This window comes from Ferruginivarius sediminum, from assembly GCF_003344765.1.
Classification (GTDB): Bacteria; Pseudomonadota; Alphaproteobacteria; order Kiloniellales; family Rhodovibrionaceae; genus Ferruginivarius; species Ferruginivarius sediminum.
This window is the reverse complement of sequence record NZ_QPMH01000007.1, coordinates 1-111,211: the sequence shown is the minus strand read 5'-3', so window position 1 is coordinate 111,211 and position 111,211 is coordinate 1. Positions and strand designations below refer to the sequence as shown.

Annotated in this window: 110 protein-coding genes, 4 tRNA genes and 3 pseudogenes (1 of these 117 cut by a window edge); 72 read left to right on the top strand and 45 right to left on the bottom strand. The window is 64.8% G+C overall.

Going from position 1 to position 111,211, the window contains the following annotated elements; genetic code table 11:
* From ccsA to DRB17_RS09610, 14 genes are all read left to right on the top strand, one after another.
* Positions 1-48, top strand: partial view of a cytochrome c biogenesis protein CcsA gene (gene ccsA / locus DRB17_RS09675; protein ID WP_241503794.1) — the end only. The gene continues 777 nt to the left of window position 1, outside the view; only the last 48 of its 825 coding nucleotides appear in the window; the start codon falls outside the window, past its left edge; the stop codon is at positions 46-48.
* 91 nt (positions 49-139) lie between these two features.
* Positions 140-1,141 carry a tRNA dihydrouridine synthase DusB gene (dusB, locus tag DRB17_RS09670; protein WP_114581996.1) on the top strand — a complete coding sequence of 334 codons (1,002 nt, stop codon included), beginning with the start codon at positions 140-142 and terminating at the stop codon, positions 1,139-1,141.
* Positions 1,138-2,259, top strand: coding sequence for a two-component system sensor histidine kinase NtrB (locus tag DRB17_RS09665; protein ID WP_114581995.1), 1,122 nt, complete (start codon positions 1,138-1,140; stop codon positions 2,257-2,259). The genes dusB and DRB17_RS09665 overlap by 4 nt, the downstream gene beginning before the upstream one ends.
* Positions 2,256-3,716: a nitrogen regulation protein NR(I) gene (gene ntrC / locus DRB17_RS09660; protein WP_114581994.1), complete on the top strand. Its 1,461-nt coding sequence runs from the start codon at positions 2,256-2,258 to the stop codon at positions 3,714-3,716. Before DRB17_RS09665 ends, ntrC begins: the two co-directional genes overlap by 4 nt.
* 54 nt (positions 3,717-3,770) lie before the next feature.
* Positions 3,771-6,101: a sensor histidine kinase NtrY-like gene (locus DRB17_RS09655; protein WP_114581993.1), complete on the top strand. Its 2,331-nt coding sequence runs from the start codon at positions 3,771-3,773 to the stop codon at positions 6,099-6,101.
* Positions 6,091-7,488, top strand: coding sequence for a nitrogen assimilation response regulator NtrX (ntrX, locus tag DRB17_RS09650; RefSeq protein ID WP_114581992.1), 1,398 nt, complete (start codon positions 6,091-6,093; stop codon positions 7,486-7,488). Before DRB17_RS09655 ends, ntrX begins: the two co-directional genes overlap by 11 nt.
* Positions 7,489-7,508: 20 nt before the next feature.
* Positions 7,509-8,885 (top strand): Trk system potassium transporter TrkA, encoded by a 1,377-nt coding sequence (gene trkA, locus DRB17_RS09645; RefSeq protein WP_114581991.1) that lies wholly within the window; start codon positions 7,509-7,511, stop codon positions 8,883-8,885.
* Positions 8,886-8,938: 53 nt separating this feature from the next.
* Complete coding sequence (locus DRB17_RS09640) at positions 8,939-9,820, top strand: D-amino-acid transaminase (RefSeq protein ID WP_114581990.1); 882 nt, start codon at positions 8,939-8,941, stop codon at positions 9,818-9,820.
* Positions 9,817-10,479 carry an HAD family hydrolase gene (locus DRB17_RS09635; RefSeq protein WP_114581989.1) on the top strand — a complete coding sequence of 221 codons (663 nt, stop codon included), beginning with the start codon at positions 9,817-9,819 and terminating at the stop codon, positions 10,477-10,479. Before DRB17_RS09640 ends, DRB17_RS09635 begins: the two co-directional genes overlap by 4 nt.
* A gap of 182 nt (positions 10,480-10,661) precedes the next feature.
* Positions 10,662-10,913 (top strand): RNA chaperone Hfq, encoded by a 252-nt coding sequence (gene hfq / locus DRB17_RS09630; protein WP_114581988.1) that lies wholly within the window; start codon positions 10,662-10,664, stop codon positions 10,911-10,913.
* 31 nt (positions 10,914-10,944) lie between these two features.
* Positions 10,945-12,276: a GTPase HflX gene (hflX, locus tag DRB17_RS09625; RefSeq protein WP_114582071.1), complete on the top strand. Its 1,332-nt coding sequence runs from the start codon at positions 10,945-10,947 to the stop codon at positions 12,274-12,276.
* 196 nt (positions 12,277-12,472) lie between these two features.
* Positions 12,473-12,760, top strand: coding sequence for a co-chaperone GroES (locus tag DRB17_RS09620; protein ID WP_114581987.1), 288 nt, complete (start codon positions 12,473-12,475; stop codon positions 12,758-12,760).
* A gap of 15 nt (positions 12,761-12,775) precedes the next feature.
* Positions 12,776-14,446 carry a chaperonin GroEL gene (gene groL / locus DRB17_RS09615; protein WP_114581986.1) on the top strand — a complete coding sequence of 557 codons (1,671 nt, stop codon included), beginning with the start codon at positions 12,776-12,778 and terminating at the stop codon, positions 14,444-14,446.
* A 118-nt stretch (positions 14,447-14,564) separates the two neighbouring features.
* Positions 14,565-15,377, top strand: a complete 813-nt coding sequence (locus DRB17_RS09610) for an inositol monophosphatase family protein (RefSeq protein ID WP_114581985.1) — start codon at positions 14,565-14,567, stop codon at positions 15,375-15,377.
* A 9-nt stretch (positions 15,378-15,386) separates the two neighbouring features.
* On the opposite strand, the gene DRB17_RS09605 is transcribed toward DRB17_RS09610, so the two are convergent.
* From DRB17_RS09605 to DRB17_RS09575, 7 genes are all read right to left on the bottom strand, one after another.
* Positions 15,387-16,172: an SDR family oxidoreductase gene (locus tag DRB17_RS09605; RefSeq protein ID WP_161958772.1), complete on the bottom strand. Its 786-nt coding sequence runs from the start codon at positions 16,170-16,172 to the stop codon at positions 15,387-15,389.
* Positions 16,173-16,232: 60 nt separating this feature from the next.
* Positions 16,233-17,060 carry a nucleoside triphosphate pyrophosphohydrolase gene (mazG, locus tag DRB17_RS09600; RefSeq protein ID WP_114581984.1) on the bottom strand — a complete coding sequence of 276 codons (828 nt, stop codon included), beginning with the start codon at positions 17,058-17,060 and terminating at the stop codon, positions 16,233-16,235.
* A 96-nt stretch (positions 17,061-17,156) separates the two neighbouring features.
* A complete protein-coding gene (locus DRB17_RS09595) occupies positions 17,157-17,375 on the bottom strand; it encodes a Rieske (2Fe-2S) protein (protein WP_114581983.1) in 219 nt (72 codons plus the stop codon).
* Positions 17,376-17,377: 2 nt separating this feature from the next.
* A complete protein-coding gene (locus DRB17_RS09590) occupies positions 17,378-18,259 on the bottom strand; it encodes an iron-containing redox enzyme family protein (protein ID WP_114581982.1) in 882 nt (293 codons plus the stop codon).
* Between the two features lie 2 nt (positions 18,260-18,261).
* Entirely contained in the window at positions 18,262-19,080 is an 819-nt protein-coding gene (locus tag DRB17_RS09585; RefSeq protein ID WP_114581981.1) for a dihydrodipicolinate synthase family protein, read from the bottom strand.
* A complete protein-coding gene (locus DRB17_RS09580; protein ID WP_114581980.1) occupies positions 19,064-19,603 on the bottom strand; it encodes a DUF6190 family protein in 540 nt (179 codons plus the stop codon). Before DRB17_RS09580 ends, DRB17_RS09585 begins: the two co-directional genes overlap by 17 nt.
* The gene (locus DRB17_RS09575) at positions 19,587-20,768 is read right to left on the bottom strand and encodes an aminotransferase class I/II-fold pyridoxal phosphate-dependent enzyme (protein WP_114581979.1); all 1,182 of its coding nucleotides are present in this window, start codon (positions 20,766-20,768) and stop codon (positions 19,587-19,589) included. The genes DRB17_RS09580 and DRB17_RS09575 overlap by 17 nt, the downstream gene beginning before the upstream one ends.
* A gap of 354 nt (positions 20,769-21,122) precedes the next feature.
* Here DRB17_RS09575 and DRB17_RS09570 point away from each other — a divergent pair, with 354 nt between their 5' ends.
* The gene (locus DRB17_RS09570; protein ID WP_114581978.1) at positions 21,123-22,052 is read left to right on the top strand and encodes a LysR family transcriptional regulator; all 930 of its coding nucleotides are present in this window, start codon (positions 21,123-21,125) and stop codon (positions 22,050-22,052) included.
* A 40-nt stretch (positions 22,053-22,092) separates the two neighbouring features.
* Here the strand turns inward: DRB17_RS09570 and DRB17_RS09565 are convergent, their stop codons facing one another.
* A complete protein-coding gene (locus DRB17_RS09565; RefSeq protein ID WP_114581977.1) occupies positions 22,093-23,073 on the bottom strand; it encodes a glutathione S-transferase family protein in 981 nt (326 codons plus the stop codon).
* 588 nt (positions 23,074-23,661) lie between these two features.
* On the opposite strand from DRB17_RS09565, the gene DRB17_RS09560 reads away from it, so the two are divergent.
* The 14 genes from DRB17_RS09560 (at position 23,662) to DRB17_RS09495 (ending at position 38,912) form a co-directional block, all read left to right on the top strand.
* The gene (locus tag DRB17_RS09560) at positions 23,662-24,591 is read left to right on the top strand and encodes a LysR family transcriptional regulator (RefSeq protein WP_161958771.1); all 930 of its coding nucleotides are present in this window, start codon (positions 23,662-23,664) and stop codon (positions 24,589-24,591) included.
* Positions 24,592-24,951: 360 nt separating this feature from the next.
* On the top strand, positions 24,952-26,127 hold the full coding sequence (locus DRB17_RS09555; RefSeq protein ID WP_114582069.1) for an agmatinase family protein: 1,176 nt from the start codon (positions 24,952-24,954) through the stop codon (positions 26,125-26,127).
* Between the two features lie 88 nt (positions 26,128-26,215).
* The gene (locus DRB17_RS09550; protein WP_114581975.1) at positions 26,216-27,091 is read left to right on the top strand and encodes an ABC transporter permease; all 876 of its coding nucleotides are present in this window, start codon (positions 26,216-26,218) and stop codon (positions 27,089-27,091) included.
* Between the two features lie 18 nt (positions 27,092-27,109).
* On the top strand, positions 27,110-27,958 hold the full coding sequence (locus tag DRB17_RS09545) for an ABC transporter ATP-binding protein (protein ID WP_206607842.1): 849 nt from the start codon (positions 27,110-27,112) through the stop codon (positions 27,956-27,958).
* A gap of 20 nt (positions 27,959-27,978) precedes the next feature.
* A complete protein-coding gene (locus DRB17_RS09540; RefSeq protein WP_161958770.1) occupies positions 27,979-29,178 on the top strand; it encodes an ABC transporter substrate-binding protein in 1,200 nt (399 codons plus the stop codon).
* A 115-nt stretch (positions 29,179-29,293) separates the two neighbouring features.
* Complete coding sequence (locus tag DRB17_RS09535; protein ID WP_114581973.1) at positions 29,294-29,890, top strand: HupE/UreJ family protein; 597 nt, start codon at positions 29,294-29,296, stop codon at positions 29,888-29,890.
* A gap of 291 nt (positions 29,891-30,181) precedes the next feature.
* On the top strand, positions 30,182-31,840 hold the full coding sequence (gene ccoN, locus DRB17_RS09530; protein ID WP_114581972.1) for a cytochrome-c oxidase, cbb3-type subunit I: 1,659 nt from the start codon (positions 30,182-30,184) through the stop codon (positions 31,838-31,840).
* A 6-nt stretch (positions 31,841-31,846) separates the two neighbouring features.
* Complete coding sequence (gene ccoO / locus DRB17_RS09525) at positions 31,847-32,578, top strand: cytochrome-c oxidase, cbb3-type subunit II (RefSeq protein ID WP_114581971.1); 732 nt, start codon at positions 31,847-31,849, stop codon at positions 32,576-32,578.
* A gap of 5 nt (positions 32,579-32,583) precedes the next feature.
* Positions 32,584-32,754 carry a cbb3-type cytochrome c oxidase subunit 3 gene (locus tag DRB17_RS09520; RefSeq protein WP_114581970.1) on the top strand — a complete coding sequence of 57 codons (171 nt, stop codon included), beginning with the start codon at positions 32,584-32,586 and terminating at the stop codon, positions 32,752-32,754.
* On the top strand, positions 32,745-33,626 hold the full coding sequence (gene ccoP, locus DRB17_RS09515; protein ID WP_114581969.1) for a cytochrome-c oxidase, cbb3-type subunit III: 882 nt from the start codon (positions 32,745-32,747) through the stop codon (positions 33,624-33,626). Before DRB17_RS09520 ends, ccoP begins: the two co-directional genes overlap by 10 nt.
* A gap of 23 nt (positions 33,627-33,649) precedes the next feature.
* Positions 33,650-33,844, top strand: coding sequence for a hypothetical protein (locus DRB17_RS09510; RefSeq protein WP_114581968.1), 195 nt, complete (start codon positions 33,650-33,652; stop codon positions 33,842-33,844).
* Positions 33,845-33,884: 40 nt separating this feature from the next.
* Complete coding sequence (locus DRB17_RS09505; protein WP_114581967.1) at positions 33,885-34,682, top strand: DUF2189 domain-containing protein; 798 nt, start codon at positions 33,885-33,887, stop codon at positions 34,680-34,682.
* Between the two features lie 76 nt (positions 34,683-34,758).
* Entirely contained in the window at positions 34,759-36,033 is a 1,275-nt protein-coding gene (locus DRB17_RS09500; RefSeq protein WP_114581966.1) for a metallophosphoesterase family protein, read from the top strand.
* Positions 36,030-38,912 (top strand): AAA family ATPase, encoded by a 2,883-nt coding sequence (locus DRB17_RS09495; RefSeq protein ID WP_114581965.1) that lies wholly within the window; start codon positions 36,030-36,032, stop codon positions 38,910-38,912. The genes DRB17_RS09500 and DRB17_RS09495 overlap by 4 nt, the downstream gene beginning before the upstream one ends.
* Positions 38,913-39,249: 337 nt before the next feature.
* Here the strand turns inward: DRB17_RS09495 and DRB17_RS09490 are convergent, their stop codons facing one another.
* The gene (locus DRB17_RS09490; protein WP_114581964.1) at positions 39,250-40,194 is read right to left on the bottom strand and encodes a ferritin family protein; all 945 of its coding nucleotides are present in this window, start codon (positions 40,192-40,194) and stop codon (positions 39,250-39,252) included.
* Between the two features lie 101 nt (positions 40,195-40,295).
* Here DRB17_RS09490 and DRB17_RS09485 point away from each other — a divergent pair, with 101 nt between their 5' ends.
* From DRB17_RS09485 to DRB17_RS09445, 10 genes are all read left to right on the top strand, one after another.
* Positions 40,296-42,566: a NosR/NirI family protein gene (locus tag DRB17_RS09485; RefSeq protein ID WP_114581963.1), complete on the top strand. Its 2,271-nt coding sequence runs from the start codon at positions 40,296-40,298 to the stop codon at positions 42,564-42,566.
* A 24-nt stretch (positions 42,567-42,590) separates the two neighbouring features.
* The gene (gene nosZ, locus DRB17_RS09480; RefSeq protein ID WP_114581962.1) at positions 42,591-44,513 is read left to right on the top strand and encodes a TAT-dependent nitrous-oxide reductase; all 1,923 of its coding nucleotides are present in this window, start codon (positions 42,591-42,593) and stop codon (positions 44,511-44,513) included.
* On the top strand, positions 44,510-45,814 hold the full coding sequence (locus DRB17_RS09475; RefSeq protein ID WP_114581961.1) for a nitrous oxide reductase family maturation protein NosD: 1,305 nt from the start codon (positions 44,510-44,512) through the stop codon (positions 45,812-45,814). Before nosZ ends, DRB17_RS09475 begins: the two co-directional genes overlap by 4 nt.
* Positions 45,811-46,740, top strand: a complete 930-nt coding sequence (locus DRB17_RS09470; protein WP_114581960.1) for an ABC transporter ATP-binding protein — start codon at positions 45,811-45,813, stop codon at positions 46,738-46,740. The genes DRB17_RS09475 and DRB17_RS09470 overlap by 4 nt, the downstream gene beginning before the upstream one ends.
* A complete protein-coding gene (locus DRB17_RS09465; protein ID WP_114581959.1) occupies positions 46,737-47,561 on the top strand; it encodes an ABC transporter permease subunit in 825 nt (274 codons plus the stop codon). Before DRB17_RS09470 ends, DRB17_RS09465 begins: the two co-directional genes overlap by 4 nt.
* A complete protein-coding gene (locus DRB17_RS09460) occupies positions 47,558-48,127 on the top strand; it encodes a nitrous oxide reductase accessory protein NosL (RefSeq protein WP_114581958.1) in 570 nt (189 codons plus the stop codon). The genes DRB17_RS09465 and DRB17_RS09460 overlap by 4 nt, the downstream gene beginning before the upstream one ends.
* Positions 48,124-49,089, top strand: a complete 966-nt coding sequence (locus tag DRB17_RS09455) for an FAD:protein FMN transferase (protein ID WP_114581957.1) — start codon at positions 48,124-48,126, stop codon at positions 49,087-49,089. Before DRB17_RS09460 ends, DRB17_RS09455 begins: the two co-directional genes overlap by 4 nt.
* A 383-nt stretch (positions 49,090-49,472) precedes the next feature.
* A complete protein-coding gene (locus tag DRB17_RS09450) occupies positions 49,473-49,973 on the top strand; it encodes a copper chaperone PCu(A)C domain-containing protein (RefSeq protein WP_161958769.1) in 501 nt (166 codons plus the stop codon).
* A gap of 214 nt (positions 49,974-50,187) precedes the next feature.
* Entirely contained in the window at positions 50,188-50,487 is a 300-nt protein-coding gene (locus tag DRB17_RS20330) for a nucleotidyl cyclase domain-containing protein (protein WP_161958768.1), read from the top strand.
* The gene (locus DRB17_RS09445) at positions 50,438-50,782 is read left to right on the top strand and encodes a nucleotidyl cyclase domain-containing protein (protein WP_161958767.1); all 345 of its coding nucleotides are present in this window, start codon (positions 50,438-50,440) and stop codon (positions 50,780-50,782) included. The genes DRB17_RS20330 and DRB17_RS09445 overlap by 50 nt, the downstream gene beginning before the upstream one ends.
* A gap of 79 nt (positions 50,783-50,861) precedes the next feature.
* On the opposite strand, the gene DRB17_RS09440 is transcribed toward DRB17_RS09445, so the two are convergent.
* From DRB17_RS09440 to DRB17_RS09430, 3 genes are read right to left on the bottom strand one after another with little or no spacing between them, the layout of a single operon-like run.
* Entirely contained in the window at positions 50,862-51,218 is a 357-nt protein-coding gene (locus tag DRB17_RS09440; RefSeq protein WP_114581954.1) for a YHS domain-containing protein, read from the bottom strand.
* A gap of 3 nt (positions 51,219-51,221) precedes the next feature.
* A complete protein-coding gene (locus DRB17_RS09435; protein ID WP_114581953.1) occupies positions 51,222-51,434 on the bottom strand; it encodes a hypothetical protein in 213 nt (70 codons plus the stop codon).
* A gap of 13 nt (positions 51,435-51,447) precedes the next feature.
* On the bottom strand, positions 51,448-51,735 hold the full coding sequence (locus DRB17_RS09430) for an SHOCT domain-containing protein (RefSeq protein ID WP_114581952.1): 288 nt from the start codon (positions 51,733-51,735) through the stop codon (positions 51,448-51,450).
* Between the two features lie 310 nt (positions 51,736-52,045).
* Here DRB17_RS09430 and petA point away from each other — a divergent pair, with 310 nt between their 5' ends.
* From petA to DRB17_RS20420, 6 genes are all read left to right on the top strand, one after another.
* Positions 52,046-52,621, top strand: coding sequence for a ubiquinol-cytochrome c reductase iron-sulfur subunit (gene petA, locus DRB17_RS09425; RefSeq protein WP_114581951.1), 576 nt, complete (start codon positions 52,046-52,048; stop codon positions 52,619-52,621).
* A 143-nt stretch (positions 52,622-52,764) separates the two neighbouring features.
* The gene (gene cueR / locus DRB17_RS09420) at positions 52,765-53,187 is read left to right on the top strand and encodes a Cu(I)-responsive transcriptional regulator (protein ID WP_114581950.1); all 423 of its coding nucleotides are present in this window, start codon (positions 52,765-52,767) and stop codon (positions 53,185-53,187) included.
* Positions 53,184-53,657, top strand: coding sequence for a c-type cytochrome (locus tag DRB17_RS09415; protein ID WP_114581949.1), 474 nt, complete (start codon positions 53,184-53,186; stop codon positions 53,655-53,657). Before cueR ends, DRB17_RS09415 begins: the two co-directional genes overlap by 4 nt.
* A 3-nt stretch (positions 53,658-53,660) precedes the next feature.
* Positions 53,661-56,147 carry a heavy metal translocating P-type ATPase gene (locus tag DRB17_RS09410; RefSeq protein ID WP_114581948.1) on the top strand — a complete coding sequence of 829 codons (2,487 nt, stop codon included), beginning with the start codon at positions 53,661-53,663 and terminating at the stop codon, positions 56,145-56,147.
* A 14-nt stretch (positions 56,148-56,161) separates the two neighbouring features.
* Positions 56,162-56,548, top strand: coding sequence for a DUF302 domain-containing protein (locus DRB17_RS09405; RefSeq protein ID WP_114581947.1), 387 nt, complete (start codon positions 56,162-56,164; stop codon positions 56,546-56,548).
* Between the two features lie 140 nt (positions 56,549-56,688).
* Positions 56,689-57,426 carry a hypothetical protein gene (locus DRB17_RS20420; RefSeq protein ID WP_114581946.1) on the top strand — a complete coding sequence of 246 codons (738 nt, stop codon included), beginning with the start codon at positions 56,689-56,691 and terminating at the stop codon, positions 57,424-57,426.
* A 122-nt stretch (positions 57,427-57,548) separates the two neighbouring features.
* Here DRB17_RS20420 and DRB17_RS09395 read toward each other — a convergent pair whose 3' ends face one another.
* The 5 genes from DRB17_RS09395 to DRB17_RS09375 all read right to left on the bottom strand — a co-directional run bounded on the left by DRB17_RS09395 (position 57,549) and on the right by DRB17_RS09375 (position 61,973).
* Positions 57,549-58,034, bottom strand: a complete 486-nt coding sequence (locus DRB17_RS09395; protein WP_206607841.1) for a DUF411 domain-containing protein — start codon at positions 58,032-58,034, stop codon at positions 57,549-57,551.
* Between the two features lie 124 nt (positions 58,035-58,158).
* Positions 58,159-58,968: a copper resistance protein B gene (locus DRB17_RS09390; protein ID WP_114581944.1), complete on the bottom strand. Its 810-nt coding sequence runs from the start codon at positions 58,966-58,968 to the stop codon at positions 58,159-58,161.
* A gap of 23 nt (positions 58,969-58,991) precedes the next feature.
* Entirely contained in the window at positions 58,992-60,785 is a 1,794-nt protein-coding gene (locus DRB17_RS09385; RefSeq protein ID WP_114581943.1) for a copper resistance system multicopper oxidase, read from the bottom strand.
* Between the two features lie 135 nt (positions 60,786-60,920).
* On the bottom strand, positions 60,921-61,487 hold the full coding sequence (locus DRB17_RS09380; RefSeq protein WP_114581942.1) for a cupredoxin domain-containing protein: 567 nt from the start codon (positions 61,485-61,487) through the stop codon (positions 60,921-60,923).
* A gap of 147 nt (positions 61,488-61,634) precedes the next feature.
* A complete protein-coding gene (locus tag DRB17_RS09375; protein ID WP_114581941.1) occupies positions 61,635-61,973 on the bottom strand; it encodes a hypothetical protein in 339 nt (112 codons plus the stop codon).
* Between the two features lie 282 nt (positions 61,974-62,255).
* Between DRB17_RS09375 and DRB17_RS09370 the strand changes: the two genes are divergently transcribed.
* From DRB17_RS09370 to DRB17_RS20960, 10 genes and pseudogenes are all read left to right on the top strand, one after another.
* On the top strand, positions 62,256-62,990 hold the full coding sequence (locus DRB17_RS09370) for a response regulator (protein ID WP_114581940.1): 735 nt from the start codon (positions 62,256-62,258) through the stop codon (positions 62,988-62,990).
* A gap of 64 nt (positions 62,991-63,054) precedes the next feature.
* Positions 63,055-64,347, top strand: coding sequence for an ATP-binding protein (locus DRB17_RS09365; protein ID WP_161958766.1), 1,293 nt, complete (start codon positions 63,055-63,057; stop codon positions 64,345-64,347).
* A 472-nt stretch (positions 64,348-64,819) separates the two neighbouring features.
* Positions 64,820-65,590, top strand: coding sequence for a glucose 1-dehydrogenase (locus tag DRB17_RS09360; RefSeq protein WP_114581938.1), 771 nt, complete (start codon positions 64,820-64,822; stop codon positions 65,588-65,590).
* Between the two features lie 653 nt (positions 65,591-66,243).
* The gene (locus DRB17_RS09350) at positions 66,244-66,564 is read left to right on the top strand and encodes a DUF5676 family membrane protein (protein ID WP_241503792.1); all 321 of its coding nucleotides are present in this window, start codon (positions 66,244-66,246) and stop codon (positions 66,562-66,564) included.
* Positions 66,561-68,279 (top strand): annotated as a pseudogene (locus tag DRB17_RS09345) (DUF3141 domain-containing protein). The gene DRB17_RS09350 and the pseudogene DRB17_RS09345 overlap by 4 nt, the downstream one beginning before the upstream one ends.
* Positions 68,280-68,311: 32 nt before the next feature.
* Positions 68,312-69,343, top strand: a complete 1,032-nt coding sequence (locus DRB17_RS09340) for a YncE family protein (protein WP_114581936.1) — start codon at positions 68,312-68,314, stop codon at positions 69,341-69,343.
* 344 nt (positions 69,344-69,687) lie between these two features.
* Positions 69,688-70,623, top strand: coding sequence for a cation diffusion facilitator family transporter (locus DRB17_RS09335; RefSeq protein WP_114581935.1), 936 nt, complete (start codon positions 69,688-69,690; stop codon positions 70,621-70,623).
* Positions 70,620-71,534, top strand: coding sequence for an EamA family transporter (locus tag DRB17_RS09330; protein ID WP_114581934.1), 915 nt, complete (start codon positions 70,620-70,622; stop codon positions 71,532-71,534). The genes DRB17_RS09335 and DRB17_RS09330 overlap by 4 nt, the downstream gene beginning before the upstream one ends.
* A 188-nt stretch (positions 71,535-71,722) precedes the next feature.
* On the top strand, positions 71,723-72,325 hold the full coding sequence (locus DRB17_RS20470; RefSeq protein ID WP_193725733.1) for a hypothetical protein: 603 nt from the start codon (positions 71,723-71,725) through the stop codon (positions 72,323-72,325).
* Positions 72,288-72,818 (top strand): annotated as a pseudogene (locus DRB17_RS20960) (class I SAM-dependent methyltransferase); the annotation flags it as partial. The gene DRB17_RS20470 and the pseudogene DRB17_RS20960, both read left to right, overlap by 38 nt.
* 77 nt (positions 72,819-72,895) lie before the next feature.
* Here DRB17_RS20960 and DRB17_RS21065 read toward each other — a convergent pair.
* The 11 genes and pseudogenes from DRB17_RS21065 to DRB17_RS09270 form a co-directional block, all read right to left on the bottom strand.
* Positions 72,896-73,003 (bottom strand): annotated as a pseudogene (locus tag DRB17_RS21065) (DUF433 domain-containing protein); the annotation flags it as partial.
* A 467-nt stretch (positions 73,004-73,470) separates the two neighbouring features.
* Positions 73,471-73,890 carry an NUDIX hydrolase gene (locus DRB17_RS09315; protein ID WP_114582067.1) on the bottom strand — a complete coding sequence of 140 codons (420 nt, stop codon included), beginning with the start codon at positions 73,888-73,890 and terminating at the stop codon, positions 73,471-73,473.
* A complete protein-coding gene (locus tag DRB17_RS09310) occupies positions 73,890-74,309 on the bottom strand; it encodes a DUF1499 domain-containing protein (RefSeq protein ID WP_161958764.1) in 420 nt (139 codons plus the stop codon). The genes DRB17_RS09315 and DRB17_RS09310 overlap by 1 nt, the downstream gene beginning before the upstream one ends.
* Before the next feature lie 16 nt (positions 74,310-74,325).
* Complete coding sequence (locus tag DRB17_RS09305; RefSeq protein ID WP_241503791.1) at positions 74,326-75,066, bottom strand: MBL fold metallo-hydrolase; 741 nt, start codon at positions 75,064-75,066, stop codon at positions 74,326-74,328.
* 115 nt (positions 75,067-75,181) lie between these two features.
* Complete coding sequence (locus tag DRB17_RS09300; protein WP_114581930.1) at positions 75,182-75,973, bottom strand: TatD family hydrolase; 792 nt, start codon at positions 75,971-75,973, stop codon at positions 75,182-75,184.
* Positions 75,973-77,544, bottom strand: a complete 1,572-nt coding sequence (metG, locus tag DRB17_RS09295; RefSeq protein ID WP_114581929.1) for a methionine--tRNA ligase — start codon at positions 77,542-77,544, stop codon at positions 75,973-75,975. Before metG ends, DRB17_RS09300 begins: the two co-directional genes overlap by 1 nt.
* A gap of 48 nt (positions 77,545-77,592) precedes the next feature.
* Entirely contained in the window at positions 77,593-78,708 is a 1,116-nt protein-coding gene (locus DRB17_RS09290) for a DNA polymerase III subunit delta' (protein WP_114581928.1), read from the bottom strand.
* Complete coding sequence (gene tmk / locus DRB17_RS09285) at positions 78,705-79,346, bottom strand: dTMP kinase (RefSeq protein WP_114581927.1); 642 nt, start codon at positions 79,344-79,346, stop codon at positions 78,705-78,707. The genes DRB17_RS09290 and tmk overlap by 4 nt, the downstream gene beginning before the upstream one ends.
* Complete coding sequence (locus DRB17_RS09280; protein WP_114581926.1) at positions 79,343-80,482, bottom strand: D-alanyl-D-alanine carboxypeptidase family protein; 1,140 nt, start codon at positions 80,480-80,482, stop codon at positions 79,343-79,345. Before DRB17_RS09280 ends, tmk begins: the two co-directional genes overlap by 4 nt.
* Before the next feature lie 93 nt (positions 80,483-80,575).
* Positions 80,576-81,526, bottom strand: coding sequence for a septal ring lytic transglycosylase RlpA family protein (locus DRB17_RS09275; RefSeq protein WP_114581925.1), 951 nt, complete (start codon positions 81,524-81,526; stop codon positions 80,576-80,578).
* Between the two features lie 100 nt (positions 81,527-81,626).
* Positions 81,627-82,862, bottom strand: coding sequence for a lytic murein transglycosylase (locus DRB17_RS09270; protein WP_114581924.1), 1,236 nt, complete (start codon positions 82,860-82,862; stop codon positions 81,627-81,629).
* A gap of 171 nt (positions 82,863-83,033) precedes the next feature.
* On the opposite strand from DRB17_RS09270, the gene DRB17_RS09265 reads away from it, so the two are divergent.
* A tRNA-Ser gene (locus tag DRB17_RS09265) sits at positions 83,034-83,122 on the top strand.
* Between the two features lie 222 nt (positions 83,123-83,344).
* Positions 83,345-83,794 (top strand): hypothetical protein, encoded by a 450-nt coding sequence (locus DRB17_RS09260; RefSeq protein ID WP_147274868.1) that lies wholly within the window; start codon positions 83,345-83,347, stop codon positions 83,792-83,794.
* Positions 83,795-83,858: 64 nt separating this feature from the next.
* Here DRB17_RS09260 and DRB17_RS09255 read toward each other — a convergent pair whose 3' ends face one another.
* Positions 83,859-85,223 (bottom strand): UbiH/UbiF family hydroxylase, encoded by a 1,365-nt coding sequence (locus tag DRB17_RS09255; protein ID WP_277738572.1) that lies wholly within the window; start codon positions 85,221-85,223, stop codon positions 83,859-83,861.
* A 173-nt stretch (positions 85,224-85,396) separates the two neighbouring features.
* Between DRB17_RS09255 and DRB17_RS09250 the strand changes: the two genes are divergently transcribed.
* Together DRB17_RS09250 and DRB17_RS09245 are read left to right on the top strand one after the other, a co-directional pair.
* Positions 85,397-85,948 carry a rhomboid family intramembrane serine protease gene (locus DRB17_RS09250; RefSeq protein ID WP_114581921.1) on the top strand — a complete coding sequence of 184 codons (552 nt, stop codon included), beginning with the start codon at positions 85,397-85,399 and terminating at the stop codon, positions 85,946-85,948.
* Between the two features lie 21 nt (positions 85,949-85,969).
* Positions 85,970-87,208 (top strand): MFS transporter, encoded by a 1,239-nt coding sequence (locus DRB17_RS09245; protein ID WP_114581920.1) that lies wholly within the window; start codon positions 85,970-85,972, stop codon positions 87,206-87,208.
* Between the two features lie 15 nt (positions 87,209-87,223).
* Here the strand turns inward: DRB17_RS09245 and DRB17_RS09240 are convergent, their stop codons facing one another.
* From DRB17_RS09240 to DRB17_RS09215, 6 genes are all read right to left on the bottom strand, one after another.
* Positions 87,224-87,658 (bottom strand): CBS domain-containing protein, encoded by a 435-nt coding sequence (locus DRB17_RS09240; RefSeq protein WP_114581919.1) that lies wholly within the window; start codon positions 87,656-87,658, stop codon positions 87,224-87,226.
* Positions 87,659-87,732: 74 nt separating this feature from the next.
* Positions 87,733-88,128, bottom strand: a complete 396-nt coding sequence (locus tag DRB17_RS09235) for a DUF6285 domain-containing protein (protein ID WP_114582066.1) — start codon at positions 88,126-88,128, stop codon at positions 87,733-87,735.
* Positions 88,128-89,165, bottom strand: coding sequence for a phosphotransferase family protein (locus DRB17_RS09230; protein ID WP_193725732.1), 1,038 nt, complete (start codon positions 89,163-89,165; stop codon positions 88,128-88,130). Before DRB17_RS09230 ends, DRB17_RS09235 begins: the two co-directional genes overlap by 1 nt.
* A complete protein-coding gene (locus DRB17_RS09225; RefSeq protein ID WP_114581918.1) occupies positions 89,150-90,352 on the bottom strand; it encodes an acyl-CoA dehydrogenase family protein in 1,203 nt (400 codons plus the stop codon). The genes DRB17_RS09230 and DRB17_RS09225 overlap by 16 nt, the downstream gene beginning before the upstream one ends.
* Before the next feature lie 28 nt (positions 90,353-90,380).
* Positions 90,381-91,148 carry an SDR family NAD(P)-dependent oxidoreductase gene (locus tag DRB17_RS09220; RefSeq protein WP_241503790.1) on the bottom strand — a complete coding sequence of 256 codons (768 nt, stop codon included), beginning with the start codon at positions 91,146-91,148 and terminating at the stop codon, positions 90,381-90,383.
* The gene (locus DRB17_RS09215) at positions 91,149-92,786 is read right to left on the bottom strand and encodes an acyl-CoA synthetase (protein ID WP_114581916.1); all 1,638 of its coding nucleotides are present in this window, start codon (positions 92,784-92,786) and stop codon (positions 91,149-91,151) included.
* Positions 92,787-92,916: 130 nt separating this feature from the next.
* Here DRB17_RS09215 and DRB17_RS09210 point away from each other — a divergent pair, with 130 nt between their 5' ends.
* Positions 92,917-93,561 carry a DsbA family oxidoreductase gene (locus DRB17_RS09210; protein WP_114581915.1) on the top strand — a complete coding sequence of 215 codons (645 nt, stop codon included), beginning with the start codon at positions 92,917-92,919 and terminating at the stop codon, positions 93,559-93,561.
* Positions 93,562-93,574: 13 nt separating this feature from the next.
* Here the strand turns inward: DRB17_RS09210 and DRB17_RS20685 are convergent, their stop codons facing one another.
* Positions 93,575-95,131, bottom strand: coding sequence for a DUF502 domain-containing protein (locus DRB17_RS20685; protein ID WP_241503789.1), 1,557 nt, complete (start codon positions 95,129-95,131; stop codon positions 93,575-93,577).
* 345 nt (positions 95,132-95,476) lie between these two features.
* Here DRB17_RS20685 and DRB17_RS09195 point away from each other — a divergent pair, with 345 nt between their 5' ends.
* Together DRB17_RS09195 and DRB17_RS09190 are read left to right on the top strand one after the other, a co-directional pair.
* Positions 95,477-96,421, top strand: coding sequence for a type III polyketide synthase (locus DRB17_RS09195; RefSeq protein WP_241503788.1), 945 nt, complete (start codon positions 95,477-95,479; stop codon positions 96,419-96,421).
* 5 nt (positions 96,422-96,426) lie between these two features.
* Entirely contained in the window at positions 96,427-96,924 is a 498-nt protein-coding gene (locus tag DRB17_RS09190; RefSeq protein ID WP_114581913.1) for an isoprenylcysteine carboxyl methyltransferase family protein, read from the top strand.
* Positions 96,925-96,970: 46 nt separating this feature from the next.
* Here DRB17_RS09190 and DRB17_RS09185 read toward each other — a convergent pair.
* A tRNA-Leu gene (locus tag DRB17_RS09185) sits at positions 96,971-97,057 on the bottom strand.
* A 47-nt stretch (positions 97,058-97,104) separates the two neighbouring features.
* Positions 97,105-97,191, bottom strand: a tRNA-Leu gene (locus tag DRB17_RS09180).
* 235 nt (positions 97,192-97,426) lie between these two features.
* Here DRB17_RS09180 and DRB17_RS09175 point away from each other — a divergent pair.
* The gene (locus DRB17_RS09175; protein ID WP_114581912.1) at positions 97,427-97,651 is read left to right on the top strand and encodes a hypothetical protein; all 225 of its coding nucleotides are present in this window, start codon (positions 97,427-97,429) and stop codon (positions 97,649-97,651) included.
* Between the two features lie 127 nt (positions 97,652-97,778).
* Positions 97,779-98,144: a hypothetical protein gene (locus DRB17_RS09170; protein ID WP_147274867.1), complete on the top strand. Its 366-nt coding sequence runs from the start codon at positions 97,779-97,781 to the stop codon at positions 98,142-98,144.
* 19 nt (positions 98,145-98,163) lie between these two features.
* Here the strand turns inward: DRB17_RS09170 and DRB17_RS20215 are convergent, their stop codons facing one another.
* From DRB17_RS20215 to DRB17_RS09155, 5 genes are all read right to left on the bottom strand, one after another.
* Positions 98,164-98,304: a hypothetical protein gene (locus DRB17_RS20215; RefSeq protein ID WP_153242371.1), complete on the bottom strand. Its 141-nt coding sequence runs from the start codon at positions 98,302-98,304 to the stop codon at positions 98,164-98,166.
* Positions 98,305-98,327: 23 nt separating this feature from the next.
* Entirely contained in the window at positions 98,328-98,969 is a 642-nt protein-coding gene (locus tag DRB17_RS09165; protein WP_193725731.1) for an RT0821/Lpp0805 family surface protein, read from the bottom strand.
* Positions 98,970-99,136: 167 nt separating this feature from the next.
* Complete coding sequence (locus DRB17_RS20210) at positions 99,137-99,280, bottom strand: hypothetical protein (RefSeq protein WP_153242370.1); 144 nt, start codon at positions 99,278-99,280, stop codon at positions 99,137-99,139.
* 31 nt (positions 99,281-99,311) lie between these two features.
* Positions 99,312-101,414 (bottom strand): S9 family peptidase, encoded by a 2,103-nt coding sequence (locus DRB17_RS09160; RefSeq protein WP_114581910.1) that lies wholly within the window; start codon positions 101,412-101,414, stop codon positions 99,312-99,314.
* Between the two features lie 85 nt (positions 101,415-101,499).
* Positions 101,500-101,757: a hypothetical protein gene (locus DRB17_RS09155; RefSeq protein WP_114581909.1), complete on the bottom strand. Its 258-nt coding sequence runs from the start codon at positions 101,755-101,757 to the stop codon at positions 101,500-101,502.
* Positions 101,758-101,968: 211 nt separating this feature from the next.
* On the opposite strand from DRB17_RS09155, the gene DRB17_RS09150 reads away from it, so the two are divergent.
* Together DRB17_RS09150 and gspD are read left to right on the top strand one after the other, a co-directional pair.
* On the top strand, positions 101,969-102,730 hold the full coding sequence (locus tag DRB17_RS09150) for a prepilin peptidase (RefSeq protein ID WP_114581908.1): 762 nt from the start codon (positions 101,969-101,971) through the stop codon (positions 102,728-102,730).
* 124 nt (positions 102,731-102,854) lie between these two features.
* A complete protein-coding gene (gene gspD / locus DRB17_RS09145) occupies positions 102,855-105,191 on the top strand; it encodes a type II secretion system secretin GspD (RefSeq protein WP_114581907.1) in 2,337 nt (778 codons plus the stop codon).
* Between the two features lie 15 nt (positions 105,192-105,206).
* Here the strand turns inward: gspD and DRB17_RS09140 are convergent, their stop codons facing one another.
* The gene (locus DRB17_RS09140; protein WP_114581906.1) at positions 105,207-106,202 is read right to left on the bottom strand and encodes a type II secretion system minor pseudopilin; all 996 of its coding nucleotides are present in this window, start codon (positions 106,200-106,202) and stop codon (positions 105,207-105,209) included.
* Between the two features lie 479 nt (positions 106,203-106,681).
* Positions 106,682-106,749: transfer RNA gene (locus DRB17_RS09135), tRNA-Leu, on the bottom strand.
* 159 nt (positions 106,750-106,908) lie between these two features.
* Here DRB17_RS09135 and DRB17_RS09130 point away from each other — a divergent pair.
* The 6 genes from DRB17_RS09130 to DRB17_RS09105 all read left to right on the top strand — a co-directional run bounded on the left by DRB17_RS09130 (position 106,909) and on the right by DRB17_RS09105 (position 110,977).
* On the top strand, positions 106,909-108,234 hold the full coding sequence (locus DRB17_RS09130; RefSeq protein ID WP_114581905.1) for a tyrosine-type recombinase/integrase: 1,326 nt from the start codon (positions 106,909-106,911) through the stop codon (positions 108,232-108,234).
* The gene (locus tag DRB17_RS09125; protein WP_114581904.1) at positions 108,231-108,620 is read left to right on the top strand and encodes a hypothetical protein; all 390 of its coding nucleotides are present in this window, start codon (positions 108,231-108,233) and stop codon (positions 108,618-108,620) included. The genes DRB17_RS09130 and DRB17_RS09125 overlap by 4 nt, the downstream gene beginning before the upstream one ends.
* Before the next feature lie 41 nt (positions 108,621-108,661).
* Positions 108,662-108,874 carry a helix-turn-helix transcriptional regulator gene (locus tag DRB17_RS09120; RefSeq protein ID WP_114581903.1) on the top strand — a complete coding sequence of 71 codons (213 nt, stop codon included), beginning with the start codon at positions 108,662-108,664 and terminating at the stop codon, positions 108,872-108,874.
* A 161-nt stretch (positions 108,875-109,035) separates the two neighbouring features.
* Complete coding sequence (locus tag DRB17_RS09115) at positions 109,036-109,281, top strand: hypothetical protein (RefSeq protein ID WP_114581902.1); 246 nt, start codon at positions 109,036-109,038, stop codon at positions 109,279-109,281.
* A complete protein-coding gene (locus DRB17_RS09110) occupies positions 109,278-109,847 on the top strand; it encodes a hypothetical protein (protein WP_114581901.1) in 570 nt (189 codons plus the stop codon). Before DRB17_RS09115 ends, DRB17_RS09110 begins: the two co-directional genes overlap by 4 nt.
* On the top strand, positions 109,844-110,977 hold the full coding sequence (locus DRB17_RS09105) for an AAA family ATPase (protein WP_147274866.1): 1,134 nt from the start codon (positions 109,844-109,846) through the stop codon (positions 110,975-110,977). Before DRB17_RS09110 ends, DRB17_RS09105 begins: the two co-directional genes overlap by 4 nt.
* Positions 110,978-111,211 lie beyond the last annotated feature (234 nt).

The window sequence follows — 111,211 nt, the reverse complement described above, 5'->3', positions numbered from 1 at the left end:
CTCGGCTATCCGGGCGTGAAGTTCGTCACGGACGTGCTTCTGGCCTGAGTCGCCGGAACGGGCGGAAGCCTTGCGGCCCGCCATGGAAGCGGCTACAACATCGCCTGTTTTTTAGGCACAGGCGGAGTTTGCCCAAATCATGGGCATCCAAATCGGTAACGTTCATCTCGACGATCCGGTGATCCTGGCGCCGATGTCCGGCGTGACGGACAAGCCGTTCCGGCGTCTCGTGCGCCGTCTGGGCGCGGGGCTGGTCGTGTCCGAGATGATCGCGAGCGAGGCGTCCGTCCGGCAGGCACGCCAGGCGATGCGCTCGCGCAAGCTGACCGAGGACTATGCCGGCGAGCACGAGGTCGCCGTCCAGCTTGCCGGCTGCGACCCGGAGGTGATGGCCGAGGCCGCGCGCCTCCACCGCGACCGGGGAGCTGCCATCGTTGATATAAACTTCGGCTGCCCGGTCAAGAAGGTGGTAAACAAGTACGCCGGCTCCGCCCTGATGCGGGAAGAGGGGCTGGCCGCGCGCATCCTGGAAACGGTGGTCCGCGCCGTGGACCCGTTGCCCGTAACGCTAAAAATGCGTCTCGGCTGGGATGCGGCGAACCGGAATGCGCCGCGTATGGCCCGTATCGCCGACGAGAGCGGTATCCGCCTTCTAACCGTCCACGGGCGGACGCGCGACCAGCTTTATGGTGGAGAGGCCGACTGGTCCGCCGTCGGTGAAGTGAAGGCGGCGACGCGCCTGCCCGTCATCGTCAACGGCGATATCGAAAGCGCGGAGGACGTGCGAGGCGCCCTGGACCAGTCGAGGGCGGACGGCGTGATGATTGGCCGGGGCGCCTGTGGACGGCCGTGGCGGCTTGGCCAAGTCATGGCGCTGCTGCGCCACGGGAAGATGGGGGCCGAGCCGACGCTGGACGACCAGCGGGACATCGCGCTGGAGCATTACGACGCCTTGCTGTCCTACTACGGCAAGGAGCGTGGGATCCGCATCGCCAGGAAGCACCTGGGCTGGTACGCGGCCGGACGGCCCAACGCAGCCGCCTTCCGCCAGGCGATCAACGCGGAAAGCGATCCCAAGCGGGTCAAGGCGATGCTTTGCGACGTTTTCACCGTACCTGCCTGTGCGCAGGCAGCCGAATGACCGGGAGTCGAACGACGGCACGTCACCTGACGCCGGAAAGCGACGGCTTCGAGGCCAGTGCGATCCTGAATGCGCTGGCGGAGCCGGTGTTCGTCGTGGACGAGGCAGGCCGCTTCCGTCGCCTGAACAACGCCGCGGAGCAGTTCTTCGCTGCCAGTGCCCAGACACTTATCGGCCGCCCGGTAAGCGATGTGATCGCCGCCGACAGCCCGGTGTTCCACTTGATGGAGCAGGCGCGCGGCGGCGCCAACAGCGTCGCGCAGTACGGCGTCACCATCGAATCGCCGCGCTTCGGCTCGCGCTACGTCTCTATCGAGATCTCGCCGATCCCGGAGATGCGGGGATGCGTGGCGGTCGCGATGCAGGAACGCACGATCGCCCGCAAGATCGATCACCAGCTCACGCACCGCAACGCCGCACGCTCCGTCACAGCAATGGCGGCGATGCTGGCCCACGAGGTGAAGAACCCGCTTTCCGGCATTCGCGGGGCCGCGCAGCTTCTGGAACAGAGTGCGAGCGACGAGGACCGCGCGCTGACTCGTCTGATCACGGAAGAGGCGGACCGTATCGTCTCTCTCGTCGACCGGATGGAAATGTTCTCCGATGTCCGGCCCATCGAGCGCGGCGCGCTGAATATCCACGAGGTGCTGGAGCACGTCCGCCGGGTGGCGCAGAACGGCGTCGCCCGTGGTGTGCGCATTCGCGAGAGTTACGATCCATCGTTGCCGGCCGTGCTGGGCAATCGCGACCTGCTGATCCAAGCGCTGTTGAATCTGGTGAAGAACGCTGCCGAGGCCGCGGGCGAGGAGGACGGGGAGATCGTCCTTTCCACTCGCTATCAACAGGGCGTGCGTCTGGCCGTGCCCGGCAGCGGCTCGCGCGTCGATCTTCCGCTCATGGTGGGTGTGCAGGATAACGGCCCCGGCATTCCCGAAGAGCTGCAAGCGCATCTGTTCGATCCCTTCGTAACCACGAAGAGCGCCGGCAAGGGCCTTGGTCTGGCCCTTGTCGCCAAGATCGTGGGCGACCACGGCGGCGTCATCGAGTTCGACAGCGAGCCGCGCCGGACGATATTCCGTATCATGCTGCCCAAGGCCGAAGGGGAGGGTGGGGCATGACACCGTCAACCATCCTGGTCGCCGACGACGACCGTGCAATCCGCACGGTGCTGAGCCAGGCACTCGGCCGTCAGGGGCACGAGGTTCGCGCCACAGGCAATGCCGCGACGCTCTGGCAGTGGGTCAAGGACGGCCTGGGCGATCTGGTCATCACCGATGTCGTGATGCCGGACGAGAACGGGCTGGAGCTGGTGCCGCGTATCAAGCGGCTGCGGCCCAATCTGCGCATCGTGGTGATGAGCGCGCAGAACACCCTGCTGACAGCCGTCAAGGCAACAGAGCGCGGTGCCTTCGAATACCTGCCGAAACCCTTCGACCTGCGCGAGGTCGTCAGCGTCGTGGAGCGTGCGCTGGCCGAGCCCGGGACTCCAGCCGAGGCAGTGGCTGGCGAAGACGAGGAGGACGAGCCGCTGCCGCTGATCGGCCGCTCGCCGGCGATGCAGGAGATCTACCGCGTGTTGGCGCGGCTGATGGGGACCGACCTGACGGTGACCATCACCGGCGAGTCGGGAACCGGCAAGGAACTCGTCGCCCGCGCCCTGCACGACTACGGCAAGCGGCGCAAGGGGCCGTTCGTCGCCCTCAACATGGCGGCGATCCCGCGCGAATTGATCGAGAGCGAGCTTTTCGGGCACGAGAAGGGTGCCTTCACCGGCGCCAACCAACGTTATGCCGGCCGCTTCGAGCAGGCGGCAACGGGAACCCTGTTCCTGGACGAGATCGGCGATATGCCGCTGGAGGCGCAAACCCGGCTGCTGCGCGTGCTGCAGGAGGGCGAATACACCACCGTCGGCGGACGCACGCCGTTGAAGGCCGATGTGCGGATCGTGGCGGCGACGCACCGGGACCTTCGGCATCTCGTGCGCCAGGGGCTGTTCCGCGAGGACCTGTTCTATCGGCTGAATGTCGTCCCGATGCGCCTGCCGCCCTTGCGGGAGCGCGCGGAGGATATTCCCGAGCTGGTGCGACATTTCTTCGCACGCTGCGAGGCGGAGGGGTTGCCGCGGAAGTCGCTTGACGCGGATGCGGTGAACTTTCTCCGTTCGCACCGCTGGCCCGGCAATATCAGGGAACTGGAAAATCTGATCAGGCGCCTTTCGGCGTTGTATAGTCAGGAAATCCTCGGGCTCGACGTGGTCCGGCACGAATTGGGCGGCACCGGCGACCACGGGGCCATGGCGCAGGAAACTGCACCACAGCCCATAGGAAGCGAATCCCTGAGCGAGGCTGTCGAGCGTCATCTCCGCGAATACTTCGACGCCCACGACGGCGGACTCCCGGCCTCGGGACTACACGACCGTATCGTTCGAGAGGTTGAACGGCCCCTCATAGAATTGACGCTGGAAGCGACGCGCGGCAATCAATTGCAGGCGGCCAAGCTGCTGGGGCTGAACCGGAATACGCTGCGCAAAAAGATTCGCGAGCTTGGTATCGAAGTCGTGCGTGGCATCCGGTAACTGTGGTATCTCAGCAACAGGCCTTGTTGCGGCTGTGCCGCAGAGCGAAGGATCATGACCAGCGATAGCAGGCAAATCGGGTCGAACGCCGGGCTGGGCCAGACAGCCTCCCGGCGGCTCTGGAACCGGCTGGTGAACTGGGCGGGCCGCGTCAACTTCGAGCGGAAGCTGGCCCTTGCCCTGTTGATCGGCGGCGTGACGAGCGGCATCGCCACTTTCGCCGGGATGACCGACAATTTGCCCGGTGTCGCCGACCCGACGACGATCCTGCTGCTGCTGAACGCCGACCTGATCTTCCTGTTGGGCCTGGGGGCGCTGATCGCCCGGCGCATGGTGACGGTCTGGATCGCCCGGCGTCGAGGGCTGGCAGGCGCGCGCCTGCATGCAAGGCTTGTTGGCTTGTTCAGTCTTGTCGCCGTGGCGCCGGCCATTGTTCTGGCCGTATTCTCGGTTCTGTTTTTCAACTACGGCCTGCAAGGCTGGTTCAGCGAGCGGGTCAGCACCGCCGTCAAGGAATCGCTGGAGGTCGCCGAGGCGTATCTCAAGGAGCACCGCCAGACGATCAACGCCGACGTCCTTGCCATGGCCAAGGACCTGAACCGCGAGGGCGCATTGTTGCTCAACAATCGCGAGCGCTTTCAGCAAACCCTTGCTATGCAGGCGGCGTTGCGTTCGCTCACCGAGGCCGTGGTCTTCGACGGGTCGGGCCGGGTGATCGCGCGTGCTGGGTTTAGCCTCCTGCTCGACTTCGACCCGGAGATTCCGCCCTGGGCGATGCGCCGCGCGCGGGAGGGAGAGGTCGTCACGCTGACGGCGGAGACGGACGACCGCGTGCGCGCCCTGGTCAAGCTGGACTCGATGGTCGACTCTTTCCTTTACGTCGGTCGCCTCGTCGATCCGACCGTGCTGCAGCATATGGACCGTACGAAGGGCGCGGTGAAGCTGTACGAGGCGCTGGAGGGCAAGCGCTCGGACCTGCAAATCACCTTCGCGCTGATCTTCATGGTGGTGGCCATGCTGCTCCTGCTTGCCTCGGTGTGGGTCGGCCTTGCCTTCGCGAACCATCTGACGCGGCCGATAGGCCGGCTGATGACAGCGACCGAGCGGGTGAGGGCGGGCGACCTGACGGCGCGGGCGCCCGCCCCCGATACCAGGGACGAACTGGACTCCCTGACCCGTGCGTTCAACCGCATGACCGGCCAGCTTGAAAGCCAGCAGCGCGACCTGATCCAGGCGAATCACGAACTGGATGACCGGCGGCGGTTTACGGAAGCGGTGCTGTCCGGGGTTTCGGCGGGAGTCATCGGGCTCGACGCGGGATCCTGCGTCGACCTGGCAAACCGCACGGCCTGCGAGATCCTCGGCGCGGACGCTCAGGAGCTTCAAGGACGCCCGCTGTCGGAGGTCGCGCCGGAAATGGGTGAGCTGGTCGAAAACGCGCGGCGTCGGCCCAAGCGCGGCAGCGAGGGCGAACTCCGTTTCGCCGATGCCGACGGCGCAGCCCGGACGCTGCTGGTACGCGTAACGGTCGAGGAATCCGGCGGACAGATAAGCGGGTTCGTCGTCACCTTCGACGATATCACCGCGCTTCTGACGGCACAGCGCAAGGCGGCCTGGGCCGACGTGGCGCGGCGGATCGCACACGAGATCAAGAACCCGCTAACGCCCATTCAGCTTTCCGCCGAGCGCTTGAAGCGCAAGTACCTGAGGCAGATCACGGACGACCCGGAAACCTTCAAAACCTGCACCGACACCATCGTGCGCCACGTCAGCGACATCGGGCGCATGGTCGACGAGTTCTCTTCCTTCGCGCGGATGCCGGAACCCGTGATGGCGAGGGAGAACCTGACGAAGCTTGCCGACAATGCTGTCTTCCTGCTGGAAACCGCGAATCCCCAGATCGCCTTCGTTCGCGAATATCCCGAAGGCCCAGCGATGCTGTCATGCGACAGCCGCCAGCTTGGGCGGGCGCTGACGAACCTGCTGCAGAACGCGGTGGAAGCGATCGAGGGGCGGGCGGACCCGGATGCCGCGCCGGGCGAGATTCGTATCCGCATCGCCGAGGAATCCGGGGCCTGGGTGGTGGAGTTGAGCGACAACGGGCGGGGCTTGCCGAAGGAGGACCGGCATCGCCTGACCGAGCCCTATGTGACTACGCGGGAACGCGGCACCGGCCTCGGGCTGGCAATCGTCAAGAAGATCATGGAGGATCACGGCGGCGAACTCGATCTGCAGGACCGTCTGGAAGGCGGCGCACGCGTGCGCCTGACCTTCCCGATTCCCGACGAAGCGGGGTCCGCCGGCGACGGGGAGAAGCCGGGCGAGGGGACGGCGCAGCGGGCCGCGATCCGAAAAGAGGGGAAGGTGAAAGCGCATGGCACATGACGTGCTGATCGTCGACGACGAGGCTGATATCCGGCTGATGATCACCGGTCTCCTTGAAGACGAGGGCTACACCTGCCGCACGGCCGGCGACAGCGACAGCGCGCTGGAGGCGATCCGCGCGCGTATTCCCAGCCTTGTGATGCTGGACATCTGGCTCCAGAACTCGACGATGGACGGCCTCGACCTCTTGCAGGTGATCCGGCGCGACCACCCCTATCTTCCGATCGTCATGATCTCGGGCCACGGCACGATCGAGAATGCCGTCTGGGCCATAAAGCACGGTGCTTACGACTTCATCGAGAAGCCATTCAAAACCGATCGGATCCTGCTCTGCGTCGAGCGGGCCATCGAGAACGCCGCCCTGAAGCGGGAGAACGAGGAGCTGCGGCTGCGCGCGGGCCGCGATGCCGACCTGATCGGCCGTTCCACGCATGTGCAGCAACTTCGCCACAACATCCAGAAGGTCGCCCCCACGGGCAGCCGCGTGCTGATCACCGGTCCGGCGGGCGCCGGCAAGGAAGTTGCCGCGCGGCTTCTGCACAGCGAGTCGCGCCGCGCCCAGGGCCCCTTCGTCGTGCTGAACTGCGCGATCATGCATCCCGACCGGCTGGAGAGCGAGCTGTTCGGCGTTGAATCCGATAGCAGTGGCGAAAACGGCGATGGCGCGAAGATCGGTACCTTCGAGCGCGCGCACGGCGGGACCCTCGTGCTTGACGAGGTCTCCGACATGCCGCTGGAAACCCAGGGCAAGATCGTCCGCGTGCTGCAGGATCAGAGCTTCATCCGCGTCGGCGGGAGTAAGCGGGTCGAGGTGGATGTACGGGTGATCGCCTCCAGCAACCGCGACCTGCAGAGGCTCATCTCCGAAGGTCGGTTTCGCGAGGATCTCTATTACCGACTGAACGTCGTGCCGCTGACAGTGCCGGCGCTGAGCGATCGCCGCGAGGACATCCCCGAGCTGGTGGAGCACTTCGTCGCCTACGCGGCAAAGAGTGCGGGCCTTCCGCCGCGCCAGCTCAGCGAGGACGCGCTGGCCGCCCTGCAATCGTACGGCTGGCCGGGTAACGTCCGGCAACTCCGCAACGTCATCGACTGGCTGCTTATCATGGCGCCGGGCGAAGCGGACGAGCCGATCCGCGCCGACATGTTGCCAAGCGAGATCGTCTCCGCAGCACCGACGGCCTTGAACGCCAACGGCCATGCTGAAATCATGTCGTTGCCGCTGCGCGAGGCGCGCGAGCTTTTCGAGCGGCAGTATCTGGAGGCCCAGGTCACCCGCTTCGGTGGCAACATCTCGCGCACGGCGGCGTTCGTCGGGATGGAGCGTTCGGCGTTGCACCGCAAGCTCCGTTCGCTCGGCATCTCCTCGTCTGCCGACAGGCAGTAGGGTATTTCAAGGCGGTATCCATGAAGGTCATCGTCTGCGGCGCCGGGCAGGTCGGCTTCAACATCGCGCGCTATCTGGCGAGCGAGAACGCCGATGTCACCGTGATCGACCGCTCGCAGGAACTGATCCAGAAGATCTCCGATTCCCTCGACGTGAAGGGGCTGGTCGGCTTCGCCTCCCATCCGGACGTGCTGGAGGAGGCGGGTGCGCCCGACGCCGACATGGTGGTGGCGGTGACCTATGCCGACGAGGTCAACATGGTCGCCTGCCAGATCTGCCACTCGATCTTCGAGGTGCCGACGAAGATCGCGCGCGTGCGCCATCAGAGCTATCTCGACCCGGCCTGGTCGGACCTGTTCAGCCGCGACCACATGCCGATCGACCACATCATCTCGCCGGAGATCGAGGTGGCGCGGGCGATCTCCCGCCGGCTGCAGATCCCCGGCGCTTTCGATGTCATCCCGCTTGCCGACGGCAAGGTCAGCCTGATCGGCGTCCACTGCACCTCTGACACGCCGATCCTGGATACGCCGCTGCGCCAGCTTACCGGTCTGTTCCCGGACTTGCATATCGTCGTGGTCGGCATTCAGCGCGACGGCCGGGGTATCGTGCCCACGGGCGACGACCAGCTCTACGAAGGCGACGATGTGTATTTCGTCGCCGATGCCGCTCATCTTGCCCGCGCGATGGCAGCCTTCGGGCATGAGGAACGGGAGGCCCGGCGGATCGTCATCGTCGGGGGCGGGAACATTGGCCTGAACCTGGCGCGCCGGGTGGAGATGAATAATCCGCACGTCTCGCTGAAGCTGATCGAGCGGGACAAGGCCCGCGCGGAGCTTGTCGCCCAGACCCTCGAACGGACCGTCGTGATCCACGGCGACGCGCTGGATACCGACATCCTGGAAGAAGCGAACGTCAAGGCGGCGGAAGGTGTGGTCGCTGTCTCCAACGACGACGAGGTCAACATCCTGGCCTCGCTGCTTGCCAAACGCTACGGCTGCCGCCGCGCGGTGACGTTGGTCAACAAGCAGTCCTACGGCCCGCTGATCGGTAGCCTGGGCATCGATACCGTGGTGAGCCCGCGGGCGATTACCGTATCCACGATTCTGCAGTACGTGCGGCGCGGGCGCATTCGCTCCGTCCACTCCCTCTCGGAGGGCTTTGGCGAATTGATCGAGGCGGATGCGCTGGAAACCTCCAGCCTGGTCGGGGTTCCCCTGCGCGACGCGCGGCTGCCGGACGGCGTCCTGATCGGTGCCATCGTGCGGGGCGGACGGGTCGTAATCCCGCGCGGCGAGACGGTGGTGCGTGCAGGCGATCGTGTCGTTATGTTCGCCACCACAGCCTCGGTGAAGAAGGTCGAGCGCCTGTTCTCCGTGAAGCTGGAATTCTTCTGAACCGCCTCCCATCTGTCCGGAAGGCCAAGGCAAAAAATCTGCGAGAGGGGGCCATGCCGCGCTACGCCTATGTCAATGGGCGCTTCGTCCATCATGACGACGCCGCCGTCCATATCGAGGATAGGGGGTATCAGTTCGCTGACGGTGTGTACGAGGTAATCCCGGTGCACGACCGCAGGCTGATCGACGAGGGGCCGCACCTGGACCGGCTGGAGTATTCGCTGAACGAGCTGCGAATCGGCCTGCCGATGTCGCGCCGGGCGCTGGAAATGCTGGCGCGCGAGTTGATTCGGCGAAACGCGGTGACGTACGGCTTCATCTATATGCAGGTGACGCGTGGCGTGGCGCCGCGCGATCACAAGTTTCCCAAAAAGACGCCGGCGCCGGCCCTGACGATGACGACGCGGCAGCTTCCCAAGCCCAGCGCGGAGATGGAGGAAGGCTACTCCGTCGTCTCCGCGCCGGACATGCGCTGGAAACGCCCGGATATCAAGTCGGTGTCGCTCTTGCCCAACATCCTGGCCAAGCAGAAAGCGGCCGAGGCGGGCTGCCAGGAGGCATGGCTTGTCGATGAAAATGGCAAGGTCACCGAGGGTTCGGCCACCAACGCCTGGATCGTGACGAAGGACAACAAGGTCGTGACGCGCCGCGCCGACAACTCGATCCTGTCGGGCATCACGCGGCTCTCCCTGCTCAAGGTCATGGAGCGCGAAGGCTACGAGCTTGAAGTGCGACCCTTCTCGCTCGAGGAGGCCCATGACGCGCGCGAGGCTTTTCTGACGTCCAGCACGAACTTCGTGACGCCGATCACGCGTATCGATGGCCGCGCGGTCGGGAACGGGCATCCGGGCATCCTGACCATGAAGCTCCGCCAAGCGTATATCGAGCAGGTGGTCCACGGCGAGGGCGGCGCGCAGCACTTCGAGGTCGCATGAATCTGGTTCGGCCGCGCGTGCTGCTCTTCGACTGGGACAACACACTGGTCGATACCTGGCACGCCATTCACGTGGCGATGCGCACGACCTTCGAGGCCATGGGCCAGACCCCTTGGACCTTCGAGGAAACGAAGGCACGTGTCCGCCGGTCGGCGCGGGAGGCGTTTCCGCTGCTGTTCGGGGAGCGCGCGGAAGAGGCTGCGCGGATTTTCTATACCGCTTTCGAGGCAACCCATCTGGACGAGCTTTCACCGCGTCCCGGTGCCGATTCGATGCTCGCGGCGCTGTCGAAAGAAGGCTACGATCTGGCCGTGGTCAGCAACAAGCAGGGGCCTTACTTGCGACAGGAAGCCGAGCGCCTTGGCTGGACCCGGTACTTTCGTCGGCTTGTGGGCGCCAACGACGCAGAGGCAGACAAGCCCTCGCCACTGGCAGTCGAGCTTGCGCTGGCGGGCGGCCCCGGCGAGCGTCTGGACAGGGGGGCGATCTGGTTTGTCGGTGATACCGATATCGACCTGCTCTGCGCGGTCAACGCCGGCTGCCTGCCGGTGCTGCTTCGCCCCGAGCCGCCGAGCGATGGCGAGTTCGCGGGAGCGGAGCCGGCGATCCATATTGGCTCCTGCGATGAACTCACCGGACTCTTGTCTCGACAAGACTAGCGTGTTTTTGAAGGGGAAGCCTTGATAGAGATAGCGACGGGGCCGACATACTCGGGGGTCGAATTCGAATGGAGCCGCATGCTGGGCCGCGTGCACTCCGCCACCGCGTTGAACGGAATCCGGGGCTTATTCCTTCGGGCACGTGAACGACAGGAAACGCAACAAAAGAATAGGGGACCGCGATGGCTGCGGAGAAGTCCCAGAACGTGCAGGACGTCTTTCTGAATCACATTCGCAAGCAGAAAGTTCCCGTCACGATCTTCCTTGTTAACGGCGTCAAGCTCCAGGGCATTGTCACCTGGTTCGACAACTTCTGCGTCCTGCTGCGACGCGATGCGCATTCGCAACTGGTCTACAAGCATGCGATCTCGACGGTGATGCCGTCGCAGCCGATCCAGTTGTTCGAACCGCAGAAGGAGGAGGCCGAGGCCTGATGTGAACGCCGGCACCCCCGAGCGTAGCGTACTGGATACGGCCGTCCCCGGTCGGGGCGACGAACGGCGCTCGTCCAACAACCGGGCCTTGGTCCTTCATCCCGATCTTCGCGATAGTTCCACCAACCGGCGAAGCGCCGAGGCGCGGCTGGAAGAGGCGGTGGGTCTTGCCCAGGCGATCGATCTCGACGTAGTCCAAAGCGATGTGGTGCGTGTCGCGCGGCCGAATCCGGGCGCGCTGTTCGGCCGCGGCACGGTCGAACGCTACCGGGCCGTCGTGGAGACGGAGGATATTGGCCTGGCCATCGTCGACAGCGACCTCAGCCCGGTGCAGCAGCGGAACCTGGAGCGGTCCTGGTCATGCAAGGTGATCGACCGGACCGGCCTGATCCTGGAGATCTTCGGCGCCCGGGCACGGACGAAGGAAGGCAAGCTCCAGGTCGAGCTGGCGGCGCTGAGCTACCAGCGCTCCCGGCTCGTGCGCTCCTGGACCCATCTGGAACGCCAGCGCGGCGGCTATGGCTTCATGGGCGGTCCGGGCGAGCGGCAGATCGAGATGGACCGCCGCATGATCGACGATCGGATCGCCCGGCTGCGCGAGGATCTGGAGCAGGTCAAACGCACGCGCGAGCAGCACCGCAAGCAGCGCCGGCGTGTGCCCTATCCGGTCGTCGCCCTGGTCGGCTACACGAACGCCGGCAAGTCGACGCTGTTCAACCGTATGACGCGGGCGCACGTGATGGAGCACGACATGCTCTTCGCCACGCTCGATCCGACGATGCGACGCTTGCGGCTGCCGGATGGGCAGGACGCCATCCTCTCGGATACGGTGGGCTTCATCTCGGACCTGCCCACGCAGCTTGTCGCGGCCTTCCGCGCGACGCTGGAGGAGGTGCTGGAGGCCGATGTCATCGTCCATGTCCGCGACATCTCCCACCCCGACACCGAGGCGCAGCGCGAGGACGTCGAGCTTGTCCTGCGAGAGCTTGGCCTGGAAAAGGCCGTCGACGAGGGTATGGTCGAGGCACTGAACAAGATCGACCGGCTGCCAGAGCAGGAGCTGGACGTGCTGCGTGAGCAGGCGGCGCGGGATGCGAACGCGGTTCTGGTTTCGGCCGCGACCGGCGCTGGCTGCGACGAACTCGTGCGCGTGGTCGAACGGCGGCTTCGCAGCGGTTATCGCTGCGTCGATGTCCATGTGCCGCTCCATGCCGGTGCGGCGTTGGCGTGGCTCTATGACCGCGGCCATGTGATGGATCGTCACGACGACGAGGAATACGCTCATCTGCGGGTCAATCTCGATCCGGCGGACGTGGATCGCTTCCGGCACCGCCACGGCGGAGAGGTCCGGGTCGAAAGCTGACACGGCCTTTTTCCAGCCTTTCTCCAGTCTTCGCAAATCGGTTGGCGGGTGAGCGGTTGACGGTGCGAAACACGCTCTCTATATGGCCGTTAGCACTCGGGGGCGGTGAGTGCTAATTCCCTTCGGCCCCGGCATTTTCGGGGCCGGACCCACAAGGCGCCACCCGTACGTTCGACCACGTCACCGGAGAGGGTCAATGAACTTCAGGCCGTTGCACGACAGGATCTGCGTCGAGCCGATCGAGCAGGAGGAGAAGTCCACCGGCGGCATCATCATCCCCGACACGGCGAAGGAAAAGCCGATGCAGGGCAAGGTGCTGGCCGTCGGTCAGGGCAGCAAGAACGAGGAAGGCAAGGTCGTTCCCGTCGACATCAAGGAGGGGGAGAAGGTCCTCTACGGCCGCTGGGCCGGTACCGAGGTGAAGATCGACGGTCAGCGCGTGCTCATCATGCGCGAGAGCGACGTCATGGGTGTTATCGAGTAAGGAGGTCGCGGAACAATGGCTGCGAAAGACGTACGTTTCAGCCAGGATGCCCGCCAGCGGATGCTGCGCGGCGTCGATATTCTGGCCGACGCTGTCAAGGTGACCCTCGGTCCGAAGGGCCGGAACGTGGTTATCGACAAATCCTTCGGCGCGCCGCGGTCCACCAAGGACGGCGTCTCGGTCGCGAAGGAGATCGAGCTTTCAGACAAGTTCGAGAACATGGGTGCGCAGATGGTGCGCGAGGTGGCCACCAAGACCAGCGACACCGCTGGCGACGGCACCACCACAGCCACCGTCCTGGCACGCGCCATCGTCCGCGAGGGCGCGAAGTCGGTTGCCGCCGGCATGAACCCGATGGACCTGAAGCGCGGCATCGATCTGGCCGTCGAGAAGGTCGTCGAGGACATCCGCAAGCGGAGCCGTGACATCTCGACTAGCGCCGAGATTACGCAGATCGGCACGATCTCCGCCAACGGCGACACCGAGATCGGCGAAATGCTGGCCGAGGCGATGGACAAGGTCGGCAAGGAAGGCGTCATCACGGTCGAGGAGGCGAAGAGCCTGGAGACCGAGCTGGACGTGGTCGAGGGCATGCAGTTCGACCGCGGCTACCTCTCGCCGTACTTCGCCACCGACAACGAGAAGATGCTCTGCGACCTGGAGAATCCCTACATTCTCCTGCACGAGAAGAAGCTTTCCAGCCTCCAGTCCCTGCTGCCGCTGCTCGAGAGCGTCGTGCAGTCGAACCGGCCGCTGCTTCTGATCGCCGAGGACGTCGAGGGCGAGGCGCTGGCCACGCTGGTGGTCAACAAGCTGCGCGGCGGCCTGAAGGTCGCGGCCGTTAAGGCGCCGGGCTTCGGCGATCGCCGCAAGGCCATGTTGGAGGACATCGCGATCCTCACGGGCGGCCAGGTCGTCAGCGAGGATCTCGGCATCAAGCTCGAGAACGTCACGCTCGACATGCTGGGCACGGCCAAGAAGGTCACGATCTCCAAGGACGAGACCACGATTGTCGGCGGTGCCGGTAAGACCGACGAGATCGAGGAGCGCGGCAAGCAGATCAAGGCGCAGATCGAGGAAACCACCTCGGACTACGACCGCGAGAAGCTGCAGGAGCGTCTGGCGAAGCTGGCCGGCGGCGTGGCCGTCATCAAGGTCGGCGGTGCAACCGAGGTCGAGGTGAAGGAGCGCAAGGATCGTGTCGACGACGCGATGCACGCGACTCGCGCCGCGGTCGAGGAAGGCATCGTGCCGGGCGGTGGCACGGCGCTGCTCTACGGCACCAAGGCGCTCGAAGGCCTGAAGGGCAAGAACGACGATCAGACAGTCGGTGTCGACATCGTTCGCCGCGCCCTGCAGGCGCCGGTGCGCCAGATCGCCGAGAACGCCGGCTTCGACGGCTCGGTGATTGCCGGCAAGCTGCTTGAGCAGGACGATGCCAACTATGGCTTCGACGCCTACAACGGCAAGTACACGGACCTCGTGAAGGCTGGCGTGATCGACCCGACCAAGGTCGTGCGCACCGCCCTTCAGGACGCCGCGTCCGTGGCCGGCCTGCTCATCACCACCGAGGCGATGGTCGCCGAGCATCCCGAGGAGAAGGGCTCCGAGGGTGCAGGCGCCGGTGCCGGTATGGGTGGCATGGGCGGCATGGGTGGCATGGGCGGTATGGGCGGTATGATGTAAGCTCTGCCCCCGACCCTGCTGTCGAAAGGACTGCGAAAGGGCCGCGGCTTACCCCGCGGCCCTTTTCATTTCAGCACCCCTTTTCATTCCATCTGGCACACCTGATACTCCGCCCGCCATGCACGTAGACATCGACGCCGTCACCCGCATCGTCGAGGAAACCGCGAACCAGGAGATCCTGCCGCGATTCGGTCGCCTCGCCAGTCACGAGGTGCGCGAGAAGGCGCCGGGCGAACTCGTTACCGTCGCCGACGAAGCGGCGGAACTGCGCCTTGCCGCCCGACTGCGGGAACTGCTGCCCGGCTCCGTCGTCTTGGGCGAGGAAAGCGCGGCCAAGGACGAAGCCGTCATGGACTATTTGGCCGGCGACGATCCGGTCTGGGTGATCGATCCGGTGGACGGCACGGCGAACTTCACCGCCGGTCGGTCTCGTTTCGCCAGCATGGTGGCACTGGTGCTCCACGGCGAAACCCTCGCCGCCTGGATACACGAGCCCATCGCCGGCAAGACGGCCTGCGCGGAGCGCGGAGGCGGCGCTTGGCAAAACGGCGAGCGCTTGTCGGTTGCCGCCGGCGGGCGCGAACCGGCAAAACTGCGTGGCACCCTCCATGCCGGCTTCTTCGGCAGCAAGACGGTCGCGCGGATGGTGGATAGCCGCCGCGACAGGGTGATCGCGCTTCGCAGCTTTCGTTGCGCGGGGGCCGAATACGTCGCCCTGGCGCGCGCCGAGCTGGACTTCGCGCTGTTCACCAAGCTGGCTCCCTGGGACCATGCGCCGGGCGCCTTGCTGGTCGCGGAAGCCGGCGGCGAGGCTAAGCTGCTCGACGGGCGTCCCTACGGCCCGGCACAGCGCGACGGAAAGGGCCTGCTGCTCGCCCCCGACGCGGCAAGCTGGCAGGCCCTCTACGATACCTTGTTGAAGGCGGAGTGAGGCGAACGCTTAGTCCGTCTTGTGGAACTTGAACGGATTGAACGCCTGCATCACGGGCATGACTTCCAGCTTGTTGATGTTCACGTGCCGGGGCAGGGTGGTGCACCAGAAGATCGACTCCGCCACGTCCTCGGGACGTAGTGGCTGAATGCCCTGATACGGCGTGGCCGCTTTCGCTTCGTCGCCCTTGAAGCGGACCAGCGAGAACTCAGTGTGGGCCAGCCCCGGCTCCACGTCGGTGACGCGCACGTTGTGGCCCAGCAGATCCGCGCGCAGGTTCAGAGAGAACTGCTTCACGAAGGCCTTGGTCGCGCCGTAGACGTTGCCGCCCGGATAGGGATAGGTGGCGGCGACGGAACCCAGGTTCACCACATGGCCGCGGTCACGCTGGCACATCCCCGGCAAGAGCGCCCGGGTGCAGTACATCAGCCCCTTGACGTTGGTGTCGACCATGCTGTCCCAGTCGTCGTACTGGGCCTCCTGCGCCGGCTCCAGGCCCAGGGCGAGACCGGCATTATTCACCAGCACGTCGACATCGGCGAAGTCCGCCGGAAGCCCCGCGACCGCACGCTCGACCGCATGGCGGTCGCGGACATCGAGCTGGATCGTGTGAACGCGCTCGCCGCCCAACTCGTTCGCCATCTCATCCAGCCGCTCCTGCCGGCGGCCGGTGAGGATGACCTTGCTGCCGGCCTCGTGGAAACGGCGCGCCGTCATGGCGCCGAAACCGGCCGTGGCGCCGGTGATGAAGACGGTCAGCGTTTTCGGATCCACCTTGTCGGCTTCGATCGACATGAAGTGCCTTCCCCTTGAAATGGATATGGTCTGCGCACCCTAATCGCTCGTGACCGGCGGTCACGACGCTGACGGTTCGCGATGTTTCGCTTTCTGCCAGAGGTTTTCCAGCTCTTCCAGCGTGCAATCGCCAGCTGCCCGGCCGTCGCCGTCAAGCTGCCGTTCGACATCGCGGAAGCGGCGCTCGAACTTGGCATTGCAGTCGCGCAACGCTTCCTCGGGATCGATACCCAGCTTGCGAGCAAGGTTGGCGACGGTGAATAGCAGGTCGCCCACCTCGTCCTGGACACGTGCCTTCGTGCCGCCGGTATCCAGCTCGTGACGAAGCTCGGCGATCTCCTCATCCAGCTTGTCCAGGACCTCCCGCGCCTTGGGCCAATCGAAGCCAACACGCGCCGCACGTTTCTGCAGCTTCCAGGCCCGCATAAGGGCGGGCAAGCCAAGGGCGATGCCATCCAGCGCGCTGGGCGCGTGTCCGGCGGCGTCGGCCTTGCGCTGCCGCTCGGCGGCCTTCTGCTCTTCCCAGTTGACGGTCTGGGCTTCGGCCGTCTCGATGGTGTCGTCGCCGAAGACGTGTGGGTGCCGGCGGATCATTTTCTCGGCGACGTGTCCGGCTACAGCATCGAAATCGAAGTTGCCGTCCTCCTCGGCCATGCGGGCGTGGTAGACGACCTGCAGCAGCAGGTCGCCCAGCTCGTCGCGCAGCTCCCCCATATCGCCCTGACGGATGGCCTCCGCGACCTCGTAGGCTTCCTCGATGGTGTAAGGCGCAATCGTCTCGAAGGTCTGCTCGATGTCCCAGGGGCAGCCGCTTTCGGGATCGCGCAGCCGCGCCATCACGTGGAGCAGTCTTTCGATGCCGGATCGATTCTCTGGTACGGACGTCATAACGGGCGGGAGAATACACATAGGCCGGTAGCCGTCCAAGCAGTGGACGCATGCCGGGCGGGCTCTCCCGCGAAAGCCCGCCCGGTGGGACGGCCGTCAGTCCTTTACGCGGCGAACGTCCAGGTCGTCGCATGCCGGCCCGCCAAGCGCGCGGCCGGTGCGGATACAGAACTTGGAGTAGTGCAGCGGGCAGATAATCACGCCCCGGCGCCGGTTGATCTGGCCCTTGCTGAGCCAGCCGCGGCGGTGCGGGCACTGCACCGGCACCTCGTACTTCTCGTTATCGTCCAGCTCGACGGTGAAGTACTCACTCATGCTTAAACCTTCTCGCCCTTGGTCCAGACGTCGACGACCTTGTCGAAGGCGTCGGCGGTGACGGTGGCCAGAAGGCTGGTGCCGTGCCAGACCCGCTCGTAATCGAGATCCCGGTGACGGGCCGTTTCCTGGATGGCCTTCAGGACGCTGTGCGCATGGTAGGGATCGATGTGCACATGCTCGCTGAAATAATGGTGGTTCGCGATACCCAAGCGTTCGCACGCCTTCACGTAGTGCGAGAAGAAGGTCGGCACCACGGCCTCGAACCACGCCAATCCGCCCAGGAAATACTCGGGGCAGGGCGCACGCTTCGTCGTCCAGTGGAAAATGTTGGAGAACGCGAAGACTTCCTCGACCGTGATGTCGAAGTAGTCATCCAACTCGGTCGACATACCCAGCTCGTCCAGGAGCTTCATGTAGAGGTATGTGTGCATCTGCGAGAGATTGCCGCAGCCGAACTCGTCGATCAGAACCCGAAGCACCGGCATCTGCGCGGTGACGGGAAGGTGGCCCAGGATCGGCAGGAAAGATTTGGCCTCCGTCAGTGCATCGACCGCGAACTGCTCGACGATGAACCGGAAGGCCTTGTCGTCCGCCTCGTTCGCCAGGAAGAGGCAGCTTGGCGGTGGGTTCTGCGCTTCCTCCTCGATGATCCCGTTCATCCGCTCGCGGAACTTCTCGAAGGTATCGACCTTCTCGCCGCCATCCTCGGCGACGCGAGCCAGCAGGCCATCGACCCAGGGCGTCTCGATCTCGCGCAGATGCTGTACTTCGGCCGGCGTGTGATCAAAGCGGATGTTATACTTGAACAAATCCCGCTGCGGGCGGTCCGAGGCCAGCGTGCCCGGATGATCCGATGTCGCGGTGGCTTGGACTGCGGCCATTGTTATCCCTCCATCGCTTTCGCGGGCTCGACACGCTCGGGAACCGGGCGGGCGTCCAGGAAGATGCCGCGCTCCTTCAGCACGGCCTTCATCGGCCGAAACCAGTCGTCGTCGAACAGCCGGTGCTCCTGCGAGACCGTGGTCATACGCTCCTGCTTCTCCTCGGAAGGCTCCACAAGCATGGAGCGGCACAGCTCAGGCTCCAGATTGGCGAGTGCGAGCGCATAGCCGGCGACACCGGGCGATTGCAGGCAAAGGTCTTCCCAGCCTTGCAGGACCGTGGCCGAGACCTTCGCGTCGACGAGGCGGTTTGCGACCCGCGGCTCGCGGCAGGACTCCTTGATGAGCACGACCTGATCGAGGTTGCACAGGTCGATGAGCGCCTGCATGGCGGAGTTGGACGCTGGCGGCGACTGCTCGAAATAGAGCGTGATCGGCATGTCGATCAGCCGCAGCAGTTCGGCGAAATCGTCGCGCGCCTTCTCGGGGTCGGAGCCCAGTTCGGGAACCGGAATGGTCAGACCGCTGACGCCGAGCGCGGAAGCCGCGCCCGCCCGCCAGAACAGCTCTTCGCGGCTGACGTCCACGATCCCCGGAAAAACGGGAAGGCCGTCGGCGTGCTTGACGACCGCGGCCACCAGATCGACCCAGGTTTGCCGGTCAAGTTTCCACCCCTCGCCGGAGCTGAGGGCGGGTAGCAGGCCGGCGGCATGGCTGCGCGTGCTTTCGATCAGCCGCCGCAGGCTTTCCTCGCAGATGCGGCCATCCGCCCGCAACGGTGTGGCGGCCGGCACCCATATGCCGTCAAGTTTCCGTTCCATATTCGTAAACCTCGTCAAGTGACAGGCGGAGCACGAGAGAGCGCTGGTAGAGCGCTTCCAGCTCGCCCGGGAACTGCTGTTCCGGGTCCCCGTCGTCGGGGCCGGCGACTTCCAGGTCGAAGCGCTGCTGAAGGGCGGGGTCCCAACTAAGAAGGGTAGCGTCGTCGCCGCGCACCTTCGCCAGCATCAGGCGTGCGTGCGGGCTCAGGCCGTCGAGGGTGCGATCGCCCGCGGCCGCCGCGATGTCCGCTGCGCTGAACGGAACGCGGTCGATCCGCATCAGCGTGTGAAGCTGGTCCATGAAGGGGTAGTAGTCGTCCTGAACCTCTCGCGTGCGTAGCCAGACGATGGCATCGCAGATGCCGACCTGATCCAGCGTCATGTGCAGTCCATCGCTCCAGCGGCGGATGAACAGGTTCTTGGAGGCGATCCGAACCTGTTCATCGCTGCTGTTCATGCCGAGGAAGACCCCGGCATCGATGTAGACCGCCGGCGCCGGTGCTCCCTTAGCCGGAGAGTTCATCGACCACCTCGCGCAGACGCTGGACCGCGGGCGCGAACACCTCGGGCTGACGTGCCAGGGCAAGGCGGACATAGCGCTCGCCGGCTTCTGGGCGGCTCCAGTAGAAATAGGTGCCGGGGAGGACGTACACCTGCTTCTCGTAGGCTGCTTCCTGCAGCTTCGAGGCGGTGATGTTCGGGTCGGTGATCTTGAACCACGCTACGCTCACCGGCGCCGCCGGCTTCTGGTATTCCAGCGCCGAGCCCTCCAGCGCCTCGACAGCGACCTGACGGTTCGTGTTCAGTGTGTTCTTCACCGAGGCCAGCGCGTCCGAGCGGGAGTCGGAGAGGTACTCGGACAGCATGTTGAGGATGAACGGCGAGACGTTCAGCAGCACGCTGGTATGGATGTCATAGACTTCCTGGTAGATGTCCTCGCTTGTCATCAGGATCGCGCACTTGGCGTCCTGCACGGGCCAGACTTTCCCGGTATCCTCCATGACGATGTAGGTGATACCCGACTCTTCCAGCATCTCGTAAAGGTCGAAACGGTCGAGCGGGCCTTCGGAGAGGACGAAGGACACGAACGACAGGTCGAGCATCAGGATCTTGTTGTGATCGCGGCAGAAGTCGACGACCTGCTGGAAGCCGCGCCGGCCGTGCTGCAGCAGCGTGAAGCCGGTCGGGTTGTTCGGGTCGACGAGGCAGAGTACGTCGCCCGTCGTCGCGTTCTCCAGGTTCTCCCGGATCTTGTCGACGTCGTAGAACAACTCCTCGTGCAGCGGGATGCGCGGGACCTGCAGGTTCTTGATAAGATCGTGCAGGTTGTCGAAACATGGCTCGATCAAGCTGATCGAGAGACGCCGCTGCATACAGAACGTCGTGGCGATGAACATCACGATCGACGCGGCATAGGCGAGCAGGGCGCGATCCAGCTTCAGGGCAGTGGGCTGGCCCTGCAGTTCGAAAAAGCGGTGGATGAAGCGCTGCTCAAGCTCGTGCTGCGTCAATTCCTCGGATTCGTACCAGAGGCGCGGCAGCTGGCTGACGATTTCCTGCTGTGTCTTGGACTGGCGCTGATGGGTGTGGGCGTCGGCAAGGTTGTACCTGGTACGCAGCGCGATGATTTCGTGCTGCGTAATGTCGCGTAGCTCGGTCTGCGGCTCCTCGGCGATCACGCTGGACATCTAAAGCATCCTCCGTTGTGCTCGACTGACTGTTCTGTCGTTCTTTTCGTCGAATTGGCGGAGAAACCGCCCCAAAATCGACGACGTGCAGTCACCGCCGATCCATGATTTTGACTGGCAATTTTATTCGCCTTTACATGAGATCGCGGCTATTCTCCCTATCGATCGAGATCACCCTTGCCGCTGCCGGTGTGCGCTGCCGTGCGTCCTGTTGCATCTTCTCGGCAGCCAAGCGGCCCATCTCAGGCTCATCTCCTTCGCTAACACCTATCTGATGTATGGCTATTGCAAAGCATCAACTTCAAGTAGCAAAATTGCTGCCGTGATTCGCGTACATGCAAAGAAGGTCGCGGCATGCAGGACTGGAACGATTTGCGCTACGTCTTGGCCATTGCCCGAGCACGAGGAGCGACCGAGGCGGCACGTTGTATCGGCGTTCATCCTTCCACCGTCTTCCGCCGCCTGAACGCACTTGAAGAAGGGCTTGGCGTCAGGCTCTACGAGCGGTTGCCGGAGGGCTATCTGGCGACATCGGCGGGCGAGGAGATCTGCCGGCTGGCCGAGAAGATCGAGGAAGACATCGCTGTTCTGAGCCGGCGCTTGGCGGGGCGCGATTTAAGGCCGAGCGGCACGGTCCACGTCACTACGACCGACACGCTCGTCGCGCTGCTTGCGCCCTATTTCGCGGATTTCCGGAAGGCAAACCCGGAAGTCGAGCTTCGCGTGACGGTGGCCAACAGATTCTTCGATCTCACCCGGCATGAGGCCGATGTGGCGATCCGCCCGGCCACGGATCCGCCCAATCCCCTTGTCGGACGCAGATTGGCGAAGATCGCGACAGCCATTTACGCATCCAGCGACTATCTTGCCGGGCGTGAGGAGTCGTTGGAATTGTCCGAGCACGAGTGGATCGGTCCGGACGAGAGCCTTTCCCATCTGGCATCCTCGCGCTGGCTGCGTCAGTCGTTTCCCGCGGCTTGCATACGATATCGCTTCAACTCGCTGATGGCGGCGCTGGCCGCTGCCAAGGCCGGTCTAGGTATCGTGACGCTGCCGTGCTTCCTGGGCGATGTGGAGCCGACGCTCAGGCGCGTCAGACCGCCGTTGCCGGCGCTGGAGAACGCGCTTTGGCTGCTGACCCACAAGGATCTCCGGCATGTCGCGCGCGTCCGGGCGCTCTTGGATTTCATGGCCGCGGGGCTCGCGGCGGAGCGCCCCTTGCTGGAGGGTGCGGGCAAGCAGCAGAAAGGCACGCGGGACAGTTACGACGAAACGGACGGATAGGCGCTGGCCGGCGGCCGCATCGCTGACTTGGTAAACGGCTTCAGGCCCGAGCGGGCAGCCCGCGGAAATCCACCGCCGGGCCGATCGGCACGATCGTCGGATCGACGTCGCCGATGTAGTCGTGGTAATGGCGCATGATGTGGTCGAACTTCACGGTTTCCGAGACGCCCGGCAGCTCGTAGATGCGGCGGGTATAGGCGGAGAGTGCCGGGTAGTCGACAAGGCGGCGAAGATTGCACTTCAGTGCGCTGTGATAAGCCGCGTCGAAGCGCGCCAGCGTGCAGAAGAGGTGCCAGTCGCTTTCGGTGATGCGCTCGCCCAGAAGGAACGGCTGGTGCGCCAGGCGCTCCTCCAGCCAGTCCAGCGTCTCGAACAGCTCGCGCACGCTGGTGTCGTAAGCCGCCTGCGAACGAGCGAAACCGGCCCGGTAGACGCCGGCGCAGACCTTTGGCAGAAGCACCGCGTTCATGGCGTCGATCTCTTCGCGCAAATCCGCCGGATAAAAATCCACTTCGCTATTGCCGCAGGCGTCGAAGGCGCTGTTCAGCATGCGGATGATGTCGCCGGATTCCTTGTTCACGACGATGCCCCGCTTGGTGTCCCAGAGCGTCGGGACGGTCACCCGCGACGTCACACCCGGATGGCCAAGCTGATAGACCTCATACAGCAAGTCGCGGCCGTTCGCCCGATCGGGCGTGCTCATGTCGCTGTCGCCAAAGCGCCAGCCGCGGGCGTCTCCCATCTGGGGGTGCAACACCGAGATGGAGACCACGTTCTCAAGGCCTTTCAGCCGGCGATAGAGGATCGTTCTGTGCGCCCACGGGCAGGCGTAGGACACGTAGATATGGTAGCGTCCCGCCTCGGCCGGAAAGCCGCCGTCGCCGGATGGGCCGGGCGATCCGTCGGGCGTTATCCAGTTGCGGAAGACATGCGCGCGCGTCTTCAACGCCTCCCGGACCTCCGGCGTTTCCTCCAGGTCACCATGCCACACCCCGTCGATCAGGGCCTTGATTCGGGCCATGACTCCGCTCCCATGGCTATCCGCTAGCGGCGTCGGCGCTTGCCGCCCGGCTTCTTGTCTGTGCTCGATCCGCCACCGATCGCTGACGGGGTGACGGGCCGAAGCGCTTGTTGCTGTCGCTCCTGCACGGCAGCGGCTTTCGGGGCGAAGGTAGCGTGCAGCTCCGACTCCCGTATCGAGAGCATACGACGAACTATATTCTATTAGGTACTGCAACCCCGCACCGCACGGTGGTCCTTACCTCGGTGCATGTATGCCAGCCTGCGGGGGCCGGGCGCACGATCGACGCATCGCGGCAGGCCGGTTTTGGGGAAGATGTCAAGTTCGACCGCCGCACTGTTTCCCTCTTGGAGCCTTTACAGAGCAGGTTAACTTTTGTGCCGAAGACAATGAAATCGCCAATTTCGTGAGACCGATATGGACGAGTGATAGCTTGTGCGGCGGGGCAATCCGCGTACGCTCCTGACGGCGGCGCCGGCCCGACCCTTCGTGGACTTGGCCCGGAGGCTGAATGCCCTTCAGGGCACGACTCGATATCCGTAACCGTATAGAGAGATGCTTGTTCACCGGTTAAGCAGGGAGAGGCCAATGATCGGCAAGGACCGCGACTTCGCCCGGAACCTGGATTGGAACCTTCTGAAGATTCTGCGCGAGGTTGCCGAGACCGGTACGATCAGCCAGGCGGCGGTTGAGCTGGGCCGCAAGCAGCCAGCCGTCAGCCTTGCCCTGCAGCGGCTTGAAGCGGCACTCGGGACGAAGCTGTTCGAGCGTGGCGGCCGCCGTCTCGTCATGACGAACGAGGGAGAGGTTCTGGCGGCCCTGTGCCGCGAGATATCGCAAACCGTGGAAGACATGCCATCGCGCCTGGCCGACACCGTTTCGATGACCTCGGTCCACCTTCGCCTGCTGGTCATAAGCAATTTGGTGTATCCAGGTCTGGACGCAGCCGTTGCGACGTTCCACCAGCAGCACTCCCGCGCCGAGATCGACATCGACGTCGCCCCGTGGCGCACGATTCAGGACGCCATTCTGCGCGAAGTGGCGGATGTCGGGATCGCGCCGAGCCGAAGCTTTCACACCGACCTTCAGTACCGCCCGCTTTTCGACGAGGTTAACCGCCCATTCTGCGGCCGGGGGCATCCGCTCTACGGCCGGCGGCCACGCTCCGTCGAGGAACTGGCGGACTATGCCTTCGTGTTGACGGAAGCAGACGAGCCTGAAGAGCTTCAGAAATTCAGGGCGAAATACGGCCTTGGCCGCTATGTCGCAGGACGGTCGGAGCGCCTGGAAGAGGCGAAGCGCCTTACCAAGCTGGGCATTGGCATCTGCTTCTTGCCGGAGGGTCTGGCCGCGGCGGAAACGGCCGATGGCTCGTTGTGGTCGCTGCTTCCCGATAGCGCCGGACCGGCGATTCCGATCTATGCTATTGCCGCGCGCAAGGCCGAGGCACCTTGCCAACGTTTCGTCAACTATCTGGCGGCTTCGAGCCGGGCTTCACAGGGACAAGTTGATGCATAGTTGGCGTGCGAAGCAGGGCAGTGCGCCAGTTTCATTGCATTAAAATTGCATAACATAAAAATTGTTCGCCCAAACCGCGCAAAATGCCGATCTCTCACATTCGTTGGATCATAGGGTTGAGTATAAAATATAATTTTATTTCAATACCTTAGGCGAAATTGAAACGCTAATATTAATCTCATTTATATATCTGATTGGCGGTCGGGTGTTTCTGAAAATCGGCCGATCCTTATAATCACCAGGAAATGAGATTGAAAGAGCGGAATGCCTTTCCGCGACGATCCGTCGCGACTGTGGCCTGTGCCGGACACCGGCGGCGCTTCGTCGGATCATGCCAACGCTTCTGGGGGAAACACGAACATGACCGGTGACCATCCGCACGACTTCCGCGGCAACCGCAATCTCGAGAAACTGAGCCGGATATCGCAGACCCGTGAAGCCAGGGAGATCGAGCGCGGGCTTGAACACGGGCTCACGGCGGCGGAATCGGTCGAGGACCGCTCGATCTCCCTGTTCTCGCGCGGCCATCAGCCGGCGTTCGCGGGCATCAACACCTTCATGAAGATGCCGTACTGCGAGGACATCCGTAACGTCGGGAGGTACGACGCGGCCTTTGTCGGCGTGCCGTTCGACACCGGCACGACGTTCCGGCCGGGCGCGCGCTGGGGCCCGCAGGCGGTTCGCCGCATCTCCGCCTTGTACGACGGCTACTCGGTGGATGCCGGCGTCGACCTGTTCGAGGAGATGGACATCTGCGATGCCGGCGACGTCTTCGTCATTCCCGGCAACATCGAGAAGACCTTCGATCAGGTCTCCAAGGCGGTCTCGCACATCTACACCTCGGGCGCCTTTCCGATCATCTGCGGCGGCGACCACGGGCTCGGCTACCCGAACGTGCGCGGCGTAGCACCGCACATCGACGGCAACGTCGGCATCATCCATATCGACCGGCACCTGGACATCCAGGAAAAGGACATGGACGAGCGGATGCACACCACGCCGTGGTACTGGACGACGCACGAGCGGATGGAGGGTACGCACCGCGGCCACGACCACATGCATGACGTGGGCCTGCCCAACTGCCCGCCGGAGAACCTGGTTCAGATGGGCATTGGCGGCTGGTACGGCTCGCGCCCCGGCAGCATCGTGGCGCGGCGGCGCGGCACCAGCGTGGTGACCATGACGGACGTCGAGGAAATGGGCCCGCAGAAGGCCGCAGAGGTGGCGCTGGAACTGGCCTGGAAGGGCTGCAAGGCGGTCTACCTTTCCTTCGACATCGATTCCATCGACCCCGGCTTCGCGCCTGGGACGGGCACGCCGGAGCCCGGCGGCCTGCTGCCGCGCGAAGCGCTGGAGATCGTCCGCCTGATCGCCAAGGAAGGCCTCTGCGCCATGGAAGTCGTCGAGGTCTCGCCGCCCTACGACGTCAACGACAACACCGCGCAGCTTGCATGCCGGGTCATCCTCGATGCCCTAGGCTCCATGGTCGCCGCCGGACAGATCGGGCATCGCAGCGGCGTCATGCAGGGCGAATAGAACGAATGAAATCCGCCGGGGACGGCTGGCCGGGTACGGCCCGGCCCGCGTCCGGGTAGGCAATCGAAGCAAAAAGGGGGAGGCGGGCATGTCAGACACCGTCGTTTCCGGACCTGCCCTGGCAGGGCGGGAAGTCCGACACGAAGACGGGCCGCGTGGCGCGCCCTTCACGCCGCCGAAACAGGGTTTCCTGGCGCTGAAATCGCACTATTCGCGCAAGACGCTGGGTACATTGGCTTTGCTGGGCGCATTGTCGCTGTTCCTGGCCTGGGAGATCGGTGCCCATTCCGTTCCCGAGGCCAAGGAGAAGTTCTTTCCGGCGGTGGAACAGGTGCTTGCCGCGCTCTTCCAACTCTTTGCCGAAAAGGAGTTCATCTACGACGTGGGCATGAGCTGCCTGCGGATCTATCTCGCTTATATCGTGGCCATGTCCGTGGCATTGCCGCTTGCGATCGGCATGGGGTCGTTCGAGAATCTGCGGGCAACGTTGAACCCAACGCTCTCCGCCCTCCGGTATCTCCCGGCGGCCTCGTTCATCCCGCTGCTGCTGGTCTGGTTCGGTCCCACGGATACCTCGAAGGTCCTGCTGCTGTTCCTCGGCGTCGTCTGGTTCCTTGTCGCCGGCATGCTAGCCGATGTGCGCAGCGTCTCGCACGAGCTTGTGGAATCGGCGCTGACGATGGGGGCGCGGCGAAAGACGGTGGTCTTCAACGTGATCCTGCCGGCGGCCGGGCCACAGCTCATGACCTCCGCCCGCGACCTGACCGCCGTGGCCTGGACCTATCTCGTGATCGCCGAGGTCATTGGCGCGCAGTCCGGCATCGGTGCGGTGATGATGCGGGCCGGCCGCTTCCTGAACGTCGACGTCATCATCGCCGGCATCCTGACGATCGGGATCCTGGGTGTGCTGACCGACACCGTGTTCCGCCTGGGTCACCGGATGCTGTTCCCTTGGGCCCGCTGAAGACGACGGAGAACCGAAATGGCATATGCCGAGGTCGCCATGACCGATACCGACGAGACCCAGACCGCCGTCGATGCCTCCAAGCTGCCGATCTACGTGGATTGCGTGACCAAGCAGTATCTCGGCGGCGCCTTCACCGCGATCGACAACGTCACCTGCGCGATGGAGGAGAACCAGATCACCGCGATTATTGGCCCGTCGGGCTGCGGCAAGACCACGCTGCTGCGCCAGATCGCCGGACTGGAGTATCCCTCCTACGGGCGCATCCTGCGTGATGGCGAGGTTATTCACGGCCCAGGGCCGGACCGGGGAATGGTCTTCCAAACCTATACCGCCTTCCCCTGGCTGACGACGCTGCAGAACGCCGAATACGCCATGAAGATCAATGGCGTACCCGCCGCCGAGCGGCGCGAGCGGGCGATGGAGCACCTGCGCCTGGTCCACCTGGATGGCTTCAAGGACTACTACCCGAACAGCCTGTCCGGTGGCATGCGCCAGCGTGTCGCCATCGCCCGTGCGCTGGGACAGGACCCCCGCGTCCTGCTGATGGATGAGCCTTTCGGCGCCCTCGATGCGCAGGTCCGCTGGGAGATGGAGGAGCTGACCGTCGAGATCGAGGAGCGCACGCGCAAGACGATTATTCTGGTCACGCACGATATCCAGCAGGCGATCTACGTGGCGGACCGCATCATCTTCCTGACCCGCAATCCCGGCCGCATCAAGGCCGACATGAAGCTGGAGTTCAAGGAAGGACGCCGGTTCCTCAAGAAGGAGGAGCTGATCACCCATCCCGGCTACGCCGAAACCGAGGCGCAGCTCTACGGGATGATGCGAGAAGAGATCGAAAAGATCCGCGGCGGCGAATGACTTGGAAACGGGAGGTTTCGATGAAACTGAAGGGTGGCTTGAAACGTCATGCCGCCGCGCTTGCGGTGGCGATGGGACTAACCGGTCTGGCTGGGCCCGTTGCGGCGGCGACGGACGTGTCCGTGGCGATCATTTCCTTCTCGCCCTATGCACCTTGGTACATTGTGCAGGAGAAGGATCTCGCCAAGGATATCGATCTCGATGTCCGCATCATCGAGGGTATCGCCGCCAAGAACGCGGCACTGCAGTCGGGCACGATCCAATGCATGAACAACACGCTCGATTCGATCGTGTCCGCGAAGTCGAATGGCGTGCCGATGCAGGTCGTGGCCTTCTCCAACATGTCCTACGGCCTGGACAAGATGACCGCACGCAAGGGCATTAACGGTCCGGAAGATTTCAAGGGGACAAGCTATGGCGCCGACCTTGGCTTTCTCAACCACATGTGGATGCTTTTGACGCTGGAGCGTGCGGGCCTGTCCTACGACGCAGCCGACCTCGTGGTGCTGTTACCGCAGGAAAGCGCGGCGGCCTTCTTGCAGGGCGCCATCGATATCGACGTCAACTATCTCCCCTTCGCGGCCCAGTCCCTGAAGCGCGAAGGCGCGCACGTCCTGAAGAGCAGCCTGACAGACAGGACCTGGGAAAGAGGGCTGATCGGTGACGTGATCGCCTGCCATGAGGGTTGGTTGAACGACAATCCGACGGTGGCGAAAGAGCTTCTCCGCGCGTGGTTCGAGGCCGTGGACTGGTGGAAGGAGAACCCGGAGGAGGGCAATCGGATCGTGGCCGAGGGCCTGGGCTGGGACGAGGGTGACGTCCGCCTGAACCAGCACGGCGCGGTGCAATTGAATCTCAAACAGAACCTGGGCGCGTTCGGTCTGGAGGGCGGCGAAGCTCTCTGCAAGAACCTGCCCGAAGGGGCTCCGAAAGCTCCCGCCGACTCTCAAGGATGGGGCAGCCTTTTCAACGGCGAGGACTGCGTCAACGGCTATGCCGGTCCGACGTGGGATCTCTTCAACAAGGTCTACAGCAAGGTTGATGTCGCCGGATCCATTATTCCCGCGGAAGAGGGATTGAATTCCGACGTTGTTGCCGCCCTGCGGGACGACGGCGTGCATGAAGCCTATAGCTCCAACAAGTGGATCGGCCGTCTGGAACTGCCGGAGAAGTATCAGGTCGAGGAACTCTGGCAGGGTATCTATCCGGCGGGCGAATAACGGCCGACCGCGGAAACGTCGTATGCGGGATGACTGGGTCGGGCGCTACCTCCCCATCAACCAGCGCATTCCGCATACGGCGACCCGATAGAAATAAGCAACAGGAGTGAATCGCATGAGCCGAGGCAAGATCGCACCGGCAATCGCCGCGACGGCCGCACTGCTGGCAGCCGGCCCCGCGGCGGCCCACACCGCCGCCGGCACCGTTTCCGGGCTGACGACCGGTTTCGTTCACCCGATTGCGGGGCTGGATCACATCCTCGCCATGATTGCTGTCGGCGTCCTTGCCGTGCAATTGGGCGGCCGCGCCCTCTGGTCTGTTCCGCTCGCATTTGTCGCGATGATGATCGTGGGTGGCATGCTCGGCATGGCGAGCGCCGCCGTCCCGTTCGTCGAGTACGGAGTTGCCGGATCGGTGGTCCTTCTGGGCGCCGTGATCGCCTTCGGCCGGCGCCTTTCGATTGGCCTCGCGACGGGCTTGGCGGGTTTCCTCGCTATCTTCCACGGACATGCCCACGGGACGGAGATGGCCGCCGGCGCAAGCGCGGTGGAATATGCTGTCGGCTTCCTCGCCGCGACGATCCTGCTGCACGCTGGCGGCATCGCGCTGGGCGCGGCTGCCCGACGGCTGACCGCCGACGTGGCCGGTCTTGCGGTTCGCGCCGGCGGCGGTGCGATCGCGACAGCCGGAATTGCGCTGGCCGTGAGTTAACCCACGCGGGAGTCGTGGCGCCGCTCTTCGCGCCGTCTCGACTCCCCGCGACCGGCCGGCACGTTTCGTCCCGTCGCCTTATCCGGCGGCGGGACGTTTCCGTGTCGAGGCAAACTTCCTCGTACCACTGAACTCGACTGCGCCGGGACAGAATGTCCCAGCCGTCCTCGGTCCGATTGCCATCGCAAAAGATATATGAGAAAGACATTTTAAGGATGGTTCGGAAAGCGCGAAGAAAATAGCGGGTGCCGAGGCATTGTCTTCGCGGGGGTAGATGAGAGTGACGGCGATATGGTGTCGCGACTGACAAGGGGCGAGCGCGAGCTCGCCATCGGTATTCTCGTCCTGCTGGGGTTTCTGGGGCTGGCGATGACCGCGGCGGGCGGCGACGGGCCACTCGGTATCCACGGGCTTGTCGTCATCGCGTGCGCGGTTGGCACAACCTTCGTCGTCATCGCCGGCCTGTTCGCGACGGAGCCGGGCGATGATCGCCTGAGCCGCTATTACGACGACCCGAGCAAGGTGGGTATCGTCCTTGCCATCGTCTGGGGCGTCGTGGGGATGTTCGTCGGTGACTGGGTGGCCTGGCTGCTGGCCTATCCGGAAATGACCTTCGATGCCGCCTGGGCCAGCTTCGGGCGATTGCGTCCCGTGCACACGACCGGCGTCATCTTCGGCTTCGGCGGCAACGCGCTGATCGCGACGTCCTTCCACGTGATGCAGCGCACGTGCCGGGCGCGACTGCCGGACCAGATAAGCCCGTGGTTCGTCCTGCTGGGCTACAACCTGTTCTGTATCCTGGCCGTGTCCGGCTATCTGATGGGCTTGACGCAGTCGAAGGAGTACGCCGAGCCGGAATGGTACGCCGACATCTGGCTCGTGGTCGTCTGGACAGCCTATTTCCTGCTCTATCTCCGCACGCTGGCGCGGCGCCAGGAACCGCACATCTACGTCGCCAACTGGTACTATCTGGCGTTCATCCTGGTCGTCGCCATTCTTCACATCGTGAACAATCTGGCCGTGCCGGTGTCGCTTGGGCATGCCAAGAGCTATTCGCTGTTCGCCGGTGTCCAGGACGCGATGACGCAGTGGTGGTACGGGCATAACGCGGTCGCTTTCTTCCTGACCGCCGGTTTCCTCGGCATGCTTTACTACTATCTGCCAAAGCGGGCAGGGCGGCCGATCTTCTCCTACCGGCTGTCCATCGTCAGCTTCTGGGGCATCACCTTCTTCTACATCTGGGTCGGCTCGCACCACCTGCATTACACGGCGCTGCCGCACTGGGTCCAGACGCTCGGTATGACCTTCTCGGTGATGCTGCTGGTACCATCCTGGGCGTCGGCGGCGAACGCGCTGCTGACGCTGAACGGTGCCTGGCACAAAGTGCGCGACGACGCGGCACTGCGCTTCATGATGGTCGCGGCGGTGTTCTACGGCTTGTCGACCTTCGAGGGTTCGTTCCTGGCCATTCGGCCGGTGAATTCGCTGTCCCACTACACGGACTGGACGGTGGGCCACGTGCATGCCGGTGCGCTTGGCTGGGTGGCGTTCATCACTTTCGGGTCGATCTACGCCGTCGTGCCAAGGCTGTGGCGGTGCCGCGAGATGTATTCGGCGCGGCTGGTGGAGGTGCACTTCTGGTTGGCGCTGGCGGGAACCGTCATCTACGTCTTCGCCATGTGGAATTCCGGTATCATCCAGGGCCTGATGTGGCGCACCTACAATGAAAGCGGCACGCTGACCTACTCCTTCATCGATTCCCTGGTCGCCATGCATCCCTACTACATCGCCCGTGCGGTGGGTGGACTGTTCTTCCTGAGTGGGGCGGTGGTCGCACTCTACAACGTCTGGAAGACGGCGCGCCTTGCCGCTGGAGAACAGACGGAGGCTGCCGGCGATACCCCCGTTGCCGCGCCCGCCGCGGCCGGTTCGTTACAGGCCGGGGAGTGAGCGCGGATGTTCGGTTTCCATTACAGGCTTGAGCGCAACACGATCGGCTTCGTGCTGGCCGTCATCGTGGCCGCGAGCATTGGTGGCATCGTCGAGATCGCGCCGCTCTTCACCATCGACGAGACGGTGGAGGAGGCGCCCGACATGCGGGTCTACACGCCCCTGGAGCTGGCGGGGCGTAACATCTACATCCGCGAGGGCTGCTACGCCTGCCATTCGCAGATGATCCGCGCGCTGCGCGACGAGGTGGAGCGTTACGGTCCGTATTCTCTGGCGGTGGAATCCCAATACGACCATCCGATGCTTTGGGGCTCCAAGCGGACGGGCCCGGACCTTGCGCGGGTCGGCGGCAAGTACTCCGACGACTGGCACGTCGCCCACCTCAACGATCCGCGCGATGTCGTGCCGCAGTCAGTGATGCCGGCCTACCGCTGGCTGAGCCGGACCGAACTCGATAGCGATGACCTTGGTCTGCACCTGAAAGCGATGCGCCGGGTTGGCGTGCCCTATACCGACGCGATGATCGTCAATGCCGAGAACGACGCCTATGGACAGGCGGCGCCTGGAAGCAAGCGGGCGCCCGGCGTCGCCGAACGCTACGGCGAGGGCACGAACATCCGCGCCTTCGATGGTGAGTCGGACCGGCTGACGGAGATGGACGCCCTTGTCGCCTATCTGCAGATCCTGGGCCGGCTGACCGATGCCGCGTACGAGCGCAAGACAGAGGCGGAGGAATAGGGGTCATGGAAATCGACCACGGCATGCTGGTCGCCTTCGCGAAGTCCTTCGGGCTGTTCTACCTGATCGCGTTTTCGGTGGCGGTCCTTGTCTACGCCTTCCGGCCTTCGAATAGGAGCCGGTTCGAGCGGGCCGCGCACAGCATTCTTGACGACGAGGCCGGGCCATGGCGGTAGGCGAACGCGATCCACACACCGGGCACCTGACGACTGGGCACGAATGGAACGGCATCAAGGAGCTGAACACACCAGTGCCGCGCCCGGTGTGGCTGTTCCTGGCCGCGACGGTGGTTTTCTCGGTCATCTACTGGATCTTGATGCCGGCCTGGCCCCTGGGCGCGACATATACCGAAGGTCTGCTGGGGATCGATCAGCAAAGCCGGGTTGACGCCGATCTTAAAAACGCGGCGCGCGACCGGGCAAGCTGGAGCGCGCAAATCGAGACCATGGACGCAGAGGCAATACAGGCCGACGCCTCGCTGATGCGTATCGTCCGCGAGGCGGGAAGACCGCTTTTCGAAGACAACTGCGCGGTTTGCCACGGCAGCGATGCCAGGGGCGGGCAGGGATACCCCGATCTCACGGACCGGACCTGGCTGTGGGGCGGAGAGCCGGAGACGGTGATGGAAACGATCCGTGTCGGGATCAACGCCGCCCATGGCGAGACCAGGTCCAGCCAGATGCCCGCCTTCGGCCGCAACCGGATGCTGGACCGGAAGGCGATCCGCGAGGTCGCAACCTACGTCCGCTCGCTCTCCGGCGCGGTCCCCGATAGCGGCGACGAGGCGACAGCCGTGGCGGAAGGCAAGGAGATCTTCGCCGCGAACTGCGCGGCCTGCCACGGCGAGAAGGGAACGGGCAGCACCGCCATGGGCGCGCCGGACCTGACCGACGAGGCGTGGATTTACGGCGGTGACAGGCAGACTGTTTTCGAAACCGTCTTCAGCGGCCGACAGGGACAGATGCCGCAGTGGGAGGAGCGTCTTTCGGCCGTCGACCGCAAGATCCTCGCCCTCTATCTCCGCGACCTCGGCGTTGGCGGAGAGTGACGCGGTGAGCGGGAGGACAGCCCATGGCCGATATCCAAAGGCAATGGATCCGCCGCGTTCTGGGCATCCTGCTTCTTGCGGGCGTCGCGCTCGTCATCCTCGCGAATGTGCACCTGGTCTACGTCGCGGTGACGTCCCAGCCGGACTGTGTGCCCCATCGCAAGCAGCCCGGCGAAGCGGGGTCGAAGGACTTCCGCGCCGCGAAGCCGGGTTGCTGAGGGTATGCCGGACGCTGAAAAAGTCGCGAAGAGGTTAGCGATGAACACCATCCCGAAGACAGTCCCGCCGCTTCCGCGACAGCGCGACCTGGACCGCCATTTGGAACGCACGGCGGCTCTCGACTGGCTGCGCGCGGGCTGGGCCGACCTGAAGGTGAGTCCGGGGCCGAGCCTGCTTTACGGCTTGGGGGTCTTCCTCGTATCGCTCGGCGTCGTGGGTTGCATGATGGCGCTGGCCCTCGACTACGTCCTGTTCCCGGCGCTTGCGGGTTTCATGGTCGTGGGCCCGGTCATCGCCGTCGGCCTCTACGAAAAGAGCCGCCTCATCGCCGAGGGCGAGCCGGTCAGTTTCACCGGCATGGTGATGGTGAAAGCGCGTTCGGGCGGTCAGATCATGTTCATCGGCGTCCTGCTCTGCCTGCTGATGCTGTTGTGGATGCGCGCGGCGGTGCTGCTCTACGCGCTGTTTTTCGGCCTGCGGCCGTTTCCGGGGCTCGACCACGTCGCCGGCATACTTTTCTCGACGGGGACCGGCTTGTCGCTGCTGGCTGTCGGCACCTTGGTCGGGGGCCTTTTCGCCGCCTTCGCGTTCGCCATCAGCGCCTTCTCGCTGCCAATGCTGCTGAACGAGCGTCTGGACGCCTTTACCGCGATGGGGATGAGCATGGCGCTCGTCTGGAACAATCTTCCGGTCATGCTGGCATGGGGGGCTATCGTGCTTGCGCTGTTCGTGCTCGGCGTGGCGACGGGCCTGCTGGGGCTGATCGTCATATTCCCGCTGCTTGGCCATGCGACGTGGCATGCCTATAAGGCCGTCCGGGTGCCGCCTGCATCCTGAGTGAAATGTCGCGCCGGCCTCTGGCGCCGGGCTGCAAGGCTGCTAATATCGGGCGCGAATATCGCAAGGTAAGGGTATGGCGCGCTTCACGTTTGTCCACGCTGCGGATTTGCACCTCGACACACCATTCGACGGCCTTTCGCGACTCGGCGACGAGGTTCCCGCGCGGCTGCGCGACGCCTCGCTGCGCGCCTGGGACAATCTGGTCGAGGAGACGCTGAGGGTTGAGGCGGCGTTTCTCGTCCTGGCGGGCGACATCTACGACGGGCCGGAGCGCGGGCTTCGCGCGCAGCTCCGGTTCCGCGACGGCCTGCGGCGCCTGAGCGAGGCCGGCGTGCGGATTTTCATGGTTCACGGCAACCACGACCCGGTGGAAGAGGGCTGGTCGGCCATTGCCGAGTGGCCCGAGGCCGTGACCGTCTTCCCCACGGACGAGGTGCGCGGCGAGCCGGTCATCCGCGATGGCCGCCGGATCGCGACAATCTACGGGATCAGCTATGCCCGGCGCGAGACGACGGACAACCTGGCCCGGCTCTTTCCCACTGAGACACCAGACGGCTTCTCGCTGGGACTGCTTCATTGCAACGTCGGCAACAACGCCGAGCACGCCGCCTATAGCCCGTGCAGCCTGGACGACCTCCGCGCGGCGGCCATCGACTACTGGGCGCTCGGCCATATCCATCAGTACAGCGCCATCTCGGAAGGCTCGCCCTGGGCCGTCTATGCCGGCGCACTGCAAGGCCGCAGTCCAAAGCCCAGCGAGACGGGCCCGAAGGGTGCCGTCGTCGTGGAGGTGGAGGAGGGTAAGGTCCGCGATTTGAAATTCCGGCCGCTCGACGTTTTCCGCTTCGAGACGCGGGCGCTCGATATCGGCGGCGTCAGTGACATGGCCGGGCTGCACGATGCCTTGCAAGAGCTTGGCGCGGAGGTAGCGGACACCTCGGAAGGGAGGCAGATGATCTTGCGTGCGAAGCTGGAAGGACGCGGGCCGGTGCATCTGGAACTGCGGCGCGCGCAAGAGGCGCTGCCCGATCTGCTGCGCGAGCTGCGCGAGGCTGGCGGCGGCGGTGATGGCGTATGGTGGGACCGCCTGATCGACCGCACGGCGCCGCCCATCGACAAGGAGGCGATCCGCCAGCGCGGCGACTTTTCCGCCGAGCTGCTGATGCGGGCGGACGCCCTGCTTGCGGACAGCGATGCGCTTGAGGCCTTTATCGCCCGGCATTGCCGGCCGGGCGACCGCCGATTGCGCGGCTTACTGGGCGAGGTGGACGAACAGGACGCGCGGGAGATCCTGAGCCGCGCCGTCGACGAAGCCCTGGACCGGGTCGAGTCCGGAGAGGCCGGATGATCCTTCGGGGCTGGCACATCGATGGCTTCGGCTTGTTCCACGACAAGCGTGTGGACGACCTCGGTCCTGGCGTGACCGTGGTTCACGGTCCGAACGAAGCCGGGAAAAGCACGCTCCTGGCCTTCATCCGTGGCGTCCTTTTCGGATTTCCGGACAAGCGCTCGCGCAAGACCACGCCGCTTTACGAGCCGGTTCACGGTGGCACGCCGGGCGGGCGGTTATTTGTAGAAAACGCAGGGCACGGCTACACGATCGCGCGCCGCGCCGGCGGACGCCATGCGGCGCGCATTACCGACGACAATGGCGCGACGGTGCCGGAAGGCGACCTGACGCAGCTTCTGGGCGGCGCGGACGCCGCGCTGTTCCGCAATGTCTTCGGCTTCAGCCTCTACGAGTTGCAGGAACTCGACACCCTGACGGAGGAGAGCGTTCGCGACCGCATCTTCTCGGGCGCGATTGCCGGTGCTGGCCGCTCGGCGCGACAGGGGGCGAACGAACTGAAACAGCTGGCGAATGGACTTTATAGTTCTTCTGCAAAAGCCCGCAAAAACCGCGCCGCCCACCTGCTGTCCGAGATCGCGAACATCGACAAGGAACTGGGCGAGGCCAAGGCGGCCGCGAAGGCATACCCGGAAAAGGTGGAGGCGGAACGCGAGGCTGCGGAGGAGGTCGAGCGTATCCGGAAGGAAATCGACGGCTTGCGGACGCGAAAGGGCGAGCTGGAAGCGTTGCTACGGCTCTGGCCCGAATGGTGCGAACGGGAGCGCGCCCTGGACGAGCTTGAGGCCACTTCCACGGAAAAGCCGGACCGCTTCGCCCGTATCGAACCGGACGCGGCTCTGCAGGCGCTTTCACAGCGGGCTGAAGAGCTGCAGCGGACCGCGGAACTGCAGCGTGAGCGGCTTGAGCGTGCCGGCGGTCTCGACGGCGACCTGAAGCAGGCCGCGAGCGAATTGAACGCGGCGCTGGAGAACCTGGGGGAGGGGTGGACGGAGGCGCGCGTCGCCGATTTCCGCATGGCAATCCCCACGCGGGAAGAGGTTCGTGCCTGGGAAACTGCGATAAATGAATGCGAAACAGCGGCACAGCGGGCCGCCGACAAGCTGGACGAAGCGAAGCGGCACCAAATATCGGCCGGGGAAGCAAAGGATCGGCTGGAGCGCGATCTGGAGGCGCTGGGCACTGCACCGGATGACGCGGAAACCTTGCTCAAGCGCCAATCGGCGCTCGAACAACTCCGGGTCAAGGTGGGCGAGTTGGAACGGGGGCGCGAAGCCGTCAGCCATGCCAAGAGCCTTGCCGCCGAGAGGTCGAAGCGTGTCGCCGACTTGCGTCGGCAGTTGCCGGGGCGCGGTGGAGTGGCGCTGGCCCTCGGGGTTGCTGTCCTGGGCCTCGCCCTTGGGGCCGGACTGGCGGTCATGGTTGGCGAAATTGCCGGTGCCGCGACGGCCGGCGCGGCGCTTCTCGCCGCCGCCCTCATCGCCCTTTACGCCCGCAACCAGCGCCGACGGGTGGCGGACGCTATCTCCGAGGCCAAACGGGACGAAAAAGAAGCGCGGGACGCCGCGCGCGAGGCGGAGTCGGAAGTCGAGCGCCTTGCAAGCGAGATCGGCGAAGCGGCCGGCGGGCTGTTTCTCTCACCGTCGCCCGGCGAAGCAGAACTTGTGCAGGCCTTGGGGCAGGTGAGGCAAGACCTCGACCGCCGGGGGCGTTACGACACAAAGGTGCGCGAACTCCGCGACGCGGTGCAGGCACTTGAACGGCGCGACGCGGATTTGACGGCTGCGCACGAGGACAAGGAGAAGGCGAATACGGCGTTTTCGGAAAAGCTTGAAGCGTGGCGCCAGTGGAAGGCTGGGAACGGCTTTCCGGAGCATCTGAGCGCGCAGGGTATCCTTGATTTCGCCGGTCAGGTCGAGGCGGCGCGGAAGACGCTGGCGATGAAACAGGATCTGGCGGGAAAGCGCGAGCGCGTTTGCCAGGATATCGATGGGTGGGAGCGGGAGGCTCGGCACGTTCTCGAAGCGCGCGGCGTCGATCGGGGGCAGCATGGCGAGGATCTCGTTCTCGCGTTCGGCCGTGAGGCGAAATCAATCCAACGCGAGATGGAGCTGTATCAGACGGTCACGTCCGTCGAGGCGACGCTATCGCGCGCAGGCGGGAATGATGCCGAGCGCATCGCCAGTTTACGCCAGACCCTCGCGAGCGGTGAGGCGGATTCCTGGGAGCGCGAGTGTGAGGACATCGAAGAGCGCCTGCATACGGAGGAAAAGCGCCGCGACAACGCCCTTCGCCAGCATGAATTGGCTAGTAACGAGCGCAAGGCCGTCGAGACGTCGGACCGTGTCGCCGAATTGGAAACGCGCAGGAACGCTCTGACCGCCGAGGTAGCAGACGTCTATCGCGACTGGCAGGTCTATACCGCCGGGCGGGAGTTGATCGAGGAAACCCTGGCCGCTTACGAGCGCGAGCGTCAGCCCGCCGTTTTCGCGCGGGCCGGTGAGATCCTGGACCGGGTGACCGGCGGACGCTATCGGCGCATCGTTCAGGACGAATCCGGCGAGGGCTTTTATGTCATCGACGGTCGCGAGCAGCGCGTGTCGCCGATCGACCTTAGCCGGGGCACGCGCGAACAGCTTTATCTCGCCGTGCGCCTGGGCCTGGTGGACGAGTTCGGCCGACGGGGAACCTCGCTCCCCCTGGTAATGGACGAGATCCTGGTGAACTTCGACCCGGACCGCATGGCCGCCGTCGCCCGGGAACTTGGAACCTATGGCGCGGATCATCAGGTGCTGATGTTCACCTGCCATCCCTTCGTCGTGGATTGCATCACCTCGGCAGTTCCCGGCGCCAGGGTGGTGCCGGTGGCGGGAGGATAGTCAGGGCATCTATTCAATTCATGCCTTGCCGCGCTCGGACGGCCTCACTGCCGTTTGTGCAGATCAGTAAGCTGGTCGCATGGCCGACGATATAGGCCGCCGGTAGCGTTGGAGGAGGGCTGGGGATCCCTACCATCGCCGCTTCCTTCTATTGATCCAGGACAAAGACGCCGCACCGGCCGGGGGGTTACCTCCATTGATGTGCGCGGCGGCCATCAAAATCCGTGCGCGAAAGCGTATTACGGGGGACGTGCGGGAATGAAGGCGCCTTATTTTTGGGCGGACCACTGTTGGGATCGCAGGAAGTTTGTCGACGATGCGGCCGGAAGGTCGGTGACTACGATTCGGACTTGCGCAGTTCGATCAGCCTTGCGCGCACTTTGGCAGCTCGCAAGGCGGCATGTTCGGCCATCCGCTGCGCCATCGCGAGGGTTTCGTCGTCTTCCGCCGTTTCGGCCGCGCGCATGTAGAATTCGTAGGCAAGGTCGAGGTCTTCCAGCGCCGCACGCAGCCATTGGTACGCATCGCCGTCAGCTTCGTCCCGCAACGGTGCGAGTTCGAGGCGCTCTGGAGTCACGCCGAACTCCGCCTGGGCGCGGCGCGCACCTTCGCTCACATCGGCCAGGGCATTCGCCGTGGCGTCGTCGCCGGCCTTCCGGGCAGTTTGTACGAAGCCGGCGTGCCGACGCGCCAGTTCCGCCTCCAGGGCGGAGGCGAACTGCGCCAGCCGGGGCAGGGTGGATAAGTTCAGCCGGCGGGGATCCCAGGCGATCCGCCTGTCGAAGCGCCCTTTATCCTTGTGATAGGCTTTTCGCCGCTCGCGCCGAAGAATGGCTGCATGCTCCAGTTCCTCGGCGGCAAGCTCTTCGGCGAGGCGCCGGGTGTCCGCGTCCACCGCATTCGCAGCCACGTAGCTGTAGTGCGCGAACGCCCGCTCCTCGTTGTGCACGGCGATGGAGAGCGCGCGATATGGCGTCAGGAGATACGGGTCCGCACCTTCCAGCGGATCGCTGTCGGGTACTTCGGTTTCCCAGGCATACTCGGCGGCGGGGATATCTCCGATCTCCGCTTCGGCCCATCCGACAATGGCTTCGTCGTGTTTCATCTCCTCGTGCTCGAGACGGCGGAAGATGCCGGCCACGCTCGTGTTGCCCGCGCGTTGCATGGCTTCGGCCAACTCGCCATAGCGCTCCGCCGACTCGCGCTCCATCCCGCGCGCACGGGCAAACAGCGTCGCGCGGTCGGGAATCTCGTATCGTTTCTCTGGATCGATTCTGCTCATTCTCTGGATTTTCGCAGCAGTGGACCGGCTTGTCACGCTTGCGCGGCGATCCGGCGCATGCCTCGCGCAGCCAAGGGAATCAAGGTTTCCCGGCAAAGTGGATGACGGCTGTCTTCGGCCTCGTTTTGGCTGTAGCCCTGCAACTCACCGGGATCGTTACGCCGACACAGGCCGCCGAACTGCCGCGGCTGCTGCACAAGGTCGAAGTATCCAGCATTTTCCCTGGCGCGGACCGCATCGGGAAGCCGCAGGGCGAGCCGCCGGTGGCACCGGTATATACGGACGGGGAACAGGTTGGATACGTCTTCCTCAATTCCGACTTCGTCAATTCCGTTGGCTATTCCGGCAAGCCAATCCATATCGCTGTCGGCATGGCGCCGGATGGGGAGATCCAGGGCGCCCAGCTTATCGAGCATCACGAGCCCATCGTCCTCATCGGCATTCCCGAAGAGGACATGCTGGCCTTCATCGACGACTATGCCGGCCACAACGTCGTGGCCGAAGCAACCGGCGAGGCAGGGGACGCCCGCGAGGTCGACATCATCAGCGGGGCCACCGTGACTGTGATGGTGATCGACGATTCCATCCGCCGCGCCGCGCTCAAGGTTGCCCGCACGCGTGGGCTGGCGGGCATGGAGCAAGCCGGAGACGCCGGCCCGGCGCGCCGGCTGAAGATGGAGGAAGCCAAGAGCGTCGACTGGACGACGCTGACTGGCGACGGTTCCATCCGGCGCCTGACGCTTAGCGTCGGAGATGTAACACGCGCCTTTGAGTCCGCCGGCAAGCGGGAAGCGGCCCTGCGACCCCGGGAGGATGATCCGAACGCGCTGTTCATCGACCTTTACGCTGGCCTGGCCAGTGTCCCGACTATCGGCAAGAGCGTGCTGGGCCCACGCGAATACAAGCAGATGCAAAGCCGCCTGGGTGAGGGTCGGCACGCCGTCGTTATCGGTGCGCGCGGAGCATACTCGTTCAAGGGTTCGGGCTATGTGCGTGGCGGGGTGTTCGACCGGATCCGGCTGATCCAGGGCGAAACCACGATCCGCTTCCGCGACGTGGATCACAAGCGCCTACGCGAGGTCGCCGCGCCTGGGGCGCCTGACCTCGACGAAGTCGGCGTCTTCCGGATCCCCGAGGGCGTGAACTTCGACCCGACGGAGCCGTGGACCCTGGAACTGCTGGTCCAGCGCAATATCGGCGGCCGGCAGAAGGACTTCACGACCATCGATCTCGGCTATGCACCGCCGCCGAAGTACATCGAGACGGCGCCCCCGCCCACGGCTGAGTCCGGTGGGCGGGGCCAGCCCTCGGAAACCGCCGCGCCCGGCCTGGCCTCGTTCGAGGACCCCTCGGAGCGCGACGTGCTATGGCAGCGGGTTTGGCGCAACCGCGTCGTGGATATCGGTATCCTGCTCGGCATGCTGGGCGTGCTGACCCTGATGTTCTTCTTCCAGGATCAACTCGTCCGACGGCCGAAGCTGACGGCGTGGCTGCGCTACGGCTTCCTGACGGCGGTGCTGTTCTGGCTTGGCTTCTATGCCAACGCGCAGCTTTCGGTGATCAACGTGCTGACGTTCTCGAACGCGCTCGTCACCGACTTCAGCTGGACCTATTTCCTGATGGACCCGTTGGTGTTCATCCTGTGGTTCGCGGTCGCTGCCGGCCTGTTGTTCTGGGGACGCGGCGCGTTCTGCGGCTGGCTATGCCCCTTCGGCGCGCTACAGGAACTGACCAACCACATCGGACGGCGCTTCGGCATTCCCCAGGTCAGGGTGCCCTGGGGCCTGAACGAGCGGCTGTGGCCGGTCAAGTACATCATCTTCCTCGGTCTCTTCGGGATGTCGCTTTATTCGCTGTCCTGGGCGGAGAGGCTGGCCGAAGTGGAGCCTTTCAAGACGGCGATCATCCTGAACTTCATGCGCGCGTGGCCATTCGTCGCCTTCGCCGCCGGGCTGATCGTGATCAACCTGTTCGTGGAGCGGTTCTTCTGCCGGTACATGTGCCCGCTTGGCGCGGCGCTGGCCATTCCCGCGCGTATCCGCATGTTCGACTGGCTGAAGCGGCATAAGGAGTGCGGCAACCCCTGCCAGATCTGCGCGCATGACTGTCCGGTCGATGCAATCCATCCGACCGGCGAGATCAACGTCAATGAGTGTATCTACTGCCTTGAGTGCCAGAAACTCTATTACGACGACCAGCGTTGTCCGCACATGATCCAGCGCCGGATCAAGCGCGAGAAGCGGCTTGTCAATACTTCGGACGAAATGCTCTCCGCGGAACAACTGGCGGAGAAGCGCCGCCTGGAATCGCGAGAGAAACTGAAAAAACAAAGGCAGGAGAAGCGCCGGCAGCCGGCCGACGTGGAGGCCTGAGCAATGGAAGGAAGGAGCAGTCGGATGAGCAAGGACGAACGCACCGGCTTTTCGCGCCGGAGCCTTTTGAGCGGTACCGCCAAGACCGCGACCCTGGCCGGCCTTGCCGGTGCGGGCGGGTTCGGCGGCCTCGCTGCCCTTCGCAACGTCAGTGTCGTGAAGGAGGCGCAGGCGGCGGAGAACGAGGCCGCGGTCGGGCCAGGCGAACTGGACGAATACTACGGTTTCTGGAGTTCGGGGCAGAGCGGCGAGATCCGCATCATGGGTGTGCCCTCAATGCGCGAACTGATCCGCATCCCGGTCTTCAACCGTTGCGGTGCCACCGGCTGGGGCCAGACCAACGAAAGCCTGAAGGTCCTGACGGAGGGGTTGCTGCCGGAGACCAAAGAGTTCCTCAAGTCGCGCGGCGGCGTCTACCAGAACGGCGACGCCCACCATCCGCATATGTCTTTCACCGACGGCACCTATGACGGGCGTTACCTCTTCATCAACGACAAGGCCAACAGCCGCGTCGCGCGTATCCGCATGGACGTGATGCGGACCGACAAGATCATCGAGGTGCCGAACGCCTCCGACATGCACGGAATGCGCCCGCAGAAGTATCCGCGCACCGGCTATGTTTTCGTCAATGCCGAGCACCGGGTGCCAATCCCCAACGACGGACGCGACCTGGACAAGCCGGAGAACTACAAGTCGGTGTTCACCGCCATCGATGGGGAAAGCATGACGGTGGCCTGGCAAGTCCTGGTGGACGGCAACCTGGACAACTGCGACGCCGACTATCAAGGCAAATACGCCTTCTCCACCTGCTACAACTCGGAAGAAGGCACCGAGCTTGCCGGTATGATGGCGAACGAGCAGGACTGGGCCGTTTTCTTCGACATTGCCCGCATCGAGAAGGCGGTCGCCGACGGCGATTACGAGGAGATCAGCGGCGTGCCGGTCATCGACGGCCGCCACGGCTCGCCTTATACCCGCTACATCCCGGTTTCGACCAGTCCGCACGGCATCAATACCGCGCCCGACGGCATCCACGTCGTGATCAACGGCAAGCTGTCGCCGACCTGCACCGTCGTCGACGTGCGCAAATTGCCCGACGTCTTCGACGACAAGATCGAGCCGCGCGGTGCCGTCGTGGCCGAGCCGGAACTTGGCCTGGGGCCGCTGCACACCGCCTTCGACGGCCGGGGCAACGCCTTCACGACGCTGTTCATCGACAGCCAGTCGGTGATGTGGAACCTGGACCAGGCGCGTCGGCAGTATTCCGGGGAGGACGTGGACCCGGTCATCGAGCGCACCGACGTCCACTACCAGCCGGGCCACAATCACACCAGCATGGGCGAGACCAAGGAAGCCGACGGCAAGTGGCTGGTCTCGCTCAACAAGTTCTCAAAGGACCGCTTCCTGAACGTCGGCCCGCTGAAGCCGGAGAACGATCAGCTCATCGACATCTCGGGTGGCAGTATGGAGCTTGTCCATGACGGCCCGACCTTCGCGGAGCCGCACGACTGCATCATCGTGCGCACCGATCTTGTAAATCCACGGCATCTCTGGGACCGCAACGACCCCTTCTTCGAGGACGCCCGCAATCAGGCGGAGGCCGACGGCATCGACCTGACGAGCGCCGCGGACGTCATTCGGGACGGCAACAAGGTCCGTGTCTACATGTTCTCCGTCGCCCCGCAGTTCTCGCTGAGCGAGTTCAAGGTGAAGCAGGGGGATGAGGTCACGATCTATGTCACCAACATCGACGAGATCCAGGACCTGACGCATGGTCTCACGCTCACGAACTATGGCATCGCCATGGAGATCGCGCCGCAGGCTACGGCTTCTGTGACCTTTACCGCCGACCGGCCCGGCGTACATTGGTACTACTGCCAGTTCTTCTGCCACGCGCTGCACATGGAGATGCGCGGACGCATGCTGGTGGAGCCGAGGAGCGCATGAAACGGCGCCTTGCCCGGATGATTGGACGCGCGGCGGCCGCCTTCGCCCTGGCGGCGACGGCGGCCGTCGCGTGGCCGCTGCCGGGCAAGGCGCGGGCGGAAACCGTCGAGGTGCGGCCAGATGGCCTTCGGGCCGCCCTCGACGGCGTTTCCCCGGGCGACACCATCGTTCTCCAACCCGGCACCTATCGGGGTGGCTTCGTCGTCGATACCGCCGGCATAACCCTGCGTGGAAACGACGGCAGTGTGCTCGACGGCGGCGGGAGCGGAACGGTGCTTCGCGTGGATGCGCGGGGTGTCACCGTCATCGGCCTGACGGTTCGCGGGTCGGGCACCGATTTGCAGGCCGAGGACTCCGGCATTTTCGTCACCGAAGCGGGCGAGGGGGCGCGGATCATCTCGAACCGCCTGGAAGAGAACCTGATGGGCGTCAACCTGAAGGGGGCGAGAGACGCCCTGGTCAAGGGAAACACCATCATTGGGCTGCGCGAAGGCCACATGAGCGAGCGCGGCAATGGGGTCCACGTTTGGAACGCCCCTGGCTCCGAGGTCATCGACAATGACATCCGCTATGGCCGCGACGGCATCTTCGTGACCACCAGCCTGAGGAACCGCTTTCACGGCAACCGGATGCGCAACCTGCGCTATGGCGTCCATTACATGTACACGAACAAGAGCGAGGTCAGCGCGAACGTTTCGGCGGGCAACCACGCCGGCTACGCGATCATGTACTCGAAGTATATCGACGCGCGCGGGAACCTCTCGCTTCGCGACCGCGACCACGGGCTGATGCTGAATTTCGCGAACTATTCCGAGATCGAGGACAACGCCGTCCTGGAGGGCGGGCGGAAGTGTCTTTTCGTCTATAATTCCAATTTCAACACACTGCGGCGCAACCGACTGCAGGGCTGTGGCATCGGCATCCACTTCACAGCCGGCTCGCAGGACAACAAGGTGTTCGAGAATGCCTTCGCCGATAACCGCACGCAGGTGAAATATGTGGGAACGACCCATCATGAGTGGGCGGAGAATGGCCGTGGCAACCATTGGTCCGACCACGCGGCTTTCGACCTGGACGGCGACGGCATTGCTGACCGGGCATATCGGCCCAATGGCCTGGTCGATCAGGTACTGTGGCGCCATCCGCAAGCCAAGCTGCTGTTGAATAGCCCCGCCGTGAGCCTGTTGCAATGGGCGCAGTCGCAGTTTCCGGCGCTTTTGCCTGGCGGTGTCGTCGATCCCGCACCCTTGATGGACCCGCCGCGGCCAAGCGCCATGCAACTGCGGGATGCCGCGTCATGAACGAGCCGGTGATTCGCCTTGACCGGATCGCGAAACGCTATCGCCGCGTCAGGGCGGTCGAGGATGTGTCGCTATCCATCCACCGGGGCGAATGCGTTGCCCTCGTCGGGCACAATGGGGCGGGAAAGACGACGCTGTTCAAGCTGATGCTGGGGCTTGCCGCGCCTACCGCTGGCGATATCAGCGTCCTGGGCGCGCGCCCGCAAAGTGGGGACGGCGCGCGTAAGCGGGGGGCGGTCGGCTTCCTACCCGAGAACGTGGCCTTCGACCCGGGCATGACGGGGCGCGAGACGCTATCGTTCTATGCGGCGCTACGTGGGTGTGGGACGGCGGGAATCGACGGCCTGATCCGGCGCGTCGGCCTGGAGGACGCGGCGGACCGGCGGGTGCGGACCTACTCCAAGGGCATGCGCCAGCGCCTTGGCCTCGCCCAGGCGCTGCTGGGCGCACCTGAGCTTCTGTTGCTGGATGAGCCGACAACGGGCCTGGACCCCATCGTGCGTGCGACCTTCTACGACATCGTCGCTGAATTGCAGGGGCAGGGGGTTACGGTGCTGATTTCCTCTCACGTCTTGAGCGAACTGGAAGCGCGCACCGACCGCATCGTCATTCTGCATCACGGACATGTCGCCGCCGACGGGCCGCTCGACTTCATCCGACGCGAAGCCGGTATTCCTACCCTCCTTCGCATCCGCACGCGCCCCTGCCGCACTGGCGAGGTTGTCTCGGCATTCGACGGGCGCGTGGACTGGGAGCGAGTGGACGAACGCACCGTGCTTCTGTTCTGTCCGCCTATGGAGAAGATGGCGGCGCTGCGTCGGGTCGCCGGCATGGGGGATATCGTGGAAGATATCGAGACGATTCCGCCGGGTCTGGAGCAGCTTTACCGGCACTACACCGGCAAGACGGTGGAGGAGCGTGCATGACAGCCGTCCTTGCCATCGCATGCAAGGAGTTGCGGACGAGCCTGCGGAACCGCTGGGTTATTGCCGCGACGCTCCTGCTCATGGGGCTGGCGCTTGCACTGGCATGGCTTGGCAGTGCGCCGGTCGGGGAGGTGAAGGTGGACAGGCTTACGGTCACCGTGGTGAGCCTGACCAGCCTCAGCGTCTTCCTGATTCCCCTGGTCGCGCTGCTGATTTCCTATGACGCGGTGGTGGGCGAGGTGGCACGTGGCACGATGCTGTTGATGCTGGCTTACCCCGTCGAACGCTGGCAGGTCGTTGCCGGCAAGTTTCTGGGGCACTTGGCGGTGATCGCCATTGCCGCCGTCGTCGGCTATGGCGTGGCGGGCGGCGCGGTTTATCTGGCGGGTGCCGGCGGGACGGCGGGAATTCCCGCCTTCGCATGGCTAATCGCCAGCACCGTGCTGCTTGGGGCGTGCTTCGTCGCGCTGGGCTATCTGGCAAGCACGCTGGTGCGCGAACGCGCGACCGCGGCGGGCGTGGCGCTCGGCATCTGGCTGGTGATGGTGGTGGTCTACGACCTGGCGCTTCTGGGCGTCCTTGTCGGGGCCGAGGGTGTGATCTCCCAGCAGGCTTTCAGCCTGCTGCTGATGCTGAATCCAGCCGACGCTTTCCGGATGTTCAATCTGGTCGGCAGCGAGTCCGCCAGCATGATCGCCGGCATGGCGGGCGCGGCCGGAGGGGCTGCGCCAACGCGTGGCGTGCTGGCCGCCGTTCTGCTGGCTTGGGCGGTCGTGCCGTTGGGTCTTGCGATGCTGGCGTTCCGGCGGAGGGATGTATGACGCGGGTTCTCGTCGCCATTCTGCTGGCGCTGTCGCTTACCGCTTGCGGCGAGGAGGAGACTGCCAAGATTCCTCCGCCGGCCAAGCTGGACCGCACGGCGGCGGCCTATTTCACCGGCATGATCATTGTCGACCACGAGGGCCCCAAGGGCCAGATCCACCTGCGCGGTCAGAAAGAGCCTTTGTGGTTTTCCAATGTTCGCGACACCGTAGCCTTCACAATGCTGCCGGAGGAATCGAAGGACATCGCCGCCATCTACGTCCACGATATCGGCAAGGCGGAAAGCTGGGCCCATCCGGGGCCGGATGCGTGGATGCCGGCACGCGAGGGTATTTACGTGATCGGTAGCGGACGCCGCGGCGGCATGGGGGCGCCTGAGCCAGTGCCGTTCTCCTCGCGGGAGGTCGCCCAGGCTTTCGCCGACGCGGAAGGCGGCAGGCTGGTAACCTTCGATGAGATCCCGCGCGACTTCGTCTTCGGCGATCCGCACGCGCCGCAGAGCGCGGAATCGCCGTCCGTCGACGTCATGGAGCAGCAGAATCATCAAACCGGAGAGCGGCAATGACGTACTCACGCCGGGAAATCCTGATCGCGGCTGCTGCGACGGGGGCCGCCGCGCTGGCTGGCCCGGCAGCCGCGTCGGGAAACAAAGTCAGGCGCTGGCGCGGCACGGCACTGGGCGCCCGGGCCGAGATTGTGGTGGCCCTCGACGACAGCGATGCTGCGGAGCGTCTCGTCGCCAGGGCGCGGCACGAGATCGAGCGGCTGGAAGCGGTGTTCAGCCTGCATCGCCCCGATTCCGCGCTATCGCGCCTGAACCGCCAGGGCCACCTTGCCCCGACACCGTTCGAACTGCTCGACGTGCTGGCCGTCGCCTGGAATCTGCACGAGGTGACCGGGGGACGCTTCGACCCGACCATCCAGCCTTTGTGGCAGGTCTACGCCGACAGCTATGCCGAAGGCCGCGCGCCCGAGCCTGCGGCGGTGCGCCATGCGCGCTCGCTGACGGGCTTGGAGCGGGTCGCGTTCGGTGCCGACGAGATTCGCTTTGGCAAGAACGGCATGGCCCTCACTCTGAACGGCATTGCCCAGGGCTATATTACCGACCGGGTTGCCGAGATGTTCCGCTCGGCTGGCCTGTCCTGTGTGATCAGCCTGGGTGAGCAACGCGCGCTCGGCAGCCGCCCGGACGGCCATCCGTGGCGCGCTGCCGTGACCGCGCCCGACGGCCGCACGCTGGAGCGCGTCGCTCTCTCGGACAAGGCGCTCGCCACTTCGGCCCCCTCGGCGCTTCGGCTTTCCGCCACGGAAGGGCGGGGCCATATCCTCGATCCCGGAACGGGAGAGACGCCGTTCCCCGGACGCATCGTCTCGGTCCTAGCCGAACGGGCAACCGTTGCCGACGGCTTGTCGACCGCCTTCGCCCTGATGGACACGACCGCGATACGGACGGCGTTGCAGCGGTTGCAAGGCCCCAGCGCGCTGGTTGTCGATGGCGACAGGCGTGAATGGCTCGGGGCTGACTAGCACGCTCCGGGATAGAGGTGAGGCCGGGCCGGAACGCAGACGGGTCGGCTTGTGCCACCCCTGACTCGCAGGCCAATTGGAATGTCTAATTCGCGCATAATGCGTATTATGGCAATGGCCGCTGGTTTCAGCACTGTTGCACTCTGAGCATCGCTCCGATGGCCCTGTGCCAAATCCGGCCTCCTCGCGTTTCCGGGCATCAGAAGCAACCCGCCGGTCAACATCGTGAAAATCGGTCCACGACCGACGCCCGTCAGGCGCCGGTGCGGGCGCGCGGCGAGCTGGGAGGCCTTGATCGCAGAAGTGCTTGCAAAGTCGCCGGCTGGAGCCAACGTGGCAAGGCGTGGGCGGCAGTGGCAGTCATGGCTTCAAAGGAGGATCCGATGAAGTGGCAAGCCCTGGTCCTTGGATTGACGCTGGCAGTCGCCGCAGCAGCGGGTGCCCTGGCGCATACCGAGCAACAGGCGGGCATCATGGTGACCCACCCCTGGGTCGCATCGGCGGAGGCCGGCGGCGACACCACGGGCCATCCCACCATCGTCAACCGCGGCGAGTCGGCCATCGAGCTTGTGAACGTCACCAGCGCCGCGGCCGAGCGCGTACATCTGCTACTCGACGGCCAGTCCACGGAGACGGTGACCGTCGGCAACGGCAAAACCTTGTCGCCGAAGCGTCTGGAAATCCGTTTCGAGGGGCTCAAGGTGGACCTGCCGACGGGCAAGGCCCTGCCAGTGACGCTGCACTTCGCCGACCGTGAGCCGATGGACGTGCACATGGCCATCGGGCGCGACACGATGAACCCGCAACAGGTGGTCAAGCTGCCCCAGGGTCACCACGCCGAGGAAAGCGGAAGCCACGGCGCGAGCGGCCATCACGAGGACTAACGCCGCGCACGGCCGCGCCGACTTGCCCGGTGGTCGGCCACGCACGAATGCCTCCATCCTGGCGAGGCGCCGGGCATGATCAGCGCAAGCACACGCAGGGATCTGGCGCAGGTGGCCGCGGCTGCGGCGCTCGCCCTGGGGGCGACTTCACGCCCCCAGCATCGAACTGTCGGTAGCCGACGTCACCGTTTCCTTTCCGGTCGCCCTCGCCTTCGTGCTGTTCACCGACCTCGACCGCTTCCTGGGCGGCCGGGTGATCCTAGACCGGCTCGGCGACGTGGCCTTCCACGCCTTCCTCGTGGCCGCCTATCGCGGCACAGTCTACCGCTACGTCGGCGACGTGATCATCGTGACCTGGCCGGCGGAGCTCGACGATGCGGCGGAGCGGACAGTGCGCTGCGCGCTGGCGATGCGCCGCCTGCTCGCCGCGCGCAGGGATGAAGTACCAGGCGCGCTACGGTGTTGTGCCCGAACTACGTTTTGCCTTGCACGCCGGCACCGTGGTCGCCGGTGAGATGGGGCACCTGCGCCGGGAGATCGTCTATCTCGGGACCACGCTGAACGCCGCCGCGCACCTGGAACGGCTGGCCAGCGGGCAGCAGTGCCGCGTTGCCGCCTCGGCGCGGCTGGTTCAGCAGCTTCGTGACCTGCCCGAGGTGCGCCCCCGGCGCGTGATGCGGGCCTCGCAGACCGGCATCCCCGATCTGGGCGACGTCTTCGAGTTGGTTGGAGGGCCGGAGCGTGCCGATCAGAGCCGAAGACCCGCCAACGACAGGTCGAGCTCACGGACAGGACGTCGACGATCCTGAGGTCGCCACCGAGGCGGGTGGACAACGCCTTCACAAGGAGGCGCAGCGCACCGGGACCGGCAGCAATATCGGTGCCGCCTCAGGCATGATGATGCTCCAAGGGTTTCTGGCCCGAATCTTCCCTGGAATCACCCTGGCCAAGCCCGCCGATATAGAGATCTGGCGCCGCCTCGAAGACCTCACGGCATTCGCGTGAGCAGAAGTAGTAGACGTGACCGTCATGGACGCTCGGCTTGGCGTCGGCCGTGCGGACGGTCTTGCCACAGACCGGATCCGTGTCCCGCGCCGGCGCCACCCAGCGCAAGCCGCCATCGGACGAGGCGCCTGGGTCCCCGCCCCTTCCCCGATGACCGGCGACCAAATGCGCGCCGCAGCCGAAACGCATCATCAAGAACAGCAGGCCACCCCAGAACAAAAAGTACAGCAGCGCTTCCATGATCTAATCCTCGCGGCGGGACGCCGCCGGCGGCGGCACGACGGGACGATCCGTCGACGTGAAGCGGAGGTTCGACCCTCGAAGATCAAGATTCTCGATGAGAGTCTCGATGTCGCGGCGACCAACGCCGTCGCGCGCCATCAGCAAACGAACGATGGGATCCGCGAGCAACTCGGCAATCGAGGGTTCGGCGGCCGCCAGATGTCTGTGCTGCATTTCCACGCTCCCATTACACTGAGCCCGATCGCCACTGCAGATCGCGCTTGCGCTCCAGGTATTCGTCACGCCCGATCTCGCCCCTGGCATAGCGCGCGTCGAGGATAGCCCCGGGGCTTTCGCCCGGATCCTCTCGCGGCCGCTCTTGCGGACGCCTGAACATCGCGATCGCGGCCATGGCGATCAGCGCGAGGAGCACGACGAGCCAAATGCCGTGCATGGCGCTGGCCCAGATCCAGTGATCGGCGCCCCATCCCCAGGTGCCCGGCATCGTCCATTGCGCGAAGTCGACATTTCCCATCTTGACGCTTCTCCTGCTTCTCACTGGGTGTCCAGCCTGGGAGCAGCCTGCACCCGCTCTGTATCCGGAAAATGTCCCCGCGGTCGTTTTTTGTAACGGAACGCTTCAGAACCCGGCGGTGTTACGCGGCGTTACAATCGGGCGCTGGCGCTTTCTTCCCGTCATGGCAAGGTCAATCGTGGCGAAAAGGTTTGAGGCGTACGCGACCGACGTTCGCTGCGACGGACGGGACCAGGGATCCGGGTGGCCTCGCGCACGTGAGTGCGCCCCTGGATCGATCGCACAGCCGTGACGAAAAGAGAATTTTGCCATGCCAACTGCTCATGAACCGAGACCCCCACCTTCGACCCGGGCCGGGACACGGCGGGATTTTCTCTACCTGGCCACCGGCGCGATGGGGGTCGTTGGCACGGCCGCGGCGCTCTGGCCCCTGATCGATACGATGAACCCCTCCGCCGACGTCCTGGCGCTGGCGTCGACCGAGGTGGACTTGGCGCCGATCGAACCGGGCATGGCGATCACGGTCACCTGGCAAGGGAAACCGGTGTTCGTCCGCCGCCGCACCGAACAGGAAATCAGGCAGGCGCGCTCCGTCGACCTGGCCGCGTTACGCGATCCGCAGCGCGACGAGGCGCGGGTGTACGAGCCGGCGTGGCTGATCGTCATCGGCATCTGCACCCACCTCGGCTGCATTCCGCTGGGCAACAAGCCGAGCGAGCCGCGCGGCGACTGGGGCGGCTGGTTCTGTCCGTGCCACGGATCGCACTACGACACCTCCGGGCGTGTGCGCAAAGGTCCCGCCCCGGAGAACCTCTACCTGCCGCCCTACAGGCTTGCCGGGGACGGCACTGTCGAAATCGGTGTCGGCGAGACGCCGGCGGCCTGACCGGTCGGCATCTCACCCTGATGGAGCCCGCTTTGCACGCGTTCGCGAACAACCAAGCATCGAACCGCCCGACGATTCTTGACATTCCAGTAACTGGAAGCCCCATCTCGTCGTGCGGGACGCGTCAGCGATGGTGGACGGCCATGAACATCGGCGAAGCCGCCAGTCAGTCCGGGCTACCGCCCAAGACAATTCGTTATTATGAGGGCTGCGGCCTCCTGGACGCGCCCGCACGTGACGAAAACGGCTACAGGCGATACTCATCGGCCGACGTGCACATGCTGCGCTTCCTGCAGCGTGCCCGCGGCCTTGGCTTCACCATGGCGGACTGCCAGGAGCTGCTTGATCTGTACCGCGACAAGCGCCGGTCGAGCGCCGACGTGCAGGCCGTGGCGCGCCGGCAGCTCGCAGAGATCGACCGGAAGATCGCCGAGCTGCGGTCGATGCGGCACACCCTCGCCGATCTGATCGAGCGCTGCCACGGCGACGAGCGACCGGACTGTCCGATCATCGACGACCTTGCCGGGATTGCCGCGCCGGCGGATGCCATGGAGCCGCGTCGATGAGGCGGACGGTGATCGCTGCCGGCATCGGGGTGCTGCTGCTTGCGGCAGGCGCGGGCTGGTGGTACGGCGCGACCGCCGTGCGGGCACCGGCAACCTCCGCGGCCGACCAGGCGGCGCTCCTTGCGACCGGCGAGCGGACCTATGCGAACAACTGTGTCGAGTGCCACGGCCCGGCCGGCGGCGGCCAGCCCGACTGGCGGCAACGCAAGGCGAACGGCCGGATGCCGGCGCCGCCGCTGAACGGCACGGGCCACACTTGGCACCACCCCGACCCGCACCTCTACGCCGTCGTGTCGAAGGGCGTGGCGGCCCTGGCCCCCGAAGGCTACCAGAGCGACATGAAGGGGTTCGGCGACAAGCTCAGCGAGCGCGAGACTCGGGCCGTGATCGCCTACGTCAAGCAGTGGTGGGCCGCCGAAATCCGGGCCCGCCAGAAGGACATCACGGAACGGGCGACATCCTCGAGGTAGATCATGAACGACGCACCCCAGACGACGAACCAGACGGTCACCGATCCCGTCTGCGGCATGCAGGTCGATCCAGAGGCCACCTCGCACCGCGCGAGCTACGAGGGCACGACCTACTATTTCTGCTCCGCGCGCTGTGCCGAGAAATTCCGGGCCGACCCGGTCGCCGTGCTGGAAGGCGAAGGCGGCAAGGACCACGCCTGCTGCCATGGCGCGCATGGCCAGCGGCACAGGGAGACAGCGCCCGCCGCGACAAGCGGCAGCGGCAAGTACATCTGCCCGATGTGCCCCGGCGTCGAGAGCGACCACCCCGATTCCTGCCCGAAGTGCGGCATGGCGCTGGAGCCCGCGGCGCCGCAGCCGACGCGGCAAACCAAGTACACCTGCCCGATGCACCCGGAGATCGTCCGCGACGAGCCCGGCGAATGCCCGAAATGCGGCATGGCCCTCGAACCGATGACGGTCACCGCCGAACAAGAGAGCAGCCCCGAGCTGATCGACATGACCCGGCGGTTCTGGGTCGGCGTCGCCTTGACGGTGCCCGTCCTGGTGCTGGCGATGGGCCATTTCATCCCTGGGTTGTCCGGCTTCCTGGAACGCCTGTTCCCCGGCCACATCTCCACCTGGCTCGAACTGGTCCTCGCGACGCCGGTCGTGCTGTGGTCCGGCTGGCCGTTCTTCGTGCGCGGCTGGAAATCGGTGGTCACCCGGAACCTCAACATGTTCACCCTGATCGCGCTGGGCGTCGGCGCGGCCTATGCCTTCAGCGTGGTAGCGACCGTCGCGCCTGGCATCTTCCCTGAGACCTTCCGGGGTCCGGAAGGCGGGGTCGGCGTCTATTTCGAGGCGGCCGCCGTCATCGTTGTCCTGGTGCTGCTGGGTCAGGTGATGGAGCTGCGCGCCCGCGAGAAGACCGGCAGCGCCCTGCGCGCCCTGCTCGACCTCGCCCCGGCGACGGCCCGGCGGATCAAGGACGACGGCGAGGACGAGGAGGTGCCGCTCGACCGGGTGCAGGAAGGCGACCGGCTGCGTGTACGCCCCGGCGACAAGGTGCCGGTCGACGGCGAGGTGCTGGAAGGCCGCAGTTCCGTCGACGAGTCGATGGTGACGGGCGAGCCCATCCCGGTCGAGAAGAACGCCGGCGACAAGGTGATCGGCGGCACGCTGAACCAGACCGGCAGCTTCGTCATGCGCGCCGAGCACGTCGGCGCCGAGAGCATGCTCTCGCAAATCGTCCAGATGGTCGCCGAAGCCCAGCGCTCGCGCGCGCCGATCCAGCGCATCGCCGACGTGGTGGCCGGCTACTTCGTGCCGGCGGTGGTGGCCGTCGCCGTCGTCGCCTTCATCGCCTGGAGCCTCTGGGGACCCGCGCCGGCGATGGCGCACGCGCTGGTGGTGGCGGTCTCGGTGCTGATCATCGCCTGTCCCTGCGCCCTGGGGCTCGCGACGCCGATGTCGATCATGACCGGGACCGGCCGCGGCGCCCAGGCCGGCGTGCTGATCAAGAACGCCGAGGCGCTGGAGCGCTTCGAGAAGGTGGACACGCTCATCGTCGATAAGACCGGCACGCTCACCGAGGGCAAGCCCAGGGTGGTCGCGGTCGAGCCCGTCGGCGATATGGACGAGGACACGCTGCTGCGCCTCGCCGCCAGCCTGGAGCGCGGCAGCGAGCACCCGCTGGCCGCCGCGATCGTCGGGGCCGCGCGCGAGCGCGATCTGGACCTTGCGGACGCGGAGGACTTCGACGCGCCCACCGGCAAGGGTGTGACCGGTACGGTCGACGGCCGTCAGGTGGCGCTCGGCAACACCCACCTCCTGAAGGATCTCGGGATCGAAGCGGGCGACCTCGGCAAGCGCGCCGACGAGCTGCGCGGCGACGGCGAGACGGTGATGTTCGTTGCGGTGGACGGCAAGATGGCCGGCCTCATCGGCGTCGCCGATCCGATCAAGGAGACCACGCCGAAGGCCATCGAGGATCTGCGCAACGACGGCATCCGCATTGTCATGCTGACCGGCGACAACCGGCGCACGGCCGAGGCGGTGGCCCGCAAGCTCGGCATCGACGAGGTGGAGGCCGAGGTCCTGCCGCAGCAGAAGGGCGAAGTGGTCAAGAAGCACCGCAGCGAGGGGCGGGTTGTCGCCATGGCCGGCGACGGCGTCAACGACGCGCCGGCCCTCGCCGAGGCCGAGGTCGGGATCGCCATGGGCACGGGCACCGACGTCGCCATCCAGAGCGCGGGGGTCACCCTGGTCAAGGGCAATCTGGCCGGCATCGTGCGCGCGCGCCACCTGAGCCGCGCTGTGATGCGCAACATCCGGCAGAATCTATTCTTTGCCTTCATCTACAACGCGCTTGGCGTGCCGATCGCGGCGGGCATCCTCTACCCGTTCTTCGGCATCCTGCTGAGCCCGATCATCGCGGCGGCGGCCATGAGCCTGAGTTCCGTCTCGGTCGTCGGCAACGCTCTGCGCCTGCGAACGGCGCGGATTTGAGAAAGGAAACGCCCATGAGCTACCACTATTCGCGCACGATCGACGGCGGTTTCGATGAGGTCTTGGCGCGGGTCTCGGAGAGCCTCAAGGCCAAGGGCTTCGGCATTCTCAGCGATATCGACGTGGCGAAGACCCTTCACGCCAAGCTCGGCGTCGACTTCCGCCCCTACCGCATTCTCGGCGCCTGCAACCCACAGATGGCTTACCAGGCGCTCGGCGTCGAGGACAAGATCGGGACCATGCTGCCTTGCAACGTGATCGTGCAGGAAAGCGTTCCCGGCAAGATCGAGGTTTCGGCGGTGGATCCGGTCGCGTCGATGCAGGCGATCGAGAATCCGAAGCTCGCAGAAGTCGCGGAGCACGTCCGGGACATGCTGCGCGACGTCGTCGACACGGCCTAGGGCCGTCGCGCGCTTCCCGGCGTCGGCCCGCCAGGGCGTGCGCGGGGGGCCGGTCGGCAGTCCCGGCTCGAGGTCCAGGATGGACGACTGGCCTGCTGCTCGATCGATCCCGAGTGTCTTACCGTCAATGGAGAGAACCCATGCAAAGGATCACTATGAATCAGCCAGCTTTGAAGACGGCCCTCGCCGCGGTTGCTTCCGTCGCGATGTTGGCCCTCGCCAGCCCTGCACTCGCGCATGGCGCCAAGCACGGCGGAACCGGCTCCCAGAACTACGGGCAGGCGATGCCCTATGGCTGTCCCTACGGCAACATGCCGATGGGGCGCGGGATGATGGGCCCCGGCATGATGGGACCCCAGGGGCAGATGATGATGCCTTACGGCCGCGGTATGATGATGGGTCCCGGCATGATGGGCCCGCAGGGACAGATGGGCCCCGGCATGATGGGTCCGCAGGGACAGATGGGTCCCGGCATGATGGGTCCGCAGGGACAGATGGGTCCCGGCATGATGGGCCCGCAGGGACAGATGGGCCCGCAGGGCCAGATGGGTCCCGGCATGATGGGCCCGCAGGGACAGATGCCGATGATGCCCTACGGACAGGGCATGATGATGGGGCCGCAGGGCCAGATGGGCCAAGGCATGACCGGCCGCGGCTACGGCCAGCAGCAGGCGCTCCAAGAGCCCCTGGTGGAGGACGACGTTCGGGCCATGTTTGAACAATGGGTGGCCCGCCACGGCAACCCCCGTCTCAAGGTCGGCGAAGTAGAGACGAACGAGGAAGGGGCTATCGTCGCGGAGATCGTCACGCAGGACGGCTCCCTCGTGAACCGCTTCGCGGTCGATCCCGAGACGGGCATGACACAGCCGCTGCCCTAAGCCCCGCGCACAGAACAGGCGCCGCGCAATGGCGGCGCCTGTTCGGCACTTCAGGGCAGTCGCTTGGCGGCCACTGCTGACGAGAATGGCCGAGACCTTCCTGCTTCTCCCTGTGCGCCGGTTCAATCCCGCGCCCGCGTGTAGAGCCCCTTGGCGGCCCCGTGCCGGAAACCGATTACATCCTGCACGCCGCCGCCGCCCATGCCGGGTGAATCCGCCGGCATGCCGGGCACCGCGATGCCGGACAGCTTCGGGCGCTCGCGCAGCAGTTGCTCGATCGCCGAGACGGGCACATGGCCTTCCACCACGTACCCGTCCACGATCGCCGTGTGACAGGCGGCCAGTTCGTCCGGCACACCGGCCTGCCGCTTGATGGACGAGACATTGTCCAGGTCGGTCACTTCCACCGACCAGCCATTCCGCCTCAGGTAGTCCACCCAGTTGCCGCAGCAGCCGCAACTGGGGTTTTTATAGACCGAGATGGTGCCATTCCCGGCGCCGGCGGGCCCGGCGAACACACCGGAGACGGCAAGACCGCCGATGGCCAGGACACCCCCGGCCAGCAGCCGGCGGCGGCTGAACATCAACGTTTCTGCTAGACGTGACATTTGCAACTCCAGTTCAGCCTATTTAGCGGTTGTCCGCAATGTTTATGGCGAAGCCAGCTATCCGAATGTTCGGACGGGATAGCACTACTCGCCCTACGATTACCTGCTCAACCCGCTTGGCCGATTAGAACCACACCCGTACACCGAAGACGACGGCGACGCTGGAGGTATCGCCGCCTTCGGCCTCGACAAGGTCGGCGGTTTCGCCAAGGTCGCGGCGCCAGCTCACGCCAAGGTAGGGCGCGAACTCGCGCATGATCTCATAGCGAAGCCGCAGGCCCGTGCGAAAGCCGGTCATGCCGGCGCCCTGCCCGAACTCTGGCACATCCTGGAACGCCACCGTGGTCTCGAAACGCGGCTGCAGGATCAGGCGTTGCGTCAACAGTAGATCGTATTCCAGCTCCGCATCGGCGGAAACGTCACCGTCCTCGCTGACACGAAGATTCGCCTCCGTTTCGAACCAGTACGGCGCCAGACCCTGCACGCCCAGCACCCCGAAAAAGCGGTCACGGTCGGGGCCGGGGCCGTACTCCCGCTGGTAGCCGGGCCCGGCGCGGAGGTCCCAGAATGGTGCCACGCGCCGGCTGTAGAACAGATCCGCCGTCTCCAGCTCGCCGCCCTCGCCGTCCTCAAGGACGTGTTCGCCCTCGGTTTCGAACCAGACCCTGTCGACGTCACCGCCGTACCAGGCCTGGGCGTCCCAGTTGAGCGTCTCCTCATCCTCCGCCACGGCGACTTCAAGCCGGTCTATCAGAACACGTCCGTACCAGTGCTCTTCCACCGGAGCCGGCCAGTCCGGCTCGGCGTGCACACCCTGCCCCTCCGCGCCGAGCGCCGGTTGGCCAGCCAGCGCGATGGTCGCAGTCAGTCCAAGGGCGCCGGCGAATGCGCTCGCTCTCCGCCAGACGCCATGCGACGTCGGAATTCGTCTCATTTCTCTGTGTCGCTTCCCTGGATTCAGGCCGTGACCGAGACCACCCGGAACATCCCGGCCTTCATGTGGTAAAGAAGATGACAGTGGAACGCCCAGTCGCCCGGCGCGTCGGCGGTGATCTCGGCCGAGATCTGCTCGCCGGGCTTGACGCTGATCGTGTGTTTCCTGGGCTTCAAGGGACCGGCGCCCGTGTCGAGCTCCATCCACATCCCGTGCAGGTGGATCGGGTGATCCATCATGGTGTCATTGACCAGGGTCAGGCGCAGCCGTTCGCCATGGCGGAAGATGATCGGACCGTCGACTTCCGAGAACTTCTTGCCGTCGAAGGACCACATGTAGCGTTCCATGTTCCCGGTCAGGTGCAGCTCCAGGTCCCGCGCGGGCGGGCGCCGATCGGGCCACGGCGCGCGGCTGCGAAGCTGCGCATAGGTGAGGACGCGGTGACCCGCGTTCTCCAAACCCACGCCGGGGTCGTCGAGGCGGCTGCGCGGGTTCCGGGCCACCATCGCGGCGCCCGGTCCGTGGTCGTTCGGACCATGGCTGACAGGCCCGCCCGTTCCCATCTCCATGGGGCTTGAGCCGCCTGAATCGTGGTTCATGCCCGCATGGCCGGACATGGCTTTGTCCTGCTTCATATCGCCGGCCATGTCACCGCCCATTTCCATAGACATCCCCATCGCCGCCATGCCTCGTTCGGGCACTGGCCGGCGCTCGGGGACCGGCCCCGCCATGCCTTCTCGAGGCGCCAGCGTCGCCCGTGCGAAGCCGCTGCGGTCCATCGCTTCCGCGAAGATCGTGTAGGCGCGGCTGTCGGTCGGGGTGACGATCACGTCGTATGTCTCCGCCACACCGATCCGGAACTCGTCCGTCACCACGGGCTCGACGTTCTGGCCGTCGGCCTGAACGACCGTCATTTCGAGTCTGGGAACCTGAACGTCGAAATAGGTCATCGCCGAAGCATTGATGAACCGTAGGCGCACCCGTTCGCCGGCCCGGAAAAATCCGGTCCAGTTCGCCTCGGGCGAAAAGCCGTTGGCGAGATAGGTGTAGGTGCTGCCGGTGACGTCGAGCAGATCGCGCGGGCTCATTCGCATGCGGCCCCACATGGCAAGCTTGTCCAGTGCCGGGCCAACACCCATCTCGCGCACGTCGCCGAAGAAGTCTCCCACCGTGCGCTTCTGGTAGTTGTAATAGCCTTCCGCGACCTTGAGGTTCCGAAACACGCTGTCCGGGTCCTCGAAGGTCCAATCCGAGAGAACCACCACATAATCCCGGTCGTAGGTGAAGGGCTCGGCATCCGCCGGCTCCACGACCAGCGCGCCGTAGTGGCCAAGCTGCTCCTGCAGGCCCGAGTGGCTGTGATACCAGTACGTCCCGCTCTGCCGGACCGGATAGCGATATGTGAAGGTTTCGCCGGGCGCGATGCCCGGAAAGCTGACGCCCGGCACACCGTCCATACGGAATGGCAGAAGGATGCCATGCCAGTGAATTGAGGTCGGCTCGTCCAGGTGGTTGGTCACCCGGATCACCGCGTCACGGCCCTCACGCAGCCGCACAACGGGACCAGGCACCGTCCCGTTGATGGTGATCGGGCGGGCCGCTCGCCTGGCGACCTCCATCTCCGTGCGCGCGATCGTCAGCTCGATCACGTCGGCGTCACCTTCCCGCTTTACCGGCGCGACCGGCAAGGCCGTCGCAGCCCCGGCCATGCCGGGCATGACGCTCTGCAATGCGGTGAGGCCCGCGATGCTGCCCGCGCATTCGAGCAGTCGCCGCCGGGTCAAGCCCCGCCAGGACCAGGAATCCGATATGTCCATGTGGTTCTCCAGTCATTCCTGAATTCGCACACACGCCGCGCCCCTCACGCGAAACGCAGCCGCGCGGCTTTCCATTTAAGAAGAGGCGATGAGGCCGTCCGCCGAGTGTCAGCGGCGGACGGCCCGATCCTCACCTCAGCCCTTGGGCACGAAATCGCCGCGCATGCCGGCTTCATAGTGGCCGGGCACGTTGCAGCCGAACTTCACGTCCTTCACCCGCTCGAAGTGCCAGATCAGCTCCTTCGTTTCGCCGGGCTGGACCATGACCGCATTCCCATGGCCGTGGCCCGAGGCGTTGGCGGCCTGGTGATGCCCTTGCCCGCCGTGGTGATCGTCGTCGCCACCATGGTGTGCATCGTCGCCACCATGGTGTCCGTCGCCGCCGCCATGGCCGGACTGCATCATCTCGGTCATCTGCGCGCGGTGCGCCTTCTGCACCGCCGGCGGGCCGATCGTGAACTCGTGCTGCATCTGGCCGGTGTTCCTGACGACGAAGCGAACCGTCTCGCCAGCCCGGACCTTGATTTCGTCATGGCCGAAGTCGATGTCGCGGGCTTCGACGCGGATCGTCCGGTCGACCTCCGCTGTCTGGCCCGGATGGCCGAATTCCTTGTCGTGGCCCTCACCGGCGTTGACGACAATGGCCGGGAGCATCGCCATGCCGGCCAGAGTGGTGATCCGGCGCATGCGTTTCACATTCATAGCATGAGTCCTTTCAAGATTCGGGCACGATGCCGCGCGACAAGCCGCGGGCGTACCGGCCCGTCGAGATCTGCGAGTCAGGGTGAATTCCGATGCGGAATTGCTGGGCGGGCGCGAGTCCCGCCAAACGAGGTGCGACGGCCTCGCTCAGGCGTGGCGCGGGACCGGCGGATCGTTTTCGAGGGTCAGCCCACGGAGCTGCTCGCAATTGAGGCCCAGGTCGCGCTGAACGATCGGCAATTCGGGGTGCAGCATCTGGAGGCTTGGCGTGGCAAAGCTCCAGCAGGCCCCGGAGACGCAATGCCCCGAATGATCGCCGTGCTGCGAGGCGGGCGCGCCCGGACCGGTGTGGCCGGTATCGTCAACTGCATGAATTTCGGGTGACGTATGCGCGGCCAAATGCGCGTTGCCGGCCGCAGGCCACGCGGCAACTGCGAGCATCAATGCAAAGGTCAAAAGCGCCACAATCTTTCGCATATCACCCATGCGACCGATCAGCCTGCCAGGGCATCCTACACAAGGAGGCCGTCCTCCCCCCCAACACACGTCTCCGCGCCACGATGGCGAAGCCGCGTGTCCCGCTCCGGCGAGAGATGTACCATCGCCCCCTCATGGACCATAGATATCAGGAACCGACCGCGAGGCAACCCGGATCGGCACGGAATTTGGTAACGCCGGGTAACACAGAACTTTGCTGTTACAAGCCGTTACATTCGAATCTCCGTGAATTTGCCCTGGCTGTTATCCTGGCGCTCAGGCAAGCAATCGGTGGACATGGAACCGCATATCCTCGTTGTCGATGACGACCGGGAGATCAGGAGTCTCCTGGACCGTTTTCTTCGCAAGCACGGCTTTCGGGTCAGCGCAGCGGCGGACGGCCAGACGATGCGGCGCGCGCTCGACGAGTGGAAGATCGACCTCGTGGTGCTTGATCTGATGCTCCCCGGCGAGGGCGGGATCAACCTGTGCCGCGAGCTCCGCGAGCACTCCGACCTGCCGGTGATCATGCTGACCGCCCTGGGCGAAGAGACGGATCGCGTCGTGGGACTGGAGGTCGGCGCTGACGACTACGTGGCGAAGCCGTTCAGCCCGCGCGAACTATTGGCCCGAATCCGGGCGGTACTGCGCCGCACCCAGGGCGATTCGCGGCCACGAGCCGACTCCGGCCAGGCCGTCCTGCGCTTCTCTGGCTGGTCGTTCGATCCGACAAGCCGGCAACTTCGGGCGCCCGATGGCGTCGTCATCTCCCTGAGCGCCGGTGAATACGACCTGCTCATGGCGTTCGCCACGCACCCCAATCGGGTCCTCAGCCGCGATCAGCTCCTTGATTTGACTCGGGGTCGCTTCGCCGGACCATTCGACCGCAGCATCGATATCCAGGTCAGCCGGCTTCGCCGGAAACTGCGGGAAGACCCGAAGAATCCGAAATTGATCCAAACGGTGAGAGGCGGTGGCTACATCTTCGCAACTGCTGTCGCGAATGACGCGTCGACTGATACCTGACAGTGTCGCAAGCCGGACACTCGCGGTACTTCTCCTGGGATTGCTCGGCTCGCACCTGGCGAGTATGGCGATCTATGCGGACGAGCGCGCGACCAGCCTGTTCATGACCGGGGGCGAGCACGTCGCCGAGCGGATCGTCACGATCACCCGCATCGTCGAGAACGCGCCGACGAAGCGCCGTCCCGCTGTCGCCCAGCTCGCGGACGGCCAGGACATCGTGGTTTTTCTCGCGGCGACAAGCGCCGTCGGTCCGCAACCGGACAGCCACAAGGGGCAGCTTCTGCAAGCCGCGCTTGCCGAGCATTTCCGGAGCAACCCACCCCGACGGCTGAACGCGGGGTACGCACGGGAAAGACCTACCCGGCAAGCGGAACGGTTCTCCAATTCGGCGACAAGCGATGCCGGCTACTTTCTCGCCTCCGTCCAGTTATCCGACGGACAATGGCTGAACTTCAGCGCCCCGCTGCAACGGACCCTGCCGGTCGTCTCGATGCGCGCCGCGCTGTCATTCGCAGTGATGCTAAGCGGGATCCTGGTGCTGGCCTGGATCGTCATACATCACATCAATCGACCCTTGAAGGTTTTCGCGGCGGCGGCGGCCCGTCTCGGGACGGATGTGAATGCCCCGCCGCTTCCCATGCGAGGCCCGAAAGAGGTGCGCCAGGCAACGGCGGCCTTCAACGAGATGCAGGACCGGCTGCGCCGGTTCGTGCAGGACCGCACGCAGATGCTCGCGGCCATCGCGCACGACCTGCGAACGCCGGTGACGCGTCTGCGCCTCAGGGCCGAATTCACCGAGGACCCGGAAGAGCAGGCCAAGACCCTCGCGGATCTCAATCAGATGGAGCGCATGATCACCTCCACGCTGGCCTTTGCGCGCGACGACGCGGCCGCAGAGGAGCGCGTCGAAATCGACCTCGCCTGTCTACTCGACAGCGTTTGCGGCGATTTCGCCGATGTCGGGCACAAGGTCGAATGGCGGGCCGACGAGCCGGCGTCTTTCACCGGTCGTCCGAATGCCCTGCGCCGTGCTCTTACAAACCTCGTCGACAATGCCGTGAAATACGGAGAACCCGTGGCCGCGACAATGGCCGGGTGCGATGACGGGTATCTCATCACGATCGACGACAATGGCCCGGGCGTGGCCGAGGCGCACCTCGATGACGTGTTCCGGCCGTTTTTCCGCACGGACACGGCGCGCGACGACCCGCGCGGCGGCAGCGGGCTTGGTCTCACAGTCGCGCGCGATATCGTCCAGGCGCACGGCGGCAGAATCACCCTGATCAACCGGCCCGAAGGCGGCCTGCGTCAGGATATCTGGTTGCCCCGTGGTCGCGCCCCCGGAGACGGTCGATGACGATCATTGCCAGAGACAAGAGCTAACATCAAACAGAGGCGAGGAATTTTAATTTCTTAGTCCTCGCCTCATTTCTCAGGGCTTGGGCGAGCCGCTTACTTTGCGCTGGCGCGCGGAAGGCCCGGTGAGGACACAGGGATTTCTGCGAGCGATTCTCGGCTAGGCAGGCGTTCTATACGTCCAGGCACGTATCGCCGATCCTTAAGCCGAAGAGGCGGCGTCTAGCCATTGCATTCTCATGCCTTGACCCAGATCAGTGACGCCGCGTGCCCCAGCCATTGAAATTCTGGCCATTGGCGACGGCGATGGCCGAACCGCCTTCATCGCCGCGAAATCCTCGAGCGGCCGTTGGCCGTAAGGGACGGTAGCTCGACGGGACCGACGATTTGCCGCGACCGACTGCCGAGGGCTGGCGTATCCCAGAAGGAATCGCCGACCCTCAGCGGCACCAAATACTACGCAGGAGACCCCGATGGGACGCGTTGAAGGAAAAGTTGCGATCGTGACGGGCGGCGCCGTTGGTCTCGGCGAGGCCATGTGCCGAATGCTGGCCAAGGAAGGAGCCAAGGTCGTTGTTACGGATATAAAGGGGAAGGAGGGCCAAGCCGTCGCCCACGCCATCGTCAAGGCCGGTGGCGAGGCGATCTACCTGGAACACGATGCTGCCAGCGAGGCGGACTGGGAGAGAGCCATTGAGGAAACCCTGGCACGCTACGGCGACCTCAATGTCGTCGTGAACAATGCCGGCGTGGCACTTGGCGCGACGGCGGAAGACACCAGTCTAGAAGACTGGCGCTGGTTGATGAGCGTCAACCTGGACGGTGTCTTTCTCGGTACCCGCTATGCGATCAAGGCGATGAAGGACCGGGGCGGTGGCTCGATCGTAAACCTCTCCTCGATCGAGGGTATCATCGGCGATCCCAACCTTGCCGCTTACAATGCCAGCAAGGGTGGCGTACGCATTTTCACAAAGTCGGCCGCCCTGCACTGCGCCAAGTCGGGCTACAAAATCCGGGTGAACTCGGTGCATCCTGGCTATATCTGGACGCCAATGGTGGAAGGCTATCTTCGTTCGGTCGGGGATGTGGACGAGGGTCGCAAGGCCCTTGATAGCTTGCACCCTGTAGGTCATGTGGGCGAGCCTGACGATATCGCCTTCGGCGTGCTCTACCTCGCCTCAGACGAGTCCAAGTTCGTGACCGGTGCGGAACTGGTGATCGACGGGGGCTACACGGCGCAATAGGCGGCACGCTTAACGTCGCAGAAATCGTCTCTGTATAGCCGTTCGAGAAGAGTGGCTTGGCCGGGCGTCTGCTGGAGGTGCTCTTTGGTTGGAGCGCCAACCCCACCCTGTGCCCTTCCACCTATTGAGCTTCGTGTTGATCGGCGGCGATTTCGTGCTGATTGCCGGGTGATGTGCAGGTCGCCCGGTCCAAGCAGGTCGCCCGGTCCAAGTAGGTCGCTCGGAAAGATATCCGCCGGCGCGCTCGGCATGATCGAGGATCGCCTTCCGAGTGCATGTCGACACCGACGGCTCAATATGCGGGTCGGATCGGGCTTTTCCTGTCGGCCCGTTACCGTTTCCGGGGCACGCGGTGCGCGACATTCTTGTAACGGCTTGTAACCAGTCCCTGCGGCTGAAGCGTCGCGTTACAAATCGACGCGTCGTCGACATGATCGCGTTACGCGCACCGCGTAGTCTCTCCAGTATCGAAGCTGCCGGATGGCGACGCGGAGGACGGTCCACGATACCGCGCACCCGGCTCCTTCGAGAAGACTTGACGGATGGAAGCGCTGCTGTCTGCCCCGGTCGCGCCCACCCGCTTTTCGCGGTGATGCGAATGGGGCGCGGCGATGCCGCCTCCGCGACACCGGTGACGAAACTGGAGCATGGCCATGCCTGACGCCGCCCCCGCGCCGACCCATCCCGCCCTCGGCACACCGATCCCGCCCCGAGCAGTGCCGCGGATACCGGTGAAGGCCCTGGGCTTCAGTCTGGGCGGGTTCCTGGCGATCACCTATGTCCTCTGCGTGCTGTTCGATCTGTGGTTCCCGCAGCAGGCGATGCGCGATGCGTGGCTGCCGCTGCTTCCAGGCGTCACCTGGCTCGACTGGTGGAGCTTCCTGCTGGGCCTGACCGAGGCCTTCGCCTACGGCTGGTACGTGGCCCTGGTGTTCGCCCCTCTGTTCAACGTCTGCGCCGCGAGACTGCGATGACCGCCGACGAAAACGCGACGACCGCACACCTCACGCCGGATGCGCTGTCCACTTACACCCTCGACGCCGCACGGCGCTGGGTCCTGTTTCTGGACGTGCTCCGCCAGCGCGCCAACCTCATCATGGACCACGAGGCGGCGGGCAAACCGCCGGTGCTGGCCTTCGAGTACGAGACGCTGCTGGACGCGCGGGACTTCGACCCGCCGGCGAACTACGCCCTCCTGCGTATCCTCTGCGTCGGCGATGACAGACTCGAGGACTGCTGCGATCCCGATAAGCTGCCGGTGATCGTGGTCGATCCGCGCGCCGGGCACGGGCCCGGCATCGGCGGCTTCAAACGGGAATCGGAGGTCGGCATCGCCCTGCGCGCCGGCCACCCGGTGTACTTCGTCAGCTTCTTCCCCGAGCCCTGCCCTGGCCAGACATTGCACGACGTCCTGCGCACCCTGCGTCGGTTCGTCGAGTATGTAGGCGACCGCCACGACGGCCGCGCCCCGATCCTGTACGGCAATTGCCAGGCCGGCTGGGCGGTGACGCTGCTGGCCGCCGACTGCGAGGGCCTGGCCGGCCCAGCCGTGCTGAACGGGTCGCCGCTGTCGTACTGGTCCGCCAGCGCCGAGAGCAGCCCGATGCGCACGTTGGGCGCCCTTTCCAGCGGCGCGTGGCTGCCGCATTTCGCCGCCGACCTCGGGGATGGCCGGTTCGACGGCGCGTGGCTCGCGCAGAACTTCGAATTGCTGAATCCCGAGGCCGCGGTCTGGGAGAAACACGCGCGGGTCTTGCGGGACCCCGAGGGCGAACGCGAGCGCTTTTTAGCGTTCGAGCGCTGGCGGAACGCCTTCTTCGACCTGAGCCGCGAGGAGATCGTCGCCATCGTCGAGGACCTCTTCCTCGGCAATCTCATCGAACAGGGCCTGGTGCGCATCTGCGAGGGCTGCTACGTCGATCTCCGGCGCATCCGCAATCCGCTGGTGATCTTCGCCTCCTACGACGACGACATCACACCGCCGTCGCAGGCACTGGGCTGGATCCCGCAGGTTTATGAAACAACCGACGACCTGAAGGCGGCCGGCCAGCGGATCGTCTACCTGATCGACCAGCACGTCGGGCACCTGGGCATTTTCGTATCCGGCAAGGTGGCGCGACGCGAGCATCGCCTGATCCTCGCCAGCCTCCCCGTCATCGCGGCGCTCCCGCCGGGCCTTTACGAGATGCGCCTGCCGGCGGATGCTGCGGCGGATGGCGAGGTCGAGTTCGTGGAGCGGCAGGTCGAGGATCTGCGGAAGCCGCGGGACGACGAGGCCTTCGAGCGGGTCCGCCAGGTCTCGGCGTGGAACGAAAGCGCCTACAGCACCTTCGTCAGTCCCTGGGTGCAGGCGGTCGCATCCCCCTGGACCGCGGCTATGCAGCGCTGACTGCATCCGATGCGGGTCAGCCGCTGGATCTTCTCCGAGCGCCTCAACCCGGCCATGGCCGCCGTCGGCGTGGCGGCGGCCACGCTGCGGGCGTTCCCGCCCGTGCCACAGGACGAGACCTGGCGCGCGCAGGAAAACAAGGCGTCGGAGGCGATCACGGAAATGCTGGCCGCGGTGCGGCAGCTCCGCGATCTGTCGGCCGAGCAGGTTTTTCGGCAACTCTACAGCGGAGGCGGGGACGAGCGCAGCAACGACCACGCCCGGCCAGAGCGTGAACCTGCCGAAGCGAGCGGCGCGTAACCGCGGCTATCCCCTTAATCGGAGAAACAGCAATGCCATCGACGATCAGGAACACGATCATCGGCGCCACCGCCATGGTCCTGCTTGCCGCATCACCCGGCGCACAGGCGCGCGACGCGGAGGATCTCGTCTATATTCCCCTCGGCGAGGCCGGCCGGATCCTGGCGGTCGATCCCGGGACGGATGCCGTGGTCGGCGCCATCGACGGGTTGCCCAACGTGCACGGTCTCGGCGTCTCCAAAGACGGACAGGTGCTCGTGGCCGGCAGTCTCGACACCTGGGCGTCGGGCGAGATGCAGGCGACCAAGCCGGCCGGCATGTCCGACAGCGACCACGACGCCCATCACGGTGGTGGGAAAGCGCAGATGTCGCACGACCCGCGCACCGGCCTCGTCAGCGTGATCGATCCCGACACCCGCGAGGCGGTCCGGCGCATCGAGGTGCCCGGATCCGTGCATCATATCGCCGTCGCGTCGGACGGCCGCTTCGCGATCGCCACGCATCCCATGACAGGCCGAATCAGCGTGGTCGATCCTGAAGACTTCAAGATGATTGCCAACCTTCATGTCGGCCACAACCCGAACTACACGGCGATCACGGCCGATGGAAAGCGAGCCTATGTCAGCGTCGCGGGAGCCGATACCGTGGAGGAAATCGATACCGGCAGCTGGCGCGTCACCCGCACGTTTCACGTAGGGGTAAGCCCCGAGCACGTCGTCCTGGCGCCGGACGAGCGCCACCTGTTCGTCAACAACGTGGGCGACGGCACAATCAGCGAGATCGACCTGTCCACCGGCGATGTCGCCCGAACGATCGAGGTCGGCGGGACGCTGCATGGGATCGACATCGCGCAGGACGGGCGGACCCTCTACGTCGCGGCTGTCGATGCCGACGAGATCGCCGCTATCGAACTCGCGTCCGGCGACATCCGCCGGAGGCGACTGGCGCCGGCCCCCTATCACCTCGCCCGCGTGCGCCCGGGCAAGCTCTACGTCTCCAGCGCCACGGAGTCGCAGATCCGGGTCGTCGACGCCGCTTCCCTTGAACCGACCGGTTTGATCTAATTCGAGGGAACCGGACATCAGATAGCCGTCGCGGGACACTAGCGGCATCAATCCACCGCATCCGTGGGAACGCGCCGACAAAACAGGACCGCCGCTCAGTAAAATTTTACGGCGCACAACAGTTGTCGTTGAACTGCCTCCGCCCCACTCGATGAGTGGTGGGGCGGAGGCCACGGATTCTCAAGGCCAAACGACGGCCGGAACGATTTGAGCCGGCCCAAACGAACCCGGGCTCGTCCTGGCCCCGCCGACTGCGCCGCGGCCGGGCATCAAGACCCGCGCCGACTGCGAGCCCTGGACAGGGTGTGCATGCTGATGTGCATGCTGAAGAGAGGACAGGTTCAATGAGCCACGCACACGGCGGCCATGCCGGCCACATGCCTTCGAGCGGGCGCGGCATGGCGATCTCCGCCTGGCTGACCGGCGTTTATTTCGTGATCGAGATGGGCATCGGCCTGTGGACCGGCTCCATCGCGGTGATTTCGGACGCCTTTCACACCTTCTCCGCGGTGGGCGGCGTGCTGGTGGCGATCGTCGCCGCGCGCCTCGCCCGCCGACCGGCCGACGAGGACCGCAGCTTCGGCTGGTACCGGGCCGAGATCATTGGGGCGCTGGTGAACGGCGGCTTCCTGCTGGCCATGGCACTGATCGTGATCGTGATGGGCGGGATGCGGCTGTCCGACCCGATCGACCTGCCGACCACGCCGATGCTGGCCGCCGCGGCGGGCGGCCTCTTCACCGAGTTCATCTCTCTCGCCCTCATCTGGAAGCAGAGCCAGAGCGACCTGAACGTCAAGGGCGCGCTCTGGCACATCATCCAGACCTTCGTGGGCAGCCTGCTCATCATCGTCACCGCCCTCGTGATCCAGTTCACGGGCTTCCTGCTGATCGACCCGATCCTCGGCATGGCCTTCGGCGTCGTGCTGCTCTGGGCGAGCTGGGGCATCCTGCGCGATGCTGCCCACCTCCTGATGGAAGGCACGCCCGCCGAAGTGAGTCTGGGCGAGGTGACGGCCGCGCTAGAGCGGATGGAAGGCGTGGCGGACGCCCATCACGTGCACGCCTGGGCGCTCACCAGCGGGCGTTACGTCTTCTCGGGCCATCTGCGGGTGGCCGAAGGCGCCGACGAACAACAGGTATTGAAGGCCGCGCACGGAATGCTGAAACGAAAGTTCGGCTTCTTTTTCGTGACGTTGCAGGTGGAAAGCGTTTGCCTTGACGAATCCGGGGCGGAGGCGATCGATGTCACGCGCCTGGCGGCGACAGAGGCGCGCGAATGAAAACCGTCCCGCTGCTCCTGCTGATTACGCTGTCCGAGGCGACCATCGGGGTCTTCGTCAAGCTGACCGACGGGCTGATCCCCATCCAGGTCCTGAATTTTTACGCGCTCGCCTTCGCGGCAACCTTCCTGATGCTCGCCATGCCGCTGGCGACCGGGCGGCCGCTGCGCTTTCCATGGGGCAACGTAAAGGACACGGTGGTTATCGGCGCCCTGATCGCCACGCAGATCAGCGTCTTCAACTTCGCCATGACTTTGGTGCCCATCGCCAACGCCGTCATCTTCTGGAGCGTCGCCCCCTTCTTCACCTTTGTCTTCTCGGCCCTGTTCCTCGGCGAGAAGGCGCGCTGGAGCTACGTCCTCATCTTCGCCGTGGCCCTGGCAGGCATCGTTCTGGCGAAACCGCTGGAAGGCGGGCACATGCTGGGGAATCTGGTAGCCCTCGGCGACGGCGCAATCTATGCCGCGATGGTCACCTACATGCGCCATGAAGGGAAGACCGAGGCCGGCAACGACATCGCCTGGTCGATGCTCGCGGCGGCGCTGTTGCTTTCGCCGATGTTGGTTCTCTTCGGGCCGGGTGCCGTCGGGGCGACGGTCCCATATGCGGCCCTCGGCGTGGAGCTGCCGGTGATGCTCTGGGCGGTGGGCCTGGGGGTCGTCTCAACCGGGTTCGCCTATTTCGGCATCTCCATCGTCCTGAAGACACTCAACGCCAATGTCTATGCCCTCGTGGACATTATCGTTTCGCCGGTGGTGGCCTCGACGCTGGGCTATCTGATCTTCGGCGAGGTGCCGGCGCAGGGCATGATCTATGGCGGGGCGATGCTGCTGGGTGCCGGGTTCTGGCTGACGCGCGAGATGTCCCGCGGCGCGGAACGGCGGGCGGTGCACGCCTGCCAGTGTGCATGAGGGACGGGACCGCCGCGGGAAGCGAGGCCAAATGACCGCACGTCTTAATGTCGCTACAAAATCCGGCGCCCGATGGCTGGGAGAGACATCGTGCGCACAACGCTATCTAGTCGAACTGCTGACGATGCCGAGGACCACGCCGACATTGGCCCGCGCGTCCGTCCGCGTCCAACTCGAAAGGGACCCGCATGAGCCCAAGGGGCCTCACCAAGGGGCGCAAGCCCCTCTTCGCGGCACGAACCAACGATGAACGGGATGCCGGTCCGGGGTCGCGCCACGCGGCCTGGCTCGCCGCCCTCCGGATCTACTTCGTCGTCATTATCGCCGGCAACCTGCTGTGGGAAGCGTTCCACATGCCGCTGTACACCGTGTGGCGGGAGGAAGAGATGTCCACGATCGTGGTCTACGGCCTGCACTGCACCGCCGGTGATATCCTAATCGCGCTCGCCACCTTGATCGGACCCCTTCTCGTGCTGGGCCACCCGGCATGGCCCGAGCGCGGATTCCGGGGCGTGGCCGCCAGCGCCATCGCCCTGGGTGTCGGGTACACCGCGTTCAGCGAGTGGTGGAACGTCGAGGTACAGCAGTCCTGGGCCTATACCGAGGCGATGCCGACCATCGGCGCGACAGGCATCGGCCTTTCGCCGATCCTGCAATGGCTCGTTGTGCCGGGCATCGCGTTCTGGCTGGTCCGTCGACTCAGACGCACCGGGGACAGGTCCGCCGTGCCGACGGCCGGAACCAGGTCGGCGGATGGATATCGCCAAGAGAGGTCCGCGGAATCCGGGTAAGTTTTCGGAGGCCCACTTGATCGAAGGGTTTTTCCCCGCGACCGCCATGCCGGATCGCGACTGGTGGGCGGCCTTGTGGCCGGAACCGGCGGGTGTCTTGCGCGCCCTGGGAATCCGTCGCGGCATGGCCGTCGTCGACCTGTGCTGCGGCGACGGTTATTTCACGGCGCCGCTCGCCAGGATCGTCGAGGGCCAGGTCCATGCCGTGGATATCGACCCGGCGATGATCGAACAGACCCGTGCCGCGCTCAAGGCCGCCGGCGCCTCCGCGCTCAGCCTCATCTGCGCCGACGCACGCGACCTGCCGGACCTGCTGCCCGGCAAGGCCGATTGCGTGCTGATCGCGAACACCTTTCACGGCGTGCCCGACAAGACGGGGATGGGGCGCGCCGCGGTGGCCGTGTTGAAGCCTCGTGGCCACCTCGCCATCGTGAACTGGCGGCCACTGCCGCGCGAGGCCGAGGCCTCGCCCTCAGCGACGGCGCTGATGAAGGCAAGGTGGTGTACGAGATCGAGCTGCGCGTCCGACAGGGACGGCCAAGTCTGTCGAACGTGCGCCATGTCGGCCCCCTTTGCGAGCGTCAGCACGACCTCCGCGACGCGGACCCGTGTCCCGGCGAAGATGGGGGCCACGTTATGGATCTCGGGGTCCGAGACGATGAGCGATTTCTGCAACATCAGCGCCCAGTTCTTATCGCAGTGGGTGTCGCTCATAATACTCCGCTGGGGAGTCCGCCACCACACTGGAGATGCGCCGGTCCCGGTCGTCAGCCTGTGCAGCGGCGACGGGTCAGATTCTCGAAATCAATTAACATCACGGTTTATGACGCTGATCGGCGCATATACAGCACGCCAATTCACAGCTACTGTTTGCTTAAAAAATATATTTCAGCTATAGATCCAAATATAAAAATCCCGATTTTTCAATGAAAATAACATTTTCACAGTTCGCTTATTGGTCCAATGCTGCAACACTTAAATCCGTTTTGCTCTAAAAACATGAGATAGCTGTTGCAGGTTGTATTGCATATAGTAATATTGGAGTTTTGTTTGTGGGTAGCAACGGAACAAAGCGCCAATTTGTTGATATCGAGTATGAAAGAGAACAACATTCGGCAAAACCGGTTAATTTGGGAAATCAACGCTCAGCGGCCGATGAGTTCGGCTGCGCGCTCCGCGACGCGGCGCACATTGGCTGAACGGTCGGCCGGCAGCGCGTCGATCGGGAACCAAGCCGCTTCGTCCACGTCATCGTCCGCCTGGGGCTCGCCCTGCAACCAGTCCACCAGAATGGCGACCAGCAGGTAGTGATACGCTGGTGGCGTCGCATCGCTCATCACATCGACGGCGTCGATCGCATGGCACGCGCGCCCGGTCACGCCGGTTTCCTCCAGCAGTTCACGCTCGGCCGCGGCCAAGACGGTCTCTCCGTATTCGATCTTGCCGCCGGGAAAACCCCATTGTCCGGCATTGGGCCGGTTCCTGCGCCGAACCAGGAGAACGTGCCCCTGGCGCAGGACGACCGCGATCACGGCAGGCACCGGGCCTCGATGCGCCTCGGCCATCACGACGCGGCCTTGTTGTCGCCATTGGCAGCGAGTTCGTTGGCGAGTGCTGCAAGCCAACGCCGGACCCGGCGGCGATTGACGCCAATATCGTAGTAGCCGGTGCGCGAACGGCTGTAGATAGCGATTGTCGACGTATCGTTCGAAGCGGCTTCGAACGCGACCGTTATCGTGTCGACGAACCCGAAGATCCTTGAGCGTTGCTCGAACTCCGCCTGACTGGCCTCGCGGTCAAGGCTGAGAAGATGCGTGCGTGGCTCGCGCGAAGCTATGGCGACCACAGCCTCGCGCAGCCGGCTGACCGGCACGCTGAATAATGCCGTGTGAATGTCCGCATCGCTCCGTTTCCATGATGGCGGACACGCCAAGCAGGCATTCGGACGGCGCCGTGCCGGAATGGTCGTGAAATCGAGCAGCATCACGTTGAGCCCGTGTTCAGCAAACCTCATCCGGGACTTCGATTACGAGACCGTCGTAGCCCGGTTCAACATTGACCGGGCACCGCGCGGCCACGTCATCATAGTCCAACGTATGATTCATATGGGTCAGGACGGCACGCTCCGGCTTGACCCTGGATATCCATTCCATGGTCAGGTTGAAATGCGCATGGCTTGGATGTGGATCATAGCGCAGGCAGTCAACGATCCAGAGCTTGATACCTTCCAGGGCGCGGAAGCCAGTCCGGTCGATTTCCACCGCGTCCGGTGAATAGCCGACCGGACCGATGCGATAGCCAAGGCTACTCGTCTGACCATGCTCCTGCCGGAATGCGGTACAGGTAAACCCGGCAGCCTCAAAGGGTTCGCCTTCTTCGATGATATGGTCGTTGAGGAGCGCCGCGTAAAACGACCCCGTGGCGCGCGTAGACTGGAAGGCGTAATCGAAGCGTGTCGTCAGCGCCTGCATGGTTTCCACGTCGGCATAGGCGTCGATGGGCGTTTTCCGCGCATAACGCAATGGCCGAAGGTCGTCGATACCGTGACAGTGATCGGCGTGCGTGTGGGTGAAGAGAACGGCATCGATCCCCTCGACCTCCGCATCGAGGAGCTGAAGCCGCAGGTCCGGCGAGGTGTCGACAAGGAGCCGACGTCCCGCCCGTTCCACCAGGATCGACGGACGCCGCCGCCGGTTCCTCGGATTGGCCGGATTGCAGTTCCCCCAGATGCCGCCCACCATGGGCACTCCCGCCGATCCTCCGCACCCGAGTATGGTGACGCGCGTCGTCATCCCTGGCCTTCACCCTATTACCTCAACGGGAACCCGCGGGCGTCACGCCCTCCGTGACCGATGGTCACGCAGATTGCGGCGGCCTTGCCCGGTTGAACAACCTGAAGAAATTGGCGGTCGTCGTCTCCGCCAGTTCCTCTCTGGACATGCCCAAGTGCTCGGCCAGAAAATCGGCGGTGTAGGACAGATAGGCCGGCTCGTTCGGTTTGCCGCGCTTGGGCACCGGCGCCAGATACGGCGCGTCCGTTTCGATCAGCAGCCGCTCGCGCGGAACCATGCTGGCGATGTCGCGCAACTCGTCCGACTTCTTGAACGTCACGATGCCGGAGAACGAGATGTAGAAACCCAGGTCGAGCGCCGCCTCGGCAAGCTCCCTGCCCGAGGAGAAGCAGTGCATGACGCAGCCGTAGGGGCCCCCGCCTTCGTACTCTTCGCGCAGTATCCGAGCTGTATCCTCTTCGGCGTCGCGCGAATGCACGATCAGTGGCAGGCCGGTTTGTTGAGCGGCACGGATATGGGCCCGAAAGCTCTCTTCCTGCGCCGGACGCGGAGATTTGTCGTAGTAGTAGTCCAGCCCGCTTTCCCCGATGCCGACGACGAAGGGGTCCGCGGCCAGCTCGACAACCCTGTCGGGCGCACTTTGACCCTCGGAGCCTGCTTCGTGCGGATGCACGCCGACTGAGCACCAGACATCCTCGCACCGCTTGGCGATGGCGAGCACGTCGGCGAAACCGCTCAATGTCGTCGAGATGGTCACCATCGTCGCGACGCCGGCCCGATTTGCGCGGGCGACGACCTCATCGAGGTCGTCACGGGTCGCGACCATGTCCAAGTGGCAGTGTGAATCGACCAGCATCAGGAAGCGTCCTGCCTTTCCTCCTCGACGTAGCGCGGGAATACGCCGGATGGCTTGGCAATCGCCCTGCCCGGCTCAAGCCGTGTCGGCAACGAAGCGAAGTCGCGCGCGTCATGTGGCTGACCAAGCTGGTCAAGCAGGGCGGCCGGGGCATCGGGCATGAAGGGCTGCGTAACGATGGCAAGCTGGCGGATTACGTCGGCCAGCACGTAAAGCACCGTTTCCATGCGCGCTCGGTCAGTCTTGCGCAGAACCCAGGGCGCCATCTCGTCCACATAGCGGTTGGCCTGACCGACGACTGCCCAGACAGCCTCAAGCGACCTATGGAAAGCCTGCACCGACAGTTCACTGCGCATCTTCGGCAGAACCGCCTGGGTCGCCGCCAGCAGCGATTCGTCGGACGGCATAAGCTCGCCGGGCTCAGGAATCTTCCCGTCGCAGTTCTTGTGGATCATCGACAGGACGCGCTGGGCCAGGTTGCCGAAATCGTTCGCAAGGTCGTTGTTGATCCGGCTTACCATGGCCCGGTGCGAGAAGTCGCCGTCGTTGCCGAACGGCACCTCACGCAGCAAGAAATAGCGCGCCTGATCGAGCCCGTAGTCGTTGATCAGCTGATAGGCGTCGATGACGTTGCCCAGCGACTTCGAGATCTTCTGGCCCTCGTTCGTCCACCAGCCGTGCGCGTAGACGCGTTTCGGCGGCTCAAGGTCCGCCGCCATGAGGAACGCCGGCCAGTAGACCGCGTGGAATCGCAAAATATCCTTGCCGACCATGTGGAGATCGGCCGGCCAGAACTTCCGGTAGTCCGGCGCCTCCGTATCGGGATAGCCGACGGCCGTGATGTAGTTGGTCAGCGCGTCCAGCCACACATACATGATATGCGCTGGATCGTCCGGCACCTGGATTCCCCAGGCGAAGGTCGTGCGCGACACCGAGAGGTCCCGCAGTCCGCTCTTGACGAAGCTGATCACCTCGTTGCGCCGCGCGTCGGGGCCGATGAAATCCGGATTGTCCTGGTAGAACCGCAGCAGCCTGTCCTGCCACGCCGATAGGCGGAAGAAATAGCTGGGCTCCTCCACCCAGTCGACCTCCGCGCCGGAGGGCGCGTACTTCCTGCCATCCTCGCCGTCGGTCAGTTCGTCCTCGCCGTAGAAAGCCTCGTCACGGACGGCGTACCAGCCGGCATAGGACCCGAGATATATGTCGCCGGCATCCTTGAGCTTGCGCCAAAGGTCCTGGCAGGCGTGGACGTGCCGCTCCTCGGTAGTGCGAATGAAGTCGTCGTTCGTGAACTTCCACGGTCCCGACAGGTCGCGGAAGTTCCGTGACATCTTGTCGGTGAACGCCTGCGGGTCCGTCCCGCGCGCCTGGGCCGAGCGCTCCACCTTCTGGCCGTGCTCGTCAGTGCCGGTGAGGAACTTCACATCGCGGCCGTCCAGGCGCATGAAGCGCGCAAGCACGTCGCAAGCCAGCGTCGTGTAGACATGCCCGATGTGCGGGCTGTCGTTCACATAATAGATCGGCGTCGTGATGTAGTACGGTGCTTTTTCGAGATTCTGGGCACCGGCCATTGGTTTCTCCTTGAGGGGATCGCGGCATTTGGGGATGGCGGCGCCCGCTTATCGGGCGATCAACGCGTCGATCTCCAGGAATGCCGTGAGGACCACTTGTTTGCGATCGAAGTTTGCCCGTTCCGCCCGGCCGAACAGACGGCCGATCTTTTCCCATAGCTCAAGCCACTGTTCAAGGCTGGCCCGGTCGAGAAGCCGATGCATCGCCTCGCCCTCCCCACTCACCACCTCGTCCGGCATGGTGCCTGACGCGCCGGCACGTACCAGCCGGGCAAGCCACCAGCCCAGCAGCTCTCCGCCAAGTCGGAAGCTTCCCGCCTCCCCGCCCTGCGAAAGACGGTCGGCGAAGCCGTGCAACCGCTCGGCCGGCGCGCCCGGAATCTCTCGCAACAGCCCGATAAGGTCGCGGTACAGGTCGAGCCCGCCGGCACCCCCCAGCATCAGGGCGCGGCCGATGCTGCCTTCCGACAGACGCGCCAGGGCGGCGGCGTCGTCGCTGTCGAGTCCCGGTGCGTGTTGAGCGAGGAGGCCGCGCACGGTCTGCTCGTCCAGCGCCGGGAGCGCAAGCTGGGAGCAGCGCGAGCGGATCGTCGCCAATAGCCTTGCCGGCGCGTGGCTCACCAGCAGGATCAACGCGTTACGCGGCGGCTCTTCAAGAACCTTGAGAAGCGCGTTGGCGGCGTTAGGGGTCATCTCGTCCACCGGATCGACGATGACTACCCGCCATTGGGCGCTGGCCGGAGTCATATTGCAGAAATGAACCGCCTGCCGGACATGCCCCACCAGAATGTCGGAAGCCACCTGTCCCTTGCGGTCCGGGTGCGGCATGCCGGGCTGCAGGACGAACATGTCCGGATGGCCACCCGCGACCACCTGGCGGCACACGGGATGGTCGGGATCGAGCGCCAGGCTCGACGGCTCGTCACCGAACAGAGCGCCGCCCTGGGCGTTTCCGGCCGCCAGCACGAAACGGGCGAATCGGTAGGCCAGCGTGGCCTTGCCGATACCTCGCGCGCCCGTGATCAGCCATGCATGCGGCAGACGCCCCGACTCCCAGGCGCGCAACAGCGTCCCTTCCGCCGCCTCGTGGCCCATCAGGTCCAGGTTCTGGCGCGGCTCCAGAAGAGGCGGGTCGTCGGATTTCGAAGCCGCCTTGCTGCTCATCCCGGAAAAGTTCGCAGTTTGTCGCGCACGGCCGTCAGAACATCCTTGTGAACGGCCTCTGGATCGCGCTCGGCGTCGACGACGACGCAGCGCGCCGGGGACTCCCGGGCAATCTGCAGAAAACCGTCCCGAAGGCGTACATGGAAATCACTGTCCATGCGTTCATATCGATCCTTGTCTCCGCCGCGCTTGCCAAGACGGGCCATTCCAACGTTCGGCGATACATCGAGGATGATGGTGAGATCCGGCCCTGTCCCGGCGACCACAAGACGCTCAAGCGTCTCGATCGCATCCCGGTTCAAGCCCAGCGCATACCCCTGGTACGCCAGCGTGGAATCGGAAAAGCGGTCGCACAAGACCCATGCACCGCGCGCCAGCGCCGGGCGGATGGTTTCGCGCAGATGCTCACAGCGGGCGGCGTAGTGAAGCAGCGCTTCGCTCAGCGGTTCCCAGGACGTTTCGTGGTGCAACAGCAGGCCGCGGATTTCCTCGGCCGCCGGGCTGCCCCCGGGCTCGCGGGTGCGAACGACGTCCCGGCCGCGCTGCTCGAGCACTTCGGCCAGCTTGGCGATCTGGGTGGTCTTGCCCGCGCCCTCGCCGCCCTCGAAGGTTATGAAGTGCCCTGCGCCCGCATTCATGGTGCGCCGAAGACAAGGTACTCGAGGCTGCTGACGATGCGGCCCAAGGGACCGAGCTGATCGACCGCCATGCCAGCCTCCAACGGAACCTCGACCGTCTCCATGTCAGGCGCCTCCACCCGCAACGTGGCGATTTCCTGCCCCTCGCGGATGGGGGCCGGCACGGGGCTGTCGTAGGTCACGGTGACCGTCATGCTCTCGCGCGCCGTGCGCGGCAGCGTAATCTTCAGGTCCTCGCGGATCTTGAGCGGTACGCGGTCGGCTTCTCCCAGCCAGACGGGCGCCTCTTCGACCGTATCGCCGGCCTCGTACAACGCATAGTTCTGGAACTCGCGGAAACCCCATTCCAGCAGGCGCGCGGATTCCGATGCGCGTTGCTTGGCGCTGTTGAGGCCGTTGACGACGAGGATGAGCCGCCGGCCATCGCGCTCCGCCGAGGCCGTCAGGCCGTAGCCTGCGTTCTGCGTATGTCCCGTCTTCAGGCCGTCCACACCCATGTTACGCCGCAGTAGCGGATTGCGGTTGTATTGCCGGATATCGTTCCAGGTGAACTCAAGTTCGGAAAAAAAATGATAGTGTTCGGGGAAGTCGCTGATGATGTGCTTCGACAGCGTGGCAAGGTCGCGCGCCGTCGTGCGATGATCCTCGTGCGGCCAGCCCGTGGCGTTCTGGAATGTCGAGTTCGACATGCCAAGCTCGTGCGCCGTCTCGGTCATCATCTCGCCGAACGCTTCCTCCGTCCCGGCGATTCCCTCCGCGAGAACGATGGAGGCATCGTTGCCCGATTGGACGATCACACCGCGCAGCAGATCCTCCACCCGCACTTCCTTGCCGACTTCGACGAACATCTTGGAACCGCCCTTCCGCCAGGCCTTTTCGGAAACGACGAAGGTATCATCGAGCGACAGCCGGCCATCCTTCAGGTGCTCGAACACTAGATAGGCGGTCATGATCTTCGTCATCGAGGCAGGCGGCATCTTCGTGTCCGGTTTCTTCGCCAGAAGCACGGCCCCGGTGTCGTGGTCGACCAGGATAGCCTCTCGCGCCGGTGTTTCCAGCGCGGCGGCGGAGCTGACGAAGGCGAAGAGGATGGCGACAAGGATAAGGCCTGAACGCACGCTGTTGCGGAACATCATCGATCCTGATTCTTATCGGTGAAACGAACCACGCAGAGTCGAACTCTAGCTTCGCGCGTTAAGCAGCGAATGCGCCAAGAATATGGCCGACGCCTAGTCAACGACCACGCGGGCACGGGAATAGCCGTTCTCCAACAGGAGGGCCAGCAACCTATCCGCTTCGCCGACATTGCCGACCGGCCCCAGGCGGACGCGGAAATACTGTCGATCCTCCACCATTGCCGATTCGATGCGCGTCGGCGCCAACTGCGAGAGCTGCGCGCGCAGGCGGTTGGCATTGTCGTAGCGCGTGAACGCGCCAGCCTGGATGAAGATATCGCTGGCCTCGGCCGGGGCTCTCGTCACCGTGCCATCGGGTTCCGGCGGTGCGGCACCTGCGGATGCGGACACCGGCGAGCGCTCAGGAGCACCGTCCACGCGCGTCGCGGGTTCGACCTCGGAGCCATCCAGACTGGCCGTGGTGACCTCCATCGCCGGGGCGGCTTTCGGCGCCGTCGCGCTGGCTTCGTCGTTCAGTGCGGCCGTCGCCAGCCGCCGGCTGTCGCCCTCAACGATCTCGACGCGGACCTTGGCCGTGCCCGCGGCCTTGAAGCCCAGAAGCTCGGCGGCGCGTTCCGACACATCGATGATGCGCCCCGGTGCGAACGGGCCGCGGTCATTTACCCGCAGCTTGATTTGCCGGCCGTTCTCCAGGTTGGTGACCCGCACCATACTGGGCATCGGCAAGGTGCGGTGCGCAGCCGTCAACTTGCGCTGGTCATAGCGCTCGCCGTTCGCGGTCCGCCGACCATTGAACCCAGGTCCATACCAGGACGCGATCCCCGTTTGGTTATAGTCGTAGTCGACCTTCGGGTAATACCAGACGCCGGCAACCTCATACGGCTTGCCAACCTTATAGTTGCCCTGCGCCGAGCTGCCCGGCTCCGCCGCGTGCTTGATCTCCTTGGCCGTATGCGCGATGAGCTGCGCCTCGGCGCAACCGCCAAGCAGCATGAAAACGCACAACGACGCGAGTCGTCGGCGCGCTTTCCCATACCGCAACATCTAGGGGTCCCCCTCCTGCGATGCACGTACATCGTACAGTAGAACGGAAAGGTTAATGGAGCAACAAATCTACTCCAAAATTACGCCATAATGCCCCGATTCAGCCCGATTGCGCGCGCTTACGCAGCGATTCGAGAAGCGCAGGCGACGGATATCCGTCGCTTGGCCGTCCGAGCGAATCCTGGAACCGGCGGATCGCCGCCCGTGTCTGCGGCCCCGGCAAGCCGTCGGGCTTTCCTGCGTCGAAGCCCAGCGTATTGAGTAGCCGCTGCATCTCCTTGGTCTGATCGCGGCTTAGCGGCTCGTTCGATACGTCGCGGCCGTTCTGCAGCGGCGGCAGTCCCACGATGCGATCGGCCAGGTGGCCAACCGCGATGGCGTAACTTATCGAGCGGTTCCATCGCAGGATCGCCCGGAAATTGTCGTAGACCAGGAACGCGGGGCCGGCGTGGCCCTGCGGTACGACGATGGAGCCTTCCATGTCCGCTTTCGGCAGCGGATTCCCGTTCGCGCGACGCACGTCCATGGCGGCCCATTCGGCGATCGGCTTCCGTACCTCCAGACCCGCGAGGCTCCAGTCGAAACCCTGTGGCAGCCGGACCTCGCGCCCCCAGATCTCGTCGCCTTTCCAGCCGACGTTGCTGAGGTAGTTGGCCGCGGAGGCGAAGGCGTCGGGCAGGCTGTTCCAGATGTCCTTCTGGCCGTCGCCGGTGGCATCCACCGCATTGTTGACGAATGTCGACGGGATGAACTGCATGTGCCCCATCGCGCCGGCCCAGGACCCCTTCATTCGGTCGGCCTCGATGTGCCCTTCGTCGACGATGCGTAGTGCGTCCAAAAGCTGGGCGCGGAAGAAATCAGACCGCCGCTCGTCATAGGCCAGGGTCGCCAAAGAACCGACGACGGGGAAATCGCCGAGATAATCGCCGAAGTTGGTTTCCAGCCCCCAGAACGCCACAAGATATCGCGGCTGTACGCCAAACTCGGCCTGAACCCGCGCGAGCAGGTCGCGGTGCTTGCTCAGCAGGTCGCGCCCCCGCTCCACGCGCTCCGGCGTCACGCGGCGCTCCAGATAGGTCCAGAAGGTGCGGGTGAATTCCGGCTGACGGCGATCCAGCTCGACCACGCGCTCTATGGGCTCCACGCCTTTCAGGGCGGCATCCAGCGTATTCTCGGAGATGCCCTTCCCCGCCGCTTCCGCCCGCAGGTCGGTCAACCACGCGGCAAAGTCGGGCCCGGCCGAGCGTGCGTCGCCGACACCGGCCCCCATGACGGCCGCGAGGCCCGCAAGCCCCGCAATGACAGCGCGTGGAAATCGCCGATACCTGGCAGCCATCGCGACGAGCCCTCCCCTGTTTTCGAGACTCCGGCGGCAAGCAGTTCTTCGCTTGTGCCACAGGGACCCGTGACGTGCAATTAACCATCGCCACCGACCGTAGACGGCACTGGCATGTAAGTGCTAGACGCTCTGTCTGAACCGGGCCGGGGTGCTCTTCCCGGCTTTCCCGGAGGGGTGGCTGAGCGGTCGAAAGCACCGGTCTTGAAAACCGGCGAGGGTTCCGCCCTCCGTGGGTTCGAATCCCACCCCCTCCGCCATCGGTCAAAGGTCCTTTCCGGCCCGCCGGTAGGATTAGGCGCGAGGTCCACCCCGCAAGAGGTATGTATTTAATACCCTTCCATGGGGTATTTTCGTTCGGCAATCCGTTTGTTCCAAGGACGAGCGAATCGCCCAAGAGCAACGCTCGCCCGCTCCCAAGGGGGGCCAGCGCCATGCGAAAAATTCAAGCTGTCTTGCTCGGTATAGCGATTTGTTTCTGCGTGACGGAAGGGCTCGCCGAGCCGATGACCCTGGACGTGGTGCTTTCGCCCAAGGATCAGATCCGCCTCGACTTCAAGGATGACGACAAGCATTTCGTCGTGCTTACGCAGCGTGAGGGCAGCGCCGAAGCCGGTGGCGCGTTCTCGGGCGCCAAGGTCGTGGAATACGGCCTTCACGACGTCATACGAGGCGACGGCGGCAACGCGCACGGCTACCTGGAAGTAACCACGAGCGAGGGGGACGTTGCCTATTTCAAATGGCAACTGCGCGCTTTGTTCGTTGCCGGGCCGGACGGCAACGTCAAGGTCGTCGACAAAGGCCATTGGGAACTTACGGGCGGCACCGGACAGTTCGCGTCGATGCGCGGCGTGGGAAGCCTGCTTCTGGAGTTCGTGAACGAGACGGATCGCCGCTATCTCCTCGAAGGGGATATCTCGCCCAAGCTTTAGTGGCGATGACCGCGCGGCGATACAGCCGTCTCCGGGCCTGCCACCCGCGGCTGGCCAATCGATCTCAGCTTATGCCGGTTGTTCCCGAAGGCTGTGCCAATCGTCTGACCGGCCGGATCGCTTCGCCGCGCATCATCTTCGGCATCTCCCCGACCGGCACCATTCCCTGGCGCATCAAGGCTGTCTTCAGGGGGGTGAAGCGATCAAGCAGCGATAGCCCCAGGTGCCGGGCCGCCTGGACCGGAGGGAACCGGGTCATGACGGCGCGGTTCAGGGCGTCGACCGCTATCACACGCGCGACGACGTCGGGCCGGCGGCGGCGTTCGTAGGAACGCAGGACTTCCTCGGCGCCGATGTCGCAGCCCTGTCTCCACGCGTCCGTAAGCACCTCCGCCAGCGTGGTCACGTCGGTAATACCGAGGTTCAGCCCCTGCGCGCCGATGGGTGGCAGCGCGTGAGCCGATTCGCCGACGAGCGCCAGCCGGTGCGCGGCGTAGCGATCCGCGAGCAGGCTGCCGACGGGATAGGAAAAGCGCGGCCCAACCTTGGTAAGGTCACCGAGTACATTGCGCGTCCGCGCCGCAAGTGCGCGCAGGAACGCATCCTCGTCCAGATTCATGAAGGCTGCCGCCCCGCGCTCGCGCTCCACCCAGACGACGCTCGAACGATTGCCTGGCAGCGGTACCAGAACAAGCGGCCCGTTCGGACGATGGAACTCGGTCGAGGTATTGCCATGCGGCCGCGTATGCGCAACCGAGAACGCCATCGCCGTCTGACCATAGGTCCATCGCCGCGCGCGAATGCCAGCGGCCTCACGACACGGCGAACCCTTCCCGTCCGCGCCAATGGACAGGGCGGCGGTCAGGACCCGGCCGTCTTCCAGCGTTGCCCTAACACTGGTGCTCTCGTATCTGATTTCACTAAGTTTTGCCGGAGCTATGTGATGTGCATTCGCCAGTTCCCGCAGCCGTCGCATCAAGGCTTGGCGCAGCACGGCGTTGGGCACGTTGAAGCCGAACGGCCCCTCCCCCACATCGGCCGAATCGAAGACCGTCGTCAGCGGGGCATTGGCGCGGCGGCCGTTCTCGTCGATGATGCGCATTACGTTGAGCGGCGCGCTTTCCGTCTCGCAGTCCGCCCAGACTCCACAGGCCGAAAGGGCTCGGACCGCGCCTTGCAAAAGCGCCGTAGTCCGCCCGTCCAGGGCCGGCGCCTTGGTGGGCTCGGGCGGCATTGCATCCACACAGGCGACCTCGAAACCCAGGTCGGCCATCACGACGGCTGCGGCGAGGCCTGCGACCCCGCCGCCGACGACCAGAATATCGCAATGATGTTCGGTGTTGCGCATTAACATGACGCCAGGACAATGGCGCGAAAGAGCGGCTTTTTCCAGGGTCGAGGGCTTGCGCCGCCGCCGAGCCTTCGCCATCGTGTGCGGCCGGTCGGCCCTGACCCTGGGAATCCCGAGATTTGAGCATTCAGCCATCGCACCGTCCACCGTCTCCGCCGCCCAGGCGGCCATCGCAGCCTGCGGTCAATCTGCCGCGGGCGGTTGGCCTCCTCATCGCGGCCAACGTTGTCGTCTACGTTCTGCAGGCCGCGATGCCATGGCGCTATGAGGCGTGGGTCGTCACCCATCTCGGATTCGTGCCGGCCCGCTACAGCATACCGGGTGCGCTGGACTGGGCGGCCTTTGCCGGGCCGTTGTCCCATCAGTTCCTGCACGGCGGGGTGGTGCATCTGCTGATCAACATGGTAATGCTCGCTGCCTTCGGCAGCGGTGTTGCCCGGACCATTGGCGCCGGCCGGATGCTGATCCTCTATTTTCTCTGCGGCGTGGCCGGCGCTTTCACGCACTGGTTCTTCTACCCTGAATCAACGATTCCCGTGATCGGCGCCTCCGGTGCCATCAGCGGCCTGTTCGGAGCCGTCCTGCGCCTGATCGCGGCCCATCGCCGTATCGACGGCGGCTTCCGGCGTGTCCTGCCGGTTGCGATCATCTGGGTGGGAATAGCCGTCCTGACGGGATTCACTGGCATGCCCGGCACGGGCGGGGCGCAGGTCGCCTGGGCCGCGCATATCGGCGGGTTCGTGCCGGCGCTTCTGTTCTTCGACCTGTTCGCCGCGGGCAGCCGCCGCCGGCCGCGGCCATAGCGGGCGAGAAGTCGCCCGGCTGTGCGCAGTTACCTACCGTTCATTGCGGCGAATCCGCGTTTCCTGACCTTCGGCGTCCTGGCCACGCTGTTCTCCAGCTTTGGCCAGACGTTCTTCATCGCGCTTTTCGGCGGTGCGTGGCGTGAGGCCTTTGACCTCAGCCATGGCGATGTTGGCGCAATCTACTCCGGAGCGACGCTGGTAAGCGGCCTCACGCTGATGTGGCTTGGACGTCTGATCGACCGGGTCGCGCTGTGGCGCTACACGCTGGCTGTCTGCCTGGCGTTGTCGGGGGCCTGCCTTCTCACCGGGCTGGTACCGTCGGCGGCGATGTTGGCGATCGCGTTCTTCACGCTGCGCCTGACCGGTCAGGGCCTGTTAAGTCACCTGGCTATGGTCGCAATGGCGCGGCGGTTCGTGGCCACGCGCGGGAAGGCGGTCAGCCTTGCCGCGGTCGGCCACCCAGTCGGTGAGGCGGTCTTTCCGCTGGTTGCCGTTGTGCTGATGGCGGCGCTCGGGTGGCGCGGCGCGTGGTTGTTGTTCGGGGCGGTGCTCATGGTCGGGTTGGCGCCGCTGATGCTATGGCTGCTGCGCGGTGCCGAACGGGATAGAGGCAACGGCGCAACCGCGACCAAAGGTATGGCGGTGCAAGCCGGAAACCCTGGTGATCGCAGCTTGAAGCAGGTTGTGCGCGACCCGCTCTTCTTTGCCGTCATGTTTTGCATGCTGGCACCGGCGTTCATCACGACCGGGCTGTTCTTCCATCAGGTGGCGCTCGCCGAGGCCAAGGGTTGGAGCCTGTCATGGCTTGCGAGCTGTTTCATCGGCTTTGCCGCGACGCAGACCTTGGGCGGGCTCGGCACCGGCACACTGGTCGACCGCTTCGGCGCCGTGCGGGTGCTGCCTATGTATCTGCTGCCGCTGGCGGCGGCGTGCGCTGTTGTCGCGTCATTCGATCATCCGCTAACTGCGGCGGTGTATCTGGGGCTGGCGGGTGTGACCGCCGGTGCCGGCATGACGCTCTTGGGGGCGCTCTGGGCCGAGGTTTATGGCGTTGCCCACTTAGGCGCCATTCGTGGCCTTGTGCAGGCTATGATGGTGTTGGCGACCGCCGCGGCGCCCGGCCTGCTCGGCTGGCTTTTGGACGGCGGCATCGGATTCTCGGCCATCGGTCTGGGCTGTGCCGGTTATGCCGCGGGGGCATCCGCGCTCCTGACGGTGCTGCGGGCGAGCCTGCTCAAGCGTATCCAGGCAGCCTGATGGGAGCATCGAGAGCTACCACAGCTCTTCCTCGATCGCGTGCTCGAAGGAAATCTCGTCCTGCACCTCCGCCATTTCCGCTCCCAGGAAGTCACGCAGGCTGACGACCCCCAGCGGATGCCCGTCATCGCACACCGGGAGGTGACGAAAGCCGCTCTCCTGCATCGTGCGGAGGGCATCGATGGCTTTCGTCTCGGGCCCGGCGGTAATAACCGGGGTCGTCATCACGTCGTAAACGGATGTCGATTTGGGATCGAGGCCCCTGGCCACGACGCGGTTCACGACGTCGCGCTCGCTGAAGATGCCTTCGATGTTGTTGCCGTGCATGACGACGAGGGCGCCGATGCGGCTTTGGGTCATGACGCGGGCCGCTTCGACCACGGTAGTGTTGCCATCGACACTGACCAGCTTGCCGCCGGCGATGATTTCACGAAGATGCCGCTGTTGCATACCGCGCCCTCCAGCTTGGCTCCGAACGAGGGCGGCAGTGTACGTTACAAGTCGGTATTAAGAACAGACCGAACCTAAGATTTTTCCGCGAGACTCAAAGCTTTAGGATTGCTTTCCCGAAGTTTTGCCTCAGCAATCTCGTACAGCAATGCATGTACGTGACCATCCGCGTCGCGCCGGCCACAGCGTATCTCTTGAGCAAGGTGGGAGATCATGCGCACCAGGTCCTCGCGCAGCGCTGTCTGGTCGGCCGGCTGGGCGCCCTCCTCGCCATAGAGGCGGGACAGAGCCGCGTGGCAATCGCGCAGCGGCGCATCCGCGGCGGTCTGCTCCCGTGCGGCAATCGCCATCGCCGCGCCGACCATGAGCGCGTCGTACTTTTTATACTCCGGCAACTCGGCTAGCAGTTCGCGCAGCAGCACCTCGCGCGCCTGCCAGAGAAGCTCGGCACCGCTTGGACGATCGCGCATCAGGCGGCCTCCCATGCAGCGGGATCGGTCATCTTCAGGATCTCGTACTCAAGCTCGGCCGCCCGGCGGCCCGTCAGTGCCAGCTCCAGCGAGGGCTCGGCGCCAGAGACATGACGCGCACCTTGCTGCAAGGCGATGACGGCCCAGCGGATGTGCGCCATCACCTCCCAGTAGCGCACCGCCTGCCGGTCGATCTCCCGCTTCGCCACACGGGCATAGCCGCGATAAAACGGTTCTCTGCCGGCGATACCGCCCGCTTCGAGGTCCGGCCGGCTGAAACGCCAGCACTTGGCACAGAACCAGCCTAGGTCGCTCATCGGATCGCCCCAGGCGGCGAACTCCCAGTCCAGGATTGCCGTCAGGCCGGCGTCGTCCACCATGTAATTGCCGGTGCGGAAGTCCTGATGCACCAGAACGATCTCGCGGGTTTCCGGAGCGTAACGCTCGCACCAGCGCAGCCCCCATTCCAAGGCGGGTCGAGGCTCGCCAAGCTGGTCGATATAGGCACGATAACGCCCGACGGCATCCTCCGCCGCGTTGCCGTCCGGCATTTCCAGGAAATCCAGGTCCCGGCGCGGCGGGGCGACACTATGAATCCGGGCCAGCTCCTCGCCCAGACGCTCGGCAAGCGCCTCGCGGTCGCCGCCCAGCGATGTGTCCTTTACGATACGGTTGCCCAGCCCCACGCCGTCGGCGCGACGCATGACATAGAAAGGGCGGCCTAACACCTCGCTGTCCTCGCAGAGCCACAGCGGCTCCGGCACCGTGACGCCAGCCTCCCAGGCGGCCTTCAGCACCCGGAATTCCTGGGCGCGGCTCAGGCTGACGGCGACGGCGGACGGCGCGTCGGTGCGCAGCACCACGGCATGCCGTCCGTCGTGCGGCCCGCCGTGGAGTCTAAGGTCAAGGAGCCAGTTTTCCTGGATCGCGCCGCCCGACAGCGGCCGCGCCTGCTCGACCTCGGCGTCCCTGGCCCCCGCGGCGTCCGCTAGAAAGGCCTCAAGGGCCGTTTTGCGCTCGATCAGCCCGATCTCCATCCCCAGAAATCCTGCCCTTCCTGCATCAGATGCCGCGCCAGGACCATCTTGTGCACCTCGGATGCGCCATCCACAAGACGCGCCTGCCGGGCATAGCGGTACATCCATTCGAGCGGCGTATCCTTGGAATACCCGCGCGCGCCGCAGATCTGCAGCGCGGTATCCACGGCCTTGTGTAGCGTCTCGGCGACCTGGATCTTGGCCATCGAGACCTCCTTGCGGGCGAAGCTGCCGGCATCGAGCGCCAGCGCCGCCTTCATCGTCAGCAGGCGGCCGACCTCCACCTCCATCGCCGCTTCGCCAAGGAGCCACTGCACGCCCTCGTGGTCGGCCAGCTTCTCGCCGAACGATTCCCGCTCGCCCGCATAGTCGCGCGCGATTTCCAGCGCCCGCTTCGCCATGCCAAGCCACCGCATGCAATGGGTCAGGCGCGCGGTTCCCAGGCGAATCTGTGTGACCTTCAGGCCGTCCCCGACATTCAACAGCCGGTTTTCATCCGGGATCTCAAGACCGTCGAAGGCCAGCTCGCAATGGCCGCCGTGCTCCTCCGGTCCCATGATGGGAATCCGGCGGACGATCTCCCAGCCTGGCCGGTCGCGCTCGAACATAAAGGCGCTGAGGCCTTTGCGCGTGTCATCGCTGGTGCGCGCGATCAGGATGAAGTGTTCGGCCACGCCGGCACCAGTGATGAACCATTTGCGGCCGTGAACGACCCAGTGATCGCCGCGCTTCTCCGCCGTCGTGCGCATGAGCGAGGGGTCGGATCCCGCGCCCGGCGACGGCTCTGTCATAGCAAAAGCAGAGCGCACCTCGCCGTCCACGATAGGCTGCAGCCAACGCTGCTTCTGCGCGTCGGTACCAACCTTTTCCAACACCATCATGTTGCCGTCGTCCGGCGCGGCGGCGTTGAAGCACACGGGGCCGAAGATCGAGCGTCCCATCGTCTCGTAGAGCACGGCCATCTCGGCGACGGAACAGCCGAGCCCGCCGCGCGCCCGGGACATCTGGGGCGCCCACAGACCCGCCTGCTTCACCTTTGCCTGAAGCTCTTGCAAGAGGTCAGGCCGGATATTCTCGTGATCGTCATAGGAGGCCGAATCAGCTTCGAGCGGAAGAACCTCGTCGGCAACGAAGGCGGATACGCGCTGGCGAAGGTCCTCAAGCCGGGGCGACAAGGTGAAATCCATATCAAGAACGCTCTTTAGCCGTTTGATATTAAAGGGACGCGGACTGCCCACCATCGACCGTAAGAATGCTCCCCGTCATGTGGGCGGAAGCGTCCGAGGCCAGTAGCAGCAGCGGTCCGTCGAGGTCGGCGGGCACGCCGAAGCGCCGCTGCGGCACCCGCTTCTTCAATGCCTGCCCCGCCTCGCTTTCCAGGAATGCGCGGTTCAGGTCGGTCTCGACATAGCCGGGAGCCAGCGCGTTCACCCGTATGCCGTGGCGCGCCCACTCCACCGCCATGGCGCGCGTCAAGTTGATCAGACCGCCCTTGCTGGCCGCATACGCCGGAACCTGTGCGATCCCGCCCAACCCCAGGATGGAGGCGATGTTGACGATGCTTCCGCCGTGGCCCATGCCGGCCATGTGCTTGGCCGTTTCCTGCGCCACCAGCCAGGCGCCCTTGAGGTTGGTGTCGACGACCTTGTCCCAGTCGCTTTCGCTGAGCTTCAGCGCTTCGCCGGTCGTGGCCACGCCGGCGTTGTTTACCAGGATGGCGATGGGACCCAGTTCCGTCTCCGCGCACGAGACGCACTCTCGCACGCTGTCGGCGCTGGTGACGTCGAGCGATATGGGGATCGCCCGCCCGTCGAAGGCCGCGATCTCGGCCTCCAGGTCGCGCAACCGATCAGTCCGGCGGGCGCCAAGCGCAACCTTGGCACCCGCCTTCGCCAGCGTCAGCGCGAAGTGGCGCCCGAGGCCGCTGGAGGCGCCGGTGACGATGGCCGTCTTGCCGGCAAGGTCGAACATGGATGCGGACACCTAAAGCTCCTTCGCGCGTTCGCGCAGGACGAACTTCTGGATCTTTCCCGTCGAGGTCTTGGGCAGCGCACAGAACACGATGCTTTTCGGCGCCTTGTAATGCGCCATGTTCTCCCGGCAGTAGGCGATGATCTCCTCCGCGTCCGCCTGCGCACCCTCCGCCAGGGTAACGAACGCACACGGGGTCTCGCCCCATTTCTCGTCGGGTCTCGCCACCACGGCGGCTTCCATCACCTTCGGGTTCTTGTATAGCACCTCTTCGATCTCAAGGCTGGAGATGTTCTCGCCGCCAGAGATTATGACGTCCTTCGAGCGGTCCTTGACCTCGATGTAGCCGTCGGGATGCTGCACGGCCAGGTCGCCGGTGTGATACCAGCCTCCGGCAAAAGCCTTTTCGCTCGCCTCGGGATTTTTCAGGTAGCCCTTCATGACGGTGTTGCTGCGATGCATGATCTCGCCCATCGTCACGCCGTCCCACGGCACCGGCTCCAACGTCTCCGGGTCCAGGACGCTGGCGTCTTCCACCGTCACGTGGGCGACGCCCTGTCGTGCCATTTTCGCCGCCCTGCCCTCCAGGTCCAGGTCGTTCCATTCGCTTTGCCAGGAACACACTGTCGAGGGGCCATAGCTTTCGGTCAGGCCGTAAAGGTGCAGCACCTCGAAGCCCAGGTCTTCCATCTTGCGAATGACGGCCGACGGCGGCGCCGCGCCACCAGTGGCGATCTGAACCTTGTGATCGAACGCGAACTTCGTCTCGGCCGGGGCATGCGCCAGCATGGTGAGCACGATTGGCGCGCCGCACATGTGCGTCACCTGATGGTCGCGGATCATCGGGAAGATCAGGGCCGGGTCCACCTTACGCAGGCAAACGTGCGTGCCCGCCGCCGCCGTCACAGCCCAGGTGAAGGTCCAGCCGTTGCAATGGAACATCGGCAGGGTCCAGAGATAAATCGTGCCGCCGTCGAGCCCGAAGGTGATCAGGTTGCCAAGCGCGTTCAGATACGCGCCCCGGTGATGGTAGACGACACCCTTTGGGTTCCCCGTCGTGCCGGAGGTGTAGTTGAGGCAGATCGCCTGCCATTCGTCGTCAGGCAACCGCCAGTCGAAGTCCGGATCGCCCTCCTCCAACAGTTCTTCATAGGTAAGTTCGCCGATCCGTTCACCGCCGTCGGCAAGCGGATCCACGTTGTCCACCACCAGAGGGTGGGCGCCCGTGCGCTCCAGTGCTGTCCTGGTAGTATCGCTCAATTCGGTATCGGCAATCAGCACCTTGGATTCGCCATGTTCCAGGATAAAGCCGACACTTGCCCCGTCCAGCCGCGCGTTCAGGGCGTTCAGGACCGCGCCCAGCATCGGTACGGCGTAGTGTGCCTCCAGGAGTGCCGGGACGTTCGGGGCCAGGACGGATACGGTATCGCCTCGCCTGATGCCGCGGCGGGCAAGTGCCGAGGCCAACCGCCGGCAGCGCGTGTAGAACTCCTGATAGGTGTAATTTTTCGCCCCGTGTATGACGGCAATCTTGTCAGGGTATACGGTCGCCGACCTTTTTAGAAAGCTGAGTGGCGACAGCGGAACATAGTTTGCAGTATTCTTATCAAGTCCGTTCTCAAAAATCGAATGCGCCCCTTCAGTCGTCATTACACCCTTCCCATGCCATATTTTTTATCGAACGCCGCGCTTGTGTTTCGATATCGCAGTCCGGGCTATCCTTCTGTTGCAATCCGCCAGGGTCAAGCCCCATGTCAGAGGGCGGAACAGGAGGCAACGAATGCGCATCGACATCTTCTCCGACACGGTCTGCCCGTGGTGCTTCATCGGCAAGCGGCGCCTCGAACGTGCCCTGGCCGAGCGGCCGCAGCCCGGGCTCACGGTCCGCTGGCGCACGTTCCAGCTTAACCCGGACATGCCGGCCGAGGGTATGGACCGCCGGACCTATTTGGAGCGCAAGTTCGGCGGCTCGCAGAATGCCGAACGGGTCTACGGCGCCGTTCGCGAAGCGGGGCAATCGGAGGGGATCCCTTTTGCGTTCGACCGCATCGCACGCACGCCGAACAGCTTGAAATCCCACCAGCTTCTCGCCTTCGCCGCCGAGCAGGGCGACCAGGATCCGCTCGTGGAGCGGCTTTTCAACCTCTATTTCATCGAAGGCGCCGACATCGGCGATACCGAGGTTCTGATCGCAGCCGCCGGCGATGTCGGCCTCGACACCGCGGCGGCCCGGGCCTTCCTGGATGAGGGGCGCGCACTCGACCTCGTTGGCGAAGAGGACAGGCAGGCGCGCCAGGCTGGAATCCAGGGCGTGCCGACGTTTGTTTTCAACGGTCATTACGCCATGTCGGGCGCGCAGGAGCCGAAGGCGCTGTTCCAGCTATTCGATCTGGCGCGCGAGGAAGCAACGCCGGCGGCTGAATAGCAATAGCCGCCGCTCACGCGCGCCGGCCCGTCCACTGCTGGGCGGCAACCGCATGCTCGTCCTCCGGCTCCGGTTCCGGCTCGCCGTCGTCTCCCTCTTCGGATGGCTTGCGATGCTCCGGCGTGATGATGCCGCCGGAGATGATCATCTTCGCCCCCTCTTCGGGCGTCATTGACAGGACCTGCACGTCCCGGCGCGGGACGAATAGCAGGAAGCCCGATGTGGGGTTGGGCGTCGTGGGCAGGAAGACGTTCACGCTGTCCTCGGGTGCCGCGCGTTCAACCGCGCCCTTGGTGTCGCTGGTGATGAACGCCAGCGACCAGGCGCCCGGCCGCGGGTACTGGATGAGCACGACCTGCCGAAATGCGTTCGAACGCTGCGCCAGTACGGTTTCGAAGATCTGTTTGGTCGCGCCATAGACCGAGCGGATAACCGGCACGGCGCTCAACAGCCGCTCGTACGAGCCCATGATCATCCGGCCGATGATCCCGGTTGTGAACATGCCGACGAGCGTCAGCACGCCAACCACGATCAGCACACCCAGTCCCGGCACGGAGAACGGCAAGTAGGTATCCGGATCCCACGCCTGCGGCAGCAGCGGCGTCACACGGGCGTCTACGAACGCGATGATGTTCCAGGTAAGCCAGATCGTGATCGAGATTGGCGCCGTCACCAGCACGCCCGCCAGGAAATAGTTGCGCAGCCTCACCGCCAGGCCAAAACGGTGACCTCGGTGCTCGCCTTCCTCCTTCTTTTCCTCGGCCTCGTGCAGATGCTTCTCGAGGACGCCAGTGCCGATTTCCGTACCGATATCGCTCTCGGCAACGATGCCCGGCTCGCTCTGCCCGTCAGTCAGCGGCTCGGCGCGTGCCGGCGGCGTGATGATGCCGCCCGAGATCAAGAGCTTCGCCGCCTCTTCCACCGTCAGGTCAAGAAGACGGACGTCGTTCTTCGGCACGAACATCAGGAAGCCGGTGCTGGGGTTCGGCGTCGCCGGAACAAAGACGTTGACCACCGTTTCGTCCGTCAGCTCCTGCACCTCGCCCTTCGTGGTGCCGGTGATGAAACCCAGTGCCCATAACCCGCGCGACGGGAATTCCACCAGCACGACCTGCCGGAACGCGACGGAGCGCTGCGCTAGAACCGTTTCGAAGATCTGCTTGATGGCGCTGTAGACCGAGCGGACGATGGGAACCCGGTCGACCAGCCGTTCCGCTTCGCGCATGGCCAGGCGGCCGATCAGCCCCGTTGCCAGCATGCCGATCGCGACGAGCCCGACACCGGCGATGATGAGGCCGATGCCCGGCAGATCGAATGGCAGATATGTGCGCGGCCGCCACGGTGGCGGTATCAGCGGCGTCAATGTGGCATCGACGAAGGAAACGAACTCCCACGTCAGCCACAGCGTGATACTGATCGGTGCGGTGATGAGGAGTCCGGCAAGGAAATAGTTGCGCAGCCGCCCACCCAGGCCACTGCCGTGTGCCGGCGCGATCAGGCCATGCGGGCCGGGATGCCCGGAGGTTTCCTCGTGAACCTCCCGATCCTGATTCGACTCGTCTTCCTTCATTCGCCCCGATCGCAACGCTGCGGCCTAAGTACCTGATTATATAGCGCGCTGCGCCCGCCATCACAGGGTTGCATAAGACATCCCCGCATGCGAAGTCCGGTGCAGACCGCTGGCCGCATTTCCTCGCTCGCTAGGTTGTGGGGCCTTCACGCCTCGAAACTTCGTGAGCCATGCCCCATCTTTAACATGCCTTCATGAAACCTCACAGAAGCGAACGCAGCGCGCATGTCTCCTCCGCATGAAGTTCGGCTCACCGGCCTCTCGACTGCCGTGCCGCCCTATCCGTTGGATCAGGGCGATGTCCGTGAACGTGCGCGTCTTATCTTTCGCCGGAATGACAGCGAGATGGCTCGGCTGTTGCCGGTTTACGACAACGCCGGCATCGAGCGGCGCTATTCGTGCGTGCCGCTCGACTGGTACGGGCAGGAGGTCGGCTGGAAGGCGCGCAACGCACTCTACGAGCAACATGCTCTCGAACTTCTGACCAGGGCGGCTAGCGAGTGTCTGGAGAATGCGGGCCTGTCGGCAGGGGCAATTGATGCGGTCGTGACCGTGTCTACAACGGGGATCGCGACCCCTGCCCTCGATGCTCGCCTGATGGAATGGCTGCCCCTTCGCAACGATATCGAACGGCTGCCGGTCTTCGGCTTGGGATGCTGTGGCGGCGTGCTTGGGCTCGGCCGGGCGGCGGCGATGGCGCGTGCACGCCCCGGCCAGCGTGTGCTGTTGCTGGTGGTGGAACTTTGCGCCCTGACATTCAGGCCCGGCGACGAATCGAAAAGCAATATGGTTGCCACGGCGCTGTTCGGCGACGGCGCGGCGGCCGCGCTACTGAGCACCGTTCCCGGCGATGCCGGACCCCTCATTGCCGACTGGGGCGAGCACACCTGGCCGGACACGCTCGATGTCATGGGCTGGCACGTGGAGGACGACGGCCTCGGCGTTCTCTTCTCCCGCGACATTCCAAGCCTGGTCAGGCGCGATTTTGGACCCGTGCTGGACGCCTTCCTGGCCCGCCAGTCGCTGAGCCGGGGCGACATTGCAGTTCCCGCCTGCCATCCAGGTGGGGCAAAGGTCGTTTCCGCGCTGGAAGAAGCGTTCGCCCGGCCGCCGGGGGGGTTGACGGCCGCCCGGCGCGTGTTGCGGGACTACGGCAACATGTCCGCGCCCACCGTGCTGTTCGTGCTTCGCGACATACTTGAGCAGCATCCCGACGGCCCAGTGCTCGCCACGGCGTTCGGCCCCGGTTTCTCAGCCGGTTTCGCCCTGCTTTATCCGGACGCGGGCTAGACGCCATGGGCTTGCCCCAGTTCGTCGTGCTTCTTGTGGCGGCCCAGCGTCTAGCTGAGGTTATCTACGCCCGCCGCAACGAACGGCGTCTGCGCGCGGTCGGCGGGATCGAACGCGGCGCTGGGCACTATCCGTTGTTGGTTTTGCTGCACGCCGCGTGGCTGGGCTCCATCTTTATGATTGTGCCACCCAACGCGGAAGTATCGCTGCTGCTTCTCTGTTTCTATGTGGTGTTGCAGGCGGGACGCCTCTGGACCATCGTAAGCCTCGGCCATTACTGGACAACCCGTGTGATGGAGGTTCCGGGCGCACCGCGCGTGCGCCAAGGCCCCTATCGCTACCTGCGCCACCCCAACTACCTGATCGTTGTGCTGGAGATCGCGGTTCTGCCGGCGGCTTTCGGCGCCTGGGGCATCGCCGGCGCTTTCAGCGTCGCGAATGCAGCAGTGCTGCTTTGGCGCCTGCGCGTCGAAGAGCAGGCGCTGGCAAGCCGCGAAGGCTAGTCACGCCATTCACAGATCGTTTGCAGTATTCTCGGAAAAGAAGAGATGGTGCGGCTGGAGGGACTCGAACCCCCACGGGCTACTGCCCACTAGCACCTGAAGCTAGCGCGTCTACCAATTCCGCCACAGCCGCGTGGCACATCATTTGTACGCCGGATCGCTCCGTCCTGCCAGGGCGGATGGTGCGGCTGGCAGGACTTGAACCTGCACGGGGTTTCCCCCACAGCGCCCTCAACGCTGCGCGTCTACCAATTCCGCCACAGCCGCCAATCCGACGATTGCACGCCCCGATTACCGCAACCCTTCCACTCCGGCTCGACCACCGGCCTATCGAGGCCGAATCTCTATCGGGAGCTTGGGGTGCAGGTCGATGCCCGCAATGCGCGGGACATGTAGCGCACGCCGAGGCAGGCTGCAAGAGGCGATTTGCCACATTCTGCGATGGGTTGCGCCGGCGCGCGGATTCATGCTCATGTGATAAAAAGCAAAGGACTGCTCTGTAATGAAAGCTTGGCAAATTGCCCTGGTGCTTGTGGGGTCGATGGCGGCCGTCATCGGCGTCGTAGCCTATGCCTGGATCCAGATGGGCGACGTCGAGATGTCCTCGGGCGGAATCCTGGCGATGGTCGGCGGCGTGCTCGTCTCGCTGGCCGTCGGAATCGGCTTGATGGCGCTCGTTTTCTATTCCAATCGCAGCGGCCACGACGACGATGCAGGCGGGCATTGAAAACCGCGAGGGTTCGCGCCGCCACGCGCGGATGTTAGTGTTTTAAACCGGAACGGAACGCGGCCGCGGGTTGTTGCCCGCCCCGTTTCAGCCAGTCGACCGACAGACCGTCTTCGAGGATGCCCCCATGCTGCGATTCGCCTGTGCCGCCTTCGCCGTGATTATGCTAGCCACGCCCGCGCACGCGGAAATGACCCTGAAACAGTTCCGCAACTACGCGGCGATGCCGGGCGGCAGTTCGCTGCTGCGCAGTTACATGGGTGGCCTACGGGACGGAATCGTGATGCTGCAGGATGTCCTCGAGTCGCAAGACAAAGCCGAGCCGACCTTCTGTCCCGAAGGTGACGAGATCAGGAAAGGATCGCGATTCGAGGATCTCGTTCTCCGAGAGATCACGAATCCATCGCGCGATGAGCCATGGCCCGCGGATATTCAGATGTCCCGCGTGGTGACGCTCGTCCTGCAGGCGGAGTATCCTTGCAGGACATACTGAACCCGGTGTACCGCAGGCGCTAATCGTCGCTCTTCTTCGCCTGCCCCGGCGGCGGATCGATCGCGTTCTTGACCTGCCCGGGCGGCAGGTGGCCTGCGAAGTGGCAGGCCGACATCATCGCCCCCAGCGCGATCACCGCGGCTAGGCGTGCAGCCTTCATCTCTCAGCTCCTTCCGACGCTCTTCAGCTGATCAATTCCCAGCTGCCGTCCGGTTGCCGGCATGCCGTGCCATAGACGGTCTGCGAGTCGCCGCCGACACGCGCCTTGGCCGTGTATTCCCGGCAGTACCGCCCATCGCCGCGCTGATAGGTCTCTCGCGGCGTCACGCTGTACTGTCCACCATCATCGGGATTCTGCCAGTTAACGGTCTGACCGGTTTCGGCGTGCTCCAGAACCTGCCCTACGCAATTCTGGTCGACCTGGTCCATCTGGCGTCCTATCTGTCCGCCGATCAGCGCGCCGATGATGGCGCCGCCGACAATTGCCGCTGTCGTGCCCGAGCCGCTTCCGACCTGCGAGCCGACGGCCGCGCCGGCAGCGCCACCAAGCACCTGCCCCAGAAGCTCCCGATTGCAGTTTCCGTCCAGGATACCGAACGTCCGGTCGACTTGGGTTCGATCATCGTAATAACGATCCCCTCCTCGCCGACCTTTGTGCTTATGCTTGTGCCCATGCTTGGCCCGATAGCCATGCGCCGGAGCCCACGGCGGCGGCTCCGCCTGCGCGTGCGTAACACCCATCACGGCAGGAACCAGCACATAAGGTTGAAAGACCAGGCCAAGCGCCAAGACGCTGGCCGCGACAGGACGGCACATCGAACGCATAGACATCCTCCAGCTTAAGTGCGCCGAACACAAAAGAAGGGCACTGTAGACACGACCCGTTGCAGCCAGGCAACCAATGGCCGCCAAAAGTCACAGCCCATTTGTCAGCAATCTATCGTTAGCGTGAATGTGCTGTTCAAAAATTAATAAATCATCTACTACTCAGATCAAAGTAAAGATAGCAGCGACCAGATAAATCCAACGAGAATACCGACCGTGAATCCGCCAAAAACGAGGTAAAGGGCGAGCGTCAGGCCGTATAGAAACCAGCTCAGCGCCATTTGGACGACGTCCAGCGGTGTCCGCGTCATGCCCGTCACACTCCAAGGAAAAAGCGGCTCTCTAAACCGTTTCGTCCGCCAGCCCGCACACCATCAGAATGAAGGCATCGACCAGCGCCACCTCGTCCAGCCGCGCGAAACGACCTGCCGCACCCGCGTGACCGGCGGTCATGTTGGTGTGAAGCAGGATCCGCCGAGCTCCTGTATTGTTGGCGCGCAGCCGTGCTACCCACTTCGCCGGCTCCCAATAGGTGACGCGCGGATCGGCGATGCCGGCGGTGGCCAGAACGTGCGGGTAGGCGCGCGGGGCAACGTTGTCGCAAGGGGAATAGGATGCGATTCGCCGGCACGCCTCCACATCCTCTAAGGGATTGCCCCATTCCGGCCACTCCGGCGGGGTCAGGGGCAGTTCGGCGTCGCACATGGTGTTGAGGACGTCGACGAAGGGCACCTCGGCGACAACGGCACGGAACAGCTCCGGCCGCCAGTTCGTCACCACGCCCATTAGCATGCCGCCGGCGCTGCGCCCGTTTGCTACGATATTCCCGGCGCTTGCATAGCCGGCGTCCACGAGTCCCTCGGCAACCGCGATGAAGTCGTGGAAGGTGTTCGTTTTCCTGTCGAGCTTGCCGTCCAGATACCACCCGTGCCCGCGCTCCGTCCCGCCGCGCACATGGGCGACGGCGTAGGTGATGCCGCGATCCACCAGAGTAAAGCGATCGGGCGTGAATGCAGTCGGTATCGTGATGCCGTAGGCGCCGTAGCCGTAGAGCACGAGCGGCCGGCCCGCCTCAGGCGGCGCATCCCGGCGGTGCAGGACCGTCACCGGCACGCCCACGCCGTCGTGGCTGGGAATATTCAAGCGCCGGACGACGTAGTCCTCTGGTTTGTGCCCGCTTGGGACCTGCTGTTCCTTGCGCAGCGTCCGGCTTCGCGCCACCATGTCGTAGTCATAGGTACGCTGCGGTAGCCTCGGCGAGGCGTAGGTCAGGCGAAGCGTCGCGGTGTCGAACTCGTAGCCGCGATGGATAGCAAAGGAATAGGCTTCATCGTCCGAATCAGGGGCAATCGTGTGCTCGTCTCCACTGGCAAGGTCGCGGACGACGATACGAGGAAGCGCCTCAGCCGTCTCCAGCCGAACCATGTGGTTTCGGAAAAGCAGCAGCCGCCGGATCAGAACGCCGGGACGGTGCGGCACAAGTTCCCGCCAGTTCTCGGGCGCCGGCGACTCAACGGGGGCGGTGACGATCTTGTAGTCCAGCGCGCCGTCGGCGTTCGTCAGGATATAGAACTGTCCACCGTGTTCGCCGACCTCATAATCCAGGCCTGTCCGGCGCGGCGCCAGAAGGATGGGCGCGCTCTTCGGCGCGTCGGCTTCCACCACCCTGACCTCTGCCGTATCGGCATGATCGGCTGCGTGGATTACGATGAAGCGCCGGCTTTCCGTGATATCGACGCCAAGGTAGAAGCCTGGATCGTGCTCTTCGTAGACAAGCTCCGGCCTGCTTTCGCCGAGCGTAAGGCGGTAGACGCGCGACGCTCGGTGGTTGGCGTCCAGCGTCGTATAGAACAGCGTACGTCCGTCGTTGGCCCAGGCGATATCCCCCGATAGGTCGTCCACCCCGGTATCCACCGTCTCGGCGCGCTCCAGATCCCTGACGCGCAACCGGTGGTATTCGGAACCCGTCAGGTCGACCGCATAGGCAAAATAGCGATGATCGGGGCTGTGCTCCGAACCAGCGACGCGGAAGAAGTCCTCTCCTTCGGCCTCGGCGTTTCCGTCTAGCAGGATCTCTTCCCCGGCCCCGCTGCCGTCCTCGCGGCGCTGGCGGCAGTAGAGGCGATGCTGCTGCCCTTCTTCATAGCGCGTGTAGTAGGCATAGGCGCCGTCAGCAAAGGGAACGCTCGCCTCCCGCTCCGGAATGCGGGCGCGGAGTTCCCCTTTGAGGTGCTCGCGCAGCGCCGCCACCGGGGCCAATTCAGATTCCAGATAACCGTTCTCTGCCTCCAGGTGGCGCCGGATCGCGTCATCCAGGCAACCGGGGTCGCGCAGCGCCTCCTGCCAGTTAGAGGCGCGCAGCCACTTGTAGGGATCGGGCAGCTCCATGTCGCCGCAAACGCGTACGACATCGTTGCCAGCCGGCGTGTCGGGTGGATTGCTCATGACGGACGGGGGTTATATCGGATAGGGTTGAACTTGACGAGGCCCTTCGGACCCGACGCCTTATGGGCCGTTGGCGAGAAGGCGCTCAGATGCGCCGGCCCAGACGCGCGATGCCGCCGCGGACAAGCCAGTAGAGGCCCAGTCCGGCCAGCACGACGACGCCGACGATAACGACGATCTTGAAGATCTCCCAGGCCAGCAGAAGCGGCCAGAACGCCATCACGACATAAACAAACGCATCGGACCAATCGACGGGACCATAGATTATGAGGTGCAGCGCCAGCCCCGCCGCCGCGTAGAAGGCGAGCATCACCAGTGCGCCGAGACCTCTGAGCTGGATCATTCCGCCCGATCTCCCTTGGTTCAGGTGGAAGGACGCCAAAATAAGCGCCCACGAGCAATATAGTGATTCCGGGTCGAGTCTGGCAGCCCCATTGCGGAATCGGCATAACATGCGACGCACGCCATCATGGCAAGGCGATGCCGGCATTGCGCCGTTCGCTGGAACGCGGCACAACGATTCGTATCGAACAGGAAACGTGTAAGAGGTCCGCGTGCTCGCCCCCCTCGCCTTCGGCGATATCGTCTTGCTTCTTGCCGCGCCAGCGGTCGGGAGCTTCCTCGGCACGCTGATCCTGCGCTTGCCCGCCGAACGTCCCGTGGTGACCGCCCGCTCGGCCTGCCCGTACTGCGGGCGTCGCCTTCGAGCCATCGAACTCGTGCCGCTGGTAAGCTGGCTTGCCAGCGGCGGGCGCTGCCGCTCGTGTGGAACCGCGCTTGGCCTATTCTATCCCGCGGTGGAACTTGCCGCCCTGGCGGTCGCCGTATGGAGCGTCGCGCTGTTTCCCGGCTGGCTTGCCTGGGCCAGTGCGGTCCTGGGCTGGATCCTGCTCGCGGCCGCCGAGATCGATCGCCGCCACCTTCTGCTTCCCGACGTGCTGGTCCTTCCCTTGGTCGCAGCCGGGCCGGTGGTACTATACGCGGCGGCGCCATGGCAGGTGACCCCGGCGGTGCTTGGCGCGGTCGGCGGCTTTGCCTTGCTTACCGCCGTTGCCTGGATCTATCGCCTTGTGCGGGGCCGCGAGGGACTTGGACTGGGAGACGCAAAGCTGTTCGCGGCCGCCGGCGCCTGGACAACCATCGCCGGATTGCCGAGCGTTCTCCTGGTCGCCGCGGCCAGCGGCCTCGCGGCGGCCGGAGTTTCGGCCTATCGCAACGGCGGATTCAGTGGGGAGCGTAAAATGCCCTTTGGACCTTTCCTTGCGGCGGGCCTCTGGCTTGTGTGGAGCTTCGGTCCGGTCCAATCGTTCGGATAACGCATTGCTGGAATAGGGAGAAGGCTTATGCCAGTATCGCGCGCTGGGTGTATTGGGGGTCCGAACAGATGATCGAGATCGGGGGGAAGCTTTGACGCGGGCACGTCATCACGCGCGCCGTTTTATGATGGGCGTCTGCCTTCTGGCGGCATTGGCCGGCTGCGAGTCCGGCCGTTTCGGGGGTGAAGGCGTATTCGGTCGCGACGGGGCACGGCCGGCGGCGCAAAGCCAGCAGTCGCGGGGCGAGACTGCGGTCGAAACCCGTCCGCTTCGCGGCGACGGCCTTGCCGGAGCGCGGGACAGCGAAAAGGACAAGCCGGAGCCGGGCGATCTGCCGCCCAAGGAGGCCGAGCTCTACCCGGGCACTGGCAGGTTTGCGGCGGCCAGGGCGGCGAGCGTCAAGGTCGAAGAGGCCGAGGGCGGCTACACGATGAACTTCGTGAACGCCGACCTGCGCAAGGTCGTGGATGCTGTCCTCGGTGAGGCACTCGGCGTGAACTACGCCATCGGCCCGAAGATCGAAGGGACGATCACCGCGCGCACCGCCCGCCCTCTCAACCGGAACCAGGTTATCCCGGCCCTTGAGGATATCCTGGCGATGAACGGTATCGCGCTGGTACGCACCGAGGGCGTCTATCGCATCATCCCGGTCGAGGCCGCGGGTTCCCTGGCACCGGTCGTTGCCGGGGACGAGCGCAGTGGTGACGCGGCTTTCGCGCTGCACGTCATTCCCCTGGAATTCGCCTCGGCCGAGGCTATGCAGGGTACACTCGAAACCTTCCTGGCGCCGGGGCGAAAGCTGCGCTCCGACGAAGCCCGTAACCTCCTGCTGTTCCGCGGCCCCGGCAGCGAGGCACGCGATCTCGTGGCAATGGCCGAGACCCTGGACGTCGACTGGATGGAGGGCATGTCGTTCGCCCTGCTGCCCCTCGACAACGCCGACGCGGAGGATGTTACCGAGGAGTTGGAGACCATCTTCGGGCAGCGTGACGACGGCCCGCAAATCGGTCTGGTTCGCTTCCTGCCAATTCAGCGGATGAACGCCATTCTTGTGATCAGCGAACAGCCGGCCTATCTGCGGAAAGCGAAGAACTGGACCGAGCGTCTCGACCGTGGCGGCGCGGAGGGCGAGCGACAGCTTTATGTCTATCACGTGAAGAACTCCCGCGCCGGCGATCTTGCCGAGGTGCTTGGCGAGGTGTTCGACGTCTCCACGACGGGCGGTGGCGACCGCCGCTCGGAGGTTGCGCCGGGCCGGCAGGCTGGCATCCTGTCGAGTTCCGGCTTTGGCGGCAGCGGCTTTGGCACATCATCGCAGAGCGGCGGAACCAGCGGATCGAGCGAGGGCGATGGCGGCGATACTTCCACGGACGCGGGCTCCTCGGCTTCGGCAACGACTTCGCGCACGTCGGGGAGCCGTTTCGGCAGCGGAAGCGGCGCCCGCTCGGTGGAGAGGTCCCGCGGAGGCGGCGGCGAAGACGGCCCGCGCATCATCGCCGACACGCGCAACAATGCGCTTCTGATCCTGGCGAAGGCCCAGGAATACCGGATGATTGAGTCGACCTTGCGCAGACTCGACCTGGTGCCGTTGCAGGTGCTGATCGAGGCCACGATTGCCGAGGTGAGACTCAACGACAGCCTGCGCTACGGCCTTCGCTGGTTTTTCCAGGCGGATGAGGGCGGCACGACGCAGTCGGTCACTTTCAGCGATATCTCGAACGGCGCGGTTTCCTCGACGTTCCCCGGTTTCTCATACCTGTTCGAGAGCGGCGACGTCAGGGCGGCATTGAACGCCCTGGACGAGATCACCAACGTCAACGTGGTCTCCTCGCCGCAGCTTATGGTGCTGGATAACGAAACGGCCCGTTTGCAGGTGGGCGATCAAGTGCCGGTGCCGACGCAGCAGGCGCAATCCATCACCGACCCGGATGCCCCGATCGTGAACTCGATCCAGTTTCAGGACACCGGCGTTATCCTGGAAGTCACGCCGCATGTGAATGCGAGCGGCCTTGTCGTCCTCGACGTGCGGCAGGAGGTTTCCGACGTGGTGACGACGACGACCTCCGACATTGACGCGCCGACGATTCAGCAACGCCAGATCGACAGCTCCGTGGCCGTGCAGACCGGGGAGACGATAGCTCTTGGCGGCCTGATCCGGGACAGCGAGGAGGATTCCCGCTCGGGCGTGCCGATCCTGATGGAGGTGCCGATCCTGGGTAACCTGTTTTCCAGCAACAGCGTCGCCAGCGAGCGGACCGAACTACTGGTTCTGTTGACGCCTCGCGTTGTCCGCGATCAGGAGGAGGCGCAAGAAGTTACCCGCGAACTCCGCCGGCGCCTGCGCGGCATCAAGAACCTGCAGGAGCGCATCGGCAACTATGGCCAGGGCGAAAGCGGTCGGAACGCCAATGGTGCGGACCCCGACGCGGCTGACGCCAAAGCCGGCAGCGGCGAAAATTGAGGGTGCCCCGGCGGATCAGCGTGCCCGCCGGGCCTCTGCCTCCAGGGCCGCGATGACATCGGGGCTTTGCGCCGGCAGCCGGGTCATGCGCTGCGACCACCGCTCGATGACGTAAGCTTGGTCGGCGCGGATGCGGTCGAGGCTGACGCGTGCCTCTCGGAGAAAGACAGCGCCGCTTTCCGTTGTCGCCTCAGCGGTGATGGTGTATCGGGTCTGGGTCGAGCGGACATAGTCCGGGCCCGGCGGCGGCGCCGGCGGTGGGTCGCCGGGAAGGGTTTCCGCCCTGGCCAGCAGATAGGAATCGACCGCCGCCGCCTGGACACCGGGAAGCGCAAGCAGTGCTGACCGCGTCGCCGTCTCCGCCGCCACGCTGGGAACGCCGGATGCGACCGTTATGTGCGGGCGCAGCAGTTCGGCCAGGGTCCGGTCGATGCCCAGAACCTGCCCGATTTCCTCGATGCTCTGGAATGCGCCGTCCTTTGCGCCGTAGGTCCGGCCGGCCGCGATATACTCCGCGTCCTCCGCGCCGTCGACGCGGGACAAGTCGTCGGGATCCCGGAAGTCCAGTATGCGGGCGGCGATGACGCGTGCCTCCGCGCGCGGCACGCCGACGGCCTGCAACAGGCCCCAGAGCACGTCCGGGTGCGCCGCATTCAGATCGACCTTGCCCATCTCGTCACGCAAGCTGAGGCGTACCTTGCCGCCCCCAAAGGTCCATTCCAGGATCCGGCCATCGGCGGGAACCGGCACCGGCTCTTCCGTATCGCCAGCAACCCCTGTCCGGTCCTGCAACAGCCGGGAGATGGCGAAATAGATACCCGCATCGGCCAGCGCCTCCGCCTCGGCAACCTCGGCCCGATTACGAGTGGCGCGCACCTCGGTCCGGGTTTCCGATAAAAAGCCAGCGGCCATCAGCGACATCAGGGTCAGCACCCAAAGCACCAGAACCAGCGCGAGGCCCCGCTGGCGGCGCAGACGGTCGGTCTTGGAGGTATCGATAAATGACTTCATTCCGTCGGCTTTTCCAGCAGGCCTCGGCTTCGTTGCATGTCGACGGCAATTGGCGCCGCCCGTCAGGTTAGGTCAAGTGGCATTTCGGATAGTGAATCACGGCCGGTTCCGCGCCATTTTCCGTTGCATGGCCCAGTGGCGCGGAAGGCCTTCAGTGCCTGACATCTCGGTAGAAAACGCCTTCACATTTGAACTAAATGAGTGTGTCATAGGCCCGGGTTTTACTCAAGCTGGCGTGCCGCGGGTTCGTTGGTGATATCGTCTTCGGTGCTGCGCTACTGAGCGAATGGTTTGTCGCGCCCAATCTGCAGGACGATCTTGCTATGACCTGCTTCCTCTCGGGAGGCACATGGTGCGTTGTCTGTGGATGCTTCGCCGACTGCCCCTCGCAGCCCGCTGGATGAAAGGCGCCATTGGCCAGGAATGCTCTTCCGACACTTTTAGTATTCACGTTATGATAAATATATTGGAGAGCTATATGGTGAGCCCGGCAGGACTTGAACCTGCGACCCGCTGATTAAAAGTCAGCTTCGACCACGTTTCACCCGCTTGCAAATCAGTGCGCCGCCTTTCGCAAAACCCATTGCAATCCCTGCAATTGCACCGATATACTCCTTTCACGGCCTTGCGATAGGTTGCACGCCCTGCCACCTGCATCTGCAACCTAACTGCAACCTAAAAGGCCCGCTGATAGGAGTCAGACGCGATGGCACGGAAGCTGACGGCGAAGTTTCTTGGTGACGAGAACGCCCCCAGCAGGGGCGCCCTGCCGGAAGCCGGCAAGCCGCAGATCGACCATTGGGACAGCGTTGCCCCGGGCCTCGGTGTGCGGGTGAGCAAGACCGGACGGCGGACGTTCGTCATCTGGTATCGCCTCGACGGCAAGCCCCGGCGGGACACCTTGAAGCCGCCCTACCCCGCGTTGTCCCTCGAAGACGCCCGAGAGGAGGCGCGCGCGACGGCCCGCGACGTAGCCGCCGGTCGTGATCCGCGTCTCTCCGGTCGTGACCCGCGTCGTCACCACCTGCCGCAGCCGGATGCGGAGCCGGAGCGGCCGCAGACCTACGCGGAAGCCGTCGCGGAATACGTGCGTCGCTACCAGCGCGGGCAGGAGCGCAACAAGACCGCCCACGAGGTGGAGCGCGCGCTACTGCGGGCCGGGGCCGGATGGGCGGACAAGCCCTTGGCCGATGTGAGGGCGAAGGACGTTCGCGCCGTGCTGGAGGCGATCCGCGACGGCGACGACGAACGCGCGCCCGCCCCCTACATGGCGAACCGCACCTTTGCCTACATGCGGACGTTCTTCGCGTGGTGCGCCGAACCCGGTATCGAGAAGGTTGCCAAGTCGCCGCTGGACGGCCTCAGGAAGCCGTGGAGCGGCGAGGAAAGCCGCGACCGCGTCTATACCGATGACGAGTTGGCGCGGCTCTGGCAGGCGGCGGACGGCCTTGGTAGGCACACGGGCGCGCTGGTCAAGCTGATGATCCTGACGGGCAAGCGCAAGTCGGCGGTCGCGGCCATGAAGTGGTCGGAGATCGGCGGCGACGGCATCTGGACACCCCCGCAGGACCGGCGGCGCAAGCGCGGCAACAAGCGCACCCACGTTATTCCCCTGCCCCCGGCGGCGCTGGCGATCATCCGCGCCCTGCCCCGCGCAACGGGCAACGGGCACGTGTTTCCGGGGCGCAAGGACGGCCAGCATCTGGAGCCGGGATCGCGCCTGCAACGCACGTTGCGGGAGCGGGCGGACATATCCGATTTCGCCTTTCACCCGATCCGACACACCGTTGAGACGCGCCTGGGCGCCCTCGGTGTGCCGCCGCACGTGCGCGACCTGCTGCTGGACCACGTGCCGAACCGGGGTGCCGGGGCCGGCTATGACCACTATTCCTACGGCAAGGAAATGCGCGAAGCGTTGGAGGCGTGGGAACTCTACATCGCTAACATGTTCTGGCCGATCAACCACAGCATTGCAGATCACCCCGCAGCCACGCGACGGCTGCCGTCGAACGTGGTGGAGTTGAGCCGATGACCAAGCGAAAGCCGGAGCCGATCACCCTACCTGACGAGATGATGCGGCGCATGAGCAAGCAAACTGAGCGACAGGCTTGGTTTGTCGAGAGGGTTCAGGATCGCATCCTCCGGGGGCCGGTTGGCGAGTTGGCGCGCAAGGGCGAACGGTCGGTCGCAGGTGCCAGCGAAGGCGGCAAGAGCCGTTCCACCCAGGACAGGGACATCGCGTTGGCGCAAGATTACCTCGCTGCGGCGGCGGCGCGGTCGCCTGACGAGTTCAAGCTGACGAAAGGCGAGTTCGGCCGGCAGCGCGGCATGAAGCCGGACACGGCCCGGCGGGCGATCAATCGAGGCTTGACTGCCCTCGAAAAGAAAAATGGGAACACCGGGGCAAATTCCCGCTGAGTTCTGCCACGTTCCCCATGCAAGTCAATTCGAGTGGCTTCATGGAGAACGAAATGCCAGACACCGCAGAACATTCCACCCTTATCAATGGTCGCCAAGCGAGGCGAATCCTTGGCGACATCAGCGAACCGACACTGTGGCGTTGGCGTCATCGGTTCGATGACTTTCCGCGCGCCGTCGTAATCTCCGGTCGGCTCTACTATGACCCGGACGAACTGCGCCGCTGGCTGGACAAGCAGCGCGAGGCGGCGTGAACGATGGGAGCCGATACGAGAAACCCCGGCGCCGTTGGGGCGGCGGCCGGGGCTTCGGTGAATGTCCAGCGGCAGGCGGACAAGCCGAAGCCTAACCCTCCCATCCATCTTTCGCAAGCCATCGCCGTTGTCCTGGCGCGTCTCGCGCGGGAGGTGCGGCCATGACAAGCAATCGCGACGACTGGACCGCACCACCCGCTGTGTGGGCGGAGATGGCCGCAAACTGGCTACACAAGCAAATTGAGGAAGCCCGGAAGTGGCATGACGAAGAGGTTAGGGACGGCCTCAAGTCCAGCGAACCTGTCGGCCAGCGCATCCTTGAATTGCAGGTATCCGAGGCCGATGCCGACAAGCTAGAGCATTCGCTTCGCGAGTTGGCTGCCTATCTCAGGGAGGCCCAACAATGATCGCGCGCGAATGGGACATCGCGTTGAGCGACCCGCGCTGCCTGACGATCCGGCAGTGGCAGCGTCTCGGTGTGGAGCCGGGCGTCGCCTTCCTGCGGGCCGGGGCTGTCGGTGTGATGGACGTGGAAGCGCGGCCTGACGGCACCTGGACGCCGGCTGAGGCCGGGGCCGGGCAGCCGATGTTCGTCATGCCGGTTCTGGTCCGGGAAGGCGACCCGTCAACGATTGTTGACTTACTAGCGTTTCATCATCGAAGGCCGGATCGGTTCTACCTGCGGCACGGCGCGGCAACCGTCGCAGGTGAATGGGCGCTCCACGATGCGCGAAGCGCGGTGGCGTGGGAGCAAGACAGGCCGCTCTATCTATTCAGTAATCCGTTGGCTTGGCTGCAAGCCGGCTGCGACGGCGCCGTGCTGCTGGACAGCGACGGCCTGGACGAACTGCGCGACTGCGGGCGGGTCGTTGCCAACAGCCTCGCACTGGCCGACTGGCTGGACCGGCGGTTGCGACAGCCGCAGATGGTGCCGCGCCTTGAGGTTCCCGACGAAGCGAGGGCGGCGGCGTGAGCGAGAGGACAATCCCGTTAGAGGAGGCCCGGCGGCGGGCGGCAGCCATGCCAGCAAATACCCGGCCATTGGCACCGCACGACCCGCTGACGTGGCAGGACGCGGAAATTCCGCCGCGCCGATGGGCTTGGCCGGGCCTCATCCCCGATACCCAAGTAACCATGCTGAGCGGCGATGGCGGTGTGGGCAAGACGCTTCTGAGCCTCCAGATCGCCGTTGCCAAAGCCCTCGGAAGGCGGTGCCTCGGGCGCGATGTTGAGGCGAAGAAAGTCCTGTTCGTGGCGATGGAGGACGACAAGGACGAGATGATGCGCCGCCTTGCCGATGTGCTGCAAAGCTACAACGCGGATTTCGGCGACCTGGAAAACCTCTGGATTATCGACCATACGCTTGAGGACAACCCGGAGCTATTGCAGTTCCAGGCATACGGCGAACCGGAGCATACGCCATTCTGCATTCGGCTCCTCAACTACTGCGTGGACAACGGGATTCAGTTCCTGGTTCTCGACAGCTTGCACGACTTTTTCACGGGCAACGAGAACAGCCGCACGCAAGTACGCCGCTTCGTGCGCGAGTTGCGGACGTTCGCAAAAGAGATGGACGGCGCTGTTTTGCTGACCGCGCACCCGTCGCTGTCGGGGCGGAATACCGGGACCGGCGAAGCCGGCAGCACGGCATGGAATAATTCTGTCCGTTCACGGCTCTACTTCACCCGGCCTGACAGTGACGACGACGATGATCCCGATGCGCGCGTCCTGACCACAAAAAAGGCGAACTACGCCAGCGTGGGAGAGACGATAAGCCTCCGCTGGTCCGATGGCGTGTTCGCCCTCGACCAGCCGGACACGGGCATGGTGGCGAGCATCGAACGCGGCCAAGCCGAGACAGTGTTCCTTGAATGCCTGGATAAGCTCACGGCACGCGGAACGCACGTTTCGGAAAGCCCGCACGCAGGGAACTACGCGCCAAAGGTCATATCTCGAATGCCCGAACGGGGCCGCTTCAAGGTGCGAGACATCGAGCGGGCGATGCAACGATTGTTCTCCGATGGCGACATCAAGAACGAGAGTTACGGGCCACCTTCACGCCTGAAAACACGCATTGTTAGGTGCAGCCATGACGCGCAGTAACGTGCGTTTCCGGTTATTCGTGGGTGTGTGTCATGCCGGTTCCTTGCCGGTTGTTCCGGTGTTCCGTAAGCCATTGATTTTCCATGATGCCGGGGTGTGTGTGTCCGGTCCCTCCCCCTACGGGGGACCTTTGCGATACGGTCATTTGCGGCGAGGAGTTTGACGAGGGCCGGTTTGGCCGGTCCGCGTGGCGGTTTTTTTGTCGGATTGACGGGATAGGGGGCTTTTTTATCG

What these genes read in the sequence shown, in the direction of transcription:
- DRB17_RS09130 (WP_114581905.1), top strand. Translation starts at nt 106,909, where the DNA reads ATGGCACGGAAGCTGACGGCGAAGTTTCTTGGTGACGAGAACGCCCCC.
- DRB17_RS09225 (WP_114581918.1), bottom strand. Translation starts at nt 90,352, where the DNA reads ATGGATTTCACCTTGTCGCCCCGGCTTGAGGACCTTCGCCAGCGCGTA.
- DRB17_RS09395 (WP_206607841.1), bottom strand. Translation starts at nt 58,034, where the DNA reads ATGTCACGTCTAGCAGAAACGTTGATGTTCAGCCGCCGCCGGCTGCTG.
- DRB17_RS09155 (WP_114581909.1), bottom strand. Translation starts at nt 101,757, where the DNA reads ATGATCCAGCTCAGAGGTCTCGGCGCACTGGTGATGCTCGCCTTCTAC.
- petA (WP_114581951.1), top strand. Translation starts at nt 52,046, where the DNA reads ATGCCAACTGCTCATGAACCGAGACCCCCACCTTCGACCCGGGCCGGG.
- DRB17_RS09300 (WP_114581930.1), bottom strand. Translation starts at nt 75,973, where the DNA reads ATGCTGGTCGATTCACACTGCCACTTGGACATGGTCGCGACCCGTGAC.
- DRB17_RS09165 (WP_193725731.1), bottom strand. Translation starts at nt 98,969, where the DNA reads ATGCGTTCGATGTGCCGTCCTGTCGCGGCCAGCGTCTTGGCGCTTGGC.
- DRB17_RS09195 (WP_241503788.1), top strand. Translation starts at nt 95,477, where the DNA reads ATGGCTCGGCTGTTGCCGGTTTACGACAACGCCGGCATCGAGCGGCGC.
- gspD (WP_114581907.1), top strand. Translation starts at nt 102,855, where the DNA reads ATGATGGGCGTCTGCCTTCTGGCGGCATTGGCCGGCTGCGAGTCCGGC.
- DRB17_RS09215 (WP_114581916.1), bottom strand. Translation starts at nt 92,786, where the DNA reads ATGACGACTGAAGGGGCGCATTCGATTTTTGAGAACGGACTTGATAAG.
- DRB17_RS09465 (WP_114581959.1), top strand. Translation starts at nt 46,737, where the DNA reads ATGACAGCCGTCCTTGCCATCGCATGCAAGGAGTTGCGGACGAGCCTG.
- DRB17_RS09555 (WP_114582069.1), top strand. Translation starts at nt 24,952, where the DNA reads ATGACCGGTGACCATCCGCACGACTTCCGCGGCAACCGCAATCTCGAG.
- DRB17_RS09385 (WP_114581943.1), bottom strand. Translation starts at nt 60,785, where the DNA reads ATGGACATATCGGATTCCTGGTCCTGGCGGGGCTTGACCCGGCGGCGA.
- DRB17_RS09375 (WP_114581941.1), bottom strand. Translation starts at nt 61,973, where the DNA reads ATGGGTGATATGCGAAAGATTGTGGCGCTTTTGACCTTTGCATTGATG.
- trkA (WP_114581991.1), top strand. Translation starts at nt 7,509, where the DNA reads ATGAAGGTCATCGTCTGCGGCGCCGGGCAGGTCGGCTTCAACATCGCG.
- metG (WP_114581929.1), bottom strand. Translation starts at nt 77,544, where the DNA reads ATGGCCGGTGCCCAGAATCTCGAAAAAGCACCGTACTACATCACGACG.
- DRB17_RS09380 (WP_114581942.1), bottom strand. Translation starts at nt 61,487, where the DNA reads ATGAATGTGAAACGCATGCGCCGGATCACCACTCTGGCCGGCATGGCG.
- DRB17_RS09255 (WP_277738572.1), bottom strand. Translation starts at nt 85,223, where the DNA reads ATGGCGAAGGCTCGGCGGCGGCGCAAGCCCTCGACCCTGGAAAAAGCC.
- tmk (WP_114581927.1), bottom strand. Translation starts at nt 79,346, where the DNA reads ATGAATGCGGGCGCAGGGCACTTCATAACCTTCGAGGGCGGCGAGGGC.
- DRB17_RS09305 (WP_241503791.1), bottom strand. Translation starts at nt 75,066, where the DNA reads ATGGTGGGCGGCATCTGGGGGAACTGCAATCCGGCCAATCCGAGGAAC.
- DRB17_RS09510 (WP_114581968.1), top strand. Translation starts at nt 33,650, where the DNA reads ATGGCCGATATCCAAAGGCAATGGATCCGCCGCGTTCTGGGCATCCTG.
- DRB17_RS09170 (WP_147274867.1), top strand. Translation starts at nt 97,779, where the DNA reads ATGCTGCGATTCGCCTGTGCCGCCTTCGCCGTGATTATGCTAGCCACG.
- DRB17_RS09520 (WP_114581970.1), top strand. Translation starts at nt 32,584, where the DNA reads ATGGAAATCGACCACGGCATGCTGGTCGCCTTCGCGAAGTCCTTCGGG.
- nosZ (WP_114581962.1), top strand. Translation starts at nt 42,591, where the DNA reads ATGAGCAAGGACGAACGCACCGGCTTTTCGCGCCGGAGCCTTTTGAGC.
- DRB17_RS09485 (WP_114581963.1), top strand. Translation starts at nt 40,296, where the DNA reads ATGACGGCTGTCTTCGGCCTCGTTTTGGCTGTAGCCCTGCAACTCACC.
- DRB17_RS09475 (WP_114581961.1), top strand. Translation starts at nt 44,510, where the DNA reads ATGAAACGGCGCCTTGCCCGGATGATTGGACGCGCGGCGGCCGCCTTC.
- ccoP (WP_114581969.1), top strand. Translation starts at nt 32,745, where the DNA reads ATGGCGGTAGGCGAACGCGATCCACACACCGGGCACCTGACGACTGGG.
- DRB17_RS09655 (WP_114581993.1), top strand. Translation starts at nt 3,771, where the DNA reads ATGACCAGCGATAGCAGGCAAATCGGGTCGAACGCCGGGCTGGGCCAG.
- groL (WP_114581986.1), top strand. Translation starts at nt 12,776, where the DNA reads ATGGCTGCGAAAGACGTACGTTTCAGCCAGGATGCCCGCCAGCGGATG.
- DRB17_RS09490 (WP_114581964.1), bottom strand. Translation starts at nt 40,194, where the DNA reads ATGAGCAGAATCGATCCAGAGAAACGATACGAGATTCCCGACCGCGCG.
- DRB17_RS09560 (WP_161958771.1), top strand. Translation starts at nt 23,662, where the DNA reads ATGATCGGCAAGGACCGCGACTTCGCCCGGAACCTGGATTGGAACCTT.
- DRB17_RS09310 (WP_161958764.1), bottom strand. Translation starts at nt 74,309, where the DNA reads ATGCTGCTCGATTTCACGACCATTCCGGCACGGCGCCGTCCGAATGCC.
- DRB17_RS09390 (WP_114581944.1), bottom strand. Translation starts at nt 58,968, where the DNA reads ATGAGACGAATTCCGACGTCGCATGGCGTCTGGCGGAGAGCGAGCGCA.
- DRB17_RS09360 (WP_114581938.1), top strand. Translation starts at nt 64,820, where the DNA reads ATGGGACGCGTTGAAGGAAAAGTTGCGATCGTGACGGGCGGCGCCGTT.
- DRB17_RS09550 (WP_114581975.1), top strand. Translation starts at nt 26,216, where the DNA reads ATGTCAGACACCGTCGTTTCCGGACCTGCCCTGGCAGGGCGGGAAGTC.
- DRB17_RS09610 (WP_114581985.1), top strand. Translation starts at nt 14,565, where the DNA reads ATGCACGTAGACATCGACGCCGTCACCCGCATCGTCGAGGAAACCGCG.
- ntrX (WP_114581992.1), top strand. Translation starts at nt 6,091, where the DNA reads ATGGCACATGACGTGCTGATCGTCGACGACGAGGCTGATATCCGGCTG.
- DRB17_RS09570 (WP_114581978.1), top strand. Translation starts at nt 21,123, where the DNA reads ATGCAGGACTGGAACGATTTGCGCTACGTCTTGGCCATTGCCCGAGCA.
- DRB17_RS09235 (WP_114582066.1), bottom strand. Translation starts at nt 88,128, where the DNA reads ATGCGCGATCGTCCAAGCGGTGCCGAGCTTCTCTGGCAGGCGCGCGAG.
- ccoN (WP_114581972.1), top strand. Translation starts at nt 30,182, where the DNA reads ATGGTGTCGCGACTGACAAGGGGCGAGCGCGAGCTCGCCATCGGTATT.
- DRB17_RS09335 (WP_114581935.1), top strand. Translation starts at nt 69,688, where the DNA reads ATGAGCCACGCACACGGCGGCCATGCCGGCCACATGCCTTCGAGCGGG.
- DRB17_RS09270 (WP_114581924.1), bottom strand. Translation starts at nt 82,862, where the DNA reads ATGGCTGCCAGGTATCGGCGATTTCCACGCGCTGTCATTGCGGGGCTT.
- DRB17_RS20210 (WP_153242370.1), bottom strand. Translation starts at nt 99,280, where the DNA reads ATGACGCGGACACCGCTGGACGTCGTCCAAATGGCGCTGAGCTGGTTT.
- DRB17_RS09455 (WP_114581957.1), top strand. Translation starts at nt 48,124, where the DNA reads ATGACGTACTCACGCCGGGAAATCCTGATCGCGGCTGCTGCGACGGGG.
- DRB17_RS09585 (WP_114581981.1), bottom strand. Translation starts at nt 19,080, where the DNA reads ATGGAACGGAAACTTGACGGCATATGGGTGCCGGCCGCCACACCGTTG.
- ntrC (WP_114581994.1), top strand. Translation starts at nt 2,256, where the DNA reads ATGACACCGTCAACCATCCTGGTCGCCGACGACGACCGTGCAATCCGC.
- DRB17_RS09495 (WP_114581965.1), top strand. Translation starts at nt 36,030, where the DNA reads ATGATCCTTCGGGGCTGGCACATCGATGGCTTCGGCTTGTTCCACGAC.
- DRB17_RS09590 (WP_114581982.1), bottom strand. Translation starts at nt 18,259, where the DNA reads ATGGCCGCAGTCCAAGCCACCGCGACATCGGATCATCCGGGCACGCTG.
- DRB17_RS09565 (WP_114581977.1), bottom strand. Translation starts at nt 23,073, where the DNA reads ATGGCCCGAATCAAGGCCCTGATCGACGGGGTGTGGCATGGTGACCTG.
- DRB17_RS09275 (WP_114581925.1), bottom strand. Translation starts at nt 81,526, where the DNA reads ATGTTGCGGTATGGGAAAGCGCGCCGACGACTCGCGTCGTTGTGCGTT.
- DRB17_RS09280 (WP_114581926.1), bottom strand. Translation starts at nt 80,482, where the DNA reads ATGATGTTCCGCAACAGCGTGCGTTCAGGCCTTATCCTTGTCGCCATC.
- DRB17_RS09350 (WP_241503792.1), top strand. Translation starts at nt 66,244, where the DNA reads ATGCCTGACGCCGCCCCCGCGCCGACCCATCCCGCCCTCGGCACACCG.
- DRB17_RS09575 (WP_114581979.1), bottom strand. Translation starts at nt 20,768, where the DNA reads ATGTCCAGCGTGATCGCCGAGGAGCCGCAGACCGAGCTACGCGACATT.
- mazG (WP_114581984.1), bottom strand. Translation starts at nt 17,060, where the DNA reads ATGACGTCCGTACCAGAGAATCGATCCGGCATCGAAAGACTGCTCCAC.
- DRB17_RS09635 (WP_114581989.1), top strand. Translation starts at nt 9,817, where the DNA reads ATGAATCTGGTTCGGCCGCGCGTGCTGCTCTTCGACTGGGACAACACA.
- DRB17_RS09540 (WP_161958770.1), top strand. Translation starts at nt 27,979, where the DNA reads ATGAAACTGAAGGGTGGCTTGAAACGTCATGCCGCCGCGCTTGCGGTG.
- DRB17_RS09410 (WP_114581948.1), top strand. Translation starts at nt 53,661, where the DNA reads ATGAACGACGCACCCCAGACGACGAACCAGACGGTCACCGATCCCGTC.
- DRB17_RS09290 (WP_114581928.1), bottom strand. Translation starts at nt 78,708, where the DNA reads ATGAGCAGCAAGGCGGCTTCGAAATCCGACGACCCGCCTCTTCTGGAG.
- DRB17_RS09250 (WP_114581921.1), top strand. Translation starts at nt 85,397, where the DNA reads ATGCCATGGCGCTATGAGGCGTGGGTCGTCACCCATCTCGGATTCGTG.
- DRB17_RS09110 (WP_114581901.1), top strand. Translation starts at nt 109,278, where the DNA reads ATGATCGCGCGCGAATGGGACATCGCGTTGAGCGACCCGCGCTGCCTG.
- DRB17_RS20420 (WP_114581946.1), top strand. Translation starts at nt 56,689, where the DNA reads ATGCAAAGGATCACTATGAATCAGCCAGCTTTGAAGACGGCCCTCGCC.
- DRB17_RS09190 (WP_114581913.1), top strand. Translation starts at nt 96,427, where the DNA reads ATGGGCTTGCCCCAGTTCGTCGTGCTTCTTGTGGCGGCCCAGCGTCTA.
- DRB17_RS09580 (WP_114581980.1), bottom strand. Translation starts at nt 19,603, where the DNA reads ATGAACTCTCCGGCTAAGGGAGCACCGGCGCCGGCGGTCTACATCGAT.
- DRB17_RS09460 (WP_114581958.1), top strand. Translation starts at nt 47,558, where the DNA reads ATGACGCGGGTTCTCGTCGCCATTCTGCTGGCGCTGTCGCTTACCGCT.
- DRB17_RS09160 (WP_114581910.1), bottom strand. Translation starts at nt 101,414, where the DNA reads ATGAGCAATCCACCCGACACGCCGGCTGGCAACGATGTCGTACGCGTT.
- DRB17_RS09405 (WP_114581947.1), top strand. Translation starts at nt 56,162, where the DNA reads ATGAGCTACCACTATTCGCGCACGATCGACGGCGGTTTCGATGAGGTC.
- DRB17_RS09140 (WP_114581906.1), bottom strand. Translation starts at nt 106,202, where the DNA reads ATGAAGTCATTTATCGATACCTCCAAGACCGACCGTCTGCGCCGCCAG.
- DRB17_RS09330 (WP_114581934.1), top strand. Translation starts at nt 70,620, where the DNA reads ATGAAAACCGTCCCGCTGCTCCTGCTGATTACGCTGTCCGAGGCGACC.
- DRB17_RS09450 (WP_161958769.1), top strand. Translation starts at nt 49,473, where the DNA reads ATGAAGTGGCAAGCCCTGGTCCTTGGATTGACGCTGGCAGTCGCCGCA.
- cueR (WP_114581950.1), top strand. Translation starts at nt 52,765, where the DNA reads ATGAACATCGGCGAAGCCGCCAGTCAGTCCGGGCTACCGCCCAAGACA.
- DRB17_RS09665 (WP_114581995.1), top strand. Translation starts at nt 1,138, where the DNA reads ATGACCGGGAGTCGAACGACGGCACGTCACCTGACGCCGGAAAGCGAC.
- DRB17_RS09640 (WP_114581990.1), top strand. Translation starts at nt 8,939, where the DNA reads ATGCCGCGCTACGCCTATGTCAATGGGCGCTTCGTCCATCATGACGAC.
- DRB17_RS09125 (WP_114581904.1), top strand. Translation starts at nt 108,231, where the DNA reads ATGACCAAGCGAAAGCCGGAGCCGATCACCCTACCTGACGAGATGATG.
- DRB17_RS09315 (WP_114582067.1), bottom strand. Translation starts at nt 73,890, where the DNA reads ATGGCCGAGGCGCATCGAGGCCCGGTGCCTGCCGTGATCGCGGTCGTC.
- DRB17_RS09175 (WP_114581912.1), top strand. Translation starts at nt 97,427, where the DNA reads ATGAAAGCTTGGCAAATTGCCCTGGTGCTTGTGGGGTCGATGGCGGCC.
- DRB17_RS09415 (WP_114581949.1), top strand. Translation starts at nt 53,184, where the DNA reads ATGAGGCGGACGGTGATCGCTGCCGGCATCGGGGTGCTGCTGCTTGCG.
- DRB17_RS09535 (WP_114581973.1), top strand. Translation starts at nt 29,294, where the DNA reads ATGAGCCGAGGCAAGATCGCACCGGCAATCGCCGCGACGGCCGCACTG.
- DRB17_RS09210 (WP_114581915.1), top strand. Translation starts at nt 92,917, where the DNA reads ATGCGCATCGACATCTTCTCCGACACGGTCTGCCCGTGGTGCTTCATC.
- DRB17_RS09430 (WP_114581952.1), bottom strand. Translation starts at nt 51,735, where the DNA reads ATGGGAAATGTCGACTTCGCGCAATGGACGATGCCGGGCACCTGGGGA.
- DRB17_RS09230 (WP_193725732.1), bottom strand. Translation starts at nt 89,165, where the DNA reads ATGGAGATCGGGCTGATCGAGCGCAAAACGGCCCTTGAGGCCTTTCTA.
- DRB17_RS09435 (WP_114581953.1), bottom strand. Translation starts at nt 51,434, where the DNA reads ATGCAGCACAGACATCTGGCGGCCGCCGAACCCTCGATTGCCGAGTTG.
- DRB17_RS09605 (WP_161958772.1), bottom strand. Translation starts at nt 16,172, where the DNA reads ATGTCGATCGAAGCCGACAAGGTGGATCCGAAAACGCTGACCGTCTTC.
- DRB17_RS09620 (WP_114581987.1), top strand. Translation starts at nt 12,473, where the DNA reads ATGAACTTCAGGCCGTTGCACGACAGGATCTGCGTCGAGCCGATCGAG.
- DRB17_RS09115 (WP_114581902.1), top strand. Translation starts at nt 109,036, where the DNA reads ATGACAAGCAATCGCGACGACTGGACCGCACCACCCGCTGTGTGGGCG.
- DRB17_RS09440 (WP_114581954.1), bottom strand. Translation starts at nt 51,218, where the DNA reads ATGGAAGCGCTGCTGTACTTTTTGTTCTGGGGTGGCCTGCTGTTCTTG.
- DRB17_RS09595 (WP_114581983.1), bottom strand. Translation starts at nt 17,375, where the DNA reads ATGAGTGAGTACTTCACCGTCGAGCTGGACGATAACGAGAAGTACGAG.
- DRB17_RS09545 (WP_206607842.1), top strand. Translation starts at nt 27,110, where the DNA reads ATGGCATATGCCGAGGTCGCCATGACCGATACCGACGAGACCCAGACC.
- DRB17_RS20685 (WP_241503789.1), bottom strand. Translation starts at nt 95,131, where the DNA reads ATGAAGGAAGACGAGTCGAATCAGGATCGGGAGGTTCACGAGGAAACC.
- DRB17_RS09505 (WP_114581967.1), top strand. Translation starts at nt 33,885, where the DNA reads ATGAACACCATCCCGAAGACAGTCCCGCCGCTTCCGCGACAGCGCGAC.
- dusB (WP_114581996.1), top strand. Translation starts at nt 140, where the DNA reads ATGGGCATCCAAATCGGTAACGTTCATCTCGACGATCCGGTGATCCTG.
- ccoO (WP_114581971.1), top strand. Translation starts at nt 31,847, where the DNA reads ATGTTCGGTTTCCATTACAGGCTTGAGCGCAACACGATCGGCTTCGTG.
- DRB17_RS09470 (WP_114581960.1), top strand. Translation starts at nt 45,811, where the DNA reads ATGAACGAGCCGGTGATTCGCCTTGACCGGATCGCGAAACGCTATCGC.
- DRB17_RS09120 (WP_114581903.1), top strand. Translation starts at nt 108,662, where the DNA reads ATGGAGAACGAAATGCCAGACACCGCAGAACATTCCACCCTTATCAAT.
- DRB17_RS09500 (WP_114581966.1), top strand. Translation starts at nt 34,759, where the DNA reads ATGGCGCGCTTCACGTTTGTCCACGCTGCGGATTTGCACCTCGACACA.
- DRB17_RS20470 (WP_193725733.1), top strand. Translation starts at nt 71,723, where the DNA reads ATGAGCCCAAGGGGCCTCACCAAGGGGCGCAAGCCCCTCTTCGCGGCA.
- hfq (WP_114581988.1), top strand. Translation starts at nt 10,662, where the DNA reads ATGGCTGCGGAGAAGTCCCAGAACGTGCAGGACGTCTTTCTGAATCAC.
- DRB17_RS09365 (WP_161958766.1), top strand. Translation starts at nt 63,055, where the DNA reads ATGGCGATCTATGCGGACGAGCGCGCGACCAGCCTGTTCATGACCGGG.
- DRB17_RS09340 (WP_114581936.1), top strand. Translation starts at nt 68,312, where the DNA reads ATGCCATCGACGATCAGGAACACGATCATCGGCGCCACCGCCATGGTC.
- DRB17_RS09240 (WP_114581919.1), bottom strand. Translation starts at nt 87,658, where the DNA reads ATGCAACAGCGGCATCTTCGTGAAATCATCGCCGGCGGCAAGCTGGTC.
- DRB17_RS20215 (WP_153242371.1), bottom strand. Translation starts at nt 98,304, where the DNA reads ATGAAGGCTGCACGCCTAGCCGCGGTGATCGCGCTGGGGGCGATGATG.